The following is a 112,206-nucleotide window of genomic DNA, read 5'->3' on the forward strand; positions in this document are numbered from 1 at the left end:
GCGTCGTTGCGGGCGTCCAGGCGGGCGATGATCCGGTGCATGCCGAACTCGTCGAACCCGACGCGGAGCAGTTCGGCCGCCGCCTCGGTGGCGTACCCGTGACCGGCCGACTCCGGGTGGAAGACGTACCCGAGCTCGCCGGTGTGGTGCTCGACGCTGTACACGAACAGCGTGACCTCACCGAGGTGCCGGCCGGTGTCCCGGAGGATGACCGCGGCGGTGAGCGCTTGGCCGTCGCGGTCCATCGCAACGTCGGCCATCCGGCCGGCGAGTGCCTCCTTGACCTGCTCGGGCGTCCGTACGTCGTGCAGCAGGTAGCGGGCGACGTCCGGGTCCGACTGCAGTTTCAGCAGGTCGTCGTAGTCGGTCTCGGTGTAGCGGCGCAGTGTCAGGCGGTCAGTCTCGATCGGCAGCGGGTTGCTCACCGGTCGAGACTATGCGACCACCGCAACAGCTTTACTAGCCGTTCGCGAGCGCCTGCAACCGGGACATGTCGCCGTTGAAGCGGTCCTGGTCGATCGGCGTCGAGCTGTACTGCCAGATGGTGTGGAAGGGCCAGCCGCCGGGCAGCGTCCCCGGCGAGGAGGCGTACTTCGCCACCCACAGCGGGTTGGTGGAGTTGAATGCGGTGCTGTTACCGGTGCAGCGGGTCCACCAGTCCAGGTTGGTGTAGATCGGCACGTCCCGGCCGGTGCGGGCCTTGTAGGTGTTCGCGAAGTCCCGGATCCAGGCGACCATGGAGGCCGCGCTCAGTCCGTAGCAGGTGGCGCCGTACGGGTTGTACTCGATGTCGAGTGCACCCGGCAGCGTCTTCCCGTCCTTGGACCAGCCGCCGCCGTGGGCCAGGAAGTACGTGGCCTGGTTGGCACCGCTGGAGTCGTTCGGAGTGGCGAAGTGGTACGCGCCGCGGATCATGCCGACGTTGTAGGAACCGTTGTACTGCTGGGCGAAGTACGGGTTCGTGTAGTAGTTGCCTTCGGTCGCCTTCGTGTAGGCGAAACGCTTGCCTGCGTTCCATTGCGCGGTCCAGTCGACATTGCCCTGGTGGCTGGACACGTCGATTCCTTCGACAGTTGCGTCGGGCGCCATGACCGCGGGAGCCGCGGTGCTGGTCATGGTGTTGTTCTGCACCCAGCCCATGTAGGCGTCGCCGGCTTTCTCGATGCCGTGCTGACGCGCCCGGGCGGTGGGCTGATGCGACGACGTGCTGCCATCGCTGTCGATGGTGCTTGCTTGGGCGGAGCCGATCGAGGCCATCAACAGGCCAAGAGTCACGGCGGCACCCGTGAAAAGGGCGGACTTCACGGTTTCCTCCAGAGCGATGAGGGGCGGACAGAGCGCTCGGAACTCATTCTTACCCGGCTCCGGAAAGAATCAACCTTTGAAGCTGTGGTGCAGGTGATTATTTACCTACGTAACCTCCCGTTACCCTTGACCGGTGACACTTCGTTTGTACGACACCGCGACGGCAGCAGTGCGAGATTTCGAGCCGGTCCACCCGGGCAAGGTCGGGATCTACCACTGTGGGCTGACGGTGCAGGGTGCCCCGCATGTCGGGCACATCTACAAGGAAGTCGTCTTCGACGTACTGCGTCGCTGGTTCGAGCGTTCCGGCTACGAGGTCACCGTGATCGCGAACGTGACCGACATCGAGGACAAGATCCTCGCCAAGTCGGCCGATCGCGGCGTGCCGTGGTGGGCGCACGCCTACGAGTTCGAGCGCGAGCTGCACTGGGCGTACGACGTCCTCGGCTGCCGCCCGCCGACGTACGAGCCGCGCGCCACCGGGCACATCCCGGAGATGATCGAGCTGATCGAGCAGCTGATCGCGGACGGGCACGCATACGTCGCGCCGGACGGATCCGGCGACGTCTACTTCGACGTGAAGTCCTGGCCGACGTACGGCGCACTGTCGCACCAGCGGATCGACGACATGGAAGCGGCCGAGGACGCCGACCCGCGCGGCAAGCGGGACCCGCGCGACTTCGCGCTCTGGAAGGGCTGGACCGAGGCCACGCCGCGGACCGCCTCCTGGCCGGCCCCGTGGGGACGCGGTCGCCCGGGCTGGCACATCGAGTGCTCGGCGATGGCAGGCAAGTACCTCGGCGAGGAGTTCGACATCCACGGCGGCGGGCTCGACCTGCGCTTCCCGCACCACGAGAACGAGCTGGCCCAGTCGACCGCGGTCGGGCAGAAGTTCGCCCGGTTCTGGATGCACAACGCGCTCGTCACCACGGCCGGCGAGAAGATGTCGAAGTCGATGGGCAACAGCGCCGTCGTGCGGAACGTGGTCGAGCGGGTCCGCCCGATCGAGCTGCGCTACTACCTCGTGCAGTCGCACTACCGGTCGGTGGTGGAGTTCTCGTTCGAGGCGCTCGACGAGGCCGCGAAGAGCTTCCAGCGGATCGACGGTTTCATCACCCGGGCCGTCGAGGTGACCGGTGGGGTCGAGCCGGCGGCCGAGCTGCCCGCGGAGTTCGAGACCGCGATGGACGACGACCTGGGTACGCCGGCCGCGATCGCCGTACTGCACAACACCGTCAGGGACGGCAACAAGCTGGTCGCCGACGGGGACTCGGCGCTGCTGCGGGAGACGCTGGCGTCGGTGCGCGGGATGCTCGGAGTGCTCGGGCTGGACCCGCTGGCCGAGCCGTGGGTGTCGCGCACAGGTGGCAGCGACGAGCTCACGGAGGTCGTCGACGGGCTGGTGAAGGCGCTGCTCGAGCAGCGCCAGTCCGCCCGGGAACGTAAGGACTTTGCCGCCGCGGACGCCGTCCGCGACCGGCTGAAGGCGCTCGGCGTCGTCGTCGAGGACACCCCGCAGGGCCCACGATGGGTGCTTGCATCAACAGACGAAGGAAGCTGAAGTGCCAGGCAGTAGTCAGCGCAAGGGCGCCATCCGGAAGAAGCCGCGAGGCAACGCGACGGCGGGCTCCGGTGGGCGGGTTCGCCGCGGTCTCGAGGGCAAGGGCCCGACGCCGAAGGCGGTGGACCGGGTCAAGCACCCCGCGCACAAGCGGGCGAAGGCGGCCGAGCGCGCCAAGGAGCGGGAGCGCGCGCCCCGGCGCCAGCCGCGCAAGGACGGCGACGCGACCGTCGAGTGGGTGTACGGGCGCAACCCGGTCGTCGAGGCGCTGCGGGCCGGCGTACCGGCGGCTGCTCTGCACGTTGCCGAGGGCACGGAGCGCGACGCACGCCTGCGCGAGGCGCTGCTGGTCGCGGTCGAGACCGGTGTCTCGGTGCTCGAGGTGCCGCGGACGGAGCTCGACCGGGTCACCTCGGGCGGTTCGCACCAGGGCGTCGCCCTGCAGATCCCGCCGTACGAGTATGCGCACCCCGACGACCTGGTGACCCGGGCGCACGACTTGGGCCAGGTGCCGCTGATCGTCGCGCTCGACGGTGTGACGGACCCGCGCAACCTCGGCGCGATCACCCGTTCGGCGGCCGCGTTCGGCGCCCACGGTGTCGTCGTACCGGAGCGTCGTACGGCGTCGATGTCCGCATCGGCCTGGAAGACCTCCGCCGGCGCCGCGGCCCGCATCCCCGTCGCCCGGGCCGGCAACCTCAACCGGGCCCTCAAGTCCTACAAGGACGCCGGCCTGCTGATCATCGGCCTGGACATGGACGGCGCCGTCGAGCTCCCGGAGTTCGAGGCTGCCACCGAGCCCGTGGTCCTGGTCATCGGCTCCGAAGGCAAGGGCCTGGCCCGCCTGGTCCGCGAGAACTGCGACCTCATCGTCTCGATCCCGATGACCAGCGCCACCGAGTCACTGAACGCCGGTATCGCCGCCGGCGTCACCCTGTACGAGATCTCCCGCCGCCGCGCGGGCTGAACATAAGTGTGGGGCCGGGAGAGCTTCCCGGCCCCACACTCATGTCTGGATCAGTAGACGCTCACGCCGTAGCGGGACAGCGCTTCGGTGACCGGCTGGAAGTAGGTCGTGCCGCCGGAGGAGCAGTTGCCGGAGCCGCCGGAGGTGAGACCGAGGGCTACCGAGCCGGCGAACAGCGCGCCGCCGGAGTCGCCGCCCTCTGCGCAGACGTTGGTGCGGATCAGGCCGGTGACGGTGCCCTCGGCGTAGTTCACCGTGGCGTTCGTGGCCTGGACCGTGCCGCTGTGCACACCGGTGGTGCTACCGCTGCGCTTGACCGCCTGGCCGACGGATGCGTTGCCGGCGGACGTGATGTCCTGCGAGGTGCCGTTGTACAGATCCACCGTGCCGGGGTGGTTCGTGTACGACGTGCTGTACTTGACGATCGCGTAGTCGTTACCCGGGAAGCTCGATCCGTACGTCGTCCCGAGCAGGGTGGTCTTGCTGGAGTTCGAGTACCAGCTCGACGCGATGTTGCCGCAGTGACCCGCGGTCAGGAAGTAGTACGTGCTGCCGCTGCGCACGTTGAAGCCGAGCGAGCAGCGGTACTGCCCGCCGTAGATGGCGTCGCCGCCGGCGATGTACTTCGTCAGCTTGCCGGACATCTTCTCCAGCGTGACCCGGCTGCCGAACTGCTTGGTCACACCGGTCAGCTTCGACAGCTTCGCGCCGGTGACCGTGTCGTCGTACGACACGATGATCCGGCCGTTCGGGTCGGTCTGCCACGCCGTACCCGGGATCGTCGCGTCCTTGCTCAACGTCGACGTGATCGCGGATGCGGACAGGGTGGCGGGGTTGACCGGCGCGGCCGAGGCCTGCGACGCCAGAAGTCCGGCGGCAGCAAGCCCGGCCACGGCCAGGACAGCGGTGGTACGGCGGAATGGGGACATGTTCACGGTTTCAGCCTCCTCACGATGAGGACGCCTTCGGGGCGGGGCGTCCTTGACTTCAACCGTGTCCAGTCCTACCCCGTATCTCCCTGAGTATTCAAGAGGTGGCGGAGAGTAGGGGAAACCCGCACTCAGTAGATGGAGACGCCGTACACGTTGAGGGCCTCGACCACCGGCTGGAAGTAAGTCACCCCACCCGTCTTGCAGTCACCGGAACCACCCGACGTCAGGCCGAACGCCCACTGCCGGTAGAACAGCGGACCGCCGGAGTCGCCCGGCTCGGCGCACACGCTGGTGCGGATCAGGCCGGCTACGCGTCCGTCGCCGTAGTTCACGGTCGCGTTCAGTCCGGTCACCCGGCCGCTGTGCAGGCCGCTGGTGGCGCCGGAGCGGTACACCAGCTGGTTGAGGCCCGGGTTCATCGCGGTGGTGATGTCCTGCGAGTGCCCGTTGTACAGGTACACGCTGCCGCCCGGGGGCTTCATCTTGATGTCGGTGCGGTAGACGACCAGGGAGTAGTCGTTCCACGGGTAGCTGGCGTTGACCACTGCGCCCGTGTACACAGCGTGGTTCTGGTCCTGGTACCAGCGGGCCGCGGCGACACCGCAGTGACCGGCAGTGAGGAAGTAGTACTTGCCGCGCCGCTGAACGTTGAAGCCGACGGAGCATTTGTACTCGCCGCCGAACGTCGCCATACCGCCGCTGATGTACTTCTGCAGCTTGCCGGGCAGCTTCTCCATCGTGATGTTCGAGGCGAGCTGCTTGGTCAGTCCGGTCAGCTTGGTCAGCTTGGTGCCGGTGACCGTGGAGTCGTACGACACCACGACGGTGCCGTCCGGCTTGGTCATCCACGCCGTACCAGGGGTGTTGATCTGGTCGTTCAGCGTCTCGGTGATTGCTTTGGCGGACAGTCGTGGCGGCTTCACCGGGTCCGCCTTGGCCGGTACGGCGGCGGCCAAGGCGAGCGCGGCGGCCGCCATCACGGCCGCAGTACGTCGCAGGGTTTTCATAGTCATCAGCCTTCCGGGGCGTACGGCTCTGATGCGCAAGATGGCAGCAAGAGGACGATCCCCAACCTTAGAGGTGCAAGGGTGCGCCTCCCGAGGCACACCCAGTGGTTCAGTCCAGGCGCAGGGAGTGCAGGACGAACGAGGCGAGTTCGCGGTACGCCTCGGCGTCGTTGAGGCCGGTACGCCGGGCGATGTCGCCGCGCTGGATGGCCTGCATGGTGTGCGCGATCATCTCGGCCGCGAACGCGATGTCGACCTGCCGGAACATCTTGTTGTTGATCCCGTCCTCGATCAACGCCCGGACCCGCTCGGCCGCGATCCGGGTGTTCCGCTCGTACACCGATCGGGCCGGCGCGAACGTCGCCACGTCGTCCAGGAAGGTCCGGCTGGCCGGCCGCAGCGCATCCGCGACAGCGTTCAGGTACGCCGCGATCCGGCGGTCGTGCCGGGTCTGCCGCGCGACCGCGGACTCCACCTGCGCAGTGGCATTCTTGAAGTAGTGCTTGACCACCTCGACGGCGAGCTGCTCCTTGCTCGGCGCCAGCGCGTAGAGGGTCGTCTTGCTGCAGCGCAGCTCGGCGGCCAGGTCGTCCAGGGTGAAGCGGCTGAACCCCTGCTCGAGGAACAGGGACAGGAGCCGGTCGAGGAGCTCGGACTGTCGGCGGGTCCGCCGCCCCGGAACGACTGTTGTCATATTGAGACAGCATAGAACGATACGGAACTATGTGCTTCAGTATCGTTCCTAGTATCATTTTGGCAGCTGTTGAAGAGGGGGTTCCTGATGCCTGTCGACCGACTCCTGCCGACCGACGAATCCATCGACCTGCTCGCCCTGGTCCGGGACCTGTGTGAGCACGAGCTCGCGCCGTACGCCGCCGGCGCCGAGGAGAGCGAGACCTTCCCGAGGGACGCGTTCCGCACCCTCGGCAAGGCCGGCCTGCTCGGCCTGCCGTATCCGGAGCAGTTCGGCGGCGCCGAGCAGCCGTACGAGGTGTACCTGCAGATGCTCGAGGAGATCGCGTCCGCCTGGATGTCGGTCGGCGTCGGCGTCTCCGTGCACACGATGACGTCGTACGGACTGGCGACGTTCGGGACCGACGAGCAGAAGGCCCGGCTGCTGCCTGACATGGTCGGTGGCGAGATGTTGGGGGCCTACGCGTTGTCCGAGCCGCAGGCCGGCTCCGACATCAGCTCGCTCACGACTCGAGCCGTCCGGGACGGCGACTCGTACGTCCTGAACGGGACGAAGGCGTGGATCAGCCACGGCTCGCACGCGGACTTCTACACGACGTTCGCCCGGACCTCGGAGGACCCGAAGCACGGGATCTCCGCGTTCCACGTGCCGGGTTCGGCCGAGGGGCTGAGCTTCGGAGCGCCGGAGCGGAAGATGGGCCTGACCGGCTCGACCACGACGCTGGTCAACTACGACAACGTCCGGATTCCGGCTGCCAACCTGATCGGCGCGGAGGGTGACGGCATGCGGATCGCGTTGTCCGCGCTCGACTCCGGCCGGCTCGGGATTGCCGCCTGTGCGATCGGTCTGGCGCAGGCGGCGCTCGACGTCGCCGCGTCGTACGCGAAGGAGCGTCAGCAGTTCGGGCACGCGATCGCGGACTTCCAGGGGATGCAGTTCCTGCTCGCCGACATGGCGGCCGCGGTCGAGTCCGGGCGGGCGACGTACCTGCATGCCGCGCGCCGGCGTGATCTCGGGCGGACGTTCACCCGCGATGCGGCGATCGCCAAGCTGGTCTGCACGGACGCGGCGATGAAGGTCACCACCGACGCGGTGCAGGTGCTCGGTGGGTACGGTTACACCCGGGAGTTCCCCGCCGAGCGGTACATGCGCGAGGCCAAGGTGACCCAGATCTTCGAAGGCACCAACCAGATCCAGCGACTGGTCATCAGCCGCGAAGTACTCAGGAGCGTGTAGATGAAGTTCAGCCCGTCCGACGTCGTGCTGGTCACCGGTGGTGGTTCCGGGCTCGGAGAGGCGACGGTACGACGGCTTGCCGCCGACGGACTGGGCGTGGTGATCGTCGACCTCCCGTCGTCCCCGGGCAAGACGGTCGCGGACGAGCTGGGCGACCGGGTCGTGTTCGCGCCGACCGACGTCACCGACGAGGCCGGCGTCACGGCCGCACTCGACGCGGCGGCCGGGCTGGGTGAGCTGCGGGTGGTCGTGAACTGTGCCGGTATCGCAACGCCGGGGCGGGTCGTCGGCCGCAAGGGTCCGTTGCCGCTGGCAACGTTCCGGCAGGTGATCGAGGTGAACCTGATCGGCACGTTCAACGTCCTCCGGCTGGCGGCCGAGCGGATGATGGAGCTGCCGGCGGGCGAGGACGGTGATCGCGGCGTCGTGGTGATGACCGCGTCGATCGCGGCGTACGACGGTCAGGTCGGGCAGGCGGCGTACGCGTCGAGCAAGGGCGGGATCGTCGCGCTCACGCTGACCGCGGCGAGAGACCTTGCGGACAAGGGGATCCGGGTCGTCACGATCGCGCCCGGCACGATGGAGACGCCGATGCTCGCCGGGCTTCCGGAGGAGACGCGGACCGTGCTCGAGCAGCAGGTCCCGCACCCGTCGCGGCTCGGCAAGCCGTCGGAGTACGCCGCGCTGGTCCGGCACATCCTCGACAACCAACTGCTGAACGGCGAGGTCATCCGCCTCGACGGCGCGCTGCGGATGCCGCCGCGCTGATGCGCGTTCGCGCGTTGCTGCTGCGGGCGGGTTCGCCGTTCGCGCAGCTGTGGTTCCGCATCCGCAAACCCACGACCTTCGGCGTGAAAGCCCTGCTGCGACAGGCAGACGGCCACTTCCTCGTCGTCCGCCACTCGTACGCCGACACCCGCCGCTGGTCGCTTCCCGGCGGCGGCTACAAACCCACCCGCGAAACCCCCGCGGAGGCAGCTGCCCGCGAGATCCACGAGGAACTCGGCATCGCGCTGCCTGCCGAAGCCTTCACCGTCCTCGACACCACGGTCACGACGCTGGAGGGCAAGCACGACACCTTGACGACCCTCGCAGCCACGGCGGCCGAAGGCACGCTCCGGCTCTCGCCGGAGATCGCCGAGGCCCGCTGGGTCGGCGATCTCGCCGAACTCGGCGAGGCCCCCGTCTCGCAGTGGTTGGTCAGGGCGTTGGCGTCGATCTGAACCAGCGCGCTCCGTGCGCCGGCACGCTGCACTCCAAGCGTCCGTCCGTGCGGTGCGCCGATCCGTCCCACAGGTCGCGTGCCGGACCAGGCCCGGCGAGCGAGTCGAGCGGCACGGACACCTGGCGGACGCTGGAGCCCGTCCAGAAGATCGCCGCATAGGAACAAGCGGCGCCGCGGGCTGTCCAGACGATGAGTTCGCCGTCGTCGACGGGCTCGCGGACGATCTCGCGGCCGTCGTACGACGTGTTGAGGACCTCGGCGAGGGCCGGGTTCGTCAGCAGGGCAAGGGTTTCGGGGGAGGAGGTCGGCAGGTCGCCGCCCATCATCAACGGCGAACGCGCCATCACCCATAACGTGAGCAACGTCTTCTGCTCGTCCAGGGTGAGCCTGCTCGAGCGGTCCTCGCCGCGTTCGGCGCGGATGCCGATGTGGCCGAGCGGCAGCATGTCCGCGTCCGCCCATCCGCCGGTCTGCTGGAACGGCGCCCACCGCGCCAGCCGCGCGAACTGCGCGTACAAGTCCTCCCACCGGTCCCACAGGTCGTCCGAGATCCGCCACAGCTGCGCATTGGCCCGCAGCTGGTCGACGTGATGCGTCGACAGTTGGGTTCCCGGCGACAACGACAGCACGATCTCGCGCCCGGTCCGCTCGATCGCTCGTGCGTACGCCGCGATCTCGCGATCGTGGTACGGCGCCAGCATGTCGTCCGCCTTCACGAAGTCCACACCCCACGCGGCGAACTGCGCCAGCTGAGCGTCGTAGTACGCCTGCGCGCCGGGATGGTCGTGGTTCAGCCCGAGGTTGTCCGGGTTCCACGCACAGACGTGGTCGGGGTCCGCGATCTCCCGCGCCGTCCACTCGGTCCCGAACACCGGCAGGTCGAGCTCGACCGCCCGCCGCGGAATCCCGCGCATGATGTGCAGCCCGAACTTCAGCCCGAGCTCGTGCACCTTCGTGGCCAGCGGTTCGAAGCCGGCGCCGCCGGCGGCCGAGGGGAACCGGAGCGGGGCCGGCAGTTGGCGGCCGTAGTCGTCGAGGACGATCGGCGCGTTCTCGTTGTAGCCGTGCGATCGCGCCGTCGGGTCGTACCACGCGATGTCCACGACCACGGTGTCCCACCCGAACGGCAGCAGCCGATCGTGCATGACCTGTGCGTTCGCGAGGACTTCGTCTTCGGTGACTGTGGTGCCGAAGCAGTCCCAGCTGTTCCACCCCATCGGTGGGGTCCGCGCGGCTACCACTCGGCGAAGGAGCCGTCGTCGTGGCGGAGGATCGGTGAGCGCCAGCGGTGTGGGTTGGCCGCGGCCGCGCGGACTACCTCCTCGTTGACCTCGATCCCAAGCCCAGGACCGGTCGGGCGCTCCACATGCCCGTCGGTGAAGCTGAACACCCGGGGATCCACCAAGTAGTCGAGCAGCTCATTGCCGCTGCCGTACTCGATTCCCAGGCTCTGTTCCTGGATCAGGAAGTTCGGGATGGCGAAGTCGATCTGCAGGCTCGCCGCCAGCGTGATCGGCCCGAGCGGACAGTGCGGTGCCACGCTCACGTCGTACGCCTCGGCCATCGCCGCGATCCGCCGTACTTCGGAGATCCCGCCGGCATGCGAGATGTCCGGTTGTGCGACCGCGATCCCGGTCGTCAGCACATCCCGGAAGTCCCAGCGGGAGAAGAGCCGCTCACCGGTCGCGATCGGAATACTCGTCGACTCGACGACTCGGTGCAGGTCGCGGGCGAACTCCGGAAGCACGGGCTCCTCGATGAACATCGGCAGCAACGGCTCGAGCAACGGCAGCACCTGGCGGGTGGCCGCCGTACTGAAGCGGCCGTGGAAGTCGAGGGCGATGTCGACACCGTCACCCAGTGCGTCGCGCAGCGCCTCGACTCTGCTGACCGCGGCGCGGAGCTGTGCGGCCGACGGGATCGGCGGCAGTGCCTCGGAGAGATTGAGCTTGAGCGCGGTGAATCCCTTGGCCACCCTGGCGTGTGCCTCGTCGACGAGCTGGGCGTTGTCGCGGCCGTGTACCCAGGTGTACATCCGGACCTTGTCCCGCACCGGACCACCGAGCAGCTCGTGCACCGGGACGTCGTGGAATCGTCCCTTGATGTCCCACAAGGCCTGGTCGATTCCCGCCAGCGCACTCGAGAGCACCGGCCCGCCACGGTAGAAGCCGCCCTTGGCCATGACCTGCCAGTGTTCCTCGATCCGCAGTGGATCGGTGCCGACGAGCTGCTCCATCAGCGCTGTCACGGCGCCTTGGACCGCCTCGGCCCGGCCCTCGACGATCGGCTCGCCCCAGCCGCTGATGCCTTCGTCGGTGTCGATGCGCAGGAACTGCCAGCGCGGCGCCACCAGAAACGTCTCGTACCCGACGATTTTCACACTGCCTCATTCGGTCGAAGGTCCGTGCCGGCCAGGAGCGCGGCGACAAGCTGATCGGTCTGCCGGAGCACCAGGGCGGCAGCGCCGGACGCCCCGGCTCGCACGCCGAGATCGAGTTGCGCGGCGACCACTTCGGCGTCGCGGGTCAGCGCCATCGCGGAGCGGCGGAGCGTGGCCCGGATCGGCTCCAGGATGAGATCGCCGGTCCGGGCGAGCTCGCCGCCGATGATGATCAGGCCGGGGTTGAGCAGGTTGCAGATGTTCGCGAGCACCCGTCCGGTCACCTCACCGGCCGCGCGCAACGCGCGCACGGTGTCCGGGTCGCCGGCCTGCGCCGATGCGAGGAGTTGGTCGATGTCGTCCAGGTGCAGGGTGTCGAGCACGGCGTTCAGCGACGCGTATTGCACCAGGCAGCCGCGGTTCCCGCACGGGCACTGCGCGCCGGCCGGGTCAGCCGAGATGTGACCGGCCTCGCCGCCACCGCCGCGCGAGCCGCCGTGATGAAGGTTGCCGTCGACAAGCAACCCGGCGCCGATCCCTGTCGACAACCCGAGGAACAGCACGTCCCGCTCACCCCGCCCGGCGCCCCAGGTGAACTCGGCGACCGCCTCGAGCCGGGTGTTGTTGTCGACCAGCAGCGGTACGTCGAGAAGGCGCCCGAACTCGGCCGATACGTTCACCCCTGCCCACGCCTGCCCCGGCAACGACGGGCCGACCACGCCCGTCTGCAGATCGAGCGGACCCGGTACGCCGATGGCGACGCCGAGCAGTGCGCTGCGATCAACCCCGGTCTGTGCGAGCAAGGTGTCGAGCAGGCCCACGCCGGCCGTGAGGCGCTCCTGCCAAGGCGTGTCCCGGTCCACGCTGACGCCATCGCTGGCGAGCGTCCTGCCTGCGAGATCGGTGACGTGGCACCAGACGCGTTCGAGGGTGAAGTCGAGACCGGCAGCCGCGCCGGCCGCCGGATTGGCCTGCAGGAACCCACGGGCACGGCCGTCGACCTCGGAGGCGTCGATGCCGGCCCGGGCCACTTGGTCGCCGACCGCCTCGATCACGACGCCGCCGGTGATCAGGTCGGCCACGATCGTCGACACGGTCGTCCGCGACACCCCGCAGATCCGCGCCAGCTCGGCCCGGTGCAGCGCCCCGTGCTCCATCAGGGCGGACAGCATCCGTTCGGAGTTGGTACGCCGCAGCGCGCGCAGTGATCCGGTGTCCTTCGCAGTCACGAGGACGAGTATCGGCGGAACGGCGTACGGACGTCAACAAAACGGACATAGTGCGTTCATACTCTTGACACAAACACGGAAGTGCTCGAACAATTTCGCCCACAGTCCGGGAATCGACCCGGGCCCGGCGACGTGGATCAACGACATGGACGCTGTGGGGAACGCGAGTGCGCCGCTGCTGGTGGTCACCGGCGGGCTGGGGCGGGTGGCGACGGTTTTGCTGCCGTGGCTGCGCACGACCTACCGGCTACGGCTGGTCGATCGAGCACCTGCCGACGGTGTCGTCCGGACCGACATCGGCGACCCCGAGGCGGCGTACCGGGCGCTCGAGGGAGCGGACGCGGTCCTGCATCTGGCCGGAAACGGCAGCCCTTGGCAGACCTGGGACAGCGTGTACGCCGCCAACGTGCGGACCACCCAGATCGTGCTCGAGGCTGCCGCGGCGCACGCCGTACCGAAGCTGGTCCTCGCGAGCTCGCTGCATGTGATGGGCGAGTACAACCGACCGGCGCACTGGCCGGTCGATCCGCGCCTCGATCCGCGACCGTGCTGTCCCTACGGGCTCGGCAAGGTCGTGCTCGAAGCGCTCGGGCGGACGCATGGGGAGCGGATGGGGGCATCGGTCACCTGTCTGCGGCTCGGTCTGACCGGCTGGCCGCTGACCGAGCGGCGCTACCTGGGGCAGTGGCTGTCCGACGACGACGCCGGCCGGCTGGTGCTCGCAGCGCTGCAGAGCAAGGAGCGGTACGGCGCGCATTTCGGGGTGTCGGCGAACACCCGGGACCACTGGGACATCGCCTCGGCCCGGCACGAGCTCGGGTATCGGCCCGAGGACGACAGCGAAGTGTTCGCAGACCGGGCCGGACCCTCCTCCGGCCCGGTCTGCCGACTCTTCGAAACCGAGACTTCAGATTGAGAGGTTGGCCATGACCACAACGAACTCAGGGCTCTCCCGCCGCCGGTTCCTGGCGCTCGGCGGCGTGGCGGCCGGCGGTGCCCTCACGGTGGGCTGTTCGCCCGCGTCCTCCACGAACACTCCGGTCGCGACCGGCACCGGATCCAAGGCCAAGGGTGCCGTGACCGTGATGTCACAGTCGGGAGAATTCGGGCCGAAGGAGGCCAAGGCGGCCTCGCAGGCGCTCGGCCTGACCGTCAAGACCGTCGAGTACGACCTGACCAAGCTGACCGCGATGCTTGCCAGCGGCAACCCACCCGACGTGGTCCGGGGCATGGGCGCCACCGATACGGCGTACCTCGCAGCCCGGCAGGTCGCCGAGGATCTCGATCCGTACTTCGCGAAGAGCACGCTGATCCAGGCCGACGACATCGACCCGGTGAACGACCTGTGGCGGTTCGACGGGCAGAAACAGGGCGCCGGCCCGCGGTACGGGTTCGCGAAGGACTACTCGCAGGACGCCATGCTCTGGTACAACTCCGCACTGTTCGACGCTGCGAAGGTTGCGCATCCGAGCTCGGCCGAGCCGCTGTCGTTCGACGAGCTGCTCGACCTCGGCAAGAGGCTCACGAAGCGGCAGGGTGCCAAGGTGAGCGCCTACGGCCTGAACGCGAACGGGCTCAGCGTCTTCATCACGCTCTGCGGGATGACTGCCTCCGCGGGCGGCAGGGTGCTCGCCGACGACCTCGCATCGGTCGATCTGAGCAGCCCGGAGGCGCTGCGCGCGATCACCTGGTACCTCGACTACGCGAAGGCCGGTATCGGCCCAACTGTGCTCAACCCGGATCCGAACGGCTGGGACGGTCCGACGTTCCAGGCAGGCCGGATGGCGATCGCGACCGACGGCTACTGGTTCGGCGGTGTGTTCAGCGCCGACGCGAAGAACGCGAAGCTCGCGCATCTGCTGCCGGCGCCGCAGTTCGGCACCGGCGCGCGGATCAGCCCGTGCTACGGCGCGACCGGGCTCTGGATGCCGAAGGCCGGCAAGAACAAGGACGCGGCCTGGGCGGTGATGGAGTGGTTCCTGGCCGGCGACCCGGCCAAGGCGCGGGCGAAGGGCGGCTGGGGGATCCCGCCGCTGAAGTCGCTGCAGAAGCTGATGCCGCAGACGCAACCGTTCCAGAAGGAGGCGTACGAGGTCCAGTCGGCAGAGCAGAAGTACTTCTCGGTGATGACCTTCACCCCGTACCTGCGGCTGGACGCGATCGACGGCATCATCGGCCGTGAGTTGCCCAAGGCAATCAAAGGTACGACGTCGCCCGCGCAGTTCGCGGACACCGTGATGAGCCAGGTCAACACGCAGCTCGCCGATGGAAAGAAGCGCTTGCGGTGAGTGTCCTGACCGAGGTACGCCGTCCTGCCGCGCCGGCTGCCGTGGACCGGCGGAAGAAGCCGCCCGGCCTGCGGAAGGCGCGGACGTTCTACCTGTTCGTCGCACCGTGGATCATCGGGTTCGTGGCGCTGACGGTGTTCCCGCTCGGGTACGCGTTCTGGCTCAGCCTGACCGACTCCGACGGACTGTCGCCGCGGACCCATTTCGTCGGCTTCGAGAACTACGTGGCGATCTTCCACGACCCGCTGACCCTGAGCTCGCTGGGCAGGACCGGGCTGTTCGCGCTGGTCACAGTGCCGCTGTCGATCTTTGCCGGGTTGCTGCTCGCGGTGATGCTGAACCAGCCGATCAAGGGCAGGGGACTGCTGCGCGGGCTCATCTACCTGCCGGCCGTGGTTCCGCCGGTGGGTGCGGCGCTCACGTTCCGGTTGATCTTCGACCGCGATGCCGGCGCGGCGAACGGCGTACTGAGCGGGCTCGGGGCGAATCCGATCACCTGGCTGGTCGATCCGAACGTGCGTTATGTGCTGTACGCGCTGGTGGTGTGGGGATGTGGCGGATCGATGATCATCTCGCTGGCCGGCCTGCAGGACATTCCGCGTGAGTTGCTCGAAGCGGCTCAGGTCGACGGGGCGTCGTACTGGCAGTCGTTCACGCGGATCACTGTGCCGTTGCTGTCCCCGGTGATCCTGTTCCAGGTGATCACCGGGGTGATCGGATCGCTGCAGTCGTTCGCGCCCTTGCTGTTGTCGTCGGGGTCGCTGAGCGGCGCGGGGACGGTGCCACAGGGCAACTACCTCTACATGATCCACGTGTTCGCGCAGTACTTCAGCGCATCCCGCTTCGGCTATGCGTCGGCGATGTTGTGGATGCTGTTCGCGGTGATCCTGCTGGTCACGCTGCTGATCATCAAGGTGAGCGCCCGGACCGTCTTCTACACCGTCGAGCCGGAGGGGAAGAAATGACCCGGACCTACCGGTGGGCGCTCTCCATCGTGCTGCTGGCTGTCGTTCTCGTGATGCTGAGTCCGATCCTGTGGCTGGTGTCGACGTCGCTGAAGTCGCCGGCCGAGATGGCGTCGTTCCCGCCTTCGTGGTGGCCATCGGCACCGCGGTTCGCCAACTACACCGATGCGATCAGCCAGGTGAACTTCATCGGCGCGACGCAGAACTCGCTCACGATCGCGTTCATCAGTACCTCCTTGACCACCTTGAGCTCGGCCTGGGTCGGATTCGGGTTCGCGCGGCTGACGGCGCCGGGGAAGAAGCAGTTGTTCGTCGTGCTGCTCGCGACCATGATGCTGCCGGGGATTGTGACGCTGGTTCCGACGTACCTCATCTTCGCGAAGCTGCACATGGTCAACACCTACTGGCCCTGGGTGGCGTGGGGGCTCGGCGGGAGCGCGTTCCTGATCTTCTTGTTCCGCCAGTTCTTCGCCGGCATCCCTCGCGAAATGGAGGAGGCCGCGATCATCGACGGCTGTGGGTACGTCGGGATCTTCTGGCGGATCTTCCTGCCGCAGTCGTGGCCGGTGATCGCGGCCAGTGTGATCCTCTCGTTCACCCACGCCTGGGGCGACTTCGTCGGACCCGCGATGTTCCTCAGCCAGGACAGTACGACGCTCGCCGTCGCGATGGCCACCGGCTACGTCAACGACAAGGGCCTCCCGATGAACAACCTGGTCGCGGCCGGCGCCGTCATGTACGTCCTGCCGGTCCTGGTCCTCTTCCTGTTCATGCAACGCCGCTTCGTCAGCGGCTTCTCCACGTCGGGCATCAAATAGCGAGGAAGTCACCGCGGCAGGGAGGGGATCGGCTTGACCGGGTCGAAGAGGTCGGCGCCTTGGATTTGCTGATGGGGGCCCGACCGGATGAGGTCGAGGCCCGGCCAGTTGTTGATGGAGCAGACGGTGTACGGGACGTGGACCGGCCACGACTGGTTGTCGGCGCGGAGGTGGATGACGTACTCGCGGGCCTCGTCCTGGCAGCTGGCTGGTTGCGGGGCCGGACGTGGCGTGGAGGCGTTGAGGAGTTGGTCGGCCAGCGCCAGAGCCTTGTCGGACTGGACCTCCGAGCCGGCGATCAGCGAACCGTTCCAGTACTCGCAGATCGAGGCCGCGGTGATCTGGGCCGTCGGCTTGCCCGTCGGTCCGTCGGCGGGCTGCCGGGCGGTGCAGCCGTAGTAGTCCGTGTTGGTGATGGGCCGGGCTGAGCCGAGGATCGTTCGGCGGAGCACGTCGTCCTTCGTCAGTACGCTGAGCTTCACGCCGCCGACTACGCGGGTCTCCTCGGTCCAGCCACCGTCGTACCGCTTGATGCCTGGCGCCTGGACGTCGTTGAACCACAGGTATGGCTGCCGCCGAGCCAGCGGGAGTACGGCCGTGTTGCAGGTGTAGACCTTGCTGGCCGGCCAGCCGTTCAGCCGCCCGATGGTGGGAACTGCCGAGTTGCCGAGGAAAGTGCACGGCGCCGGTCCGGACACGTACTGCGTCCAGCGCGCCGGAACCTGTACCTGGACTGTCCTGAAGGACTCCCATCGCCAACCGGTTTGCGGGTTCTGGGCGATCTGCGGATCGGTGCGCAGTTCAAGGTGGGTTGCGGTGATCGCGGTCGCGACGGCTGCCGCGGCGATGACGACGGCGCCGATCGTGCGGCCGGTGCGGCGGCGGCGTAGGCGGGTGTGGACTCCGGCCAGGAGGCGGTCGTCCGATGGGGCGTCCGCCGCGTGCTTCGACAGGCTGTCGGCGATGAGTTGTTCGGAGCGGTCCATCAGTGCTTGACCTCCTCGGTGGTGATGGTGGTGCGCAGCCTCGCCAGGGCGCGGTGGATCTGGGAGCGGACGGTGGCGGGTGAGCAGTCCAGGATCACGGCGATCTCGGCGTCCGGGAGGTCCTCGTAGTAGCGCAGTACGACGGCTGCTCGTTGCTTGGCGGGCAAGGTGGCGCACAGTGCCCACACCGCGTCGTGCTCTGCCTGTGCGGCCGCATGGTCCGGGCTTGTCGTGCCGGTGCCGACTTCCTCGGCGGGAGTCTCCCGGCGGAAGAAGCGGCGCCAGCGGGAGATGTCGGCGTTGACGATGGACCGCCGTACGTAGGCCTCCGGATCCTGGACGCGACAGATCTTGGTCCACTTGGAGTACGCCGCGATCAGCGCGTCCTGGACTGCTTCCTCGGCGCGGTTGTGGTCGCGCGTGACGAGGTACGCGAACCGCAGCAACGCCGCACCCCGCTGAGCGACCCAGTCGTCGAAGTCGGGTGACTCCATCCGGCACCTCCCACCCTGATCACGTCGCGGAGGGCCGGAACGTTGCAAACCTCAGTCGGGCTCGGGAAGAGTCGGTGTCGGCAGGGCCAGCTTCTCGTCCGGTTTCGCCGCCAGTACGTCGTTCACGTACGAGCGGGCCGCTTCCATCGTGTCGACCTCATGGCCGGCCTGTTCGGACAGGAACCAGCGGTGTTCGAGAACCTCGTGGAACACCTCGGCGGGTTCGAGCTTGCGGTTCAGGTCGCGGGGGACCGAGCGGACGACTGGTTCGAAGACCTCGGTCAGCCACTGGTGGGCGACGATCTCCTCGTCCTCGTTCTGCTGGTCGGTGGCGGCGGCGAACGCGTCCAGGTCGTTGAGCAGCCGGCGCGCCTGGTTCTCCTCGACGTCCAACCCGGTGAGTCGGAGCAGTCGACGCGAGTGGTGGCCCGCGTCCACGACCTTCGGCTGGATGCGGACCTGGCTGCCGTCCCAGTCGGTGATGATGTCGATCTCGGCGACGTCGAAGCCGAGCTCGTTCAGTCGCCGGATCCGCGAGTCGAGCCGGTGCATCTCGTCGTTGGCGAACTCCTCCGGTGCGGTCAGCTCGGCCCACAGCGCCTCGTACCGCTTCTGGATCGACTCGACTGTCTCCTGCGGGTCGATGGACTCGTCGAGCAGACCGCCCTCCTGCAGGTCGAGCAGTTCGCCGAACAGGTTGATCTCCGCGGTGTACAGATCGTGCGCCCGCTGCCCGTCGGAGATGTCCTGGTGCAGCTCACCGGTCTCGGCATCCACCAGGTACGCCGCGAACGCGCCGGCATCCCGTCGGAACAGGGTGTTGGACAGCGAGCAGTCGCCCCAGAAGAACCCGAGCAGGTGCAGCCGAACGATCAGCGCGACCAGTGCGTCGATCAGCCGGTTGACCGTGTCGGGCCGGAGCGTGCTGGAGAACAGCGCGCGGTACGGCAGGGAGAACTGCAGGTGCCGGGTGATCAGGATCGAGTCGATCGGCTCGCCGTCGCGGTCGACCCGGTCGGTGATCACACCGACGGGCTCGACGGAGGGCGCCTCCAGGCGTTCGAGGTCGCGGAGCAGCCGGTACTCGTGCATCGCCAGATGCTCGAGGACCTCTTTGATTGCGTACACCGTGCCGTTGACCCGGACGAAGCGGACGACGTGCCGCGAGATACCGCGCGGCAGCGCGACCAGCTGGTCCTCGGGCCAGTCCTCCAGCGGGACGTCCCAGGGGAGCGACAGCAGGCCGGTGTCCGGGCGGGTGGCGACGAATCGGGGCACGGCTCCCAGTCTGTCAGGAATCCTGAGGGTTCAGCGAGGTACGCAAGTGCTTGCAAATTCTTGCGTGATTGGGCGTACAGTTTGCGCTATGACACGACGACTTGCAGAGGTGGCCAAGAAGGTCGGGGTCAGCGAAGCCACCGTGAGCCGCGTCCTGAACGGGAAGCCCGGGGTGTCCGAGGCGACCCGTGAAGCGGTGCTCACCGCACTTGATGTCCTCGGGTACGAGCGCCCCACGCAGCTGCGCGGTGATCGCGCCCGGCTGGTCGGTCTGGTCCTGCCCGAGTTGCAGAACCCGATCTTCCCCGCGTTCGCCGAGGTCGTCGGCGGCGCGCTCGCGCAGCAAGGTTTCACGTCCTTGCTCTGCACCCGGACGGTCGGTGGCGTGTCCGAGGCCGACTACGTGGATCTGCTCCTCCAGCAGCAGGTGTCCGGGGTAGTGTTCGCCGGCGGTTTCTACGCCCAGGCGGACGCGCCGCACCAGCACTACGAGCTGATCCAGGAGCGCAAGCTGCCGACCGTGCTGGTCAACGCGGCGGTCGACCACCTCGGGTTCCCGCAGGTCTCGTCGGACGACTACGTCGCTGCGGAGATGGCGATCGGGCACCTGCGAGCGCTCGGTCATATGCGGATCGGGATGGTGCTCGGTCCGCGTGACCACATCCCCTCGCGGCGGAAGCTCGAGGCGTACCTCGCTGCGGACGAGGCCGATCCGAAGCTGGTCGAGCACACGATGTTCTCGCTCGAGGGCGGGCACGCGGCCGCGACCCGGCTGGTGAACTCCGGCGTCACCGGCATCGTCTGCGCGAGCGACATCCTCGCGCTCGGTGCGATCCGCGCCGTACGCCGAGCCGGCCTGAGCGTGCCGGGCGAAGTCTCGGTGATCGGGTACGACGACTCGGCGATGATGAACTGCACCGACCCACCGCTCACCACCGTCCGCCAGCCGATCGACGCGATGGGCCGCGCCGCGGTCGACATGCTGGTCGCCCTGATCGAGCGCGCTGTCGTACCCGCCGACGAACTGCTCTTCGAGCCCGAGCTGGTCGTCCGCGCCTCTACCGCACGAGCCCGGATCTAGACGTAACCCAGTACCACGGCAGCCGCTGACCGCTCTGGTCGGCGGCTGCTGTCGTTTGTCGTCTAGCCGGCAATCTCCCATGAGAAGTCACGTTTTTGCAATGTCAGATCGAAGTATTGCGATCATGCGTCCAGTTCCCTACGGTGTCCACACGATCCGAGGGAGAGGGTGGAAATGACGACAACGCGCCGCGGGCTCAGCCTGCTGCTGGTTGCGGGACTCGGGCTGGTGGCCGCGTCCTGCGGGTCGGACGACGGAAACAAACCGGCCGCTGGGGGAGCGTCGGACGGGCCGGTGACGATCACGGTCGGCTGCGAGCCGCCGAAGAGCAATCCGAAGGAGCGCGAGGCCTGGGAGGCGGATGTCGCCACGTTCCAGAAAGCGCACCCGAACATCACCGTGCAGGGCAAGGACGCGTTCCCCTGCATCAACCCCGACACGTTCCAGGCGAAGCTGGCCGGCGGGACGCAGGAGGATCTCTTCTACGTCTACTACACCGACGTCCGGAAGATCATCGAGAAGAAGCAGGCCGCCGACATCAGCCAGTACGTCGGCACCGTCGGTGCGGTCAAGGATCTGCGTCCGGACGTGATGGGCGTGTTCAAGGACGGCGACAAGACGTACGGCCTGCCGCGCAACAACTACAACATGGGCCTGGTCTACAACCGGAAGCTGTTCACGCAGGCCGGTCTGGACCCGGCCAACCCGCCGAAGACGTGGGAAGAGGTCCGCGACGCGGCGAAGAAGATCGCGGCGCTCGGCCCGGGGTACGTCGGGTACGGCGAATACTCCGCCGGCAACACGGGCGGATGGCACTTCGCGGCCGAGTTGTACGCCCGCGGCGGGTCGATGGTGAGCGACGACGGGAAGACCGCGGCGTTCAACAGCGACGAGGGCAAGGCGGTTCTCGAGAACCTGAAGAAGATGCGTTGGGACGACAACTCCATGGGCACGAAGCAGCTGCTCCAGTGGGAGGACCTGATGCGGATGATGGGCGGCGGCAAGCTCGGGATGATGGTCGGTGCGCCCGATGTCGTGCAGTCGGTCAACAACGACTTCAAGGGCAAGTTCGACGACTACGGCGTCACCGCCGTACCGGAGTCGGACGGGAAGTCGTCGCTGAGCGGTGGCGACGGGTACATGTTCAACCCGAAGGCGTCGCCGGAGAAGATCAAAGCGGGTCTGCAGTGGCTCGAGTTCCACGAGCTCACGCCGGGCAAGGGGCAGTTCGACTACGCCCGGTCGAAGGAGCAGGGTCGCCCGGTCGGTCTGCCGATCCCGGACCTGTACGGAACCAGTGCCCCAGGCAACGAGATCACCGCGTTGCGCAAGCAGTACGCAACGGTCCCGGTCGACAACTTCGCGCCGTACGTCGCTGCCCAGGGCAACATCACCAACAAGCTCGAACCGCCCAAGGCGCAGGAGCTCTACGCCGTCCTCGACGTAGCGATGTCCGCCGTCCTCACCCGCAAGGACGCCGACATCAACAAGTTCCTCTCCGACGCCGAAGGCAAGGCCAACAAGATCCTCGCGAAGAACACGTGATGGATGACAAAACCACAAGCACCCGCCGTCCTCGCTCCGCGGGGACGGCGGGTGGTGTGGGAACAGCTGTGGAGGATCTGCAGGTGGGTTGGGGGTCCGAGAGCCGGCCGGTGGAGTGGCACGAACCTCCGACCCCTGACGGTGCCGGAGCTCTGCGGAGAGCGTTCGGCCGGAACCTGACGGCGTACGGGTTTCTCTGTGCGGCCTTGATCTGCTTCGCCTTGTTCTCCTGGTATCCGATGGTTCGGGAAGTTGTGCTGAGTTTTCAGCAAAACAACTTCGTGGATCCGGGAGTCTGGGTCGGGTTCGACAACTTTCGTACGGTCATTGCGGACCCGGCGTTCCGGTCTGCGTGGTTGAACACGGCGGCCTTCAGCGGGTTGGCGCTGGTGATCGGGTACGCCGTGCCGTTCGTGCTCGCCGTCGTGCTCAATGAGTTGAAGCATGCGAAGGCGTACCTGCGGTTCGTCGTGTACCTGCCGGTGATGCTTCCGCCGGCGGTCGCCGTACTGCTGTTCAAGTGGTTCTACGACCCGGGCGCAGGCCTCTTCAACCAGGCGCTCGACGTCGTACACATTCCGCCGTTGAGCTGGCTGGACTCGACGAGTACGGCGCTCATCAGCCTGGTGATCGTGTCGACCTGGATGAACCTCGGCACCGGCACGCTGATCTACCTCGCCGCGCTGCAGAGCATCCCCGGCGATCTGTACGAGTCCGCGGAGCTCGACGGCGCGGGCCTGTTCCGGCGCGTCTGGCACGTGACGATCCCGCAGACCAAGCTGATCCTGCTGGTGATGCTGCTCCTGCAGATCGTCGCGACGATGCAGGTCTTCATCGAGCCGTACCTGCTGACCGGCGGCGGCCCGGAGAACGCGACCGTGACGGTCGCCTACCTGATGTACCAGTACGCCTTCAACTTCGGCGACTTCGGCGGCGGTTCCGCACTCGGCCTGATGCTGATGATCGTCCTGCTGGTCTTCTCCACGGTCTACCTGCGTGTGTCGCGCGAGGAGGACGCCCGATGAGGACCTTGGTCTCACCGCTCGCTCTCCGCACGCCGCGCGGCCGGGTCATCTACTGGACGATCCTGACGGTGACGGTCGTCGGGTTCACCGGCGCGTTCGTGTTCCCGCTCTACTGGATGGTGACGGGCGCGCTCAAGTCACCTGACGAGCTCGCGCAGATTCCGCCCAGCTTCTTCCCGAAACACTTCGACCTGCACGTGTACGTCGACGCGTGGGAGCAGCTCCAGCTCGGAGTCTTCCTGAAGAACACCGTGCTGTACGCCGGTGGCGCGTGGCTGTTCACGCTCGCGGTCGACGTCAGCGCGGCGTACGCGTTGTCGAAACTGCGGCCGATCTTCGGGAAGCTGGTGCTCGGCGCGATGCTGGCGACGCTGATGATCCCGCCGATGGTGCTGCTGCTGCCGACGTACCTGGTTGCGAAGGACCTGCCGATCTTCCACGCGAACCTACTGAACACTCCGTGGGCGATTTGGTTGCCGGCGGCAGCGAACGGCTTCTTCGTGTTCCTGCTGAAGCGGTTCTTCGACTCGATCCCCCGCGAGCTGCTGGAGGCCGCGGAGATCGACGGCGCCTCACCCGCGAGGATCCTCTGGTCGATCGTCCTGCCGGTCTCCCGCCCGATCATCGGCGTCGTGTCGATCCTGTCCGTGGTCACGGTCTGGAAGGACTTCGTCTGGCCCCTCCTGGTCCTCCCGGAGACCGACAAGATGTCCATCAGCGTAGGTATCGCCTCCCTATCGGCCCAAATGCCCCAGAACGTCCTCATCGCGTCGCTGGTAATCGCCAGCCTGCCCACAATCCTGGTGTTCTTCATCTTCCAACGCAGCATCATGGCCGGCCTCACGGCCGGAAGCCTCAAAGGTTAAGGAGATTCGATGGCCGACGAATGGTGGCGCGGAGCTGCGATTTATCAGGTCTATCTGCGGAGTTTTGCCGATGGCAACGATGATGGGGTCGGGGATCTGGCCGGTTTGCGTGCCAAGTTGGCGTATTTGGCCGAGCTTGGGGTGGACGCTATCTGGTTGAACCCGTGGTATCCGTCTCCGATGGCTGACGGTGGATACGACGTGGCCGACTACCGGGCGATCGACCCGGCGTTCGGGACGTTGGCGGAGGCCGAGGCGTATATCGCGGAGGCGCATGCGCTGAACATCCGGACGATCATCGACATCGTGCCGAACCACGGCTCCGACCAGCAGGACTGGTTCGTCGAGGCCCTGCGCGCCGGCCCGGGGTCGCCCGAGCGCGAGCGGTTCCTGTTCCGGGCCGGCCGGAACGATGGTCCGCCCAACGACTGGCAGTCGATCTTCAACGGGCCGGCGTGGACTCAGGTGGAAGACGGTGAGTGGTACTTGCACCTGTTTGCGCCCGAGCAGCCCGACTTCAACTGGCGGAACCCGGAGGTTGTCGAGGAATTTCACGACATCCTCCGGTTCTGGCTGGATCGCGGCGTCGACGGGATCCGGATCGACAGTGCCGCCGTCCTGTTCAAGGACCTGGACAGCGTCGAGGAGTCGTACACCGACCACGACGAAGTACACGAGGTCTATCGCGGCTGGCGGCACCTCACCGATCAGTACGACGGACGCTTCCTCGTCGGCGAGATGTGGATGCCGGACCAGGAACGCTTCGCGCTGTACCTGCGGCCGGACGAGATGCAGACCGCGTTCAACTTCGACTTCCTGTCGCGTCCGTGGGAGGCCGACGAGCTCCGCGCCTCCATCGACCTCACCCTCTCGACCCACGTGCCGATCGGAGCGCCCCCGACCTGGGTGCTGTCGAACCACGACGTCACCCGCCCGGTGACGAAGTACGGCCGCCCCGACACGTCGTTCTCCCACCAGGACCGCAAGCACGGGATGCAGACCGATCTGGTGCTGGGCGAGCGCCGGGCCCGCGCGGCCGCCCTGCTCGCCATGGCGCTTCCCGGAAGCCTCTACGTCTACCAGGGCGAAGAGCTCGGGTTGCCAGAGGTTGAGGACCTGCCGGACGAGCTGTTGCAGGACCCGATCTTCGCCCGCTCGGGAGGCACGGACCGGGGGCGGGATGGTTGCCGAGTGCCCCTACCTTGGTCCGGCAAGGAACCGCCCTTCGGCTTCGGTGCGGGTACGCCGTGGCTCCCGCAGCCGGCGGACTGGAAGAACCTGACGGTCGAATCCCAGCACGACGACCAGAACTCGATGCTGGCCCTGTACCGCACCGGCCTACGGATCCGACGCGAACTGCTCGGGGACGGAACGCTCACCTGGATGGACTCCCCACCCGACGTCCTCAGCTTCCAGCGCGAGACCCTCACCTGCATCACCAACCTGAGCGCCGACCCGATCGAGCTGCCGTCGCACGAGGAGGTGCTGCTGAGCAGCATCCCCCTCGACAACGGCAAACTCCCAACCGACGCAACCGCCTGGATCAGATGAGGCGGTTCAGGTGGACGGCTTCCACGGTCGTACGTCGAGCCGGCCCCAACCATCGCGACGGCCTGCGACCTGGGCGTCGATCAACTCGGCGATCCACCGGGCACGGTCGCGCAACGACTCGGGCACCCCGGACTCGTTTGCGGCCGTGAAAAAAGCCGCCGGAATGCGAGCACGGAGATGTTGTACGCGGCCGATCGCCCGGTCGCGCGTCATCCCCAGGCGTGCTCCGGCGGCCGCCCAGGGGCCGCCATCGGTTTGGTACTTCATACCCGGTGCAGCGGACAATGCCTGGCAGAGGTCTTCTTGGTGAAGCCGCCGCCAGCGTCCGTCCTGGTCCTGGATGCGGTCGTATCGTCGGGAGACGAGCACTTCGTAGCGGTCGGTCGTCAACACCTCGGTCGCCGCGGCGGGGAGGCCGCAGAGCTGAGCTGCGCGCAGGCAGAGGTGTTCGTTCAGGTGATGCCCTTCGTAGTTCGGCATCGACGACTTGAGGATGTGAGTCGTCGGCGTCGAGTCGCACGGGACGCCCCAACGCCCATCCGGTGAACGGAAGAGTGCGATCTTGCTCTGTGCTCCGGCCAGACTCCACCGGCCGGCGTTCCGGCCTGGATCCCAGCTCTCCGGACTCCGCGCGAGGTCAGTGAGAGTACGCCCGATCGCCTCGTCGTCGAGCCACTCGATCTCACCCTGGCGGCTCGCGTCGTCGCAGTCCGATGTCATCGGCAAGATCTGTACGGCGCCCGCGGCGTCACGGCCGATGTGGCCGAGCAGGGCGAACGGGTTGTTCGCGGACACGCCGTACTTGCGGCCCAGCCGTTGGAGTGCGGGTTCGCTGTCGGGCAGTAGGCCGGAGATGAAGGCGAGAACCCGCTTGTTCGGGTGCGCCTTCCGCTTTCGGCATGGACAGCGACAACGGCACGCTCAACGGCCGGCTCCGATAGGTGTCGTCGTACTCGAACGAGAGGTTGCCATGCGCGTTCTGGTGCAGGGTGCCGACCCGGACACCGTCCAGGTACGTGGCGAGCTGGTCTTCAGCCGTCGACGGCTCGCCGGTGTTCCGGCTCGCGCGCGGTCAGGGGGCTGAAGACCTCTTCCCAAGCGGTCTCGGTCGGATCCTCGGTCGCAGCGTCGTCGTCGCTGACCAGCAGCGTAAGTCCGGCCGCGGCGAGAGTGTTCAGAACGAGTTGCAGTTCGAGACGTGCGTGGCCGCGTTCCAGTCGAATGAGCCACTCGCGGGAGACTCCGGCTTCCCGGGCAAGCTGTTCCTGTGTCAGGCGACGCCGTGCCCGCGCCTGGCGCACGGCGGCGCCGAGGTCGTGTGCGCTACGGATCTCCATCGGCGCTCCCTGCGTGTGGTCGTACGGCCACATTAGCAGATGTTGCAGTACGACCACAAAGATGGGGGTGGTCGTACTGCAACACTCATCGCTTATGTGAGCGAACGGAACCGACGCAGCCGTAGGCTGTTGGATACGACGAAGACCGAGCTGAAGGCCATCGCGGCCCCGGCCAGCATGGGGTTCAGCAGGCCGGCGGCGGCGAGCGGCAGTGCCAACACGTTGTAGGCGAAGGCCCAGAACAGGTTGCCCTTGATCGTGCGCAACGTGCTGCGGGACAGCCGAATGGCATCCACAGCCGCCCGCAAATCGCCGCGTACCAACGTCAGATCGCTTGCTTCGATCGCTACGTCGGTGCCGGTGCCCATGCTCAGGCCGAGGTCGGCCTGGGCGAGGGCGGCCGCGTCGTTGACGCCGTCACCGATCATCGCGACCACGCGACCCTCGTCCTGCAGCTTCTTCACCGCGTCGACCTTGCCGGCCGGGAGTACTTCGGCGATCACGTCGTCGATCCCGACCTCGCCGGCAACCTTCAGCGCAACTGCTTCGTTGTCGCCGGTCAGCAGCACCGGCCGCAGACCCAGCTCGCGCAACTGAGAGATCGCCTGCACCGACGTCGGTTTCACGGTGTCCGCAACAACCAGCACGGCCCGCGCAACCCCGTCCCAGCCGACCGCAACCGCCGTACTGCCTTCCGCCTCAGCATGTTCCTTCGCGTGGGCGAGTTCGGAGGGCAGGTGCTGGCTCCACTCCTCCAGCAAGCGAGTCCGCCCGACGAGTACGGCGTGCCCGTCGACGATCCCTTGCACCCCAAGACCTTCGACGTTCCCGAAGTCCTCGACCTCAGGCAGCTTCCCGGCGGTTGATGCAGCCCGGGCGACGGCCTGCGCGATCGGGTGCTCCGACGAGTGCTCCAGCGCGCCCGCCAACCGCAGTACCTCGGCCCGCTCCTGACCGGGAGCCAGCAGTACGTCGACCAGCTCCATCCGGCCCGTGGTCACGGTGCCCGTCTTGTCCAGTACGACGGTGTCGACGCGCCGCGTGGACTCGAGCACCTCCGGCCCCTTGATCAGGATGCCCAACTGCGCGCCACGACCGGTCCCGACCATCAACGCGGTCGGTGTGGCCAGCCCCAACGCACACGGGCAGGCGATGATCAGTACGGCGACCGCCGCCGTGAACGCGACCTCCACCGGCGAACCGTTGCCCAGCCAGAAGCCGAGCGTCGCCAGCGCAAGCCCGATCACGATCGGCACGAAGATCCCGGACACCTTGTCGGCAAGGCGTTGTACGGCGGCCTTCCCGTTCTGCGCGTCCTCGACCAGCCGCGCCATCTGCGCCAGCTGAGTATCCGCGCCGACTCGCACAGCCCGTACGACGAGCCGTCCGCCCGCATTGACGGTCGCACCAACGACTGCGTCACCAGCGCCGACCTCGACCGGCACGGACTCGCCGGTCAGCATCGACGCGTCGACCGCGCTGCTCCCGGTCACGATCACACCGTCCGTCGCGATCTTCTCGCCAGGCCGGACGACGAACTCGTCGCCTACGACCAGCTGGTCAGCCGGGATCCGAGTCTCCGTACCGTTCCGCAGTACTGCGACATCCTTTGCCCCGAGCTCCAGCAGAGCGCGCAAGGCGGCACCGGACCGACGCTTGGCCCGCGCCTCGAAGTACCGCCCGGACAGGATGAACACGGTGACCGCGGTCGCCACCTCGAGGTAGATCTCCTCGGCGCCGCTGCCCCGGGACGGGATCAGCGTGAACGGCATCTTCATGCCTGGTTCGCCCGCCGAGCCGAGGAACAACGCGTACAGCGACCAGAGGAACGAGCTCACCACGCCCAGCGAGATCAGCGTGTCCATCGTCGTCGCGGCGTGCCGCAGGTTTGTCCAGGCGGCCTTGTGGAACGGCCAGGCCGCCCACGTGACCACCGGGAACGCCAGGGTCAGTGACGCCCACTGCCACGAGTTGAACTGCAGCGCCGGGATCATCCCGAACGCGACCACCGGCACCGTGAGCACGATGCTCGCGATCAGCCGCTGCCGCAGGGGCTTCAGCTCATCCGGCTCCTCCGCCTCGGTCGTGACGGCCGGCGTCGGCAGGGCCGCGGTGTAGCCGGTCTTCTCGACGGTGGCGACCAGGTCGTCGGTGGAGACGCCCTCGGGGTACGTCACCTTCGCCTTCTCGGTGGAATAGTTGACAGTCGCCGTGACGCCGTCCATCCGGTTCAGCTTCTTCTCGACCCGGGCGGCGCAGGAAGCGCACGTCATCCCGCCGATGATGAGCTCAACGGACTGGTTGCTCATGTTCGTGTGCCTCCTCTTCATGCGCGGTGGATGTCGGTACGCCGGTCGGCGGGGCGATCGTGGTGCCGGTCGAGTCGACGTGCACCGTGAACTCCGCGGTGTGAACGGCGCCGGCGTGCTGGAAGTCCAGGAACAGGCTGTACGTGCCCGCGGTCGGGAAGGTCGTCATGAAGTCGATCGACGGGCCGCCCTTCATCCCCGGCTCGGCGTGCTGCGCCGGGTGGTTGTGCAGGTAGGCCAGGTCACCGCTGCGCAGTGAGACCAGGTGCCCGAAGGCGCCCAGGTACGGCTGCAGGTCGGTCACCGGCTTGCCGTTCTTGCTGACCTTGAACGTCAGCTGCGATTCCTTGCCCGCAACCGGCGTACCGGCGAGCGTCACGTCGTACCCGTGAATGCTGGTGACGGCGGCGGGTTCGTTGAGCGGGACCGGGACATACAGCCCGGTGACGTTGACGTCCGTACCGAGCGTGATGTTCTTGTCGAGGCCGGCCGGCTGGAAGTCGGCGTACATCCGCCATGTCCCGCCGGCGGTGAACGTGAACGGGATACTCCACGTCCCGTCCGCCGCCAAGGTCGGGTGCACGTGGTGGAAGCCGGACAGGTCGCGCCGTACGACGATCAGATGCAGATCCTTCTCGTGCGTCCTCGTGTACTGCGTGACCGGCTTGCCGTCAGGCCCTTTGATGGTGAAACGTAGTGCGGTCTTCGTGCCGGCGGTGAAGAACGTCGACGCCGGGGAGAACGTGTACCCCGCGTCGGACACCGCGAGCCCCGGCAGTTGCCCGCCGGCGTCGTGACCGCCCGTGTCGCCCATGCCCATCTCCTGCGACTGCGAAGGTGTGTTGGCCGCCGCGATCGGGTCGACCGCGGTGCCGATGCCGTACGCCGCCCCGAAGGCGAGCGCCAACGCACCGGCGAACGCGCCGAGCCGGAGCGCGGCGGCCCGGCTCACGACGCCGCCAGAACGTAGCCCGCCTCGTCGACGGCCTCACGTACGGCGGTCTCGTCGAGCGCGGACTCACTCGTCACGTGCACCGCGGAGGTGCCGCCCTCGACGAGATCGATCGTCACGTCCTGCACACCGACGAGCTTGGTGAGCTCCTCTGTGACTGCGGAGGTGCAGTGCGCGCAGGTCATGCCGGAGACGGAGTAAGTGGTGGTGGTCATATCGGTTGCTCCTTGAGTGATTTAGCTACGAACCAGGCGTGCGATCGCGTCGGAGGCCTCGCGGACCTTCTCCTCGGCCTCCGGACCGCCCTTCTGCGCGGCCTCGACCACGCAGTGCGAGAGGTGCTCGTCGAGCAGCTCGAGCGAGAACGACTGCAACGCCTTCGTGGCGGCCGACACCTGGGTCAGGATGTCGATGCAGTACTTGTCCTCCTCGACCATCCGCTGCAGACCGCGAATCTGCCCCTCGATCCGCCGCAGCCGCTTCAGGTGGCTGGTCTTCTCAGCGGTGTATCCGTGTACGTGCTCGTCGCTCATCTCAAACTCCTCAGCTACCCCTCGGGGGTATGTCGACACCCAAAAAGTACCCCCTCCGGGTATCAGATGCAAGTCCTGCTCGGATACCTAGAGGGGGTATTCATCCAGCGCGTGCTCCGCAGGCGCCTTCCTCGTCGCGACGCTCCTCCCCGCGCCTGCCCCGCGCGCTCCCGCCTGCCCTCCGGCTGCCGCCGGCGTTGTTTCCGGCTTATCGCCGGGCGGCGAGCTGCCGCTCGCGGTGAATGCTTGGTGGAGCTGCCTCGCGTGGCCGGGGACGTGGGTGGTGGAGGTGGTTGGCTTCACGCGCGCTTGGCGGATCTCCTGCGTCGAGCGGGCATGGTGGGTGGTGGAGAAGATCTCCGCGCGTCCTGCGCAACGTGTTCCTCGTCGCTGCGCTCCCACCACGTCCGCCGTTCGAAGGCCCCACCTAGTGCCTCGTCAAGAAAGGTTGTGGTCGTAACGACCGCTCGCCGGTCGCAACAGGAAGGGTTATCCGCGCGTGTTGGGCCTTCTCTGCTGGTGTACGAGGGGAGAGGGCACAACAACAGAGGAGAACCCTGGGGTGGGGAATACAACCCGAACGTTGCTTGACGAGGCACTAGCCATCGGGGCTATTCGTGCCGGAGATCAGAGGCCCAGCTCGGTGAGGCCTGGGTGGTCGTCCGGGCGGGGGCCTGGGACGTCCCAGTGGAACAGTCGGTCGGACTCGGCGATCACCTGGTCGTTGATGCTCGCCCGCCGTACTCGCATCAACCCGTTCTCGTCGAACTCCCAGTTCTCGTTGCCGTGTGAGCGGTACCACTGGCCGGCCGCATCATGCGACTCGTAGACGAACCGGACTGCGATGCGGTCGTCGGTGAAGGCCCACAGCTCCTTGATCAGCCGGTAGTCCAGCTCGCGCGCCCACTTCTGCGTCAGGAACTCGACAACCTCGGCCCGCCCGTTCACGAAGACGTCCCGGTTCCGCCAGTAGGTGTCCGGCGTGTAGGCCAGCGACACCGCCTCCGGATCCTGCTTGTTCCACGCATTCTCCGCAGCGCGGACCTTCTGGACGGCGGTCTCGCGGGTGAACGGGGGTAACGGGGGACGGGCGTTCACGACCAGCTCCTTCAGTAGCCAACAGTTTCCGTTCAATCTTGGATCAAATCACCCGGAAATGCGATCCACCCGACGCGCTCCGCGGGGTCTGGGTGGCACGGGCTCGCCGCGCAGCCGGGAGGCGGATGGCGGGTTATGTGCCCGCTGACGGGATATATCCCGCCAGCAATGAAACAACCCGCTATCGGGGGAAGGGAAGGCAGGGCAAGGCCGGTCAAGGCTGGGGCGAGGCCGGAGCGAGGCCGGGCGAGGCTGAGGCGGGTGGGAGCGCGTGGGGTGGGCGCGGCTCACCGTGTGTTTGCGAACAAACCTGTCACGCTGTGCGTCTGCTCACTGACGAGAGGGGGCGCTGATGCCCGACGTGGCCATCAGTACGCGCGGGTTGCGCAAGACCTACCGGACCCGGCGGGGGCGCAAGGTGGTTGCCGTGCAGGGGCTCGACCTCGAAGTACCGACCGGCGGTGTGCACGGGTTCTTGGGGCCGAACGGTTCAGGGAAGACGACCTCGATCCGCATGCTCCTCGGGCTGGTCCGATCCGACGCGGGCACGATGACGGTCTTCGGCAAGACAGTGCCGGCGCAGCTGCCCGAGGTGGTCGGCCGGATAGGGGCGATCGTCGAGTCGCCGAAGTTCTTCCCGGCGTTCACCGGCCGGAAGAATCTCGAGCTACTCGCCGAGGCGATCGGTGCCCCGAGGACGCGCGTCGGCGAAGTACTCGAGCAGACCTCATTGGGTGAGCGTGGCAACGACCGCTTCCGTTCGTACTCGCTCGGCATGAAGCAGCGCCTCGCGATCGCCGCCACCCTGCTGAAGGAGCCCGACCTGCTGATCTTCGACGAGCCGACCAACGGCCTCGACCCGGCCGGCATCCGGGAGATCCGTGAGACCATGCGCGGGCTCGGCGACCAGGGCAAGACCGTACTCGTCAGCAGCCACATCCTGGCCGAGGTCGAGCAGGTCGCCGACACCGTCTCGATCATCGGCCACGGCCGGCTCCTCGCCTCAGGAACAGTCGCCGAGGTCATCGGCGGCAGTACGGCGCCGACCGTGAAGGTTGCCGTGGGCAACCACGAGGCCGCGACCAGGATCCTGACCGCAGCCGGCATGACCGTGCGGGCCGACGGCAACTACTTGCTCGTCGAAGGTGCGCCCGACCCGGCCGACGTGACCCGTCGCCTTGCCCACCAGGAGCTGTACGTGTCGGAGCTGGTCCCGGTCCGCGCCGACCTGGAGTCCGTCTTCCTCGAGCTGACCGAGGGCGAGGGGTTGTGATGATCCGACTCACCAAGGTCGAACTCCGCCGCCTGACTGCTCGCCGGCTCACGTTGATCGGCGTAGCCGGGCTCTTCCTGATCACCGCGCTGCTGCTCGTAGCGACCTGGTTCGACGCGCGACCGCTGTCCGCGGCCGAACAGCAGCAAGCTGAGCGACAGTTCCAGCTGGCCCACAAAGACTGGGTCGACCACGCCGCCGAGAACCGCGCGCAATGCGAGGAGGACTGGAAGGCCCAGCCCGACCCGAAGCCGACGGTCGACGACATGTGCTCCTACCCGGAGCCCAAGCTGGAGGACTACGGCAAGCCGCCGACGGTGTTCGCCCAGATCATGCCGGATCTGCTGCAAGGATCGTCGTACTTCCTCGCCTTCGCCGCGTTCCTGATCGGGGCCAGCTTCGTCGGCGCCGAGTTCAGTTCTGGTGCCATCGGCAACTGGTTGACGTTCGAGCCGCGCCGGCTCCGGGTCTACGGCAGCAAGCTGCTCGCGGCAGCGACCGGCTTCGTGCCGATCGCCGCGGTAGTGCTCGCGATCGTGCTACTGGGCACGTTCCTGATCGTCGACCACCTTGGTGACACCGCCAGTACGACAACAAAGACCTGGGGAGATCTCAGCGCGATCGGCGGCCGAGCCGTGGTGACGACCGCGCTCGCGGCCGCCCTCGGGTGCATCGTCGGCCTGCTGCTACGGCATACGGCGGCGGCGATCGGTGTGGTGATGGGGTACCTCGTCCTCGCCGAGGGCGTGTTCGCGGCGTTTCTGCAGAAGGCCCAGCCGTGGCTGGTGAAGATCAACTTCGACGCCTTCGTCCGCCACGACGCGCAGTACTACGTGACCGAGTGCAAGACCGGCAACGACGGCAGCTACATCTGCGACTACGTCCAGAAGACGCTGTCGTTCGAGCATGGCGCCTGGTACCTGGCGACTCTCGCCGTGGTCATGGTGCTGCTCGGCGGGTGGGTGTTCCACCGCCGCGACGTCAACTAGCGACGCGCCGCCGTCGTAGCGCGCCGAGGAGCACGATCCCGAGCGTGAGTACGGCGGCGGCACCGCCGATCGCCAGCCCACGACGCATCCCCGGCGGTACGAAGGTGCAGTCGATCCGGTCTGCACTACCGGTCAGCGGCACAGCAATCAGCCCGCCGTAGTCCCGCGGCACCGCAGCCTTGCCGCCACCGACCGAGCACATCCAGCCGTCGATCTTCGGTACGGCGACCACGGCGTACCCCGTGCTGCCAGGGCGCAGCGTCGCGTGCAGGGAATGACCGCCGGCCTCCACATCGGTCGCTCCGCTCTCGCGCAGCCGCCGGATCGCCTTCGCCAGCTCCTGGTGGTTGAGGCATCCGATCGCGCTGGACGGCGGGATGCCCTGCGGGTCGTCGCCGAAGTTGAGCTCGATCAGCACCACCCCGGTCTTCGGCACGGAGCCGAGGGCGATCATCGCGCTGCTCGTGTTGATCCCCGGCCGCCGCGTCGCGCTCAGCTCGTGCCACTGCCCGTCAGCCAGCCGAGCCCGTCCGCCGACGCGAGGCATGAACAGGTACGCCGACGTACCCGGCGTGCACGCCGCGACCAGCTTGACGTCACCGGTCTCGAACCGCGTCCCCTTGTACTTCGGGACTTCGTACACGGTGCTCCCGAGCAGCCGCTCCTGGATCGCGTACGCATTCGGCGCATTGGTGTCGACCTCGGTCGTCGCACCGAGCCGTCGCCGTACCGTCACGAGTGGCGGCGCATCGGACCGGGTGATGTTCGGTTGCCCGGTGCCGACGAGCCGCATCCGCGCGCCGACCGAGAAGATCGCGTCGGTGACCGGGTTGTCGAGAGTGCGCGACGCGCGACCGTACCCGGACCAGCCGAAGCCAAGGCCGGTCAACGTCTCGTTGGTCGACTCCGGCAACAGGCTGCTGTACAGGCCGGCGCCCTGCCCGCCGAGCAGGATCGGGTCGTTCGGCGTGATCGACGTACCCGGCTCCGTCCGATACGCAGGCCAATGTCCCGCCGCCCGCAGCGCGTCGTACCGCGCTGTCTGCTTGTCGTCCCATGCCGCGGCCGACGCGCCGAGCACGTGCCCGCGTTGCTCGTCGGTGATCACCGCGGTCCAGGTGGTCTCCACCGCCACAACCGCAAGCAGTACGGCGAATGCCGCTGCCACCGGCCATTTGACCCGCCGGGTGTTCGTGAACCGGCGCAGCGTCCAAATGGTGCCGAAGACAACCAAAGTCGCGACTCCGGACCCGATCAGCACGGACAACCAGTGCCTGGTCAGCAACGGACTGCCATCCGACAGTACGGCGATCAGCGCGAGCAACCCACCGCCGCCGAGCAACGCGATCGGGCCTGGCAGCTTGTGCGAGACCGAGACCCAGGCGAGCACCACGATCACGCCGCAGAGCACGAACGCCTCGCGGTACTGGCTGCCGTTCGGGGTGTCGAACGCGTGCCAGAACTCCTGTGTGGGCGGCCACCTGAAGGACAACGTGATCAGGACGGTCGTGATCACCCAGACGAGCTTGGTCAGCCACGGCACGAACTTGTTGAACGGCATCGTCAGCGCGAGCAGCAGGGCAACGGTTCCGACGTACAGGCTCGCTGTCCGGCCGACGCCCTCGGTCAGCGGCAAGAGGCGGGACAGGAAGACGTCCAGCGCCGACGGGTGGAAGATCCCGGACGGCGACGGCGTTGCGGCGCGGTTCGTCGTGATGATCGGTAGCAGGATGGGCGCGACCAAGGCCATGCCCAGCACGAACGAGATGCCGTGCCGCAGGATCGCCCGCAGCCGCAGCGACCACTTGAGGTCGCTGGTGAGCACCCGGGCGAGCAGGTAGATCCCACCCGCGATCGTTGCCATGTAGGCGGTGTAGAAGTTGGACAGCCAGAACAGGCCGACCACGAGCACACTGAGCAGCCGGTTGGTCCGGCGCAGTGACCACTCCGCGACCATGAAGAACATCGGCAGTGCGATCAGGCCGTCCAGCCACATCGGCACGTACGATCCGTCGTCGAGCGCCCAGCCGCAGACGCCGTACGAGACACCCAGCATCGCGGCAACCCACCGGGGGCCGGGACGCATCTTCATCAGTAGGGCCGCCATCGCGGCCGCGGCCAGGCTGAGCTTCAGGGTGGTGATGACGTAGACGGCCAGGTCGATCTGATGGCGGGGGAACAACCCCACCAGCAGGGACAATGGGCTGCCGAGATTGACCCCGAGGTCGGCCAGGAAGCCGACCCCGAACGCGCTCTGCCAGTTGAACAGCAGGTCACCTTGGGCCTGGCCGTGCAGGACGTCCCACAGGTGGGCGAAGAAGGGGATGTACTGCGTGCCAAGATCGTTGGTACTGCGCGACAGCGAACCGAAGGGATAGGTACCGCGGATGATGCCGGAGGTGGCGAACACCGCCGCCACGACGACGAAGGCGACGACGGCAGCCAGCAGCGCCGAACGTCGCCGCGCTGCCCTTGGTGATTCGCCGTCCTCTGAGGCCACCGACCGTCCCCCTGTCCTTCCTGGAAGTTGCGCATGAGCCCGATAACGCGCCTGAGCCTAGTGGTGCCGTGTTACAACGAGGTCGAGGTGGTCAGCCGGTTCCACGAGGCGCTCAGTCGTGAACTGTCTGCCTCCGGCCGGCCGTACGAGATCGTGTACGTCGACGACGGCAGTAGTGATGGGACGCTCGAGGCCCTCGTCGGGTTGGCAGCCACCGACGACTCGGTCCGATATCTGTCCTTCAGCCGCAATTTCGGCAAGGAAGCCGCGATGCTGGCCGGCCTGCGGTACGCCTCCGGCGATGCGATCGTCATCATGGACGCCGACCTGCAGCACCCGCCGGAACTGATCGGCCGGATGCTCGAGGAGCACGAGCGTGGTTTCGACCAGGTCATCGCCCGGCGTAACCGCACCGGCGACCCGGCCACCCGCACGTTGTTCGCGCGGGCGTACTACTGGCTGATCAACAAATGGGCCGATGTCGAGCTGACGGACGGGGTCGGCGACTTCCGGCTGTTGTCGCGGCGCGCGGTCGACGGGCTGCTCGAGCTGAACGAGTACAACCGCTTCTCCAAAGGGCTGTTCGCCTGGATCGGGTTCGAGTCGATCCTGTTCGAGTACGACAACGTGAAGGCGGCCCCGGACCGGAAGAGCCGATGGACGTTCCGGCGACTGCTGGAGTACGGGCTCGACGGGCTGCTGTCGTTCAACAACAAGCCGCTGCGGATGGCGATCTACGTCGGCCTGCTGCTGACCGCGGTGGCGGCCGGGTATGCGATCTGGGTACTGGTGGCGGCACTCCTGCACGGGGTCGACATGCCGGGGTACGTCACGCTGATCGCGGCGATCACCGGGCTCGGCGGCCTGCAGATGGTCATGCTCGGCGTGATCGGCGAGTACATCGGTCGGATCTACTACGAGACCAAGAAGCGTCCGCACTACCTGCTCAAGCAGACCAACATGAACCCGGTGGACCGGCTGGACAAACCACCGGCCTCGGGTGGACGAACCACCCGAGGCCGGTAGACGAAACTCCTGCTGACGATCAGGCGGTGAGCCGCTCGTCGGTGGAGGTGGAGAACAGGTGCAGCTTGTCCGGCACCGCCGCGAGGCGGATGGTCGAACCCTTCTCGACCGGCATCCGGGCGTCGATCCGGGCGACGATCTGCTGGTGCTCTTCGTTGTGCTCCGCGGTGCCGTACAGGTACGCGTCGGCGCCGAGCTCCTCGACCACGGCGACCTTGACCGGCAGGCCCTCGTCGGAGACCTTGAAGGCCTCCGGGCGAACACCGACGGTCAGGGTCTTGTCGCTGCCGGCCTTGGCCAGCAGGCTCCGCTGCAGCGGGATCACGTAGTCGCCGACCTTGGCGCCGGTCTCGGTGATCTCGGCCTCGATCAGGTTCATCGCCGGGGAGCCGATGAAGCCCGCGACGAACTTGTTCTTCGGGTTGTCGTACAGGTTCAGCGGGGTGTCGACCTGCTGGAGCAGACCGTCCTTGAGCACGGCCACCCGGTCGCCCATCGTCATGGCCTCGACCTGGTCGTGCGTGACGTACACGGTCGTGACACCGAGACGCTGCTGCAGCTCGGCGATCTGCGTACGGGTCTGCACCCGCAGCTTGGCGTCGAGGTTCGACAGCGGCTCGTCCATCAGGAAGACCTGCGGGTTACGCACGATGGCGCGACCCATGGCGACACGCTGACGCTGACCACCGGACAGGGCCTTCGGCTTGCGCTCGAGGTACTCCTCCAGGCCGAGCAGCTTGGCGGCCTCCATGACGCGCTTGGCGCGGTCTTCCTTGGACACGCCCTGCATCTTCAGCGCGAAGCCCATGTTGTCGGCGACCGACATGTGCGGGTACAGAGCGTAGTTCTGGAACACCATCGCGATGTCCCGCTCCTTCGGCGGACGGTGCGTGACGTCGCGGTCGCCGATGTAGATCGAACCCTCGTTGACCTCTTCGAGGCCGGCGAGCATCCGGAGCGAGGTGGACTTACCACAACCCGACGGGCCGACGAGCACCATGAACTCGCCGTCCTCGATCTCGAGGTTGAGCTTGTCGACGGCCGGCGTGTCAGAACCGGGGTAGATCCTGGTCGCCGCCTTGAACGAAACAGTAGCCATGACGATTTCTTCCCTTCACCGGCAGGAACGTGCCGGACGATCCGAGTAAAGGCACCCCCAAGGCGGGGGAGTCCGCCTATCCTCGCCTGGCCCGCTCGTCCTGACAAGGTATGCGGCGTGTGACGTGTCCGTTCTGTTCACGTTGTGGACATCCCTGCGCAGTCTGCAAGTTCTTGCAGGATCTTGCTGAAATGTCAGGCGTCGGCTGGGTACAGTGCCGGGCGTGAGCAGCAGAGCGCGGCTGGCGGATATCGCGGCCAAGGCGGGGGTCAGTGAGGCGACGGTCTCGCGGGTACTGAACGGCAAGCCGGGGGTGGCGGACGAGACGAAACAGTCCGTCCTGACCGCGCTCGACGTCCTCGGGTTCGAACGGCCGACCCGGTTGCGGCGGCGGTCGGCGGGGCTGATCGGGCTGGTGATGCCGGAGCTGATCAACCCGATCTTCCCGGCGTTCGCCCAGGTGATCGAGTCCGCGCTGTCGCAGCGCGGCTTCACCCCGGTGCTCTGCACACAGTCACCCTCCGGAGCCACGGAGGAGGAGTACGTCGAGATGCTGCTCGAGCGCGGCGTCTCCGGAATCATCTTCGTTTCCGGGCTGCACGCCGACACCGGCGCGGACCACGCCCGGTACCAGGCGCTGGTGGAGCGACGGCTGCCGGTGGTGTTCGTCAACGGCTGGCTGCCGTCGGTCGAGGCGCCGTTCGTGTCGTCGGACGAGTACGCCGCGATGGAGCTCGCGGTCGCGCATCTCGTTGCCCTCGGCCACCGCCGGATCGGGTTCGCGTCCGGGCCCGAGCGGTTCATCGTCGTCCAGCGGAAACTGGCCGGGTACCGGACCTCGATGAAGGCGCAGCTGGGGGTGTCGGACGAGGACATCGATCCGATGGTCGCGCTGAGCATGTTCGGGGTCGAGGGTGGCGAGGCAGCGGGCCGGCAGTTGCTGGATGCGCACGTGACCGCGGTCGTCTGCGGCTCCGACATGATGGCGCTCGGCGTGATCAGGGCCGCCCGCCAGCGCGGCCTCGCCGTACCGGGCGACTTCTCGGTGGTCGGCTACGACGACGCCCCGATGATGGAGTTCACCGATCCGCCGATGACCACGATCCGCCAACCGGTGCAGGCGATGGGGCTTGCCGCGGTGCAGTCCTTGCTGGAAGAGGTCCGCGGCCACGCCACGCCGCACACCGAGTTCCTGTTCCGCCCCGAACTGGTCGTCCGGGGCTCGACGGGTCCGGTCAGAAGGGACATCTGAGAGCTCCGGCCCGGAAACCGTCCCCTGCCGGGCGGCTCCGGGCCGGAGGTTGGGGGTTACTTGGAGGTGTGGAAGGCGGCCAGCGGGAGGCTGGTCTTGCCGTTGGCCCAGAGGGCGTTGACCTTGGAGCGCTCGGTCGAGTCCGGGTACGGGTTGGTGCAGGACGGGCCGGGGCCGCCGCCGGACATCAGCTCGGAGCACGGGCCGGAGTAGTGGTCGGGCAGGCCCAGGACGTGGCCGGTCTCGTGCGCCACGATGCGGGTCTGGTCGTACTCCTGGGACTGGGCGTAGTCGATGAAGACATAGCCGCTGCCGTGGCCGTCGGTGGACGCGTACGAACCGCGCGGGTCGTTGCCCTCGGTGTAGTAGAAGTCGTAGTTGCTGCCCTCGACGAGCTTCACGTTGCTGACGCTCGAGTTCCAGATCGACGAACTGGACGCGATCTGGGACGCGTAGGTCGGCGCGTCGACGGCGTACGTGACCGTGACGGCGGTGACCTTCTGGCCGGCCTTGGCCTGCTTGGCCATCTTGGCGCGGGCGGACTTCATCACGGCGTCGTAGAACGCCTTGGTGGCGGCTTCGTCCTGCGGCGAGCCGACGTACGCCGCGCGGGTGGCGGCGGTCGAGACGTGCGAGCTGTGCGAATCAGGGGCGGGCGCGGCAGTCGAGGGGGACGCTGCCAACGCGGGCACGGCCAGCGCGGCGGCGGCAAGCCCCGCGAGACTGGTCAGGATACGGCGATGCGACATGGAGGGCCTCACTCCGAATCGGTGGCGGATAGCGACGGGCGGATTACCGATCGCCACCATCGGATGCTCCCAAGCCCCCAGGAATTCCGCATCAGATCGCAGAAAACCCAGGGGATAACCCGCGAATCACGACCGCCGTTCTATGCCGGCCATAGCTCCGGTCCTATGGGTGTTCGAGCAGGAACGCGCGCAGGTCGGCGGCGATCTCGGCGGGGTACTCACCGCTGATTGCGTGCGAGGCGTCCGGATAGAACGCGACGGTCTTGGTCCGCAATGCCCTCTCCGCAGTACTGCGGGCGGTCGCCGGGCGATGCATCACCGAGCGGCCGGCGATGATCGCGAGCACCGGCATCGGGAGCGCGGCCAGCTGCTCTTCGGTGATCCGGCGTGGTTGCGGCTGACGGATCGTGTAGTTCTTCATGCCGGACTCGATCATGTCTGCCACCGGCACCTGTTCGACCGGCTTCCCGCCTGCCGTGTACGAGTTGAACCGGTCCCGCCATGACCGCGGCAGCCACTTCACCGCAGCCGGCAGCGACCTCAACACGGTGCCGAGCGGTATTCCGTCGTACACGTTGACCGCATCCAGCGCCGTGACAGTCGCAACCCGTTCCGGCCGCCGCACGGCGAGATTCATCGCAGTCCAGCCGCCAATCGACAGCCCGAGCAGGTTGAACCGCTGCTCCGGCAGGGCTTCGAGCGTCTGGTCCAGCCAGGCAGCCTTGTCCTCGTCGGAGCTGATCGGCTTGGTCTGGGCGCTCATCCCCGGCTCGCCGAGCAGGTCGATCGCGTAGACGTCGGTGATCGCCAACAGACGCTTCAGCAGATCGGCCCAAACCGGGGTGCCTGATGACGTACCGGGCAGCAGGACGAGTGGGGCCGGTCCTGGCGCGCCGGTGAACCTGTACACGCGGACCTCGCCGTACTCCGTGCTCACATCGCGAACGGCTGCCGGCGTGGGAAGGTCCCGCATCGCCGCGTCGTACTTGCCGCGATAGTCCTCGCGCCCGGCGGCGCTACTCCAAGTGCCGATCCTTGGCATGATCTCTCCTAACCGAGTGGTAGGTAATCCCACCATACGGTAAGTTGACGTCATGCCTTCAGCGCGTGGCCGGAATCTCACGTTCACCGAGGAAGCGCGCCGGGCGCAGCTGCTCGACGTCACCACCGAACTGGTTGCCGACCACGGCTACGCCGCGACGTCGCTCGGGCGGATCGCAGAGAGCGCCGGTATCACGAAGGCGGGAGTGCTGTATCACTTCCCGTCGAAGCAGGCCCTGGTTGAGGCTGCTCATGCGCGGGTGCTGTCGGAGCTGGTGGAGGCGGTCGGGGCGGCCGTGGATGCTGCGGGGCCGGCCGACGCGCCGGCGGCGTACATCCGGGCGATGGTCGGGCATCTGCGGGAGCGGCCGCGGCATGTGCGGATGATCGTCGAGGCGATGACGTCGGTCGCGCCGCTGACCGATTCGAAGGCGCGGTGGTCGGCTGTGGCGGACCTGATCGCCGCGGCCCGCGACGCACGCAGGCTCACCGGGGAGGTGGATCTCCGGTCGGCCGCGCTGGTGATCGGTGGCGGGATCGACGCGATCGTGTCCGAGTCGCTGGGCGATCCGGAGTACGACGCAGCAGCCGCCGCCGAGCTACTCGTCAGCGTTGTGGAGCGTGGGTTGTTATGACTCGCCGGGGATGCCGACGTTGAGGAGGCGGGCGCCGGGGCCTCGGGTGGCCAGGCGGTCTTCCTTGTTGTAGAGGTTGCAGCGCTGGAGGCTGAGGCAGCCGCAGCCGATACACGTGTCGAGGTCGTCGCGGAGGCGCTCGAGCTCGGCGATGCGTTCGTCGAGGCGGCTGCGCCACGTCTTCGACAGCTTGCTCCAGTCGGCGCGCGTCGGCGTACGGTCCTCGGGCAGCGAATCCAGCGCGCCCTTGATCTCCGCGAGCGCCAGACCGACCCGCTGGGCCGCCTGCACGAACGCGATCCGCCGCAGCGTGCTTCGCTGGTACTGACGCTGGTTGCCGGCCGTACGCCGGGACGCGATCAGGCCCTGGTCCTCGTAGAACCGCAACGCCGACGCGGCCACCCCGGACCGATGTGCGATCTCCCCGATCGAGAGCCAATGCTCTTTGCTGGGGACGTTCTCCTCCGCCATACCGCCACCCTAGGACGGCGTTCCAAGAACTCAACCACGCTTGAACTGTGCGAGGTGGGTGCCGGGAGCACCAGTCGGCTGGGTGGTCTGGTCATCGGCGCGTCGTCGGCGGCCTGGTCGGCGGCGTGGTCAGGGGCGCCGTCACGATCGGTTATACTTTTCTCGTGTCGGTGCGCGCGTCGCGTCACCAGAGATGTTCCCAGGCGCTCCGACCCGTCGGTTTCAGCATCCGCTGAGAGTCCGGCGACATGGGTGCAACGCGATAGCACCCGCAGGTCGATGCCCGTCTCCTGCTGAGCACGTTGTCCGATCAGGATTTCCTGACCGGCGTTTCCGTGCGGCTGCGAACCGGCGCCATTCGTCCGTGAAACTGAGAGAGAGTTTGCGTGACCCAGCACCACCAGCAGGACGAGTCCGCCGACGGGCGGGCCAAGAAGCCCCGGCACAAGAAGTACCAGAACCAGTCGTACGGCGAACGCCTCGCCGCGAACGCCTCGTACGAAGCACCGCGCGAGGACAGCAAGCCGGTGAAGGGCTACCGCTCCGAGCCGGCCCGCCCGGACCGCGGCCAGCGCAGCTATGACCGCACCGACGACCGCTCCGGCGAGCGCAGCCGCGACGAGCGCCCGCGCTACGAGAACCGCAACCGCGACGACCGTCCGCAGTACAACCGTGACAGCCGCGACGACCGTCCGGCGCCGCGTCGTGACGACCGGCCGCAGTTCAACCGGGACGAGCGTCCGCGCTTCAACCGCGACGACCGTCCGCAGTACAGCCGGGACAGCCGTGACAACCGGGACAACCGTGGCGACCGTGGCGACAAGCCGCAGTACAACCGGCCCGAGCGCACGGACCGCCGCGACGACCGTGGCGACCGGCCGCAGTTCCGGCGCGACGACAAGCCGCGGTTCGACCGCGACGAGCGTCCCCGGTTCGAGCGCAGCGAGCGTCCGTCGTACCAGCGCGACGACCGTTCGTCGTACCGGCGGGACGACAAGCCGTTCGAGCGGCGTCCGTCGCAGGACGCGCGCCGCGGCGAGTTCGAGGAGCAGCCGGTGGACCTCGGCACTGTTGCCGATGACAACCAGTTCGCCGCGCTCGGTCTCGCGCCACGGCTTGTGCAGCGGCTGGCCCGCGACGGCATCACCGCGCCGTTCCCGATCCAGACCGCGACCATCCCGGACGCGCTGGCCGGCAAGGACGTGCTCGGTCGCGGCCAGACCGGTTCCGGCAAGACCCTCGGCTTCGGGCTCCCGACGCTCATGCGTCTGGCCGGCGGCCACACCGAGTCGCGCCGCCCGCGCGGGATGATCCTGGTCCCGACCCGTGAGCTCGCGATGCAGGTGCACGACGCCCTCGAGCCGCTCGCGCACGTGATGAACGTGTCGCTCAAGCTGATCGCCGGTGGGCTGCCGTACCCGAAGCAGATCGAGTCGCTGCGTCGTGGCGTCGACCTGCTGATCGCCACCCCGGGCCGTCTGATCGACCTGTGCGAGCAGGGTGCGGCCGACCTCGGCGCCGTGGAGATCGCGGTGCTCGACGAGGCCGACCACATGTGCGACATGGGCTTCATGCCGGCGGTCACCACGCTGCTCGACATGACGCCGCCGGAGGGTCAGCGCCTGCTGTTCTCGGCGACGCTGGACAACGACGTCGACAAGATCGTGAAGACCTACCTGAAGGACCCGGTGCAGCACTCGACCGAGTCCGGCCAGGCCTCGGTCAGCACGATGGAGCACCACCTGCTGGTGATCGAGCCTGGTCACAAGCAGTCGCTGACCGCCGAGCTTGCCAGCCGGGACGGCCGGACCATCGTGTTCGTCCGGACCAAGCTGGGCGCCGACCGGATCGCCACCCAGTTGCGCGACCGTGGCGTGATGGCCGCGGCGCTGCACGGCGGCCTGACCCAGGGTGTCCGCAACCGGACGCTGGACCAGTTCAAGGACGGTTCGGTGCCGGTGCTCGTGGCAACGGATGTCGCGGCTCGTGGCATCCACGTCGACGACGTCGGCCTGGTGGTTCAGGCTGACCCGCCGGCCGAGCACAAGGACTACCTGCACCGCGCCGGTCGTACGGCGCGCGCCGGTGGCAAGGGCGCCGTCGTCACCCTCCTGCTGCCGCACCAGCGGCGCGGGATGATCCGGATGGCCGAGACCGCCGGCGTCAAGGCCGAGCCGGTTCGGGCCCGTCCGGGTGACGAGTTGGTCACCGAGCTGACCGGCGGCACCAAGCCGTCCGGGTACCCGGTGAAGCTCCCGGCCCCGAAGCCGCAGCGCTTCGCCAAGGGCGGCGGCAAGCGGTTCGGCGGCAGCAGCCGTCCGGGCCGTGGTCAGGGCGGCAACGGCGGCCCGCGTCGCAGCGGCCCGCGCCGTACCGACGGAAAGTCCTACCAGCACTGATTGCAGACGGCCCTGATTCCCTTGTACTCAAGGGGATCAGGGCCGACTCATGTCAGGACGGCCCACAGCCGGGCGAGGATCGTCGCGATCTCGTCGCCGTCCAGCGGGACGAGCTCGAGCATCAGTTCGCCCTCGGCCATCCGGTCGGTCATCACGTAGATCGACGGCGTACCGGCCTCGAGCTCGGTCGCGACGCGTTTCGCGTCGGCGACCTTGAGCAGGACCCGCGAGATCTGCAGCCCGGTCGGGTCCTTCACCACCTCGGCGATGACATCGGGGATCCGGGAGGCCGCGTCGACGAACGCGTCGACCTTCGCGAGCTCGTCCGCCTCCCATTTCACCCGGTCGAACGCCTGCCACTCCTCGAGGGCCGCGAGCACGCCGACGATCGCCTCCTTCGTCGGCTTCATCACCCGTCCGATGCCCTTCTCCTGGGCCCGCAGCGCCTGCACCAGCGGCCAACTCCCGGCGACCAGCCCCGCGGTCGGCGAGCCGAGGTACTTCTGCCCGCTCACCAGCACCAGATCCGCGCCGGTCGCCAGCAGGTCCGCGATCCGCGGGAACTGCGCTGCCGCATCGACGATCGCCGGTACGCCGCGACGATGCGCGGCACGGACCGCGGCGACGAGGTCGATCGGCTCGCCGTGGGTCAGCCGGGACGACACCAGCATCAGGCACGCCACATCCGGCCCGTCGAGCTCGTCCTCCAGCTCGGCGATCGTGCAACCGTTCTCGTCGCCGGCCAGGTCGACCTGCGCGCCGGCGAGCCGGATCCCCTGCAGGTTGGTGTGTCCGTAGTCGATCACCTGACAGGCCGGCAGGACGACGCGGTTGTGCATATCGCTTGCGTCCGGCAACGCCGCAGTACGCCGGGGATCGCCGCCGGTCATCGTGGCGGCGACCGCGAGGGTGATGCCGGCCGCGGTGCAGTGCACGACCGCGCCGGCCTGGGCCCCTGTTACCTGTGCGATGGCCTCGCTGGCACGATCGCCGAGCTCGTCCATCACGAAGAATTCGGGCAGTGCCTGTGCGACAGCCTCCGCCACCCCGTCGGAACTCCGGGACACCCCGAGCGGGGTAAACGTCCCCTTGGCGTTGATCACCACACTCAAGCGGTAACGCTCATGAATGGTCATGGTGATGCAGAGCGTAGTGGTCACGGACAGCAATTGGCGAGAGTCTGGACGTGAGTTCTTGACCCGAATGCTACTGGTGAGTCATTCTCACTTTTACCCCATCTGAGGAGGGAACCGTGCCCCGCCCCGCACTCCGAACCCGCCTTCGCACCCGCCTTCGTATCGGGATCGCCGCCGCCGCTGTCACCGCCGTCCTCGCGGCCCTGCCGGCGCCGACCCAGGCAACGCCGCAAGCCGTTGCCGCGACCCCCGGAGATTATTGCCTCGAGCAATGTCGCGACATCCTGCCGCCGGGTCAGAACGGCAATGCGACCTTCACGGATCTCCTTGCTTTCAAGGCCTTAGGCGTCAGACCGGCGCACTTCAGCGACACGGTGAAGCCCTACCAGGATCTGGTCTGGAACTCGCAAGGCATCACCGACGAGGGCCTCGCGCCGTACTACGACGACTCGTCGTTCGGGGTGAAACCGGACGACGTCGCGAGCACGACCCATCCACGCAGCGACGTGACCATCGTGCGGGACAAGTCGCGCGGCATCCCGCACATCACCGGCACCACGCGGCTCGGCACCATGTTCGGCGCCGGGTACGCCGGAGCTCAGGACCGGCTGTTCGTGATGGACGTGTTCCGCCACCTTGGTCGCGGCCAACTGACGCCGTTCGCGGGCGGAGCGGCGGCGAACCGCGAGTTCGAGCAGGAGTTCTGGCGCACCGCGCCGTACACCGAAGCCGATCTCCAGCGGCAGTTCGACGATGCCGATGATCTCTACGGCGCCGACGGCGTGAAGATGCAGCAGGACATCCAGGCCTGGGTCGACGGCGTCAACCACTACATCGACACGATCGGCATCGCGTACCCGGGTGAGTACGTCGCCCTCGGTCTGCAGTGGCCGACTCCGCATTGGAAGGTGACGGACGTCGTCGCCACCGCGGCGGTCGTCGCGGGCATCTTCGGTACCGGTGGTGGCGCGGAAGTCACGTCAGCGCTCGCATTGCTTGAAGCACAAGCGAAGTACGGCGTTGCCCAGGGCACCAAGGTGTGGGAGTCGTTCCGCTCGCAGAACGACCCCGAAGCCAGTACGACGGTGCACAACGGCACGTCGTTCCCCTACGGCACAACCGGTCCGAACCCAGCTGGCCGCGCGATGCCGGACCGTGGCTCGGTCACCGCAGAGCCCGAGGTCATCGACCAGACCGCGAACAAGACCGCGGCCGCCAAGCCCGCGCCGAAGGGCTCGGACTCCTTGAAGGGGATCTTCGACGACGGATTCTTCCCCGAAGGCTTCGGCAAGAAGGGGATGTCGAACGCGCTGGTGGTCTCCGGCGCAAACACGCAGAGCGGCAATCCGATCGCCGTCTACGGTCCGCAGACCGGGTACTTCGCGCCGCAGCTGCTGATGCGCCAAGAGCTACAAGGCCCGGGGGTCAGCTCGCGCGGCATCGCGTTCGCCGGCCTCAACTTCTACACGCTGATCGGCCGCGGCCCCGACTACTCGTGGAGCGCGACATCCGCGGGGCAGGACATCACCGACACGTTCGCCGTACCGCTGTGTGAGCCTGGTGGTGGGACGCCGACCAAGGACTCGCAGTACTACGAATTCCGCGGGCAATGTGTCCCGATCGAGCGGCTGGAGCGGCACAACGCGTGGTACGCGAGCCTCGGCTCGTCCGAACCCGCGGGGTCGTACACGTTGGTTGCCCTGCGCACCAAGTACGGCATCGTCTCGCATCGCGGCACCGTCGGCGGCAAGCCGGTGCTGTTCACCAAGAACAGGTCGACGTACGGCAACGAGGCCGGGTCGGCGCTCGGGTTCATGCAGTTCAACGACCCGGACCGGATCCACTCTGCCGCCGACTTCCAGAAGGCCGCCGCGAACATCGGATACACGTTCAACTGGTTCTACACCGACAAGGATTCGATCGCGTACTTCAACTCCGGCGACAACCCGGTCCGCGCGGCCGGCGCCGACCCGAACCTGCCGACCTGGAGCTCGTACGAGTGGCAGGGCTGGAACCCGGACACGAATCGCGCGACGTACACGCCGGCGGCGCAGCATCCGCAGGTGGTGAACCAGGACTACCTGACCAGCTGGAACAACAAGCAGGCGCCTGGGTACTCCGCGTCGGACGGGCAGTGGGGTTACAACGCGGTTTACCGCAGCCAGCCGCTCGACGACCGGATCAAGGCCATCATCAGCAACGGGCAGAAGTTCACCCGCGGCAAGCTGGTTGAGGCGATGGAGGACGCGGCCACGGTCGACCTGCGCGGCGACCAGGTGCTGCCCTATCTGCTCAGAGTCCTGAAGTCCGCACCGATCACCGACCCGGCGGTCGCCGACGCCGTTGCCAAGCTGACCGCCTGGCAACAGGCCGGCGCCCACCGCAAGACTCCGAACGCGTCGTCGAGGACCTATGACAACGCCGACGCCATCCGCATCATCGATGCCTGGTGGCCGCGGCTCGTGCCCGCCGAGTTCAAGGACCTCGGACCAGATCTGTACGGCGCACTTGTCGCGAACCTCAAGATCGACGAGCGGCCCAGTGCGCAGGGTTCGTCGTTCCAGAGCGGCTGGTGGGGCTTCGTCCAGCGGGACATGCGCAAGGTTCTCGGCGACCCGGTGAAGGCAGCTCAGCCGGTGACGTACTGCGGCGGCGGATCGCTGGCCGGTTGTCGGTCCGTGCTGACGGAAACATTGCTGGCGGCAACCAAGGTGCCGGCCGCGACGACGTACCCGGCGACGGCGGACTGTGCCGCGGGCGACCAGTTCTGCGCCGACCAGATCGCGCATCAGCCGATGGGCGGCATCACGCAGGACCGGATCGCGTGGGTCAACCGGCCGACGTACCAGCAGGTGGTCGAGTTCCCGGCCCGGCGCGGTGACGACCTCACCAACCTGGCGGTCGGGAAGACGGCGACGGCGAGCAGTTACGAGACCGGGTGGTACAACTCGCCGCCGGCGCAGGCCGTCGACGGGAAGCCCGACACCCGGTGGGCGAGCGACTGGTCGGATCCGCAGTGGCTGAAGGTTGACCTCGGCAACGAGCAGACCGTACGCCGGGTGGTGCTCGACTGGGAGGCGGCGTACGGGAAGTCGTACAAGGTCGAGGTCTCCCGGGATGGGGCGACGTGGCAACAGGTGTACGCGACGACGACCGGCGATGGTGGCGAGGACGTGGTGCGTTTCGCGCCGACCCAGGCGAGATATGTCCGGGTCACCGGGACGCAGCGCGCGACCTCTTACGGGTATTCGCTGTATGAGTTCCAGGTGTTCAGATGGTGATGCCCCCGGGCCTGTCAGGATGAGGGCATGAACCAGAACTTTCCTCCGAACCAGCCGTTCCCGCCGCAGCAGGGCTTCCAGCAGGGCCCGCCGCCGGGGTACCAGGGGCCGCCTCCGGGCTACCAGCAGGGGCCGCCGCCGCAGGGGTACGGGCAGCAGCCCGGGTACGGCCAGGCGCCGGGCAACTACCAGCCGGCTCAGAACCCTGCGCCGCATGTCGCGCCGCAGGGTTCGCCGTACCCGGTGCTGGTCTCGACGATGAACGACCTGCCCGGGTACACCGCGGACAAGGTGTTCGGCGAGGTGTTCGGGCTGACCGTGCGGAGCCGCGACTTCGGGTCGAACTTCACCGCGAGCTTCCGGTCGCTGGGCGGCGGCGAGGTGCCGGAGTACACCCAGATGCTGGCCGAGTCGCGGCACGTCGCGGTGATGCGGATGTGCCAGATGGCGCAGCAGATGGGCGCGAACGCGATCCTCGCGATGCGGTTCGACTGCAACGAGATCGCTCAGACGATGAGCGAGGTCGCGGCGTACGGCACGGCCGTCGTCGTACACAAGGTCGAGCCGCCGCGGCCGCAGGACACCAGCCCAGATGAGGATGATGCGAATGACAGCTGATCTGATCTTTCCGCCCGGATTCCGCTGGGGGGTCTCGACGTCGGCGTACCAGATCGAGGGTGCCGTGGCCGAGGGCGGCCGCGGTCCCTCCACCTGGGACACGTTCTGCGCCGAGCCCGGCCGGATCCTGAACGGCGACACCGGCGAGGTCGCCTGCGACCACTACCACCGGTACGCCGAGGATGTCGCGCTGATGCGGGAGCTCGGGGTGGACACCTACCGGTTCTCGTTCTCCTGGCCTCGCATCCAGCCGTCGGGTCGTGGGCCTGCTGTGGCGGCCGGAATGGATTTCTACGACCGGCTGATCGACACCCTGCTCGGCGCCGGGATCCAGCCGGCGCCGACGCTGTTCCACTGGGACACCCCGCAGGCGCTCGAGGACGCCGGCGGTTGGCTCTCACGGGACATCACCGACCGCTTCGCGGAGTACGCGTCTCTGGTCGGTGCCCGGTTCGCGGATCGGGTGCCGATGTGGATGACCATCAACGAGCCGATGGTGCTGACGCTGATGGGGTACTCGCTCGGCGCGCATGCGCCCGGTAAGGAGCTGGTGTTCGACGCTCTCCCGGTCGCGCATCATCAGCTGCTCGCGCACGGGCGCGCGGTGCAGGCGCTTCGAGCCGCCGGTGCTACTCAGATCGGCATCGCCAGCAACCACGCGCCGACCTGGCCCGCGAGCGACAGTCCTGAGGACAAGGAAGCGGCCGCGCTGTACGACAACCTGATCAACTGGCTGTTCGCCGACCCGATCCTGCTCGGCGAGTACCCGAACGGCATGGGCGACGCGATGCCTGGTCCGGTTGCCGACGATCTCGCCATCATCTCGACGCCGCTCGATTTCTTCGGCATCAACCACTACGCGCCGGTCTCGGTCGGCGTCGCCACCGGCCACGCCGACACCGCGGCGACCGATGGCGTGCTGTTGCCGCCGGGCCTGCCGTTCGAGCCGCGGACACTGACCGGTTACCCGACCACGGACTTCGGCTGGCCGGTCGTGCCGGACGCGTTCGGCGAGATCCTGCGGATCTTCAAGGAGCGGTACGGCGACCGGCTGCCGCCGATCTACATCACCGAGAACGGCTGCGCGATCAACGACGAGCCCGTCGACGGGGTTGTGTCCGACCAGCGGCGCATCGACTATCTCGACGGATACCTACGGTCGTTGAGGGCCGCGATGGACGACGGGATCGACGTCCGCGGGTACTTCCAGTGGTCGCTGATGGACAACTTCGAGTGGGCGGCCGGGTACTCGCAGCGGTTCGGCCTGGTGCACGTGGACTTCAAGACGCAGGAGCGTACGCCGAAAGCGTCGTATCACTGGTTGCGTGATCTGATCGCTCAGAGCCGGGCATGATTCCCGAGCCGGGGGTGGTGCCGTCCGCGCTGGCGGAGCCGACCGTGCGGGTGCGGCCGGGGTGGACGGCGGCCGTCGTACTGGCGAACGTCGGGGTATTCGCGGCCTGGCTGGGTCCGATCCAGGTGCTGCTCGCGAAGCAGTCCGAGTCGGTTGCTCCGGGCAACAAGGAGTTCGTGTTCGGGCTGGTGACCGGAGTCGGCGCCGCGGTGTCGGTGTTCGCGAACCCGGCGTTCGGCGCGATCTCCGACCGGACCACGTCACGCTTCGGCCGGCGGGTGCCGTGGGTGGTGGCCGGTGCTGTCGGCGGAGCGGTAGGGCTGGGCATTCTGGCCGGTGCGCATCTGATCGTGTTGATGCTGCTCGGTTGGTGCCTGATGCAACTGTTCGGCAACGCACTCCTCGCCGCGGCAACAGCCGTTGTACCGGATCGCGTCCCGGTCGCCCAACGCGGCGGGGTCGGCGGCTGGGTGGCAATCTCGCAGGTCTTGGGCGCATTGGTCGGTACTGCGCTTGCTGCAGCCTTCGACAGCTACGCGCTCGGGTACGCCGCCTGCGCGGTGTTCCTGCTGTTGTCGGTGGTGCCGTATTTGTTGCGCAGTCACGACGTGCAACTGGTGGAGCGTCCGACGTTCGTACTGCGCGATTTCCTTCGTGGGTTCTGGATCAGCCCGCGACGGTACCCGGACTTCGGCTGGGCCTGGCTGACGCGGTTCCTGTTCAACGTGGGCAATGCGCTCGGCACGCTGTACCTCTTCTACTACCTGCAGGACGAGGTCGGCGTCGACGACCCGGACACCGGCGTACTGATCCTGACTGCGATCTACAGCGTGTGCGTCCTCACGACCGCGATCACCTGCGGCCGCTGGTCGGACCGCTCCGAACGCCGGAAGGTCTTCGTCACCGCCTCCGGCTGGGTGATGGCCGTCGCCGGCGTCGTGCTCGCAGTCTGGCCGACCTGGCCGGGCGCAATCGTCGGCGCGATCATCCTCGGCATGGGTTTCGGCGTCTACCTGGCCGTCGACTTCGCCTTGCTCACGCAGGTCCTCCCGAGCGCCCAGGACCGCGCGAAAGACCTCGGCGTCATCAACATCGCAAACTCCCTGCCCCAGGTCCTCGCCCCCGCAATCGCAGCCCCCATCGTCAAACACCTCGGCGGCTACCCGGTCCTCTACCTCTTGGCCTCAGCCGTCACGGTCCTCGCCGGCGTACTCGTCACACGGATCCGATCGGTCAACTGACCAGCGAGCTTTCCGTCGGCGGGGACGTGGATGTGGTCGAGGCCCAGCCAGTCGGCCATCAGATGCAGCTCGGCGGCCAGCGGTTCGACGAAGTCGGGGGTGTCGGGCTCGGCGGTCAGGGTGGGGACGACGAGGGTGGAGGTCTGGCGGTCGGCCTTGAGGTCGACGCGAGCCACTAGTTGGTCACCTAGGAGGAACGGGAGTACGTAGTACCCGTGGATTCGTTGTGGGGCTGGGGTGTAGATGCTGATGCGGTAGAAGAAGTCGAACAGGTGGTGAGTGCGGTCGCGGTTCCAGATCAGGGGGTCGAAGGGGGAGAGGAGTGCATGGGCGTCGATGGGGCGGTCCTTGGCCTCATGCCAGCGGTAGCTCTGTTGCTTGACGCCCTCGACGCGGACGGGGATCAGCTCGCCGGCGTCGGTCAGGTCGCCGATGGCCTGCCGAGCGGTTGCTGCGGGCAACGGAAAGTGTGCCTGGCCGCTGCCTCCGCAGAGCTCCTTGAGAGTCGCGACCCCCAGCCCGCGGGCCGCGATGCGGACCAGCTCGCGGCGGGCCTCGTCGGCGGTGAGCTCGGGGGCGGCGAGTAGGTCGGCGGGTAGGACGCGTTCGGTCAGGTCGTAGATCCGCTCGAAGTGGCGGCGGCCCGCGATCGTCAGCTGGCCCGTGCAGAACAAGTACTCGGTCGCGATCTTCGCGTCCTGCCAGTTCCACATCCGGCCGGTGCCCGGATCCGGATCCGGGTCGGTGCGCTTCCGCCGTACGCCGTCCGGGCTCGCCTCGCCCGCAGTCAACGGGCCCTTCTCGGTGATCATCTGCAGCACCTGGTCGACGTACCCGGGCCGCTCCGCGGTCAGCCGCCGCATCCCCGCCACGACCGACCACGGTGCGCTCACGTCCGGGCTCAGTTCCTCGTCCCACACCTGCCGCTCAGCCGCCCGCATCCGCCACCGCATCAACGGGTACGCCGTGAGCGGGATGAGCGCCGCCTTGTGCCCCCAGAAATACTCGAACAACTCCCGGTCCGCACCCCAGGCCAGCTTGTCGAGCGTCGCCCGCGGATAGTTGCCGACCCGCGAGAACACCGGCAGGTAATGCGAGCGAGTCAGCACATTCACCGAATCCAGCTGCAGTACGCCGACCCGCCCGATCGCCTTCCGCACCGCCCGCACATCGCCGCGCTTGGGCCGCCCGTCCCCGAACCCCTGCGCACCCAGGGCAACCCGCCGAGCAACCCCCACCGAGATTTCATCACCCACGGCCGCCATAACTTGAACCTATAGCGCAACACTGGGCTCATGCAGTCCATCACCATCGGAAAGCCCCACGAGTACCTCCGCCTGACCGCAGTCCGATGGCCGTCGGACAGCGCGCCGGATTACGTGCCGAGAGAGAAGCGCCGCTACCTGCAAGCCGAGCTCCGGAACCACGACGTCACTGCGAACACCAGGCTCGACCTCTGGCACGACTACGCCGGCCTGCCGCAGTACTTCGAGCAGGTCGTAGCTCATTGGCCCGAGTGGGAGAACTCCTCCATGACCTGGGGGCTGTCCAGTGCGCTCAGGCTTGAGCTCATCCACGGCCCGCGGCCGGCAGGGGGCCCGGATCACTTCAGTCTGCGGATCAAGCTCCAGGGTGGACATGGGCACCGGCGCAACTTCTGGGTGCTCGAGACCTCGATGGTCCTCTCGCCTGAAGAACTCGAAACCATTGCACGCGACATCCGTGAGCTGACGGACTAGGTCGTCTGCAGCTTTGCCGACGAGCAACGCCGTACGTCGACCTGGGTAGGCCGGTTGGGCGGTGTCGGCGCGGGCTACGGGCTGGGCTCGGAGCTGGCTGCGGTGGGGAACTCCGCCCATGGATCGAACTGCCGGCCGCACGAGGACGTGACGCGACCCGGGGTCGCCCGATCGGTCCGGGGCGTCGGGTCCTCACCCCAGATGGCGCGGTACGTCGCCTCCCGGACCGACGCAGTCGGCGTCGGCTCGGGAGGTGTCGGTGCGTTGCGCTCAGACCGCTCCGGTCTGCTGTCGGTCAAACCGGAGAGCGAGGGCGCTGGTATGTCGGATGGTGTGTGCGGTGAACCAGATCGTGCGGCGTTGCGCGGTGGGTCGGCCCAGGCGGGGCGGCTCACGTCGACGACGCCGTCAGTGATGGTGATGGTCCAGTGGCCGTTGTGAAGGTCGCTGTGGTGTCGGCGACAGAGTAGGGCGAGGTTCTCGATTTTGGTCTCGCCGCCGTCGATCCAAGACTTCACATGGTGGGCGTCGCACATGATCGGCGGGGCACCGCAGACCACACAGCCCTTGTCGCGGGTGTTCAAGGCGCGGCGCATCGCCCGGGTGACCAGCCGCTCCGACCGGCCGACGTCGAGCGGCTCCGAGTTCGAGCCCAGCACGAGCGGGAGGATCCTTGCGTCACAGGCCAGCTGGCGGATGGTTGCCGCGGACAGTCCATCGCCGTGGACGAGTTGACCGGTGGCGTTGCCGGTTGCGGTCTTGAGGTCATCGAAGTCGATGGTGATGGTGACGTTTGCCTTCGCCCCGAATCCGGGCAGCCATCCATCCTTACCAGCGTCAGCGGCCGCGGTGCCATCGTCCGGCGTCGATGGCGGGTTGCTCGCCGGGCGGGGTTGGTAGCCGGCGTCGGTGGCCGCTGCGGCGATGGTCAAGGCGATGGTGAGAGCGTCGGCCTGGCGCTTGTCGCGGGGTCGGGGGTCGAGTTCGCCGTCGATCGTCTTGTGGGGGCGGGCGCCGGCGTGGATCAGGCTTCGGAGGAGTTCGGCGTTCTCGTTGGCGAGGTAGCCGCGAAACTTCACTCCGTTCTCCGCAGGGGCCAGTGTCAAGGACTCTCGGGCGTAGGCTCTGCGTTCATCCGGCTCGGGGCCGTCGGAGTCCAGTAGGTCACAGATCTGCTTGGCGGTCGCGCGGAGCTCGTCTGGCGGAAGGTGCGCGGCCAGGCTCACCAACTGCTTCTCCGCCACATCGAGGTCTTCGACCGGCACCCTCGAGCGCACCCGCTCCAGCGCGGACACGATCGCCGCGGCCTGCGCCGGACGCAACAACCACCCGCGGTCAGCAGGTCCCGCGTCGGCAACGCCCGGAGCTGGGATGCCCGCAACCAGAGCGGTGGATACATCACCGTACTTCGGCAGGGCCCGGGCGAGCTTGACGTCACGGTAGGCGTCACGACGGTTCTGGCGGTGCCGGAGGGTCAGCAGCTCGACGGCGTCCCGGGCGCCGAGTTCCTCGGCATAGCCAGTCTCGTCGATGCGTGCGACCAGTTGCAGCCGATAGGTCTCCTTCCGGGCGATATCGGCATCCACGGCGTCGAGAGCGGCCAGCAGTTCGCCGTCACTCATCGACCACGCCGGCCGCTCGTCCAGAAGTTCCATGCCACTGACGATATACGCCCCCACCGACAGTTCTCAAACCCAGAAGTCTTTATTTTCAAGGAGATTTGTTATCCACAGCCGCACTCACTTGCGGATGTTGCCCGAGGCAACGGTAGCCCGCCGAGGTGGAGCGCTCCATCGCAGACGCCAACTCGGGTGCCCCGGAACCTAGTACCGGTGTCGTCGCCGTGAGGTCGTTCGGCGTGGCGGCTGGCGGGTTGTTTCAACGCTGACCGGTTGCTGCGGGTCAGCGGTCGAATAAGCGGTCAGTGGGCTTCCACGTTTGGGGTTCGGGGAGTCCTGCTGGTCGTTTCAGGGGGTAGGGCTCCCCGAAGTGCCCGTGCGGCCTGCCCGCGGGGCAATCGTGAACCACCCGCGGCACCCCAAACCGGTTTGGGGGCCGGGGCCGGCGGCTGGGACTCGGCCGGTCCCCGGCGAGGATCCCGCATCGGGAAGAAATCCTCCCCAGTCGATGTCGGGCTCGACCGATGCCGCACGGCCGGCGTGACCAGCGGTCCAGGCCTGGACTTATTGCATGAACTTCAGACGCACGACACTAGTGCTGGTGTCGTCGTTGATGCCCTGACCTCGCTCCGGCCTGCTCCAATGCGCGCCGGCGGTGGTTGCGGTACCAGAGGGACCACGCGATCAGGATGCCGAGGGCGGCTACGTGCATGACGGGGGAGATGTTGGCCATGGTGTTGACGGGGAGGGTGTAGACGAGGATCAGGCGGATGATCGCGTCGGCCAGGAGCACGGTGCCGAAGACCGCGGTCAGGGTGGTGAAGTGCCGTCGGAACGTCGGTTGGTCGCGCCAGCGGTCGTCCCATTCGGCAAGGAGTTCGGGCTTGGCAGCGTTGGCCTTTCGGGCCAAGGAGTAGACGAGCGGGCGGCCGAGCAAGACCGAGCCCAGTAGGAGCAACCCCGCCGCGCCGGACAACACGGACTCTTTGGCGAGCAGGATCCGGGGATCACCGGTGAGCAGCGAGATGACGAGCAGTACGGCGAACGTCCCACCGACGAATGCGGCCAGCCCGTTCAACCGTCGCTGTACGACGGCGATGACGGCGACCCGCACCAGCGCGGCACCCGCGGCAGCGGCGAGGGCGGGGAGTACGTCGTACCCGAGGATGCGGCCGGCGTAGTAGACGACGAGCGGTAGACCGATGTCCCACAGCAGACCGGGGAGGAGCTTACGCATGATGCCGAACCTTTCTCTTAAGATACTGCTAGTAGCTTAAGAGGCTGCAATCACACGGAAGTAGGTCGAATGTCATGGGATACCCTGAGTATCGTGACGACACGGCGACGGGGTGCGGCGCTGGAGGAGGCAATCCTGCAGGCGGCGGTCGAGGAGCTGACCGAGGTCGGGTACCGCGAGCTGACAATGGACGGCGTCGCCGCGCGCGCCGGGACCGCGAAGAACGTGATCTACCGTCGCTGGCCGAGTCGGGCCGCGCTGTGCATCGCGGCGTACCGTCATATGCTCCCGACCGGTCCCGACTCAACTCCCGACACCGGCTCGCTCCGCGGGGATGCGCTCGCACTGCTCACCCGTGCCAACGACCGCATGTCCTCTCCGGTCGGTCGCATCCTGCGCCAGCTTCTCGCCGACATCCAGTCCGACCCCGAGCGGATGCGCGAACTCCGCGACCAGGTCGCCCGCGCCGGCGTCTCGCACTGGCTGACCGTCCTGGCCCGCGCCGCGAGCCGCGGCGAAGTCGGCCAGCAAGCGCTCACGCCACGCGTGGCCACCGTCGCCGTCGACCTGCTCCGCAACGAATACGCCCTCAACGGCGCGACCGCAGTCTCCACCGAAGTCCTGACCGAGATCGTCGACCAGGTCTTCGTCCCGCTCGCCTCACGAGACTGACATGGCCGACCGCAACGCCTCGAAGTCTTCGGGCTCGAGCTGGACGAGGCCGCGCCGGAGTTGGTAGCCCCAGTTCGGCTGCCGGGTGAGCTCGAGCTCCACCTCGCGTACTGCGGCGCGCTGCACCGGCAGGAACTCGATCCGCCGGCGCCAGGGCTGCACGATGCCGTGGGAGCCCATGTTCATCGGTTCAGCCTGGTACGGCGCTGCGTCGGCGACCACGCCCAGTGCCGTGAACGCGCGGAGCGGCTGCTTCTCGCCGTACCGCTCGGTCGGCGAGTAGATCACGAACCCGTCGCCCTCACGCAGGCGCGCGACGCCGTACCGCTTGCCGTGGTTGAGCTGGATGAAACCGCCCTCGACCGCCCGCTGGGTATGGTCCGCGGAGACCACACCCAGCCAGGCGCGCTGCAAATCCGTCATACCTCACTGTCCGCCGGAATATACGACATCTTTCGTCATGATTTTCCGGCTGAGTCTGGCGATCAGCGGCCAGGCGATCATCAACAGGATCGCCACGTAGATGACGTACGCGACCGGTCCGCCGATCAGCCCGGAGACATCGCCGTTGGACAACTGCAGTGCCATCCGCGCCTGCCGTTCGGCGATCGGGCCGAGGATCACGCCGATGATCAGCGGCAGCACCGGCAGACCGAACCGGCGCATCCCGAAACCGAGCAGCCCGAGCAGCAGAAGCAGCAACAGGTCGAGCGGCTGCGCGTTCACGGCGTACGCACCCATCGAGGCGAAGAAGATGATCCCGGCGTACAGATACGGCCGCGGGATCTGCAGGAGCTTCGCCCAGGCCGGCGCCAGCGGCAGGTTGAGGAGCAGCAGCATCAGGTTGCCGATGAACAGGCTGGCGATCAGTGCCCACACCAGCCTCGGCTCGCGCTGGAACAGCAGCGGCCCGGGCTGGATGCCGTACGACGTGAACGCGGCCAGCATCACCGCTGCGGTCGCATTCGTCGGCAGACCGAGCGCGAGCATCGGTACGAGCGTCCCGGCTGCCGACGCGTTGTTCGCGGCTTCCGGCCCGGCCACGCCCTCGATCGCGCCGTGCCCGAACTCCTCCGGGTGCTTGGACAGCTTCTTCTCGGTCGCATACGACAGGAACGTCGGGATCTCGGCGCCGCCCGCCGGCAACGCACCGATCGGGAACCCGTACGCCGTACCGCGCAGCCACGGCTTCCACGAACGACGCCAGTCCGACTTGCCCATCCACGGACGGCCGACCGGAATCACCGTGCCCGGGTTCCGCCGCAGATGGGCCGCGACCCAGAGCGCCTCGCCGACCGCGAAGATGCCAACGGCAACCACTACGACATCGATGCCATCGGCAAGCTGCGGTACGCCGAACGTGAGTCGCTGCTGGCCGGTCACCTTGTCGATCCCGACCAGCCCGATCACCAGCCCGAGCAGTAGCGCCGCGAACCCACGGATCCGGGACGATCCGAGCACCGAGGTCGCACCGGCGAACGCGAGCAGCATGATTGCCAGGTAGTCCGGTGCACCCAGACTGATCGCGAACTTCACCACCTGCGGCGCAACCAGCACGAGCAGCAGCGTCCCGATCGTGCCGGCCACGAACGACCCGATCGCCGCGGTCGCCAACGCCTGCGCGGCCCGTCCGGCGCGCGCCATCTTGTTGCCTTCGATCGCCGTCACCACCGATGACGACTCACCTGGCGTGTTCAAGAGGATCGACGTGGTCGAGCCGCCGTACATCCCGCCGTAGAAGATGCCGGCGAACATGATGAATGCCTGCACCGGCTCGAGCCCGTAGGTGATCGGCAGCAGCAGCGCCACCGTCATCGCCGGCCCGATCCCGGGCAGTACGCCGACCGCCGTACCGACGGTGACGCCGAGCAACGCAAGAAGCAGATTGATCGGTGTCAGGACATCTGCAAATCCCTGAAGGAGGTCCATCACAAGATCCCTTGCAGTACGCCGGCCGGCAGGTTGACGCCCAGCCCGATCGCGAACGCGTAGAACGTGATCAGCGCCAGCGCGACTGCGATGAACACGTTGCGGATGTGGTGCCGGCTGCCGAGCGCGAACGCCGATCCCCAGAACAGCAGGGTCCCGCTGATCACCCAGCCCAGCGGCTCGATCAGCGCCAGGTTGACCACGAACGCGGCGATCAGCGTGAGCACGGTGCGCCAGTCGACGGAGGACGTCACGTCGACGTCCTCGCCTTCCTCGGCCTCACCGGTCCCGCCCCGCGCGACGTCCACGGCGTACAGGACGGCGACGACGAGCAGCAGGATGCCGAGGACGATCGGTACCGGCTTCGGGCCGATCGGATCGTTGCTGTTGGCAATGTGCTGGAGCCGGGCGGCGTCGACGATCACCAGGACGCCGACCACCGCCAGGAACCCGCACACTCCGTACTGCGCACGATCCGGCCGCCGGGTAGCGGCCTCGGTCATGCTGCCAGGCCCAGCTTCGTGAGGATGTCGGCGACGGCCTTGTCCTGGTCGGTGAGGAACTTGCCGAACTCGTCACCGGTCACGAACGCATCGGTCCAGCCGTGCTTGTCCAGCTCGGACTTCCATTCCGCGGAGTCGTGCATCTTCGTCAGCGCGTCGATCCAGACCTTCTTGTCCGCGTCGCTGATCCCCGGCGGCGCGACGATGCCACGCCAGTTCGTGAACACCAGGTCGATGCCTGAGCCCTTCAGCGTCGGCACGTCCTTCAGCGCCTCGATCGGCTGCTCACTCGTCACCGCGAGTACGCGCACCTGACCGCTCTGGACCTGGTCGAGGAACTCACCGAATCCACTGGCCCCGAACGCGATCTTGCTTCCCAGCAACGCGGGCAGCAGCTCGCCGCCACCGTCGTACGAGACGAAGTTGACGTCTTTCGGCTCGATGCCGACGGCTTGCGCGAGCTGCATCGGCAGCAGGTGGTCCGGCCCGCCCGGCGACGAGCCACCGCCGACCGCCATCCCCTTCGGGTTCGCCTTCCACGCGGTCACCAGGTCGCCGATCGTCTTGTACGGCGAGTTCTTCGGTACGACGATCGCGCCGGCCTCTTCGATCATCTTGGCGATCGGGGTCGTCTGGGTGAGCGTCGCCTTCGACTTCGAGGTGTACGTCGCGCCGACCACGCCGAGGCCCATCTGCATGGCGAGCTTGCCGTTGCCCTTCTCGTTCACGACCCGCTGCAGGCCGACCGTGCCGCCGGCGCCCGGCAGGTTGAACACCTGTACGCCGGTCGCGATCTTCGCGTCCTCCATCACCTTCGCCGCGACCCGGGCGGTGGTGTCGTACCCGCCTCCGGCCGCGTTCGGCACCATCAGCCGCAGCCCGGTCGCGGGCTTGCCGCTGTCGGCGTTCGTGTCGGATTTGTCCGCGGTCGCGCCGCAGGCGGTCGCGCTGACCAGCGCGAGCACTGCTGTGGTGACCCAGAGCATCGGCCTCATGGCGGTGTCCTTTTCGATGGGGATCAGGTGGCGACGATCGTGGACCTCCAGCGGGTACGGCGTCTGCGTTGTGGCCGCAGCGGTGGTTGAGTTCATTGTGGTCACAGGCGGAATCTGGGTGAAGTGTGGCACTCCGGCTCCGCAGCGGTGATCATGCGGCAGGACCTATGGGAGGTGAAGATGGCCGTCAGGCTCGGGAAACGTCCGACTTTGGCCGGGCAGCTGCTGGTGCTGCAGCTCGCGATCGTCGTGGTCGTGCTCGTCGCCGTCGCCGCGGTCTCGCTCGCCCAGTCCGCCGCCACGTTCAACCGGGTCGAGGGGCGTCGGGTGACCGCGCTGGCCGAGCAGCTCTCCGGGAGCCAAACGCTCCGGTTCGGTATCCGCCACCCCGCGCCGGCGGAGGTCCTCGCACCGTTGCTCCAGACAACGTTGACGCAGTCGGGCGTCACCTCGATCACGGTCGCCGACGCCCAGGGCCGGATCATCGCGGCCACGAACCCCACCACGATCGGCAGCTCGTTGGCCCTCGGTGATCCCTGGGTTGCGCAAGGCCGTGGGTGGTCCGGCGAGTTGCGCCTCGGAGACGGGAAGGAACTGGTCTCGCAGGTCCCTGTGCTCAGCCAGGGCACGGATTCGAGCGGTCGTCCGGACGGGACGCTCGGCGATCACATCGGCACCGTGATGGTCGGCGAGCAGGCTCCGACGATCTGGCAGCGGTTGCGCGGCGCATCGTCGTACCTGGCGATCTATCTCGGGATTGCCTGTGTGCTCGGGCTGCTCGGGTCGTGGTTGCTGGCCCGCCGGATCAAGCGGCAGACGCTCGGCCTCGAGCCGCGCGAGATCGCCGGTCTCGCCGAGCACCGGGAGGCGATGCTGTACGGGCTGGCCGAGGGAGTCGTTGCCTTGGACCCCCATTTGCGCGTGACGCTGGTGAACGACGTCGGCCGCCGGCTGCTCGACCTACCTTCGAGCGCGGTCGGCCGCAGCCTGGACGATCTCGGGATCGAGGGCCGGCTCCGCGAAGTGCTCGCCGGCGAGGACGAGGCGCGCGACGCGGTCGTCGTACGGCGTGGGCGCGTGCTCGTGATGAACCGGATGGAGGTCACGAAGGACGGGCGGTCGCTCGGGTCGGTGACGACGCTGCGCGACCGGACCGAGCTGGCGCAGCTGGAGCGGGAGCTGGGATCGTTCCGTTCGTCCGCCGAGTTGCTCCGGGCGCAGACGCACGAGTTCGCGAACCAGCTGCACACGATCTCGGGGCTGATCCAGATCGGGGAGTACGACGAGGTCGTCACGTACGTCGGCGCGCTCAACCGGTACCGTGAATCGCTCGACCTGACCGTGACCCGACGGGTCCACGACACTGCGGTCGCCGCCCTGCTGATGGCGAAGTCCTCGCTCGCGGCCGAACGCCGCGTCGAGCTTCGCGTGTCCGAACGGACGACGCTGCTCCGGCTCGACCCCGCGCTGTCCGCCGACGTGGCGACCGTGGTCGGCAATCTCGTCGACAACGCGATCGACGCGGCGGCCCAGTCCGGTACGCCGCTGTCGCCCGCGTGGGTCGAGGTCGAACTGCGGCAGGACGCAACCAGCGTGGAGATCGTGGTCCGCGACTCCGGTCCGGGGGTGGCGCCCGAGTTGGCGCAGGAGGTGTTCGCGCACGGCTTCACCACCAAGGCCGCGGCCGAGGGCGAACGCGGGATCGGCCTCGCGATGACCCGGCTGATCTGCCGCCGGCGCGGCGGCGAGGTCGCGGTCACCAACAACTCCGACGGCGGCGCGGCGTTCGTCGCCCGCATGTCTGCCCAGCGCACGCCCGAGGGAGCCCGATGATCACGGTCCTCGTCGTCGACGACGATTTCATGGTCGCCCGCATCCACCGCGGGTTCGTGGATCGCGTGGACGGCTTCGAAGTCGTCGGTACGGCGAACTCCGGCGACCAGGCCGTCGCGGCGCTGACCGAGCTCCGCCCTGATCTGGTGCTGCTCGATCTCTACCTCCCCGACGTGTTCGGCATCGAGCTGATCGGCCGCATGCGCGCCGTACAACCGGATGTCGACATCCTCGTCATCACGGCGGCCCGCGAGGCCGACGCGGTGCGTGGCGCCGTACGCCAAGGGGTTGTCAACTACCTGCTGAAACCCTTCGGTTTCGAGGATCTGCGGGTTCGCCTACAGGAGTACGCCCGCCGCCGCGCGAGCGTCCCCGACGAGGTCACCTCCCAGGCCGACGTCGACCGGGTCCTCGCGCCCGCCCGCCCAACCGTCAACCGCCTGCCCAAGGGCCTCAGCCAGGAAACCACCGACCTGGTCACCGCCGCCCTCCGCACCACCCCCGACAACCTCTCGGCCGCCGAATGCGCCGAAAAAGTAGGCATCTCCCGCGTCAGCGCCCGCCGCTACCTAGAGTTCCTCTGCACCCAAGGCCAAGCCCAAGTAACCCTCCGCTACGGCACCACCGGCCGCCCCGAACGCCGCTACCACTGGAGAAGCTAGAAGTACTGCGTCTGCCCCCCCGCGGTCTACGCAGCTGCTTTCTTCGTCGCTCCGCTCCTCAGCGCACCTGCTACGCCCGACTACCCACCCACCCCCGGCTCATCGCCGGTGCATCCTTTCCGGCTATCGCCGGGAGGTGCGGGCTGCCGCCCGCGGGTCGCTCGCTGCGCTCGCAGTGAATGCCAGCCGCCGTCGTCCGGGGACACCGACCGGCGGGAAGACCAGACGTCTCTCCGCACGTCCGTGCCCTCGCCCCGACTTACTGCTCGACCAGCAGCTCGTGAATGGTTGTCACGCCGACTCGCAGCGGACGCGTCCACCATCCGTCCGCATTAACGGTGTCCAATGTGTGCCTGCTGATCCGGCGGCGGCTTTGCTGGCCAGAACGGCACCCACGTCGACCGAGTCAACGCGTCGGCCTCCCCGACAGAGGCGGTCGAGTAGGACCCCCACCGGTGCTCGTGGGTGACAACGTCTACAAGCGACACGAGTCTGGCGCCGGCGACAAGCACATCCACTCTTTGCCGACACCTCGCCTGACAGTCAATACCCGACCACCCCTGGCGTCTCCCGTCGGCCTGATGGTCGTTCATGGGTTGCTGACGGCGGGAACACCGGTCAGGGCAGCGTGACCAGCAGGACGCGGCGGGTCGCCGCCTGTGCTTTCGGCCGGGGCTTTGTCGTGGTGACGGTCGCGCGGGTTCTAACTGCGAGCGCAGCGAGCGACCCGCGGGCGGCAGCCCGCAACTCCCGGCGCTAGCCGGAAAGGATGCACCGGCGATGAGCCGGGGGGTGGGTGGGTAGTCGGGCGTGGCAGGTGCGCTGAGGAGCGGAGCGACGAAGAAAGCAGCTGCGTAGCACGCGGGGGCAGACGCAGTACTCCTGACTGCAGTTGTCAGGGCTTGACGGCTTGGGCGGCCTGTTCGATCTTCGCGTGGTGGGCTTGCCAGTCGACTTCTGGGGAGCCGGTGGGGGCGCCTAGTTGTTCGCGGAGGATGTCGGCGTGGCCTGTGTGGCGGTTGGTTTCGGCTACTACGTGGACCAGGATGTTGAGCAGTTTGACGTTGGGGCGCGGCCACCACGGGACGAATCCGGGGGCGTCGATCGGGAGGGCGTCGATGGTGGTGTCGGCGTACTCGCAGGCGCGTTGGTACGCCGCGATCACGTCGGCGCGGGACTCGTGTTCGCGGACCCACATGTGGTCGTGGTTCGCGTAGCCGGGGTCGTCGAAGGTCGGGATCGGCTCGGGGTACGGGCGGTCGAAGATCTCCCCGAAGTACCGGGCCTCGGTCAATGAGAGGTGCTTGACCAGGCCGAGGAGGTTGGTCCCGGTCCGCGTGAGTGGGCGGCGTACGTCGTACTCCGGCAGCCCGTCAAGCGTCGACAGGAGCGACTCCCGCACCCACCGCAACTCGTCGTGCAGGTAGGCCTTGGCGAACTCGTCGATCATGACTCCTCCACTAACTCGACCGTCGCAGCGTGGCGTTCGGCGAGGGAGTGGTAGACGGCGGCGTTGTGGTCGACGAAGAGCTTCGCCATGCCTTCGAGTGGGACGATCTTCTTGGCCGGGCTGCCCATCGCGACCGATTCCGGCGGGATGACGGCGCCCGGCGTGACCGTGGATCCGGCCGCAACCAGCGAACGCTCGCCGACTACCGCCCCGTCGAGCACGATCGCGCCGTTGCCGACCAGAGCCTGCTCGCCGATCGTGCAGTCGTGGACCAGGCACTGGTGTCCGACAGTCGCGTTCGGCCCGATCTCGCAGCCGTTGTGCCCGACGTGAATGACCGTGTTGTCCTGGATGTTCGCCCCCGCGCGGATCGTGATCGTTCCCAGGTCGGCCCGGATCACCGCGCCGTACCAGATCGAAACCCCCGCCTCCACGACCACGTCTCCCACCAGGGTCGCGGTCGGCGCGATCCACGCGTCCGGGTGCACGGTCGGACGCTTACCTTCAAACGAATACAACGGCATGCGCCACACCTTAAGCCGGTGACGAAAGGGATTTGAAAGGACCTCGCGCGAAGTTACGGTGACTAGATCCACCGAGGAGGGTTGGAATGACGGAGATCGCGAAATCTGGGGCCGCGGTGATCGACCGGGCCGATGGGCGGGACGACGGGGAGGAGTGGACCGAGAACTACACGCAGTTGCCGGGTGGGGCCGGGGTCTCGTTGATTCTCGAGTCGACCACGAAGGAGGGCGCCGGGCCGCGGCTGCACAAGCATCCGTACGCCGAGACGTTCATCATCCGCCGCGGTACGGCGACGTTCACGGTCGGCACCGAGGAGATCGTCGGCCGGGCCGGCCAGATCCTCGTCGTGCCCGCTGATACCCCGCACAAGTTCCGCACCGGCCCCGGCGGCTACGAGGCCGTCCACATCCACGCCAACCCGACCTTCGAAACCGTCTGGCTGGAGTAGTAGTCAGGCAGGAGCAAACGCGCCCAGCAGCGTCGCGGTGATGTACGGCGCGGCCTGCTCGGACGTGATCCGCCCGGCCTGGATTTCGCCGGCGGCGCCGTGCATCACGTTGTGCATGACGCTGACCAGCCACGAGGTAGGTAGGTCCGTGCGGAAGACGCCCTCGGCGCGGCCGCGTTCTAGTAGCCGTTCCACCCGCGCCATCGGGTCGGCGTGCAGTTCTTGGACCCGCCCCGGCGGCAGCGCGTCCTGAGCCGCGAGCAGGAGCGCGCGGTACTGGTCGACCAGCTGCCAACTCGACTCGATCAACCGGGCCAGCGCATCGCGCGGATCGCCGGTCAGATCAACCTGCCCGAGCGTCTGCTCGCCGGTCGCGATCGCCTGTACGAACACCGCGTCGACCAGCTCGGCCCGCGACGGGAAGTGACCGTACAGCGTCACCCGTCCGACCCCGGCCGCCTTCGCGATCTCCGACGTACTCGCGGCCGGATCGCGGGTCAGGCACTCCGCCGCCGCGGTCAGGATCGCCGCGATGTTGCGCTGCGCGTCCGCCCGCCTGGTGGTCACCGCCATCGACCGCTCCTCATCTCGAACACCGCTGTATGAATTCCTCTTGTCGAACACCAGTGTACGAGTTACGGTACTGATCTAACCCGTACACATCTGTTCGACTTAAGGATGAGGACCGATGACCGAACCCGACCCCCGGCGGTGGCGACTGCTGGGGCTGCTCGCCGTCGCGCAGTTCATGCTGATCCTCGACGTCACCGTCGTCGCGATCGCGCTCCCGAACATCGAGACCGATCTCGGGCTCAGCCGCGAGACCCTCACCTGGGTGGTCAGCGCGTACACGCTGATGTTCGGCGGCCTGATGCTCCTCGGTGGCCGCGCCGCCGACCTGTTCGGCTCGCGCCGCGTCGTACTGACCGGCCTGATCGTCTTCACGCTGGCCTCGCTCGTCACCGGCCTGGCAGGAGGACCCGAAGTACTCCTCGCCGGCCGCGTCGCCCAGGGCATCGGCGCCGCGATGCTCTCGCCGGCCGCGTTATCCGTTGTTACGAAGACGTTCGACGGCGATGAGCGCAACAAGGCGCTCGGCATCTGGTCCGCGATGGGCGGTGGCGGCTCCGCGATCGGCGTACTGCTCGGTGGTCTGCTCACCGCCGGCCCCGGCTGGCAATGGGTCTTCTACATCAACCTGCCCATCGGCGTGATCGTGTTCATCCTGCTGTTCCGGATGCTCCCCGCCGATCGCCCGAGCGAGTCGCAGGGCCGCCTCGACGTACCCGGCGCCCTTCTCGTCACAGCAGGCACAGGTACGGCGATCTACGCGCTCATCAACGCAGGCGACCGCGGCTGGCTCTCGGCCGCAACCCTCGGCACACTCGCCGGTGCCCTCGTCCTGTACGGCGTCTTCGCCTGGGTGCAGCGCTCCGTCCGGTCGCCGCTGATGGACCTCCGGATCCTCACCCGCCGACCCGTTGCCGCCGGCACCGTCATGCTGCTGATCGCAACGGCTCTGATGATCTCGATGTTCTTTCTCGGATCCTTCTACCTCCAGCACTTCAAGCAGTACGGCGCTCTGCGCACCGGCCTGCTGTTCTTGCCGGTGGCAATCGCCGCGATCGTCGGCGCGCACCTGGCCGGCCAACTCGTCGGACGCGTCGGCGCACGCCCGGTCGCGGTCGTCGGATTCGCGATCACCGCGATCGGTATCGCTGTCCCCGCGATCTGGGAGGGTGCTGCCGTGGTCGTGATCGGGATGACCGTCGGGACGGTAGGACTCGGCACCGCGTTCGTCGCGTCGTCGACCACGACGTTCGCGCAGATCGATCATCGGGAGGCGGGCCTCGCGTCCGGCATCCTGAGCACGTTCCACGAGTTCGGCGCATCGCTCGGCGTTGCGGTGGTGTCGAGTGTGGCGGCGGCCAGTCTCGCCGGCACGGTGTCGACCGGGTTCGCCCGCGGGTTCACGTTCGCGGCGATCACCGCAGCGGTGGCGGCTGTCCTTGCGCTGATCGTCGTACCGGCGTTCAAGCCTTCAACCGGAGGGGTTCATGTCCATTGAGATTCGCCGCGCGGTGGTCGCGGATGCAGAGACGGTGCTGACCATGATGGTCGAGCTGGCGGCGTACCAGGATCAGCAGCAGTACGTGACGGCAAGCCCGCAGGACTGGCAGGGCTTTCTCGGACGCGAGGAGGTGATCGTGTTGCTGGCAGAGGTGGACGGGGTCGCGGCGGGCTATGTGTCCGCGGTGCGCCGCCCGTACCTGTGGGTCGGTGGCGATCAGCTCGCGCTCGACGACCTGTACGTCCGCGAGCAGTTCCGCGACGCCGGAGTCGGTCGCCAGTTGATGCTCGGACTCGCCCGGCACGCACTGCCGGATCGCCTCCCGATCGGCTGGGGTCTTCGCCTCGAGAACACGGCCGGTTACCGCTTCTACGAGCGCCTAGGAGCCAAGCTGGTCACGAAAACCGCGGCCAGCTGGTCCGCAGAGGCCTATCAGAGTCAGCTCAGCGAATAGGTGGCCGCGACCGGGAGATGGTCGGAGGCGAAGCTCACCGGAACTGACACCTGGGTCGGCGCCAGCTGCGCACTGTGCAGCTGGTAGTCGATCCGCTTGGCCGGCACCGGCGCCGGGCTGGTCAACCCGAGCCCGAGACCCTTCTCCGGCCAGGTGTCGGTCCAATGCGTCGTCAGCGTCTTCACCTCGGCTGATGTCGACAAGGCGTTGAAGTCGCCGACCAGCAATGTTGCCTCGGGCGCATCCTTGAGCAAGGCAACGATCGCGTTCACCTGCTCGATCCGCTCGCCGTCGCCCATCGTGGTCAGGTGCGTGTCGGCGAAGCGCAACGGCGTACCGCCGACGTCGATCAGCGTCTCTAGCAGGCCGCGCTGCTCGCTCCCCGGATGCAGCGGCAGCAGACTGTTGCGCGAGTCAACGATCGGGTACTTCGACAACACCAGCGTCCCGTACTGGCGACGGGGCTTTCCCGGCTCCAGCGGATCCCGGTCAAGGTTGGCGGCGAAGACGTAGTTCATCTTCAACCGCGCCGCCAGCCAGGCCGGCTGATCGACCCAGTTGCTGCGGGCATCGAAGTACTTGTCGACCTCCTGCAGGCCGACGATCGACGCGCCGGAGGCTTCGACCGTCTTAGCGACCCGCTCGAGATCGAGCTTCCCGTCGACACCCGCGCCGTGGTGGATGTTGAACGTCAGCGTCCTCACCGCGATGGCCTCCACCTTCGCTTGAGCAGTCAGTGGCGACACGAGCAGCAGCAAGGAACCGACCAGAGCAGCGAACACCACCGCAGTATCACATGTGCAAAGGATCAGGCCCTGGAGCTTACCGAAACGCCATGGCCGTACGGCGTCGTCCTTCCTACCGTGAAGTAATGCGACGGACGGTCCCGCCACAGGCCTACTTCATCGTCAGCGCGGTCTTCCATTACCTGGGGCCGGCGTTCGCGGTGCTGCTGTTTGCACGGATCGATCCACTCGGAGTGGCCTGGCTACGGATCGCCGCGGCCGGGCTGATCTTCTCGGTCTGGCGTCGGCCGTGGCGCGCTTGGCGGCTCCTGTCCTGGAGTACGCGCCGCCTGGTGATCGCGTGGGGGGCCGTCCTCGCGGTGATGAACTGTTGCTTCTACCTGGCGATCGACCGCATCCCACTCGGCACAGTCGCTGCTGCCGAGTTCGCGCCGGTGATCCTGCTCGCGGCGATCGCCGTGCGCTCGCTGCGCAACCTGCTGGCGCTCGTGCTCGCAGTCGCCGGCGTTTACGTGCTGACCGACATCCGCCTGTCCCACGACTGGATCGGCCTGGCCTTCACCGCCCTCAACGCGGTGCTGTTCGCTGCATACGTCGTGCTAGGCCACCGGATGTCGCAAGGCCTGCGCCGGATCGACGGCCTCGCGCTCGCGATGGGAGTCGCGACCGTGCTCGCCCTTCCCGTCGGCGTACACGCAGCCGTTCCAGCGTTCACCGATCCCGCGCTCCTCGCCGCGGCGGTGGGAGTCGGCGTGTGCTCGTCGGTGATTCCGTACGTCGCGGATCAGCTCGCGATGGCACGGCTGAAGCGGTCTACGTTCGCGTTGATGCTGGCGTTGCTGCCCGCCACGGCGACGGTGATCGGTGCCGTCGTACTGCGGCAGTTCCCGCGGCCGGCCGAACTGGCCGCGGTGGCGATCATCGTCGTCGCGGTCGGGCTGCATCGTGAAGCTAGATCGCCCTGAGTGACAGCTCCTGCCAGTCGGCCCAGGTCTTCAGCCGGTCCTCGTACGCCTGCTTCACCAGCTCGTAGCCCTGGCCGAAGAACACGTGCAGGGGCGGGTTGGGGGAGTCGGCGAGCTCGAGGATCGCCGGCCCCGCCGCGGCCGGGTCGTCGAAGTCGACCGACGACACATAGTCCATGAGCGCCTGGCGCTGGCCGTCGTACAGCGGGTTCGGGGTCGCGGCGACCCCGCCGGTCAGGCCCTCGGTTGCGTACCCGCCGGGCTCGACCACGGTCACCTTGATCCCGAATCCGGCGACCTCCTGGGCGAGCGCCTCGCTCAGACCTTCGAGCGCCCACTTCGACGCGCAGTACCCGCTGCCGAGCAGGAACCCGGTCAGCCCGGCGACCGACGAGATCTGGATGATGTGACCGCTGCCCTGCTCACGCAGGTACGGCAGCACTGCCTGCGTGACCCAGACCGGACCGAAGAAGTTGGTCTCGATCTGGTCCCGCAGCTGCTGCTCGGTGAACTCCTCGACCGCGCCGGACAGCCCGTAGCCGGCGTTGTTCACGATCACGTCGAGGCGGCCGAAGTGCTCCTTCGCCTGCTCGACGGCCCCGAAGACAGCAGCCTTGTCGGTGACGTCGAGCTCGAGCGGGAGTACTGCGTCGCCGTACGTATCGACCAGGTCGGTGAGGCTCTTGCGGGCCGTCGCGGCCACCCGATCCCCGCGGGACAGGGCAGCCTCGACGAAGTGGCGACCGAGGCCGCGAGACGATCCGGTGACGAACCAGACCTTGCCGCTATTGGGGCTCATGCCGGCCTCACGTTGTGGTTGCCCGCGAACAGGTTGGTCGGGTCATACTCGCGCTTGACCGCCGCGAGCCGCTCGTACGTCGCCGTCGGGTAGACCGCAGCCACATCGGCGTCCCCGGCGTCGGACAGGAAGTTCGCGTAGGCGCCGGTGACCTGGGGTGTGAGCTTGTCCCACAGCGCCTGGCGAGCCGGCTTGGTCGCCTCGATGACCGGCGGCGGGCCGATCGTGGTCGTGGCGAACATCAGCTCCGCCTCACGGTGCGCGTACGCCGTGGCGTCGGCTGCGACCCGCGACACGGCTCCGCCGACGGTGCGGACGGACATGATCGGCGAGCCCTGCGAGGCGCCGGTCTCGGCAAGGATCCGCAGTACCTCCGGGACGGAATCCTTGTCGACAAAGGCACTCCGGGTGATCAGCTGGATGCCGGGCGGCGGGACCACGCCGTCGACCAGGACCTCGGCGTACGGCCGGAGCGCGACGTCGTCGGCGAGCACCGTGCCGAGCTTGCGGATCGGGTCGATGGCCTGAGCGGCGAGCTCCGCGTCGTCGCCGTCGTACGCCAGCTCGATCTCCAGCGGCGCCTCGGGGCCGCCGAGGAACGGGTTGGCGAACGCCGCGATCGACGTGAGCTCGGCCGGCGCGGTGCGCTGATAGGCCGCCCAGCCCTGAAGCACCTCGGCGATCTCGTTCGCCGGGAAGGCGAGCTTGCCGAAGTAGATGTCTGTCGTCGGGTGCGCCGCGAACTCGAACGCGGTCACGATCCCGAAGTTCCCGCCGCCACCGCGGACCGCCCAGAACAGCTCGGCGTTCTCGTCCGCCGACGCCCGTACGACGTCACCGGCCGCGGTCACGATCTCGACGGCGACCAGATTGTCCAGCGCCAGACCGTACTTGCGGACCTTCCATCCGATCCCACCGGACAGCGTCAGCCCGCCGACGCCCACACTCTTGGTGTCACCCGACGAGATCGCCAGCCCGTGCGGCGCGAGCGCGGCCGCGACCTGGCCCCAGGTGGCGCCGCCGCCGATGCGTACGACGTGGCGCTCCTTGTCGACGAGCTCGATCCCGGCCAGCTTGCCGAGCTCGATCACCACCCCGCCGTCGTTCGTCCCGAACCCGGCGAACGCGTGCCCACCGCCACGGACAGCCAGCGGCAGCCCGCTCTGTGCAACATAGGCGACGGCCTTTTGGACATCCTCGACACCTGCCGGCCTGAGGACGTACGCCGGGCTGCCCCCGACCAGCACGGTCCGGCTCGCGGCGTCGTACTCCGCGTCGTCCGGTCCGACGATCTCTCCACCGAATCCTTCGATCACTGCGCTCATGACGTTCCTTTGCGTTTGTCCTCATCGAACAAACACCTGACGCCGGGCGGGCAGGTCATGTGACGTGAACAAACGCACATCACACTTCGCGGGGCTATTTCGTCTGTGGTGTCGAGTCCGGGCGTGGCCGCTCGACGCAGGGGTGACGGATTCCCCCTGTGAAAGGACTTTCTGAGATGACTACTCACGATGTGACCGTTTCGGCCCGCGGCGTCTCCACCCGTGCCCTGCTCACCGGCGGTGCCGTCGCCGGTTCGCTGTACGTCGTGGTGTGGCTGACGCAGGCGTTCACCCGGGAAGGCTTCGACATCACCCGCCACCCCGCCAGCCTGCTCGCCAACGGCGGGCCGGGCTGGATCCAGACGACGAACTTCATCGTCAGCGGGCTGCTGTCCATCGCTGCCGCGGTCGGGCTGCGCCGGGCTCTTACCGGTCGCGGTCGGGTGTGGGGCCCTTGGCTGGTGGGTTTGTACGGTTTCGGGCTCGTACTCGCGGCTGGGTTCCCCGCGGACCCGGCGGCCGGGTTCCCGGTCGGTACGCCGGCCGACTACGCCGAGATCAGCGCCCGTGGCATGGGCCACTTCGTTGCTGGTGGCATCGGTTTCTCCGGTCTGATCGGGGGGTGCCTGGTGATCGCCGCGCATTACCGTTCGATCGGTCGCCGCGCGTTCGCCCGGTTCTCCGCCGTCACCGGCATTCTGTTCTTCGGCGCCTTCGCCGGGCTCAGCGCGGGCGCGGGCAGCCGGCCCACGATCATCGCGTTCGACATCGCCGTCGTCCTCGGGTGGAGCTGGCTCACCGCGGTCTGCCTCGACAAACGCCGTACCGCATGAAAAACAGCCCTGGGAGCGCGTGGCTCCCAGGGCTGTCGGCGAGTCTCAGTGCAGGCGGATCGTGACCAGCGTCGTCTCGATGCCACTGTCGACCAGGTTGCCCTGGGCATCGAATGCCGCAGGTCCGTCGGTCATCCCGAAGTCGTTGTCGTTGATGACGACCAGGCTGTCGTGCACGAGCGCGATGCCCTCGATCTTCTTCGGTGCGCCCTTGACCGTGTTCAGGTCGAGGAACAGCTGCTTCTTCAGCGCCGGCACGCCGGTCGCGTCGGCCTCGTACGACGGAGTGGTTGCCACGTCGTCCCACTTCGATCCGAGGACGTTCGCGGACGACCGCAGTACGACGCGCTGCAACCGCGCGGCGTTGTCGGTCCGCTCCTCGACCAGCAGCGTTTCGGGGCCTGCGGCAACGACCGACGAGATCTTCAGTTCGCTGGTGTCGTCCTCACCCGGGTCGACCACGCCGACCGGGTCGAACTGGTACGCGTACTCGGCCGTCAGCTTCCCGCGGTGCGGCGAGAACCGCAGCAGGCGGGTGTTGAGCGAAGCCTCGCCGACCTTCTTGCTCGGGTTCGACAGCGGGCTCTGCAGGGCGAGGACCAGGTCGCCGCCGGGCAGCTGCGCGAGTCCCTCGAAGCCGCGGTTGATCTTGCGGGTCAGGAAGATCGCGGGCAGCGACTCGATCACCGGGTAGTCGGCGCCCTTGAGGTTCAGGCCCTTCGGGACGTACCGCGCGAGCACCTGACCGCGGCTCGACACGTGGACGAGCGACGGGCTGTACTCGTCGACCAGCCAGAACGTTCCGTCGCTCGCCCGGACGATGCCCTCCGTGTCGAGGCCGTTCGGGTTGATGCCGAGACGCGTGGAGGCGTCGAAGTTGTACGGGAGCTCGTCGCGGCTCTCCTGGTTGGACAGGCCGGTGACCGGCTGGCCGTGCCGGGTGGTGATCGGGATCGCGTCGATCACCTTCAGCTTCTTGCCGTCGACCTTGACCTTCACGATCGCCGGATCGAAGCCCGGCACCGGGAACGTCCGCCGGTTCACATCGTCGACCTTGATCTGCCCGTTCGGTCCGCGATCCGTCACGGTCCAGAACTCGCCGCTCTTACCGGCCGGAAAGATGTCACTCCCGATCCCGCCGAGGTCGACCAACCGGTCGTTGTCCACCGACCCACGGATCAACCCGTTGGAGAACTTCGCCAGTGAGATGTCCGGCAACGTAGCCGTTCCCACCACCTTCGGCCCCCGCTCGCCGGCCACGGCAGCAGGCGCAGTACCCGCCACCAACGCAGCAACCCCCACCACCGAAGCCGCCACCACCCACTTACCACGAGACATGCGATCTCTCCCCTCACAGACGTCCCCGCGACCCTCACCCGACCGCGTGAACGCCACGTGAACACCACCCAAGACCTACTGGAAGGCTCAGGCGCGGGAGCGCATTTCCTTGGCGAACGACTCTTGGAGGCGGCGCATGGCGGCGGCTTCGGTGGGGTCTGCGAAGAGGGTGGGGAGGTCGGCGGGGTCTACGTCGTAGAGGTGGGTTTGGATCCACCAGATGTTGCCTGCCGGGTCCTTGATGCGGGCGCCGCGGTCGCCGACGATTTTCGAGGTCGTCAGTTCGGTGACGATGGTCGCGCCGGCGTCGACGGCGCGGGCGACCGTCGCATCGGCGTCGTCGACGAAGACGCTGAGGAAGCTGGGGGTGTCCGGCCAGTCGGGCTGGGAGTCGAAGGCCATTATGACCGAGTGGCCGATGGTGATTTCGGCATGCCCGATCGTGCCGTCCTCGTTGGGGACGGCGAAGGCCGGCTGGGTGCCGAACGCCTCTTGTACGAACTCGAGCCAGGCCGCGGCCCCACGAACGGCCACGTACGGAGTAACAGTCGACTTACCACCGGGATATTTGCTCATGGGGCTACTCTCCGCGCAGTAGTGGCCAGCTTCTGTCCTCTATCCGACTCTGGCGGCCAATAGGCATCAGTTGGCTTCCTAGCGGTAGCAAGCCACGTGTGAATCTTGTGAAATTGCCTGATGACGACGTTCGTGCTGGTTCCCGGTGGTTGGAAGGGCTCGTGGGCTTATGAGGCGGTGGTTCCGCTCTTGGACGGGCATGACGTTCACGCGCTGACGCTCACCGGGCTGCGACCGGACGACGACGAGGCGACGGTCGCGACGGCCAACCTCGACACGCACGCGGACGATGTACTGCGGTTGCTCGATCGCGCTGACCTCACCGACGTGACGCTGGTCGGCCACAGCTATGCCGGCATGGTGATCACCGCGGCCGCGGATCGCGCAGCCAGCCGGATCTCGCGACTGGTGCATCTCGACGCCTTCGTACCGCGCGATGGCGAGTCGTGGTGGTCGCTGGTGAACGACTACTTCCGCAAACTGACCATCGAGGGCACTGCGACCAGCGGGTACGCCGTCTGCCCGCCGGGCGCCAAGGATCCCCGTCGCCGGCCGCAACCGCTCGCCTCGTTCATGCAGGCGACCCGGCTCACCGGCAAGGTCGACGAGATCCCACGGCGGGACTTCGTCTACTGCTCGGGGTGGGAGGACCAGACGCCGTTCGCCGAGCTCCACACCCGGCTCCAGGCCGATCCTGACTGGCAGGTTCACGTCGTCCCGACCGGCCACAACGTGATGAACGAGGACCCGGAGTTCGTCGCGAAGCTACTACTCAGCTAGGCAGGTACGAACGGCGTCGACCAGGCGAGTGGAACGGGCATCTCCATGACCGACCATTCGGTTCGCGGTGTAGGCGAAGGCGATGCCGTGCTCGTCGTCGCCGAAGGCGAACTGGCCACCCGCGCCGTCGTTCGCGAGGCTGCGCGGACCGAGGGTCGGGCGGAAGGGTGAGTCCAACAGGAAGCCGGATCCCCAACGAGCGCCCGCGTCGAAGCCCAAGTAGCTCGTGCCGGCGGAGACCTCGCGCGCCGCATCGTCGATCGTGTCGCGCGACAACAGCGGGTCCGCGCCGTCGAGCCCGGTGATCGCCGCGGCGTACACACCGGCGAGGCCCGTTGCGGAGGCCACGGCGCCGGCGCCGGGCAGCTCCATCCCAAGCAGCGCAGGATCGTTCCAGCCGTGCGGCTCGTCGATACCGGGGAACACCAAGGCCCCGTTCATCGTCACGATCCGCATCAACAGGTGCTCGGGATCCAACGCCGGCGGACGCCCCTCAGCCTCCTCGAGGCGGGCCAAGTGAGGCAACTCTGAAGCAGGCAACCCGATCCACGCCCGCAACCCGAGCGGCTCACCGATGGCGGTGCGGAAATATGCCCCCGGCAACTGTCCGGTCAACCGTCGCACCACTTCGCCGAGCACGAACCCGAACACGTGCCCGTGATACTCGTACGTCGACCCCGGCTCCCACAGCGGCTTCTGCTCCTCGATCGCCGCAACAACCGGCGTCCACGCCGCGATCTCCTCGAACGACAGCGTCTTGTCCAGCACCGGAATCCCGGCCCGATGCCCGAGCACCATCCGGCAGGTGATCGCCTCCTTGCCGTTAGCAACAAATGAGGGCCAGTAGGTCCCGATCGGCTCGTCCAGCGACAACTGCCCCGACTGAGCGAGCAGGTGTACGACGACGCTCACCAGCCCCTTGGCACACGAGAACACCGGTACGACGGTGTCCTGCGCCCACGGCCGCCCCGGCGCGGCATCCCCGTCCCAGAGCTCGACCACCTTGCGCCCACCGGCGTACACCGTGACGGCCGCGCCCAGCTCCGGGAACAGCGAGAAATTCTCCGCGAACGTGTCCGCGACCGCGCCGTACCCCTCGTCCACCCAACCCTTGCTCATACAGCAGACGATAGGTCCGACGCGATCGTCACAACGACTGAATTACGGCAGCACCCACTTCTGGCCGAGCCCGGTGGTGCAGGTCGCGAGGATCAGTTTGGTGCCGTTGGCGCTCAAACCGCCGGCGGCATTGAGACAGAGACCCGACGCCGTGTTGACCAACGTGCCGTTGGTCTGGGGCGTCCAGCGTTGGCCGGGTGAACCGTCGCAGCTCCACAACACCGCCGGGGTGTTGAGCGTGGTAGTACGAGCCGACAGACATTTGCCCATCGTGCGCACGGTCCCGTCCTCGAGCGACGGCGTCCACAGCTGGTTCGCCGACGACTTGCAGGTGTAGAGCGTCGTCGGCGTACCGTCCGCGCTCGCGGCCTGATAGACGTCGATGCACTTGCCCCCGATCCCGGTCACGAGCCCCGTGTCCTGGAAGACGCCGAACTCCCACAGCGAGTAGTAGCTGCCGGCAACAGCGCGCTTCGTCGCATTGATCCGCACGTACCGCGCGTAGTTCGGCGAGAACACGAGGCTGTCGGTCGAGCCGTCACCGCTGACCGTCGACGCGACGGTCTTCCACGTCCGCCCGCTCCCGGACACCTGGATCTGGTACGACTTCGCGTACGCCGTCGACAACCAGTTGAGCAGCACCCGGTTGACCACCTGCACCGATCCCAGATCGATCCGCAACCACTGCGGATCGGTCCGCGCACTCGACCAGGCCGTCGTCATCGACCCGTCAACGGCCTTCGACGCCTCCCGCCCGGCCATATAGGTGCTCGAGGCAAGCGCCGGTCGACCGCGGGCCAGGTTCCGCTTGACGCCGTACGCCGCCGTGTACGTCGTGACCGCTGCCGGTGCGACGAGGTTGTGGTCGCGCGCACCGCCGTCCGACCACGACGCGAACCGGTACAGCTGATTCGCCGAGGCCTGCGTCGGCTCCGCGGAGACCGAGACACTCGACCCGACGATCACCGTGGAGGTGAACGGGGTCTTCGCCGTCGTGTTCAGCGACGTCACCGGCAACCCGGCAGGCGACGAGGCGAGCCTCAGCCCGACCGTCTTCGGATCGAGCCGCACGCTCTTGGTGTCGGTCAGCCCTTGCGCATCCGTCGCCGTCAGCTTCAGTTCGAGGTACGACGGGTACTCGTGATCCGGCGCCGTGAACGTACCGCCGGCACCGGTCATCGACGTGATCGTGTGCGTGTGGCAGTCGCTCGGACAGTGGTGCATGATCAGCGACCACGTCAGCGCCGTCGCCGGCAACGTCCCCTGCTCCGGGTCGGTCGCCGAGCCCGAGAAGCTGATCGTGTCCCCGACCTTCCACGTCGTCGCCGGACCTGGTGACGTGATCAGCGCGGTCGGCGCCGTGTTCGCCACGTTGATCTGCATGGACGTCGCACTGGTCGTATGACCGTCCGACACCTTCAACCGCGCAACGACTTCTCCCGCCGTCGTATAGGTGTGCTGGACAGTCGCGGCTGTCGAGTCGTCGTACACGCCGTCGCCATCGAGGTCCCACGAATACGTCAACGGATTGCCGTCGGCGTCGTTGGAGGCGGTCCCGTCGAACGTCACGGTCAACGGCGTCGCCCCGCTCGACGGGTCGGCGTGGATCACCGCGGTCGGCGGATTGTTCGTCGCGTCGTACACGTACCGGAGGATTCGCCCGTTGTCGTAGTCGACCGCGAAGATGTCACCGCCGGGACCGACCTGCAGTTTGGTCGCGCCGTACCCCGAGGCGAAGGTCTGGATCTTCGCGGGGTCCGGCAGACCGTTCGCGCCGGGCATCATCGCCCACACGCAGCGGCGGCTGTAGTCCGCGAAGAACAGCGCGCCGTCGTACTCCGCCGGGTAGTTCCCGCTGCCGTAGAACTGCATCCCGGAGATCGACGAGCTGCCGACGGTGCAGGATTCGCCGGTCACGATGTGGTCGGTGTGCTTGTACGCGTAGTACGGCGACGCGACCGCGGACGGGCCGGCGGCGTACAGGTTCTCGCAGATGTTGACGTTGATCGCGTCGTACCCCGGCTGGCGGCCCGCGCCTTCGTAGCAGGGCCAGCCGAAGTTCGTGACCTTTGCGGTCGGATCGACGATCCGGTCGATCTCCTCCCAGGTCGAGTAACCGACGTCGCCGATCCACATCTCCTTGGTTCCCGGGCGGAACGTGAACCGCATCGGGTTGCGCAGGCCGTTCGCGACGATGCGGCGCGTGTTGAGGTCCGCACTGCTCAACGCCGGGTTACCGGGCGCGGCCTGACCGGTGTCGGGATCGATGCGGATGATCGAGCCGTCGAGGCCGGTCGGATCGCCGGTCGTCCGTACGTCCTGCGCCCGGAGCGCTCCACCTTCGGCGGTCGGCGGCGTCAGCGTCGTACCGACGGCCGCAGGTCCATCGCCACAAGGGTTGTCGGGCGTGAGGTCGGACGACGGGTAGCTGTCCTGGCCGTAGTCGACGTAGTTGAAGCTCCCGCCGTCACCGCCGCCGGCGTACAGCATGCCGTCCGGACCGAACTCGATCGAGCCGATCGAGTGGCTCGGGAACACCTGGCACCAGTCCTCGACCAGCACCTGCTCAGCGCCGTTCTCGTTCAGCACCGAGAGCCGGGCACTGGCCTGGCAGCCGTCGGCGGTCGGCCCGGGCGGCGAAGGACAAGGGTCGTCGTTGGTGTCCGGCGTACCCCACTTCGGTGTCGGTCCGCCGATCAATCCGTCGTGCGTGTACAGCACGTAGATCCGTGGATCCGTTGGGAAGTTGGGGTTCAAGGCCATGCCGAGCAGTCCGCGGTCCCAGTAGTTGTAGACCTCGGTGCGCAGATCGGCGTACACGCTCGGTGTCGGATCGTCGAGCGAGTCGAAGACCTTGATCAGGCCGCTCTTCTCGGCGACGAACACGCGGCCGTCGGGCGAGAACGCGACGTTCGTCGGATTCGTCAGCCCGGTGAACACCACCTGCTCGCTGAATCCGGTCGGCGCGACCGCGGCCTGTGCCGGCGCGATCACGGCGAGCGGCAGCAACACCAGAACACACAATGCAGGCAGCGCATGGCGCAGCCATATGGCGGATAACCTCACGAAGCCCCCCAGCCTCCCAAATCCGGTGCTCGCCCTCACAGCCCCCAACGAGCACTCGGATCGCACGCCAGAATGACTGCCGCGTCCTTCGGTGCGCAACCCCCGATCTGCATTCGTTTCAAACACTCAACCGAATGTCACTCGCCCGGTCGGACCGGGCACACTGGGCTGATGATCAGCAGCGTCCGGGAGTTGCCGACAGTGCCGGGTGTGTACCGTTTCCGCGACGACGCCGGGAAGGTGTTGTACATCGGCCGCGCCCGCAACCTGCGGCGACGCGTGCAGTCCTATTGGGTGAACGTCGGTGACCGTCCGCATCTGACCCGGATGGTACGGCGGATCGCCCGCGTAGAAGGGGTTTCCTGCGATTCCGAGCACGAGGCCGCGTGGTTGGAGCGCAATCTGCTCGAGCATTCGAAGCCACGCTGGAACCGCGTCGAGGGCGGCGCGGAGGTCGTCGGCTATATCCGGCTCGCGACCGGATCCAAGCCAGGGCTGAGTTTCTCGCACACAGGCAGCGGTTCGTTACCGCACTTCGGTCCATACCTCGGCGGGTTGCGGATCCGGCAGGCGATCTCCGGGCTGCATCGGGTGCTGCCGTTGCAATACACAGTCTCGGGCGACGGTTCGGCCGAGGAGTTCGGGCGGCTGTTCGGGATCGGGCCGGGGGATCGCGAGGCGTTGGCGCGTACGGCGATCGCCGTACTGGAAAGGGATCCGGCCGCGGTGGCGACGCTGCGGGAGGAGTTGGTACGTCGTCGGGATCGCGCGGCGGCCGGGCTGCGGTACGAGTTCGCCGCGAAGGTGCAGGGGGAGATCGAGGCGCTCGACTGGATCGTGGCCGAGCAGAAGGTGGCGTGGCTCGAGCCGCGGAACGCGGACGTGTACGGATGGGCGGACGGCGTACTCGTGCGGTTCGAACTGCGGGCCGGCCGGATGTGCACGTGGACGCAGCGTGCGGTGGCTCAAGCGACGGCTCGCGAGCGGGTTGCGGCGACGCCCGAGCCGTGGCGGACCTTTGCCCAGCGGAACGCCGAGCTGGCGGCACGCCTGCTCAAGGTGACTTCTTGACTACGTAGCATGTCGTCCCATGACGCAGCCGCCGGTCCCTCCGAACCAGCCGCCGTACCAACAGGGACCGCCGCCGAACCAGCCGCCGCTGCCGCCGCTGTTCCCGCCGCAGCCGCCGCCGAAGCGGTCACGTGGACTCGTGTTGCTCGTGAGCGGCCTTGTCCTGCTGCTCGGCGTGATCATCGCGGCCGCCGTCATCGTGATCGTCAACCGGGGTGACGACGGGAAGCAGCCGACCTCCGAGCCCTCTGCTCGCACCAAGCCGTCGGACCCGACCGCGGTGGAGTTCCGTCGCGTGCTGTCGGCGAAGCCAGGCACCTGTCCCTCGCCGACGCCCGCAGGAACCTCCTGCGACGACAAGGGCACCGTCTACACCCTCGGCAAGGTGGAGCTCGACGGCAGCAACGTGTCCGAGGTCAAGGCGGCGATGCAGGAGAACGGTGCCGGCTGGTCCATCGGCCTGACGCTCGATTCGAAGGGCGCGATTCTGTTCGAGCAGCTCACCGCCGCCCTCGCCAAGGAGCTGCCGCCCAAGAACCAGTTGGCGATCGTGGTCCGCGGCCAGGTCGTCACGGCACCAGCGGTCCAGTCGCCGATCAGCGGCGGCAAGCTCGAGATCTCCGGCGGCTACACCCGCGACAGTGCCGAGGAGCTCGTCACCAAGATCACCGGCTAGCCGCGATGTATTCCGCCTTGCCGGCGTACTTGAACCGGACGATCGCGTGCGGAACCGGCCCCGGCCAGGGCGAATGCTCCACGCGGCGGTAGACGAAGTACCCGTCCTTGACCTTGGCGACGCCGACATACCCATCGGCGGTCTCGACTGTCACATGCGGGGGAGTCCCGCGCGGCACCGTGCCGAACACGCTCGTCACGCTCGAGCCGGGCTGCGCACCGCGCCCTTCCGCGGCGCCCTTGCGTAGCACGATGCCGTTCTTCGCCCCGCCGGGTACGACGGAGTGCTTCGCCCCGTTGCCCCACTCGGTCGTGCAGAACACGTCGGCGTCGGGAGTCGAACCCTCGGGCGACCGCCGTACCATCGACATCCCGAACGTGTCCTGGGTGTAGAGAACGACCTTCGGCCACAACCAGCCGTCGGACGGCGAACCGTCCGCGGTGGTGCACAGCCCGGTGCTGCCGCCGGGCGGCGCCGACAGCTCCGGCGCGGTCACGCGCGTGGTCGGCGTGACAGCCGGCGCGACGGGCAGCTTCCCGGATCGATCGATCGTTCCGACCGCAATCGTCGTCGCACCCGCAATCACTGCAACCGCGGCGGCTGTCGCGATCGCGGTCGCCGCGCGGCGTCGGCGTACCTGCTTGCGACCGGTCCGGACAAGCGTCTCGACGTCGGGCACGTACGGCGCTTGCGCGTCGACGGCCTCGGTCATCAGGTCCTTGAGCTGGTTCGTCATGTCAGCCTCCCAGTTCGGCGAGGTCGAAGTCGGCGAGCGCCGGATGCAGGCGCAGCTTGTCCAGCGCGCGCATCGTCTGGCTCTTGACGGTTCCCGGCCGGCAGCCCAGTACGTCGGCGGTCTCGTCGACGGACAGGTCGTCGAAGTACCGCAGTACGACGCAGGCCCGCTGCCGTTCGGGGAGCTCGGCGAGCGCCTGCGTGATCAAGAGCCGGCGCTCGGCGCGGCCGACGTGATCGGTGGGATCGGCCTCGGCAGTGAAGTAGGTGTCACCGCCTACGAGCTCGGAGCTCGACCGCCTTCTTAGCCCGTCGAGCGTCGCGGATACGACCACCTTCCGCGCATACGCGACGATGCCGCCCTTGCGGTACAGCTTCGGCCAGCGCCGGTAGAGCCGGAGCAGCGCCTCCTGGGTCGCGTCCTCGGCCCGTCGACGGTCCCCGCAGAGCAGGTACGCCGTACGCCACATCGCGCTGGCGTGATGGGTCACGAACGCGGTGTACTCGTGCTCCGCCTCGCTGTCCAACCTGGCCTCCTCAACTCGCGCTGCGCAATAAACGCGTCATCGCGAGATTCGGTTGCATCGGCGGTTGGTGGCTGCGTCAGCGGTTGGTGACCTCGAAGGCGACGATCGCGGCGGCGACGGCGACGTTCAGGGATTCGACGCCGGCGTGCAGCGGGATCTGCAGGTCGGAATCGGTCGACACGGTGATGCCATTGGTCTCGCCGCCGAGCACGTAGACGGCGCGCGGGGCGAGCTCGGCCTTGAACAGCGAGTCCTGCGAACGAGCTGAGAGCCCGTAGACGTGGTACCCGGCGTCCCGCAGCAGGTCGACGGCGGCCTTCGCGGTGGACGCGTTCACGATCGGCGCCTGGAACGCGATACCGGCCGATGCCTTGATCACCAGCGGCCCGACATGCGGCGTACCGGCCTTGGGCAGGATCACTCCGTCGAAGCCGGCGCCGGTCGCGGTACGCAGGATCATGCCGACGTTGCCCGGATTCGTGACGCCGTCGAGCAGGAACACGTTCGTCGGCCGCTTCCCGCGGGTCCGGACGAACTCCTCCAGCGGGGTCATCCGCGGCGCGTTCACATCCGCGACGACGCCCTGGTCGTGCTTCCCGTTCCCGGCCAGCCACTTCACGCGGCTGGCTGTCGCCCGCTCGACCGGTGTCCCGTACTTCTCCGCGGCCCTGAGGATCTCCTGCATGGAGCCCCCGGTCGCGTTGTCCGCGAGCACCACCTTCGCCACCGAGAGCTTCGGATCGTGCAACGCCTCCAGCACAGGCTTCCGCCCGTAGACCGTGATCCACTTGTCCCGCGGCGACTTCTTCGATTCCACCCGCCTACGGTACGCCGGGCAACGTCACCGCCGGGAAACAGCCGGGTTCAAGCAGTTGAATGCCGTCACCCAGTGTCGAATTCCGGGCACCTAAAGATTTACTTGCCAAAATGTCAACTTCGCCCTCCCGGCAGGCATCGAACAGGTGTCTCAAAGGGGGGACAAAATGAAGCTTTTCCATTCCATCCGAACCACGATCGCTTTACTCGCGGTGGCGGCAGTTCCTGCTGTTGCCGTACCCGCAACCGCCTCGGCTGCCACCGGTTGTCAGACCGCCTGGGGTTCTTTGCCAGAGGCAAGTACCAGGGTGAGCACCGCCACGCTGGCCACTGTCCGCGCCGGCCGGCACGCCTGCTTCGACCGTGTCGTCTTCGACGTCACGGGCACACCGACCAGCTACAGCGCGCACTATGTTTCGAACGTCTTCCGCGCCGGCGCCGGCCATCTCGTCCCGATCCGTGGGGGTGCGAAGCTGGAGATCATGCTCGGCGTCCGCGCGTTCAACGACGCCGGTCACTGGGCGTTCCAGCCTGCGAACGACTCCGAACTGGCGAACGTCGCCGGGTTCCGCACCGTCCGTCAGATCGCGTATGCCGGTGACACCGAAGGCGCTGCCTGGGTAGGGATCGGACTCCGTGCTCGTCTGCCGTTCCGCGTGTTCACACTCGACGGTCCGGGCTCCGGTAGCCGAGTCGTCGTCGACATCGCCCATCGATGGTGAAGCGCGATGACCACCGCCGTACTGCCCGCCGAGTACACGGTCCGGCCTCCTGTGCCTGCCGATTCCGGGGCGATCTTCGCCCTGGTCTCGGCGTACAACACCGCTGTGATCGGAACCGCCGACTGCACACTGGCCGACATCACCAACGGCATCATTGACCCGGGCTTCGAGTCGCGGACCGACGGCTGGCTGGTACTCGACCGGGACGACGTGCCGGTCGGCTACGGGACAGCCTGCGGCAAGGGCAATCGCGAGGTGGCCGAGATCGAGGTGCTGTCACAAGACGCCATGGTCGCCGGCTGGCTGTTCGACCGGTCCCTGCGGCGCGCAGCGGAGATGGGACGCGAAGCAGGCCACGCGGACGTCACTGTCGACAGCTACGTGTACGGCGCCGACACGTCCCTGCGTGCTCTGTTGTCCGAGCATGAATTCAGCACCGGTACGACGTTCAACCGGATGCGGATCGACCACACCGAGCCGGTCGCCACCCCCGACGTACCCGCCGGGTACGTCGTTCACCGTGGGGCGGACGACGACCGGACCCGCCGGATCGCGCACGATGTCATCATCGAGTGTTTCAGCGGTCAATTCGGTTTTGTCGCCCGCCCGCACGAGGAATGGCTCGAGGCTCGCGCGGCCTACGCCAATTTCTCGTGGTCCCAGTTCACTCTGCTCGAACTCGACGGGAAAGCAGTCGCGTTCCGCGACTGCAGCGATCGGGATGTCGAGATCGAGAATTGCGGCCATATCGACGGGCTCGGCGTGATCGAGTCGGCCCGTGGGCGGGGTCTGGCGACGTACCTGCTCCGCGACGCCTTCGCCCTCGACGCGGCCGCCGGGCGCGCCGGCACGATCCTGCACGTCGACACCAACAACCCGACCCCGGCGCTGCATCTCTACCTGTCGGTCGGCATGCGTCCCACTCTGGTGATCGAGGGCTGGCGACGCACCATGCCGGCTACGCGTTGACCGGGTTGCTCGCCTTGCCGTCGAGCCAGAGCATGTTGCTCGGGTCCGAATGGGTGCCCTTGGTACCGACGTGCTTGTCGCTGATCTGCGGCCCGTTCTTGATCACGTGAACCAGCGCCATCGCGTGCCCGCGGCCGAGCTCGTAGTCCGCCTTGAGCCAGTCGCAGATCACGCCGGCCTTGACGTCGCCGTACCCCCGGCTGACAGCCTCGTCGACCAGCTCCCGCGGGGTCCGGCCGGTCTTCTCTTCAATCTTGTCCAAGTACGCCTGGAACGACATGTCATTTCCTCCTGTGGTCGTCGTACGCCTGGGCGTCGAACGACCGGCTAGGAAATCGACAGCTGACGGAAGACTTTCAGTACGGCGGCTGCCGAGCGGTCGATGTCGTCGGGGCCGGTGGTCCAGTTGGAGACCGAGATGCGCATGGCCGCCTTGCCCTGCCAGGTGGTGCCGGACATCCAGCAGGTGCCTTCGTTCTGTACGTCGGTGACCACGCGCCGGGTGACGGCGTCGTCGCCGAACCTCACGAGGACCTGGTTGAGCACGACATCGTTGAGGACCTCTATGTCGTTGGCCCTGAGGTTCTGTGCAAATCGATCTGCCATCGCTTGGCAGCGGTCGACAATCTCGGCGATGCCATCACGCCCCAGCGCGCGAATGGCGGCGTACACCGGGATCCCGCGGGCGCGTCGCGAGAACTCGGGGTTGTAGTCGAGTGAGTCGCGTTCGCCGTTCTCGTCCTGGATCAGGTACGCGGCCCGGATCGACATCGCGGCGCGGTGGGGCTCGGGATGTGCACAGAGCACGATGCCCGAGTCGTACGGCACGTTGAGCCACTTGTGCGCATCGGTCGCCCAGGAATCGGCCCTGTCGATCCCGTCGACTAGTTGCCTGAGGCCCGGACTGACCGCCGCCCATAAGCCGAACGCGCCGTCCACGTGAACCCACGCTTGGTGTGCGTGCGCGATCTCGCAGATCTCCGCAATCGGATCAAACGCGCCCGTGTTCACGTTGCCGGCCTGCGCACAGACGATCGTTGGTCGGTTGATCCCGCTGCGGCCCGTGGTCCGGCCGGGGTTGGCGTCGAGCGCCTCGGCCAGCGCGTCGGCGCGCATCCTCCCTTGATCGTCCACCGCGATCGGCACGATGCTGTTCGTCCCCAGGCCGAGGAAGCGCAATGCCCGGTCGATCGTGTCGTGGCGCTCCGCTCCGGCCAGCACCCGGATCGGCGGCGCTCCGATCAACCCGTCCTGCTCGACATCCCACCCGGCCCGGCGCAGTACCTCATGCCGTGCGGCGGCCAACGCCGTGAAGTTCGCCATCTGCGCACCGGTGACGAACCCGACCGACGTGCTCGCAGGCAGCCCGAACAGCTCGACCAGCCAGCGCGCGGTGACGTCTTCCACCACGGCGGCCGCGGGCGAGGCGGCGTACAGACCTGCGTTCTGATCCCAGACCGTCGTGAGCCAGTCCGCGGCGAGCGATGCCGGCGTGGCGCCGCCGAATACGAACCCGAAGAAGCGCCCGCTCCCACTCGGCAACAGTCCGTCATCGACGCCTTTCGCAAGGTGTTCGATCACCTCACGCGGATCCGTCGGCCCGATCGGCAGTGGTCCGCCGAGCGCTTGATGGAGCTCTTCCGCCGTCGCTCGCGGACCGACCTCTCGCTCCGGGAGACCCTCCAGATAAGTCAGCGCCCGCTCGTACGCCTTGGACAGCGGCCCCTCCCAATCAACCATTCCTCCTTTGTACGCCAGTCTCGGCGCTACAGTTCGCAGATGCGGATGCGGAGTCAGTGGCCGGCGATCGTCGGCTACTCCCTGGTCGGTGCAGCCACCCAACTCGTCTGGCTCAACTTCGCCGGCGTCACGACGGTCGCAGCCGACCGCTACGGCGTCTCCGAGAGCGCCATCGGCTGGCTCGCCCAGGTCTTCCCACTCCTGTACGTCGTACTAGCAATCCCCTGCGGCCTAGCCCTGGACCGCTGGTTCCGCCCCGCCCTGATAGCCGGCGCCGTCCTCACCGCCCTCGGTGCCGCCGTACGCCTCATCGGCGACGACTTCACCTGGCTCCTAGCGGGCCAGATCCTCGCCTCGATCGCCCAACCCCTCGTCTTGAATGCGGTCACCGGCATCACCGGCCGCTACCTCGCGGAGAAGGACCGCCCGACGGGCATCGCGGTCGGCACGGCCAGCATCTTCGCCGGCATGGTGATCGCCTTCTTGTTGTCGGCCATCTTCACCACCGCGTCCTCGCTGCCAACCATGCTGTGGCTCACCGCAATCTTCTGCGTCCTGGCAGCAGTCATCCTGGCCCTCGTCGTACGCCGTCCAGGCCCCTTCGAGCCAGCCCACCCGACCGCGACAGTCGCCTACTTCGCCTACGAACCCCTGACCCCCCAAGAAGAACCCTCCGACGCCGCCACCGCGGCCACCCACGCGGACGCCGCCGCGTCCATCGACTCCGGCTCCGTCCCACCCCACCGGACCGACCGCGGCGCGCTCGCGACTGCCTGGGGCGACCCGCTGATCCGCCGCCTGTGCGTTCTCGCGCTGTTCCCGTTCGGCGTATTCGTTGCCATGAGCACCTTCGCCCAGGCACTCCTCGAACCAGCCGGCGTCAGCGGCGGCACCGCCAGCACGATCCTCCTGGTGAACGTGATCGCCGGCGTACTAGGCAGCGCGATCATCCCGGTCCTCGTCGTACGCCGCCACGCCGAATCCACCCTCCTGGTCCTCAGCCTCACCGCGACCGCCTTGGCCTGCGTCCTACTCGCGGTCGCCCCCGGCGTACTGACCGGCTTCGTCGCGATTACCCTCATCGGCCTGCTCCTACTCCCAGCCCTCCCGATCGTCCTCGAGCTGGTAGAACGCCGTACCGGAGAAGCCGAAGGCACCGCAGCCGGCCTGATCTGGATGTCCGGCAACCTGGGCGGCCTGATCGTGGCGGTCGTGGTCGGCCTGCTGGTCGATCACCCGCCTGCCGCATTCCTCGTCATGGCAGCGATTGCGCTCATCGCCGTACCCGGGGCTCGTGCTCTCCGCGGCCCGATCGCCGAACTCCGATCGCAGTCACAACCGTAGCGAGCAACCCGCCGGCCCCCGCGGTGATGAACGTCGTACGGGCGTCGGTGTGCTGGAGGAGCAGCCCGCCGAGTACGTACGAGATCCCCGCCGCGATCCCGATCGCGCCGTACAAATTGCCGAACACCCGGCTCCTGAGGTGCGCCGGTACGACGCGTTGCAGGTGCGTGTTGATGCCGACGTCGATGCCCGCGATCCCAAGCCCGCGGATCACCTGCAACGCCAGCGCCGCCCAAATCGCCCACGCCAGTCCGGTCACCAGGTTCCCCATGCTGCTCACCGCGAACCCGAGCAGCATCAACACCGGCATCCTGATGCTCCGCGCGTACCGAGCCAGGATCATGAACCCGACGATCAGCCCGATCCCCACCCCGGCGTACAACGTCGCCGACGCCGAGTCACTCCCGTGCAACTCGTCCTTCGCGAGGAACACCATCGCGACGTCGTCCACCCCGTTGAACGCGACCACGGCGAAGAACCCGATCCCGATGACCCGGACCGCCTTGGCGCGCCAGATGTACCCCAGCCCGTCCCGCGCATCCTTCAGAAAACTGTGCCCCGACGGCTCAGCCCGCGGAATCCGCGGCAACCGGCTCAGGAACGTCGCCGACACGAAGAACGTCGCCGCATCGATCAGCAGAATCCCGCGTACGTCGGTGACCAGGAAGAGCGCTCCGGCGATGAGCGGCCCAACCGCCTCCAGCCCATTCGTCCCCGCCCCGAGAGCCGAGTTCGCCGCCTCAAGCTCCTCGTCCTTCACCAGCCCAGGCATCGCGTTCCGCGAACTGGCCTGAAACACCGTCGCCGTCACACTCCGGACCGCAACCATCACCAGCAACACCGGCAGCGGCGGCAGAACCAGCGCCATGACAACCGTCAGCACCCCCTGCACCAGGTCGCAAACCACCATCACCCGCTTGAGATCAAACCGATCCCCAATCGCCCCCGCCAGCGCCCCGAACAACCCCGGCACAAAATCCCCCGCCAACAGCAACAACGCCACCGCCAGCGCAGCCCCCGTCGACCCCTGCACATACAGCAGCAACGCCACGAGCCCCAGTGAGTCCCCCAAGAACGACACCGACCGAGCAACCCAAAGCCGCCGAAACCCCACCGACCCCCACAGCACTCCCCACACAATCCACTACTATGTACCAGCACACCGGCCGGTGTGGCGCAACTGGCAGCGCACCGCTCTTGTAAAGCGGGGGTTAGGGGTTCAAGTCCCCTCACCGGCTCTCTGACCTGGGAACATAACCCGGAAGGCGGGACAACCGCCACGCGCAGGACCGTCGCACGTTGACCGGCGGGCGGCCGCTTGAGCCAGCGGTGTGACCGATTGGCTCTGTGGGGGCGGTGCGGTGTTCAGGCCGGCGTGGGCAGGGTGCCGAAGAGGGCTTCCACCCGGCGTGCCAGGTCCAACAGGTTCCTGTCATTGCCGTGCGCGGCGTCGATTTCCAGTCCGATGGGCAGGCCATTGGTGCTGAGGCCGATGGGGATGCTGATGCCGGGCAGGCCGGCTCCGCTGGTGGGGATGGTGTTGTAGGCGAGGAACCGTTCGTCGACCTGGTGGCCTGCAATGGTGATGTTCGATCCGTGTTCGATCCGGGGTGCTGGGCAGGGTGTGGTTGGGAACAGCAGTGCATCGGCCGCGTTGTGGGTGAATGCCTGGCCGAGTTGGCGCCGGAGTTTCGGGCGTCCGACGGACAGGGCCGCCTCATAGCCTTCCTCGGACAGGTAGCCCGACCCGGTCGGGACGACCACGTGGCTCCAGATCTCCTTCAGCTGGGGCTTGACGTCGTTGTAGATCTCATCGAACGTGACGGGGAAGTTGTTGCGGGCGACGAATTGAGTCACCGCTTCCCGCATCTCACGGAAGAAGAAGTTCCACGTCATCTGGTTCGTCGTGTCCATGAAGCCGTCACCGAGGTCGATCTCGATGATGTCGGCGCCGGCGTCGCGAAGGCTTTCGAGCGCGGCGGTGAAATGGGCTGCGGTCTCAGGGTCGATCACGTTCATGTACTGCCGGGGGGCGTGTGCGAACCGTACCCTGCGCAGGTCGGAGCGTTGCGGGGTTCGGGTGGCGGTGTCCCGGGTGACGATCTGGTCGAGCAACGCGCAGTCCTCGACGCTGCGGGCGAGGATGCCGGTGGTGTCGAGAGTGTGGGAGATCGGAGCGACGCCGCCGCCGGGCCAGCGGCCGTTGGTGGGTTTGTAGCCGACTACGCCGCACAGGGACGCGGGGACTCTGATGGAGCCCACCGTGTCGCCTCCGGTCGATGCGGGGACGATGCGGGCGGCGACCGCCGCGCCGGAGCCGCTGGAGGATCCGCCGGGGACGTGGTCGTGACCGTAGGGGTTCTTCACCTGGCCGTACGGGCTGTTGTGTCCGGTCAGCCCGAAGGACATCTCCACGAGATTGTTCTTGCCGAAGACGATGCCCCCGGCGTTCCGGAGCGCCACGACGACGGCGGCATCCTGCTGCGGGACGAAGTCCTTCAGGTTGCCCACACCGAGCGTGGTGCGCAGACCAGAGGTGGCGTAGCTGTCCTTGATCCCGATCGGGACGCCGAGGAGAGGAGCTGTTGAGCCCGCGGCGCGGGCCTTGTCCGCCTCCCGCGCTGCGGTCAGCACTGCGGACTCGTCGATGGTGATGAAGGAGTTCAGGTCGGCCTGCTTGCGCGCGCGCCGCAAGAGTGCGGAAGCGTACGCCTCGGAGGTGATGTCGCCGTCGCGGATCGCGGCAGCGGCCGCCGCTACGCCGAGCTCAATCAGTTCGTCATCACGCGATGCTGCCTCAACGGTAGTGGCATTATCCTGCACGATATCTCCTATAAATTCAGAATAACTGTCGGCAAGCGACCAACGTTATGTCTCCGGAAGCCAGCCAACACTCACATTTGCACTTCGATCACTATAGGGAACGCCCTCGACGGGACATCCGTAATGTACAGAATCGACAGCCCGCCCCGTCTGACAATTTGTCAGTCATTTCGATTTCCGGGCTGGAGTGTGCCGTCCGGGGATCGCCCCATTTACCGGTCGCTCGCAGCGGCTGCGGAGAGAGCGGGCGGGACGGTCACGTCCAGAACCTTCAGCAGGTTGGCGACCTTGCGGTCCAGCTCCTGGCCGACGGCGGCGATGTCGGGAACGTCGAAGCTGTAGAAACGGGTGCTGGGCTGGTCGATGGAGAACAGCGTCGCACCCTGCCGGTCCTGGTGGATCGCTGTACGCAGCGGTGCGTAGAGCATGACCGCCGGGTCGTGCCGATACATGCGCTCGGCGATGGTGTGATTTCCCATCAAATAGGTAGCGCAGGATCCCGGGTCGCCGGCCAGCCGCATGGTCGCCCCGACATCGGTGCTCCAGAACCGCATGAAACCATGCGGCGCGTTCTCCTCGGCGGCGGCGAGCACCGCGTCCCAACTTGCCCGCCCGGCGCGCAGCCGCTCCATCCGCACAAGGTCGAGCACCGGCACGGCAGCCTCGTACCGGGCCTGGAAATCCTCGAACGTCGTTCCCGTGTCGATCGACCACCGGACGACCTCATGGGAAACCGCGACGAAATTCTGATTGGACATGATCGTCTCCTTGCCTTCTCGCTCTCGATTACCAGTGCAGAAACGCAGGGTTTCCGACCGAACGCCCACAGCGGATTTGTAGGAATAGGCAGTCGCCCATCCGGGTCCGCCGCGTGATCCGACCGGGGACCACCGCGGGCCGTGCGCGGCGCCTGCCGCATCCGAGCCGTTCAGCGCCGACCCTCCGGTAGGGGCTAGGCCAGCCACCTCGATGAAGTAAAATGATCGCTGTACTTGAGCCTAACAGGCTCTTCGCGCGAAGTAAACCGATCGCTATACTTGTGGCATGGAAACGATCGATGCACCGGCCGGTGTATCCCGCGGTGGACGCGGCGCCCGGGAGCGCATCCTGCGCACCGCCGTGGAGCTGTTCGCCCGTGACGGCATTCACGCCACCGGCATCGCCAAGCTGACACACGAGGCACACGTATCGACTCGCACCTTCTACCAGCACTTCCCGAGCAAGGAAGCCTTGGTGAGCGCCTATGTTGAGCGTGTCGGAGCGGAACCAGACAGTCTCGAGAGCGCCCTCGACCGCCACGACCTCACCGCGCGCGAACGCCTCCTGCACCTGTTCGACGAACTCCCGGTCAATCAGGCACACCCACCTGTTCTGCGCGGCTGCCCCCTGCACAACACCGCTGTCGAAGCAGCCGGAAACATGCCCGAAGCCACAGCACTCGTCGAGCGCCACAAACGAGAATTCACCGCGCGGCTGATCAAAACCGCCGCCGAAGCAGGTGCCCCCGACCCCGACATCCTTGGACGACAACTCGCCCTGCTGTTCGAAGGCTGCCGCGCTCTATCCACCTCCCTCAACAACTCCCAGCCCATCCACGACGCCCGAGAGCTCGCCGCCACACTGATTGACCAAACAGCCACCTGACCCGCCACAGCCGACCACCCGTCGGGGGGGTCGGGGGTCGGGGGGACGCGACGGATCGGTGCGATACGCCGTACCGAACCGCAACAGGCTGTTCACGGCGAGTGCAGCGCAGACCGATGGAGTTGCTGCCGCCCGCTCGGCGCACGCATCGTGGTTGACGTGGTTGTCGCCTCGACCGCGCTCGAGCTCTACGGGTTGCCACCCGAAGACTTCACCGCTGCCCGCAAGAGACTCGCCCGGCAGGTCAAGGATGCCGGAGACGGTAGCGACAGCGCCGCGGTGAAGCCCTGCGGAACCGACACTCGCGGCCTGGCTGGCGAACCTGCTCGTCCGATCCGACCCGGACGCCGTCAACGACCTGACCGAGCTCGGCGAGGAGCTGCGCCAGGCGCACAGCTCCGGCGACGGCCGGGCGCTGCGCGAGCTCACACTGCGCCGACGACGGCCTCGTCCACAAGCTTGTGACCAGCGTACGGCCCAAGCCGGGAAGCACGGCCACGCGGTCAGCGCTCAGACCGAACAGCGGCTGAGCGAGACCCTGGATGCCGCAGTGATCGACCCTGGCGCCGCAGCACAGCTACTGCGAGCCGGGCAACTGACCGGCGCCCTGCGCCACGTCGGGTTCGGCGTGGTCGACGAGACCGGCGAAGCTGCCCGGCTCGCCCCGGTCACCCGCAGAGGCGTGCGCAGCCGACCCAACCCACCGGCCAAGGCCGCCGCTCCGCGTCGGCAACCGGCCGCGTGGTTCCAACGTGCTAAGCAAGCGCCACGCCGATCTCGCATCCCGCGCCGCGCGCGCCGAGCACGAGTACGCCGAGGCCGAACGTGCCGAAGCCGAGGCGCAGCTGGACGCACATGAGCACCACATCGCCGAAATCGAGGTGGCGATTGGGCGGCTGACCGAACAGCTCGAGCGGGCACGGGCAGCAACTCCGAGACGTGACACGAATACGAGGTCACTTTCGTGCGCGGGCTCATCGGGGTTGGGGTCGGCCTGCTGACCGGCCTGATCGGTGGTGTCGGAACGGCGATCGGAGTGGTCGGCGGCTTCCGGGGCGCCTGTCCTGTGGCTTGTTCATGGAGATACTCCTCCTCGTAATGAGAAGGTCGTCGGTTCGATTCCGACAGGGCGGCTCAGCCCAACCCCAGCCCGTCGAAAAGTCTCAGTCGAGGGCCTGTGCGATCTCCCACAGGTTGCCTGCCGGGTCTGCGAAGGCCGCGGTGCGCCTGCCCCACGGACGGTCCATCGGGCCGTTCAGCAGGGTGACGCCATGCGCCTGTAGCTCTGCGGCGGCCGCGTCAGCGTCGTCGACTCGGACCGTGTAGAGCGCTCGCCCACCGGCAGTCGGCGCGGCGACCGCTTTCGGCTCGATCAAGGTGGGTGCTTCGCCGACCGTGATCAGGTTGAGCATCAGGTTGCGGAGCCTGAGCAAGGCCGAGCCGGCGTCCTCGAAGATCACCTCGAGACCGAACACGTCGAGGTAGAACCTCTTGCAAGCCGCTACGTCCTCGACGAACAAGGTGATGACCTCGAGCTCGTCGAGGCCTTTGATCGGGCTGGCCTTCTTCATGCTGGTCTCCTGCTGCGTTGGGGCCGCTCACCGGCCGCGGGCCTTCGATGAATACATCGAGGCGCCACGACGGATCTCGACATTCTCGCCAAACTTGCCGGCGTCTCAGCTGGAGCGCCAACGGCTGTCGCCTGCCAGGATCGCCGGGGCGTGAGCGCCGATCCGGCTGTCAATGGCTGTGTCAATGAACCCCAGCCATTTGCGGGCAGATCAGGCACTACAGACAGTGCAGGTGCAAGAAGATCCCGACTGAGACACCCTCGCGTATGACGGCTCCCGCACTTGTAAAGCGGGGGTTAGGGGTTCAAGTCCCCTCACCGGCTCTCAGTACGACGTCCCACCCGACGAACTGTGGTCCAGCCCACGTGCACTCCGCGGCCGCTCTCTCGTCGGTCCGCTCCTCGGCAGCGCCCGCTACGCCCGCTCCCACCCACCCTCCGGCTACCGCCGGCGTTTCCCTGCCGACGACCGCCAGCGACTTGCGAGCCGCCGTCGGGACCGACTGCTTGGCCGGCGTCCGCGGTCGAGCGGACTGTGGTGGTGGGGGAGTGTGGTTAACCCACGCGTGCTGCGCAGCCGCGCTGTCGTCGCCCGCTCCTCCGCCGCGCCCAAAGCGCTCTCGTACGCGCTCGACACGTGGCTCGAAGTCCATGAAGCCAATGAGTCCACCCTCGATCGGAATCGCGAGCTCGCTGAGCGGACGATCGGCCCAGCGCTGGGAGACGTACTGCTCTCCAAACTCGGAGCGCGTGCCCTGGAGCAGTTCTACGCGCAGCTGCGACGTTGCAGCGCGCGATGCGACGGTAAGCCCTTCGTAGAGCACCGAACTGCAGATGCACATGAATGCCGAGTGGTGGTGAAGCACAGGTGGCCGCCGGGCCGGCCCTGGGTGACGTCGCGCGCCGAGCATGACTGCGATGCGGCGGGGTGTCGGGTTATCGAGTGCCAGACGCATGTCTGCAAGCCGTTGTCCGCCGGAACGGTGCGAAAGGTTCATTTCGTCATCAGCGGAGCGCTGGCGGCAGCGGTTCGCTGGGAATGGATCGACAGCAACCCCGCGGCCGAAGCAAAGAAGCCGAAACAGGCCCCGCCGCAGCCGCAGCCGCCGACATCAGATGAGGGATCTTCCCCAACCGCGACGCCATCGTCCGACTCGTCGGCGCCGTGCTGGCCGAACAAACCGACGAATGGGCCGAAGGCCGCCGCTACCTCGGCCTCGACATCCTCGCCCGATGCCGCCTCACCACCGTCACCACCACCAACCCCGAGATCGGAGCCGACGACATGCCCGCACTCACCGCCTAACCCCAAACAACCGATCACGCAGCACCACACCACTTCCAGGGGCTTGACCGCGGCCGAGGACTCGCGGCATACGATTTCGGACATGGGCTCCGCCAACCACCTCGTCGGTCGGTCCCCACAGGTCGACCGGCTTGTGGGCGTATTAACCGGGGATGGGCGGGCCATGGTGGTCGAGGGTGATGCGGGGGTGGGGAAGACCGCACTCTTGCAGGAGTTGGGCCGACGTGCCCGGGCCGAGGGGTGGAGGGTCGCCCAGTGCGAGTGTGTGGAGGCGGAGCGGGCGTTCCCGTACGCCGCCCTGGACCGGATGCTCCGCCCGCTCGAGCGGTATCTCCACGCGCTGGCCGACCACCAGCGCCGCGCTGTCGACACTGTGCTCGGTCGCGCGGTCGGTGATGCTCCCGCCGTCATGACGCTGGGCACGGCGATCCTCGATCTCCTCGTGGTGGCGAGCGCCGACTCACCGTGGTTGCTGATCGTCGACGACGCACAGTGGTTGGACTCCGCGAGCGGTGTCGTGCTGACGTTCGTGGCGCGCCGGCTCAGCGACGCCCCAGCGTCTGTCGTGCTGGGGTTGCGCACGGGAGAGCCGACTGACCTCGAGGTCGCGGGCATCGAGCACCTCCACCTGCCCCCGCTCGACCCCAGGAGCGCGGCCGAGCTCCTGGACGCTCGTCACCCCGACCTGGCCCTCTCGCTGCGCGCCGAAGTGCTCCGGTGGGCGGTGGGCAATCCGTTGGCGCTGATCGAGATGCCGGCATCGCTGGCTGCCGGCTCGCCCGCGGCCTCGAGGCCCGAGCTTCCGTTGCCGCGACGACTTGAGCAGGTATACGTCCATCGGCTTGACAGGCTGCCGCAGGAGGAGCGGTTCGCCCTGCTGCTGCTGGCGCTTGACGGTGTGGCAGAGGACGAAGGAGAGCACGACCTCGCGGACCGTCTCGATGCAGCCCGCGCCGCCGGGCTCGTCGACCGGCAAACGCCGGCCGGGCGGGCGTCGTTCCGCCACCCCTTGGTGCGGTCGGCGGTCGTCGGCTCCGCGTCCGCCGAGCTGGTGCGGGCCGCGCACCTGCGTTTGGCCGAGGTGCGCGCCGGCGACCCCCTCCGGCGCGCCCATCACCTGGCTTCCGCCACGATCACGCCCGACGAGACCATCGCGCACGCCGTCCAGCTGGGTGCCCAGCACGCATCCCGGCGCGGGGGAGCCGCCGTCGCTGTCCCGCTCTTCGTCCGCGCTGCGGCACTCAGCGAGGATCCGCGCCAACGTGAGCGACGCCTCGCGGAGGCCGCGTTCGTCGCCAGCCACGCGGGCCTGCTCGACGACGCCGCCACGTTGATCGGCCGGCTGGACCGGCTCAACGGCGACCTGGTTTCTCCGGCGACGGTGATGACCGACGCGTACGTCCGGCTGCACCGCGACGGGGCCGTGATCCCGACGCACCGCCTCGTCCTGGACACCCTGCAACGACAGGGTCACGATATGGACGACGAGACGCTCGAGCGTCTCGTCGAGCTGCTGCTCGGGCTCAGCATGAACTCGGCCGACCTGGTCCTCTGGAAGCAGACCGAGCGAGTGGTCGACGAATTCGCAGGGCGGCTCGGACCCGTGACCCTGCTGGTGCGCGACGTCCAGGGCGACTTGCTGCGTCATGCCGACGGCGCTCGCGATCGCGTGGCCAAAGCGTTCACCCTGCCCGGCCATGGCCCCAGGGATGTGACGCTGTTGACGATCTGCGCCAGGTCCGTCGACTCGCTCGGCGAGCACCGCTCGTTCGTCGAGCGGATGCTCGCGCGCGAGGTCGAGGCCGGAGCCCGGGCCGACGCCATGACCTTGCTGCATCTGACGCTCCTCTACCAGACGGACAGTGGACACTGGGACGACGCTGCGGTGACCTTCGCGCGCGGCTTGGAGCTGAGCACCAGTCTCGGCTTCGAGATGTACACCCACCTCTATCGCGCGTTCTACGCACGGGTCCTGGCTCAGCGCGGTGACGTTGCCGGTGCCCGTGAGCTGAGCCTGTCGGTCGATGCCTGGGCGCGCGCCCGAGGACTCGGGGTGCTCCTCGAGCACGTGGCGGGTGCTGCGCTCGCCGGTTCGCTCGCGATCGGCGATTACGACGCCGCTTGGACCCACGCGCTCGAGATCACCTCGCCCGGATCCTTCCGGCGCTACGTGCACGAGTCGTTCCGGTGCGTCTTCGACTTCGTCGAAGCCGGGATGGCGTCGGGCCACGTCGACGAGGCGCGTCGCCACGCCCATGCTGCGGTCGACCACCACGTGGGGGCAGTGTCACCACGGATGGACATGTTGTGCACCGCCGCGCTGGCGCTGACCGAGCCGACCGCGGAGGCGGACCGACTGTTTGCGATCGCAACCGGGCACAGCGCCGGGCCTTCCTTCCCCTTCGACCTCGCCCGCATCAGCCTGGCCCACGGCAGGTGGCTGCGGCGGCACGGCGACTTGCGCGGCGCCCGTACCACCCTGTCGCGTGCCGTCGAGCTGTTCGAAAGTCTCGGCAGTCCGCCGTGGGCGGATCGAGCCGCGCGCGAACTCTCGTTGGCGGGAGTCTCCGGCGACGAGGCCGTCGACCGACCCGCCCGCCTGACGGCGCAGGAGCTGCAGATCGCCGAACTCGCGGCGTCCGGGCTGAGCAACAAGCAGATCGGCGCTCAGCTCTACCTCTCCCCGCGCACGGTGAGCACCCACCTCTATCGCATTTTTCCCAAGCTGGGCGTCAGCTCTCGTGCATCATTGCGCGACGCGTTGGCCGCTCGACGGCTTTAGAACCTCCTGCGCGGTGCGGCGCGCGGTCGTCGGCTCCGGTGACGTACGCACGTACGTCACCGGTGACGTCATGCGACGGACGACGGCGGCGTCGGTCCTGGCGATCGTTGGTGGTGAACAGGAGTACGGCACCCGGGTCTGAGGCCCTTCGGTGAAACCCACCTCTCACCAAGAGGTGCCTCCGGCCCTGTCTCGTGGCGGTGTCGACGTCCCTCGCACCGCCACGTCCACCACCTCGAGGGACGGATTCGAGAAGACGATGCCGAAGATCACCGTGGGCAGCGAGAACGGCTCACCGGTCGAGCTCCACTATGACGTCCAGGGCAGCGGGACGCCCGTCGTGCTGATCCACGGATGGCCGTTGAACGGTCGATCCTGGGAGAAGCAGATCGCGGCCCTGGTCGAGGCCGGCCACCAGGCCATCACTTACGACCGTCGCGGTTTCGGGTACTCGACGCCCAGCTGGAACGGCCACGACTACGACAGCATCGCTGCCGATCTCGATGCGCTCGTCACGCACCTCGACCTGACCGGCGCGACGCTCGTCGGCTTCTCGGCCGGCGGTGGCGCGGTCGCGCGCTACATCGGCAACCACGGGACCGCGCGAGTCGCCCGAGCAGTGCTCGCCAGCTCGGTCACGCCGTTCCTGCACGTCACCGAGGGCAACCCCGAGGGCGGGCTCGACGATGCCACCATCGCGCACTTCGAGGCCGGCATCCGCGCCGATCGGGCGGCGTTCGTCGACAACTTCCTCTCGCTGCTCTACTCCGCTGCAGGTCAACCGACCGTCAGCGAGGCTCAGCGCCTCTTCGACCGCGACCTCGCCAACCATGCTTCGCCCCGCGCCACGCTCGAGGGCCCGTCGCAGTTCGGACGCACCGACTTTCGCGACGACCTGTCCCGGTTCGACGTGCCGACGCTAGTCATCCACGGGGACGCCGACGCCGTCGTGCCTTTCCACGTCAGCGGCCGCCGATCCGCAGCCGCGATCCCCGGGTCCGAGGTCGTCCTCATCGAGGGAGGCCCGCACGGCGTCAACGTCTCGCACGCCGGCGAGTTCAACCAGGCGCTCCTCGCCTTCCTCGCCCGCTGATCCCCTGTCCGGCCCCGTGAGGTCGCAGGTCCCACCGACCGGCGCGATCGCGCCACGCAAGGAGAACACAATGACGATCCGTCGACCACTGAACCGGGCCAGGCTGCTGGCGTCCGGCATCGCCGTGGCCGCCGTTGCCGCCCTGGGCGTCGCCGCCCCGGCTGTCGCGTCCTCGACCGGCCAGACGTCGGACATCAGCCCGGCCTCCGCGGCCGCCAAACCCACCATCGTTCTGGTGCACGGCGCGTGGGCGGACGACTCCAGCTTCGCCCCGGTGACCCGGCGACTCCAGAGCGACGGCTACATCGTGATGAGCGCACCAAATCCGCTGCGCGGGCTCGACGACGATGCCGCTGCGGTCGCAGCGTTCGTCGACCAGGCAACCACTGGGCCGGTCGTGCTAGTGGGTCATTCCTACGGTGGCAGCGTGATCACCAACGCTGCAACCCGTCTCCCGCGTGTCCAGGCACTGGTCTACGTGGACGCCTTCGCACCGGACGAGGGTGAGAGCGTCCTGGAGCTCTCCGGAGCCGAGCCGGGCTCGGCCCTGGCCGTTCCGGACCCGAGCACGGTTTTCAACTTCGTGCAGTACCCGGGCGCCCCGGAGGGGGATGTCGACACCTACATCAAGCCCGAGCTATTCAAAAGCATCTTCGCCGCCAAGCTGCCTACGACGCAGACGAAGGTACTCGCCGCCAACCAGCTACCGGTCACCCTGAGCGCACTGAAGGCCCGGTCGAACGCTCCGGCGTGGAAGCAGATCAGGAGCTTCTTCTTCATCGGGACGAGTGACAAGGTCCTCCCGGCCGCCGAGCAGGAGGCAATGGCCAAGCGCGCCCACGGCATCATCGTCAAGCGCAACGCCGACCACCTCTCCATGCTCGAGGTTCCGGGGGCGGTCACCGCGCTGGTCGAGCAGGCTGCGCGAACCAGCTGATCTATAGCGCGTCCTGTCAACGGTCAGGGTGCGGCGCCCGTCTCGATCCTCGAGGCGGGCGCCTCGGGTTTCGCCGGTTCCACGGATCAGTACCGCTGGGCGTACCAGGTCGGTGGCTCGCCGAAGATGTTCTTGAAGTCGCGGACGAAGTGGCCCTGGTCGGCGTAGCCGAGGTCTGCCGCCAGCGCGGCCCAGTCGGTCGCCTCGCCGGCTGCCATGTGCGGTCACCTCGTGCAGGCGGTAGCGGCGGATCACCCACTTAGGACCGATGCCGACGTACTCCGCGACCAGCCTCTGCAGGAAGTTGCAGAGTCGAGGGTCAGGGCTGAGCTCCAGCTGTTCGGATGGTTGCTCGATCGCCGCCGTGGGATCAATCGTGGTGCGAACTGGGGTCAAAGAGAGGCGCCTGGTGAGGCCAGAAGCCCTTTCAGGTCAGGGCTCTGACGCCTAGAGAGGCTGGTTGCTAGGGCATCATTGCCCCTTTTAATCCGCCGGTCCAGACTTCGACCGCCTCGGCGGCTTCGGTTGAGCAGACCTCGATCCGGTCGCCGGCAGGCGGATCGGCTCGCTCAGTTGTACGTCGTCACCTCGAACGAGGCACCGTCGTTTCCGTCGTCCCTCGTCAACTTCAGAAGCGAGTAATGCTTCTCGTTGGTGTAAATGCACAGGAACGTTCCGAGTGGCTTGTTCTGCAGTTCGAGGAAGTTCGTCCCGTAGCCTGACGAGGTCTGGCAGCTGGGCCTCGTCGCGCTGCTGACGAAGCCTTGTGCGTCACCGCGGACGAACAGTCCCCCGCCCTGCCAGTTGATGTCCGCAGATGCGCCCTGGGGCAGGGAGATCACCCGCCACGTCGCGTCAATCGAGGGACTGTCTAGGTCGGCTGAGGCATTGAGCGCCAGGTCGAGCTTCCCGGCGTGCATCACCGGCGCCGCGGCGCCGGACGACGGGCTGGCGGCCGGGGTCGACTCGGTGTCGGCGGCAGAGGCACTCGCCGTCACAGTTGTGGTGGCTGTTGTGGTCACGACCGAGGGCTCAGGTCTCACCGCCGACGGGAGTTGCCCGTTAGCGCCGAGGAGAAGCGTGGCAGCCACGCTGATCACGGCAGGTACGACGGCCACCAGAAGTGGATGGCTCGCCAATGCACGGATCGGGCCGCCCTTCTTCTGTTCCTCGGGCTGGTCCGAGACGTCTTGGCTCATGTGGTCCCCCCACAAATCGCCACGTGCGCCTGGCCGCTGAGCGACAGCGCCGGGCGTCGTCTGAACTGATCGACCAACAGTGAGGCATAGTCACGTCATCGGTCCATAGCGGATGACTCTTGATATTCGTCGGTTCGGCTAAGGTCGCCCTTCGACGGGCGAGTTGAAGCAGGAGCGCACGTCCCATTGAGGCTAGCTACGCCACGCACCGTTGGTTGATTTGCGGTTGGCAGATCAGGCAGCGGAGACAGGCGAATGCTCGGGGTTTCCGCCTCAGGACAGGATGCAGTATGGAGACCCACGCACTTGTAAAGCGGGGGTTAGGGGTTCAAGTCCCCTCACCAGCTCTCACTGGGGGATGCCTCGGGGCTCGTGGCTCGGCGTCCTCCCATCCACGGGCTTCGGTTTCTGGCGTCGCCCTCCGGGATATCTGGGCATCTCTCGCTAGGGGACGAGCCCTGGCGCTGGCGGTTGCGGACCGTGCGGTGAGGGAGGAACGTCGTGGGGAGGAGCGGCTGGGAGGTGGGCGGTGAGGCTTGAGCATCTCTGTGATGTTGAGTGGCGGTACGACTTGATCGAGACGATCGAGCCGTCGGCGGCAGGCGACGGCCTGTTGTACGGGCAGGGGACGGCGGCCTTCACGGGGCGGCTCGCCGGCACCGCCCGGTGGTCCAACAACCCGAGGCTCCGGGACGGGTACGCCCACCCCGACGCGCGTGGGTTGATCGACGTCGGCGGTGGCGGCTTCGTGATGTTCCGGCTGACCGGCTTGTCGAACGTCACGGACGGCTCGGGCCTGCACGTCCTGACCTTCGAGACCGACCACGAGCCCTACCGATGGCTCAACCATGTTCTCGCCATCGGCGAGGGCGCCATCGACGCTCAGCGCGCCGCATTGTCGATGCGCTACTACAGGTGCGAGGTCGACTACCTCCCCGGGATCCCAGCCGACGACTGACGCCAGGCCCGTCAGGTTCGGTCCACGCAGGGTACGTGGGCTGGAGGGGTCTTCACGGAAGCCTGCGTCGAGCGCACAGTGGTGAGCATGCGTCAGAGGAGCACAGGCGACGGGAGAGGTCGATGAGTGTCGAACTGAACCACACGATTGTGCATGTGAAGGATCGGTGGGCTGCTGCTCGTGAGGTCGGTGAGGTGCTGGGCCTGCCGGAGGCGAGGGCGTATGGGCCGTTCGCCGAACTGAAGTTGGACAACGGGGCGAGCTTGGACTTCATGGATACCGAGGGCGAGATCCATGGGCAGCACTACGCCTTCCTGGTGGGTGAGGAGGAGTTCGACCTCGTGCTCGGTCGCTTGCAGGAGGACGGTCGCGGGTGGTGGGCCGACCCGTTCAAGCGTCAGCCGCAGGAGATCAACCACGGCGATGGCGGCCGTGGTCTCTACTGGGAGGGCCCGGACGGGCACTGGCTGGAGATCATCACTCGTCCGTACGGGAGCGGCGGCAGTTGATTTCAGTGCATGTAGAGGCCGCCGTCTACGTTGAGGGTGTGGCCGGTTATGTAGGCGGAGTTCTCGGACATGAGGAAGGCTATGGCGGAGGCTACGTCGGCCGGTTGGCCCAGGTGGTTGACCAATAGGGAGTCGACGAGGGTTGAGCGACGGTCGGGGGTTAGGGGGCCGCCCATTATGTCGGTGTCGATGGGGCCGGGGGCTACGGCGTTGACGGTGATGTTGTGGGGGCCTAGTTCTCGAGCCAGGGCTCTGGTTAGGCCGATTACGGCTGCCTTGGCTACTGAGTAGGGGGTTTTGCTGTAGGTGCCGCCGCCTAGTTGGGCTGAGGTGGAGGAGACGCTGACGATTCGGCCGTAGTTGTGTCTCACCATGCTCTTGGCTACGCGGTGGGTTACGTAGTGGACGCCGTTGAGGTTGATGTTGATGACCCGGTGCCACTCTTCGGAGGTTAGATCTAGGTAGGGCATGGGGGAGGAAACGCCGGCTAGGTTGGCTAGGGCGGCCAAAGGTGGGAGGGCGGCTTCTAGTTCGTCGATCGCCCCTAAGACTTGGGATTCGTCGGAGACGTCGGCAGTTACGGCGTGGGCTTTGACGTTGTATTGGGACGTGATTTCCGAGGCCAGGGAGTCACCGGAGGCGATGTCGAGGATGCCGATGTTCCAGCCTTGGGAGGCTAGGAGCAGGGCGGTGGCGCGGCCGATGCCGCGGGGGGAGGCTGCGCCGGTGACTATTGCGGTGCGGTTCACTTGGCGGCTCCGTAGTCCTGGCCGGGCTTCCAGTCGGTGAAGACGTAGTCGGCTTCGGAGACCTTGGCGCCGGCCGCCTTGGCTTTCGAAAGGGCCTGCTCGCGGTCGGCGGAAGTCGCGTCGCTCAGTTTCTTGAGCTCGGCTTTGAGGTCCTTGATCGAGCCGGCCAGGTAGCCCTGGACGATGTTGCCGACGTGCGGGGTAACAGGCTTACGGAGAGCGTCCACGCGGGCCTGGGCAGGATTGCGCACGATCGCCTGCGGCATGAGGAAGACGTTCGACTTACAAAACTCGATGCCCTTCTTGTACGCGTCGACCGCGTTCGACGATGCGACGAGATCGAGGTTCAGCGGCGGCTGGTCCATCGCCTCGATCATGCCCTTCTGGTAGTCCTCGGTCATGAAGGAAGCGATCAGCTGCCCGGCGGCGTCGGGGTTCTTGCTGTCCGCGGAGACGAAGTACCCCGAACTCGGCCGGCCGCGGTAGCACCAGGGGTTGGTACCGGCCGTCGGCACGAGGATCTGGCCGGAGGCGAGCTTGTCGACGATCGGCGGTGCCAGCGCCTTCGAGCCGCCGGCGCACCAGACGCCGTCGATGAACGTGCCGACCGCGCCGGAGGCGTACCTGGTCCGCGCATCGACGACACCGAAGTTGTTCGACCCGGGCATGATCAACTTGTCATCGTTCAACGACTTCAAGAACTCGATCACAGTCACATATGCGTCGTGGTGATACGCGTACTCGCCGGTGGTGAACTGCAGACCCTGGTACCCCGGGAATCCGGCAGCCTGAGCCATGTCGTCCACCTGGTCGCGGATCCGGCCGCCGTCCGCGCCGATCGCCAGGGTGAGCGGCTGGATCCCGGCCGACTTGAGCTTGCCCAGCGCGTCCTTGAAAGCCCCGTAGTCCTTGGGGATGTTGTTCGGATCGAGCCCGGCCTTGGACCAGTGGTCCTTGTTCGCCCACACCAGCGTCGAGCTCTGCCGGAGGCTGAACATCGGGAACCCGTAGAGCTTCCCGTCCAGCTGGGTGATGCCCTCGTTGAAGGCGTCCTTGGGCAGCTTCGCCTTGATATCGGCGGGAATCGTGACCTCGTGCACCCACTTGCCACTGACCAACGCCGGCAACGGCAGCCCGACCACGTTGGAGTAGACGTCCGGCATCTTGTTGGCCTGATGCGCCAACTGCAAGGCCTGGGTTGCTTTGGAGGCGTCGTAGTACGTGTGGGCCACGTTCGTCTTCAGTGGTCCGGACTGCTTCTTGGCCCAGTCGTCGTTGAGATGCTTGAACGAACTGAAGTGGTCCCACCAGTCCAGCGTTCCGGTGGCGCCGCTACTTGTGTTCGAAGTCGAAGAAGAACTCGAGCATCCGGTCGCGGCTCCGACAGCGGCAAGTACCGATGCGCCGAGCAAACTGCGACGTGTCATTCCAGGCATGTTTCTACTCCTTAGATCAAGACTTCACTGCTCCGGAGATTCCCTCGACGAAGTAGCGCTGCATGAAGATGAAGAGGACGACCACAGGGACGATCGAGATCACGCCGGCCGCGGCCATTCCGGACCAGTCGGTGGCGGTCTCGCCGACGAACGCCTGCATGCCGACACTTACGGTCCGGAGATCGGGTCGGCTGAAGGTGAACACCAACGGCAGGAAGAACGCGTTCCACGTGGTGATAAAGGTCAGTACTGCGACGGTCGCGGTGACCGGCATTGCCAGCGGCAACATCACCGAGAAGAAGGTACGAACAAAGCCGGCGCCGTCGACGAGCGCAGCTTCTTCCAACTCCCGGGGGATCTGCCGGAAATAGCCGAAGTAGATCAAGATCGCCGACACGTACGCCCCGCCGCTGAGCGCCAGGATCATCCCGCTGAGTGAGTCGATCAGGTGCAACTGCATCGAGATCTTGACCACCGGGATGATCGTGTAGCCGGTGGGTACGAACAGCGTCGCGACCAGTACGCCGAGGAAGAGCTTGGATCCGCGGAATTTGTACCGGGCAAGGACATAGCCGGCCGTCGCGCAGCGGATGGTGACGATCACGACGGTGATCACCGTGACGACGATGGTGTTGATCAGGTACCGGCCGAAATGCGCGTCGTTCCAGGCCCGCGCATAGTTGTCCCAGACGAACTTCGACGGCCAGAGCTTCAGCCCGCCGCTGAACATCTCCATGTTGTCCTTGAGCGACGCCGACAGCATCCACAGGAACGGGAAGATCCACAGGATCGCGATACCCACCAGGAAGATCGCGGCGAGCCACCACGGCAGCCGATGCAGTATCCGACGATGCCGGTCCGTCCTTTCGACGACAGCGCTCATCGCTGTTCTCCTCTCAGCCGGCGACCGGCGTACACGCCCCAGAGCTGAATGGCGCCGACGATCGCGACCAGCAGCCCGAAGATCACCGCGGCCGCCGATGCGTGCCCGAGTTGCGGGATCGGGGCGGCGAACGCCCACCGGTAGATGTAGATCTCGACGATCTCGGTGTGGAAGTACGGCCCGCCTGCGGTCAGCGTGTACATCAGGTCGAAGTTGTGGAACGTCTCCTCGACCGTCAGCACGGTGATGATGATCAAGAACGGTTTGAGCATCGGCAGCGTGATGTACCGGAACAGCTGCCAGGTGCCCGCGCCGTCGATCCGGGCCGCCTCGTACAGCTCGTACGGGATCGTCTGCAGCGCCGCGAGCCAGTAGATCATCGTGACGCCGAAGAACTTCCAGATGTACAGCACGGCCGCGGTCGGCAGCGCCAGGTGCTGACCGCCCAGGAAGTCCACGCCGCTGAATCCGAACTTCATCAGCACCGAGTTGATCGGCCCGGTACTTGGATCCAGGACGAAGCGCATGACCACGCCGATGATCGCCGTCGTGGTGACGACCGGGATGAAGAACGCCGACCGCAGTACGCCGATCAGCGGCAACTTCGGCGAGTTCAGCACCATCGCCAGCAGCAGCGTGAGCAGCACCCGCGCCGGTACGACGAGCAGCATGAACAGCAACGTGACCTTGAACGAGTTCCAGAACAGCGGGTCCGCGAAGACTTCCTTGTAGTTGCTCAAGCCAACGAACTTCTGGTCGGAGTCGAAGCCGTTCCACTCGACCAGTGAGTACCAGTAGCTCGCGATGATCGGATAGATCGTGTAGAGGCCGTAGAGCACCACGGTCGGCAGGAGGAAGATCCAGATCCAGGTCGTCTTCTTCCAGCCGTGCCGCGGCCGCTGCTCGACAGCTCGTACGTCGGTTCGCCGCCGGCTGAGTTGCATCGATCTGCTCGTCATGACCGGGCTACCTGATCTGGCTGATCGCGAACGTACGCGGGTCGCCGCCGAGCCGGTTGCCGTTCTCCAGCGCGGTGATCGACGCGATCTCGTCGTCGGTGAGTGTGAAACCGTCGAGGTCGAAGTTGGCCCGGATCCGTTCGGGCGTGACCGACTTGGGGATGACGATGTGCCCGAGCTGCAGGTGCCAACGCAGTACGACGTGTGCCGGCGTCACCTGGTGATCGGCGGCGATCGACGCCAGTACAGGATGATCGAGATCGCCGCCCTGGCCGAGCGGCGAGTACGCCTCGACCGCGATGGACCGCTCGCGGCAGAGGTCGGTCAGCTCCCGCTGCTGGTACGTCGGGTGCAGCTCGAGCTGGTTGACCGCCGGCACGAGCTCGCTCTCCTTGGCCAATCGGTCCAGGTGTTCGGTCAGGAAGTTGGACACACCAACGGCCCGCACTCGTTCATCGGTGTAGATACGCTCCAGAGCCCGCCAGCTGTCGACATACAGATCGGCTGCCGGATTGGGCCAGTGCACGAGATAGAGATCGGCGTACTCCAGGCCTAGACGCTGCAGAGTCTCGTCGTACGCCGTCAGCGTCGACTCATAGCCGTGCTCGCCGTTGCGCAGCTTGGTAGTGACGAACAGCTCCTCGCGAGGGACCCCGCACGCCCGCACAGCCGCGCCCACACCGGCCTCGTTGTTGTACGCCGCCGCGGTGTCGATGTGCCGGTAGCCGATCTCGATCGCCTGCTCGACCGCGCGCTGGGTGTCCTCCGGCGGGACCAGGAAGACGCCGAATCCCTGCTGCGGGATCTGTACTCCGTTGTTGAGAGCAACCATGATCAGCTACCCGGCTCGAGGACCAGCAATGACGCTGATGGCAACGGAAGCGCGATCTCCAGCGACACGTCACCGTCCACGGTCACCCGACGTTCGGACTCCAGCTCCTCGAGACCCTGTCGGCTGGTGATCTTCGCGAGCTCTTCCGGAGTCGGATCCTGCGGTGAGCCGAGCGACTGCCAGACGGTGAAGGAGTTGCTGTGGTCGGCGTCGATGCGCAGATGCCGCAACCGGTACGACCCGGCCGGCAGGTTGCGCACGGTCACGGTCACCGGCGTCAGGTCGTCGCTGGTCTGATACTGGTCATCAATGTGCCGCCAGACCAGTACGGCGACGCTCCCGTCCTCCGCACGTGAGGCGAGGACGTCGACCTCCTCGGGCATGCTGCTGCCGTCGGTCTCCTCGAGCTCGCCGACCTTCCAGGCCGCGTCCGAGGTCGCGCCAAGCCGATCCGGACCGAGCAGCGACAGCATCCGATAGGCGTTCAGGAACGGCTTCTCGACGCCGCCCGCGGTGAGGAAGGACCGGGTGCCTTCGAAGTAGCGCTCGGCCTCGAAGTAGAAGCTCCAGGACGTTGCGTAGGCGACCTTGGCCGGCTCTGTGTCGTTCAGGTCCAGGATCTTCTTCATCAGCTTCGCCTGGAACACGGGGTAGTACTCCGTGTTCTGGAAGCTGTAGTTGCGGTTGTCGTACCGTCCGAAGTGCGCGGGCACCGCCGCGTCGCACTCGTCGACGATCACGGGCAGGTTGGCGTACGCCTCATAAGAACCGATGAGCCGGTTGAACTCGCGTACGTCGTACAGCATCTTCGTCGACGACGGGCTGAGTTGCTCGGCGGCCGGTTCGGTGAAGGGCTTGTAGTCGCGGGTCGGGAAGTGGCAGCCCTTGGTGTGGTACGAGATGAAGTCCAGCGGCTCGTCGCGGCTCGACGTGTAGTCCAGGAAGCCGCGGAGGAAGTTCAGGCCACCGCTGGTGACCGCCGGCCCGCCGACCTTTGCCTCAGGCAACACGTCGCGGATCGCTTGCACCGTTGCGGTGTAGAGCTCGTTGTATTGATCGAGGGTGCCGCGCCAGTAGAAGATGTCCGGCTCGTTCCACAGCTCCCAGAGCCAGGTCTTCACCTCCGCCTCGCCGTAGCGATCGAGGCAGTGCCGAACCGTCGCACTGATCAGGCCGCCCCACTTGGCATAGTCGCTGGGCGGATAGCCCCAGGCACCTGCCTCGTAGCTGGTGTACGCCGTCGGGCTGGACACCACGGTCAACTCCTCGGCCTCGGGCGGCAGGAGATCCCGCGGGGTGAAGCCGAGCTCGACCAGGAGGTGATGTCCGGCGCCGATGATCGCGTCGTACGCCTGGTCGAGCAGCGTGAAGTCGTAGTACGGATTGCCGTCGGCGTCTTCGTGGTAGACGTTGCCCGAACTCCAGTGCGGGATGCCGAATCCGCTGCCCGAGCAGTACATGTAGTGCGGCCGGACGAAGTACCCGGCGCCGGAGAAGTCGGCGAACGTCTGCAGCAGCCGCTTGCCGGTGGGCATGTACGTCCAGTTGAACTCGTCGTATCCGAAGCTCTCCCAGATCCGCGCCAGCGGACCCTGGACCTGTCCGGCGTCGACGTCGATCGTCGCCGCGGTGACGTGCGGCGCATCGGGATTCCGGGGAGCGGCCGGCGGGAACGGGCCGAGGGCCGTGCGTCCGGTGTGAACCGCTGTGTCGGTGGTCATCGTCGTGACCTCTCTCTGCCCGGGTGATCGGGCTTGCCTCACGGGGGTCGGCCGACTTCGCACCCCAAGGGGGAGGGGCGTCGGCGCTGTGCCGCTCTGCCTGAGTGGAGGCTCCGAGTCTGCTCTTGTAGTTGATTTACTGTCAATGACTTACTGTTTACAATCTACAGAGAGACCCGACGGCGGTTAGAGTCGTCCCGCTCGGATACTTGGCGGTAGCTGCCCTGAGGAGGTGGTCGGGCATGATCCCCGACGATGTCGTGTCACCGCTGCCCTCGCAGCGCGGGCTTGGCGATCTGGTGACTGACGTGCTGCGGGAGATGATCACCGGCGGCAAGTTCCAGCCCGGCCAGCATCTGAAGGAGACCGAGCTCGCCGACGCGCTCAAGGTCAGCCGCGGGCCGATCCGGCAGGCCCTGACCCGGCTCGAGGAAGAGGGGCACGTCGAGATCCGCCGGCACCGCGGGGCGTTCATCAGCACGTTGACGAAGACCGACGTCGAGGAAGTGCACACGCTGCGCGGCGCCATCGAGAAGCTGGCCGCCAGCCGGGCGTGCACGCGGATGCAAGGCGTGGGATTCGCCGAGATGGACGCGGTCCTGGAACAGATGAAGAGCGTCGACACCAAGATCGACCCCGAGGACGCCGTACGGCTGGACCTCCAGTTCCACGACATCATCTACGCGTACTGCGACCACGCCCGCGTACTGCGGGTCTGGGAATCGATCCGCGGACAGGTGACGGTCTTCCTGAGGGCCCGCAACGCAAGCTTCCCGGACTTCCTCGACGTCGGCTACAGCGAACACAAGGAACTGAGGGACGCCTTGGCCCTGGGCGACCCGCAAGCCGCCCAGGACGGAATCGACAAACACATCCTCGGCGCCTACGAACGCCTGAAACGCCTCAACCTCCCGGACCGCTGAGCCGCCTCCGCCGGCCGAGACACGTTGTGACCGGGGATTCCGAAATGGAGTCGGGGAGGACACAATGTGTGATGGGTGAAGGGGGGCAGGGTGACTGCTGGGGTGGAGTCGGCTCGGGCTGTTCTGGATGTGGCTCGGGTGGTCGAGGAGTCGTTGGCGGGGAATGACGGGCCGGACGAGTACGCCGTGGAGGCGCTTGTCCGGGTTGCGGGGGACGAGCTCGAGGCCAGTGGGCGGCAGGGTTTCGAAGCTGTCGAGGCCGAGGGGGACACGGATGTTGCCGCGGTGCTGATTGCGGCGGTGGTGCAGGTATCGGCCGGGAACACCTTGATCGCGGCGGGACAAGCGGTCGGGGAGACTGACACGGGCGCGGACGCGGTTGGGGAGTACGGCGTTGCGGTGGCACGGCTCGCCGATGTCGTCGACGCGCTGGACGGGCTCGAAGCCGGTGCGGGCCGGAGGCAAGGGTTCGAGGCTGCGGACGCTTCGGAATCGGTCGAGGCCGCATTGGACCGAGTTCGCGATGCCGCTGAGCGAGTTGCGGACGGGATCGCCGCGACAGCTGCGGGGACGGTGACCGAGGCGTTCAAGCAGACTGTGAAGTTGGTGCCCGAGAAGATCCGGGACGTGGCCGACAAGATCGGTGACAAGGTCGATCTCGGCCAGTACGCGGGTCGCCTGGTGAAGCTCGGTGTCCGGGCGGTGCAGCGGGCGCTGGACCTGTTCACGCGGATGTTCCCCGGCGGAGCGCTCGCCGGCATGCGTGACGACGTGAAGGTCCTGTACGCACGGTTGTCCGGCGCCAAGCCGATCCCGGCGACGGTCGGATTCGTCATCGGGGTCGATGACGTCAAGGCGTATCTGAAGCTTTA

The 112,206-nt window shown here is 67.4% G+C and carries 107 protein-coding genes, 1 tRNA gene and 2 pseudogenes (2 of these 110 cut by a window edge); 50 read left to right on the plus strand and 60 right to left on the minus strand.

What is annotated here, in order from left to right:
• Positions 1-425, minus strand: partial view of a GNAT family N-acetyltransferase gene (locus EV645_RS24890; RefSeq protein ID WP_130446344.1) — the 5' portion only. The gene continues 133 nt to the left of window position 1, outside the view; only the first 425 of its 558 coding nucleotides appear in the window; the start codon lies at positions 423-425; the stop codon falls past the left edge of the window.
• Positions 426-459: 34 nt separating this feature from the next.
• Positions 460-1,305 (minus strand): lysozyme, encoded by an 846-nt coding sequence (locus EV645_RS24895; RefSeq protein WP_242000629.1) that lies wholly within the window; start codon positions 1,303-1,305, stop codon positions 460-462.
• A gap of 133 nt (positions 1,306-1,438) precedes the next feature.
• On the opposite strand from EV645_RS24895, the gene cysS reads away from it, so the two are divergent.
• Both cysS and rlmB read left to right on the plus strand, forming a co-directional pair.
• Complete coding sequence (gene cysS, locus EV645_RS24900) at positions 1,439-2,866, plus strand: cysteine--tRNA ligase (protein WP_130446345.1); 1,428 nt, start codon at positions 1,439-1,441, stop codon at positions 2,864-2,866.
• A 1-nt stretch (position 2,867) separates the two neighbouring features.
• A complete protein-coding gene (gene rlmB, locus EV645_RS24905) occupies positions 2,868-3,833 on the plus strand; it encodes a 23S rRNA (guanosine(2251)-2'-O)-methyltransferase RlmB (RefSeq protein WP_130446346.1) in 966 nt (321 codons plus the stop codon).
• Between the two features lie 50 nt (positions 3,834-3,883).
• On the opposite strand, the gene EV645_RS24910 is transcribed toward rlmB, so the two are convergent.
• The 3 genes from EV645_RS24910 to EV645_RS24920 form a co-directional block, all read right to left on the minus strand.
• Positions 3,884-4,762, minus strand: a complete 879-nt coding sequence (locus tag EV645_RS24910; RefSeq protein ID WP_130446568.1) for a S1 family peptidase — start codon at positions 4,760-4,762, stop codon at positions 3,884-3,886.
• Positions 4,763-4,893: 131 nt separating this feature from the next.
• Positions 4,894-5,778, minus strand: a complete 885-nt coding sequence (locus EV645_RS24915) for a S1 family peptidase (RefSeq protein ID WP_130446347.1) — start codon at positions 5,776-5,778, stop codon at positions 4,894-4,896.
• A gap of 103 nt (positions 5,779-5,881) precedes the next feature.
• Positions 5,882-6,466, minus strand: a complete 585-nt coding sequence (locus EV645_RS24920; protein WP_130446348.1) for a TetR/AcrR family transcriptional regulator — start codon at positions 6,464-6,466, stop codon at positions 5,882-5,884.
• 87 nt (positions 6,467-6,553) lie between these two features.
• On the opposite strand from EV645_RS24920, the gene EV645_RS24925 reads away from it, so the two are divergent.
• Genes EV645_RS24925 through EV645_RS24935 form a run of 3 tightly spaced genes read left to right on the plus strand, consistent with a single transcriptional unit; the run spans position 6,554 to position 8,925 of the window.
• Complete coding sequence (locus tag EV645_RS24925; RefSeq protein WP_130446349.1) at positions 6,554-7,702, plus strand: acyl-CoA dehydrogenase family protein; 1,149 nt, start codon at positions 6,554-6,556, stop codon at positions 7,700-7,702.
• Positions 7,703-8,470 carry an SDR family NAD(P)-dependent oxidoreductase gene (locus EV645_RS24930; protein ID WP_130446350.1) on the plus strand — a complete coding sequence of 256 codons (768 nt, stop codon included), beginning with the start codon at positions 7,703-7,705 and terminating at the stop codon, positions 8,468-8,470.
• Entirely contained in the window at positions 8,470-8,925 is a 456-nt protein-coding gene (locus EV645_RS24935) for an NUDIX hydrolase (RefSeq protein WP_130446351.1), read from the plus strand. Before EV645_RS24930 ends, EV645_RS24935 begins: the two co-directional genes overlap by 1 nt.
• Here the strand turns inward: EV645_RS24935 and EV645_RS24940 are convergent.
• The 3 genes from EV645_RS24940 to EV645_RS24950 are packed head-to-tail and all read right to left on the minus strand — an operon-like array spanning position 8,903 to position 12,536.
• Positions 8,903-10,144 carry an alpha-galactosidase gene (locus EV645_RS24940; RefSeq protein WP_130446352.1) on the minus strand — a complete coding sequence of 414 codons (1,242 nt, stop codon included), beginning with the start codon at positions 10,142-10,144 and terminating at the stop codon, positions 8,903-8,905. The two genes, EV645_RS24935 and EV645_RS24940, sit on opposite strands and share 23 nt — an antisense overlap.
• 17 nt (positions 10,145-10,161) lie before the next feature.
• Positions 10,162-11,307 (minus strand): galactonate dehydratase, encoded by a 1,146-nt coding sequence (dgoD, locus tag EV645_RS24945; protein WP_130446353.1) that lies wholly within the window; start codon positions 11,305-11,307, stop codon positions 10,162-10,164.
• Positions 11,304-12,536: an ROK family transcriptional regulator gene (locus EV645_RS24950; RefSeq protein WP_130446354.1), complete on the minus strand. Its 1,233-nt coding sequence runs from the start codon at positions 12,534-12,536 to the stop codon at positions 11,304-11,306. The genes dgoD and EV645_RS24950 overlap by 4 nt, the downstream gene beginning before the upstream one ends.
• Before the next feature lie 145 nt (positions 12,537-12,681).
• On the opposite strand from EV645_RS24950, the gene EV645_RS24955 reads away from it, so the two are divergent.
• Genes EV645_RS24955 through EV645_RS24970 form a run of 4 tightly spaced genes read left to right on the plus strand, consistent with a single transcriptional unit; the run spans position 12,682 to position 16,607 of the window.
• Positions 12,682-13,452, plus strand: coding sequence for an NAD-dependent epimerase/dehydratase family protein (locus EV645_RS24955; RefSeq protein WP_130446355.1), 771 nt, complete (start codon positions 12,682-12,684; stop codon positions 13,450-13,452).
• A 10-nt stretch (positions 13,453-13,462) separates the two neighbouring features.
• The gene (locus EV645_RS24960; RefSeq protein ID WP_198681825.1) at positions 13,463-14,824 is read left to right on the plus strand and encodes an extracellular solute-binding protein; all 1,362 of its coding nucleotides are present in this window, start codon (positions 13,463-13,465) and stop codon (positions 14,822-14,824) included.
• A complete protein-coding gene (locus EV645_RS24965) occupies positions 14,821-15,789 on the plus strand; it encodes a carbohydrate ABC transporter permease (RefSeq protein ID WP_130446357.1) in 969 nt (322 codons plus the stop codon). The genes EV645_RS24960 and EV645_RS24965 overlap by 4 nt, the downstream gene beginning before the upstream one ends.
• Positions 15,786-16,607 carry a carbohydrate ABC transporter permease gene (locus EV645_RS24970; RefSeq protein ID WP_130446358.1) on the plus strand — a complete coding sequence of 274 codons (822 nt, stop codon included), beginning with the start codon at positions 15,786-15,788 and terminating at the stop codon, positions 16,605-16,607. Before EV645_RS24965 ends, EV645_RS24970 begins: the two co-directional genes overlap by 4 nt.
• 8 nt (positions 16,608-16,615) lie before the next feature.
• Here EV645_RS24970 and EV645_RS24975 read toward each other — a convergent pair whose 3' ends face one another.
• The 3 genes from EV645_RS24975 to EV645_RS24985 are packed head-to-tail and all read right to left on the minus strand — an operon-like array spanning position 16,616 to position 19,386.
• Positions 16,616-17,593, minus strand: coding sequence for a hypothetical protein (locus tag EV645_RS24975; protein WP_130446359.1), 978 nt, complete (start codon positions 17,591-17,593; stop codon positions 16,616-16,618).
• Positions 17,593-18,087: a SigE family RNA polymerase sigma factor gene (locus EV645_RS24980; protein WP_130446360.1), complete on the minus strand. Its 495-nt coding sequence runs from the start codon at positions 18,085-18,087 to the stop codon at positions 17,593-17,595. Before EV645_RS24980 ends, EV645_RS24975 begins: the two co-directional genes overlap by 1 nt.
• Positions 18,088-18,138: 51 nt before the next feature.
• Positions 18,139-19,386 carry a DUF4032 domain-containing protein gene (locus EV645_RS24985; protein ID WP_242000650.1) on the minus strand — a complete coding sequence of 416 codons (1,248 nt, stop codon included), beginning with the start codon at positions 19,384-19,386 and terminating at the stop codon, positions 18,139-18,141.
• Positions 19,387-19,453: 67 nt separating this feature from the next.
• Here EV645_RS24985 and EV645_RS24990 point away from each other — a divergent pair, with 67 nt between their 5' ends.
• The 5 genes from EV645_RS24990 to EV645_RS25010 all read left to right on the plus strand — a co-directional run bounded on the left by EV645_RS24990 (position 19,454) and on the right by EV645_RS25010 (position 25,433).
• Entirely contained in the window at positions 19,454-20,446 is a 993-nt protein-coding gene (locus EV645_RS24990; protein ID WP_130446362.1) for a LacI family DNA-binding transcriptional regulator, read from the plus strand.
• 174 nt (positions 20,447-20,620) lie between these two features.
• A complete protein-coding gene (locus tag EV645_RS24995; protein ID WP_130446363.1) occupies positions 20,621-21,991 on the plus strand; it encodes an ABC transporter substrate-binding protein in 1,371 nt (456 codons plus the stop codon).
• 239 nt (positions 21,992-22,230) lie between these two features.
• Positions 22,231-23,016, plus strand: coding sequence for a carbohydrate ABC transporter permease (locus EV645_RS25000; protein ID WP_242000630.1), 786 nt, complete (start codon positions 22,231-22,233; stop codon positions 23,014-23,016).
• Entirely contained in the window at positions 23,013-23,882 is an 870-nt protein-coding gene (locus EV645_RS25005; RefSeq protein ID WP_130446364.1) for a carbohydrate ABC transporter permease, read from the plus strand. The genes EV645_RS25000 and EV645_RS25005 overlap by 4 nt, the downstream gene beginning before the upstream one ends.
• Before the next feature lie 9 nt (positions 23,883-23,891).
• Positions 23,892-25,433 (plus strand): glycoside hydrolase family 13 protein, encoded by a 1,542-nt coding sequence (locus tag EV645_RS25010; RefSeq protein ID WP_130446365.1) that lies wholly within the window; start codon positions 23,892-23,894, stop codon positions 25,431-25,433.
• Between the two features lie 6 nt (positions 25,434-25,439).
• Here EV645_RS25010 and EV645_RS25015 read toward each other — a convergent pair whose 3' ends face one another.
• The 8 genes and pseudogenes from EV645_RS25015 to EV645_RS25050 form a co-directional block, all read right to left on the minus strand.
• The gene (locus EV645_RS25015; protein ID WP_277877091.1) at positions 25,440-26,153 is read right to left on the minus strand and encodes a HipA domain-containing protein; all 714 of its coding nucleotides are present in this window, start codon (positions 26,151-26,153) and stop codon (positions 25,440-25,442) included.
• Between the two features lie 63 nt (positions 26,154-26,216).
• Positions 26,217-26,445, minus strand: a pseudogene (locus EV645_RS43425) (HipA N-terminal domain-containing protein); the annotation flags it as partial.
• A gap of 19 nt (positions 26,446-26,464) precedes the next feature.
• Positions 26,465-26,770 carry a helix-turn-helix domain-containing protein gene (locus tag EV645_RS25025; protein WP_157997150.1) on the minus strand — a complete coding sequence of 102 codons (306 nt, stop codon included), beginning with the start codon at positions 26,768-26,770 and terminating at the stop codon, positions 26,465-26,467.
• 92 nt (positions 26,771-26,862) lie between these two features.
• Positions 26,863-29,079: a heavy metal translocating P-type ATPase gene (locus tag EV645_RS25030; RefSeq protein WP_130446368.1), complete on the minus strand. Its 2,217-nt coding sequence runs from the start codon at positions 29,077-29,079 to the stop codon at positions 26,863-26,865.
• On the minus strand, positions 29,060-30,031 hold the full coding sequence (locus tag EV645_RS25035) for a hypothetical protein (RefSeq protein ID WP_130446369.1): 972 nt from the start codon (positions 30,029-30,031) through the stop codon (positions 29,060-29,062). Before EV645_RS25035 ends, EV645_RS25030 begins: the two co-directional genes overlap by 20 nt.
• A complete protein-coding gene (locus EV645_RS25040) occupies positions 30,028-30,246 on the minus strand; it encodes a heavy-metal-associated domain-containing protein (RefSeq protein WP_130446370.1) in 219 nt (72 codons plus the stop codon). Before EV645_RS25040 ends, EV645_RS25035 begins: the two co-directional genes overlap by 4 nt.
• Positions 30,247-30,267: 21 nt before the next feature.
• Complete coding sequence (locus EV645_RS25045) at positions 30,268-30,564, minus strand: metal-sensitive transcriptional regulator (protein WP_130446371.1); 297 nt, start codon at positions 30,562-30,564, stop codon at positions 30,268-30,270.
• Between the two features lie 627 nt (positions 30,565-31,191).
• The gene (locus tag EV645_RS25050; protein WP_130446372.1) at positions 31,192-31,662 is read right to left on the minus strand and encodes a nuclear transport factor 2 family protein; all 471 of its coding nucleotides are present in this window, start codon (positions 31,660-31,662) and stop codon (positions 31,192-31,194) included.
• Between the two features lie 352 nt (positions 31,663-32,014).
• Here EV645_RS25050 and EV645_RS25055 point away from each other — a divergent pair, with 352 nt between their 5' ends.
• Both EV645_RS25055 and EV645_RS25060 read left to right on the plus strand, forming a co-directional pair.
• On the plus strand, positions 32,015-32,935 hold the full coding sequence (locus EV645_RS25055; protein WP_130446373.1) for an ABC transporter ATP-binding protein: 921 nt from the start codon (positions 32,015-32,017) through the stop codon (positions 32,933-32,935).
• The gene (locus EV645_RS25060) at positions 32,935-33,924 is read left to right on the plus strand and encodes an ABC transporter permease subunit (RefSeq protein WP_130446374.1); all 990 of its coding nucleotides are present in this window, start codon (positions 32,935-32,937) and stop codon (positions 33,922-33,924) included. The genes EV645_RS25055 and EV645_RS25060 overlap by 1 nt, the downstream gene beginning before the upstream one ends.
• Here EV645_RS25060 and EV645_RS25065 read toward each other — a convergent pair.
• On the minus strand, positions 33,917-36,424 hold the full coding sequence (locus EV645_RS25065) for a YfhO family protein (protein ID WP_130446375.1): 2,508 nt from the start codon (positions 36,422-36,424) through the stop codon (positions 33,917-33,919). The genes EV645_RS25060 and EV645_RS25065 overlap by 8 nt on opposite strands.
• A 33-nt stretch (positions 36,425-36,457) precedes the next feature.
• Here EV645_RS25065 and EV645_RS25070 point away from each other — a divergent pair, with 33 nt between their 5' ends.
• Positions 36,458-37,450, plus strand: a complete 993-nt coding sequence (locus EV645_RS25070; protein ID WP_130446376.1) for a glycosyltransferase family 2 protein — start codon at positions 36,458-36,460, stop codon at positions 37,448-37,450.
• A 19-nt stretch (positions 37,451-37,469) separates the two neighbouring features.
• Here EV645_RS25070 and EV645_RS25075 read toward each other — a convergent pair whose 3' ends face one another.
• The gene (locus EV645_RS25075; protein WP_130446377.1) at positions 37,470-38,549 is read right to left on the minus strand and encodes an ABC transporter ATP-binding protein; all 1,080 of its coding nucleotides are present in this window, start codon (positions 38,547-38,549) and stop codon (positions 37,470-37,472) included.
• 223 nt (positions 38,550-38,772) lie between these two features.
• Here EV645_RS25075 and EV645_RS25080 point away from each other — a divergent pair, with 223 nt between their 5' ends.
• Positions 38,773-39,801, plus strand: coding sequence for a LacI family DNA-binding transcriptional regulator (locus EV645_RS25080; protein WP_130446378.1), 1,029 nt, complete (start codon positions 38,773-38,775; stop codon positions 39,799-39,801).
• Between the two features lie 56 nt (positions 39,802-39,857).
• Here EV645_RS25080 and snpA read toward each other — a convergent pair whose 3' ends face one another.
• Both snpA and EV645_RS25090 read right to left on the minus strand, forming a co-directional pair.
• Positions 39,858-40,550 carry a snapalysin gene (gene snpA, locus EV645_RS25085; protein WP_130446379.1) on the minus strand — a complete coding sequence of 231 codons (693 nt, stop codon included), beginning with the start codon at positions 40,548-40,550 and terminating at the stop codon, positions 39,858-39,860.
• A 163-nt stretch (positions 40,551-40,713) separates the two neighbouring features.
• A complete protein-coding gene (locus tag EV645_RS25090) occupies positions 40,714-41,592 on the minus strand; it encodes an alpha/beta fold hydrolase (RefSeq protein ID WP_242000631.1) in 879 nt (292 codons plus the stop codon).
• 52 nt (positions 41,593-41,644) lie between these two features.
• On the opposite strand from EV645_RS25090, the gene EV645_RS25095 reads away from it, so the two are divergent.
• Complete coding sequence (locus tag EV645_RS25095) at positions 41,645-42,226, plus strand: TetR/AcrR family transcriptional regulator (RefSeq protein WP_130446381.1); 582 nt, start codon at positions 41,645-41,647, stop codon at positions 42,224-42,226.
• On the opposite strand, the gene soxR is transcribed toward EV645_RS25095, so the two are convergent.
• Positions 42,221-42,697, minus strand: coding sequence for a redox-sensitive transcriptional activator SoxR (gene soxR, locus EV645_RS25100; protein ID WP_130446382.1), 477 nt, complete (start codon positions 42,695-42,697; stop codon positions 42,221-42,223). The genes EV645_RS25095 and soxR overlap by 6 nt on opposite strands.
• 386 nt (positions 42,698-43,083) lie before the next feature.
• Between soxR and EV645_RS25105 the strand changes: the two genes are divergently transcribed.
• Entirely contained in the window at positions 43,084-45,096 is a 2,013-nt protein-coding gene (locus tag EV645_RS25105; protein WP_130446383.1) for a DEAD/DEAH box helicase, read from the plus strand.
• Between the two features lie 47 nt (positions 45,097-45,143).
• On the opposite strand, the gene EV645_RS25110 is transcribed toward EV645_RS25105, so the two are convergent.
• Positions 45,144-46,232, minus strand: coding sequence for an aminotransferase class V-fold PLP-dependent enzyme (locus EV645_RS25110; RefSeq protein WP_130446384.1), 1,089 nt, complete (start codon positions 46,230-46,232; stop codon positions 45,144-45,146).
• Between the two features lie 116 nt (positions 46,233-46,348).
• On the opposite strand from EV645_RS25110, the gene EV645_RS25115 reads away from it, so the two are divergent.
• Genes EV645_RS25115 through EV645_RS25130 form a run of 4 tightly spaced genes read left to right on the plus strand, consistent with a single transcriptional unit; the run spans position 46,349 to position 52,726 of the window.
• Entirely contained in the window at positions 46,349-49,513 is a 3,165-nt protein-coding gene (locus EV645_RS25115; RefSeq protein ID WP_130446385.1) for a penicillin acylase family protein, read from the plus strand.
• 27 nt (positions 49,514-49,540) lie between these two features.
• Positions 49,541-50,131 carry a YbjQ family protein gene (locus EV645_RS25120; RefSeq protein WP_130446386.1) on the plus strand — a complete coding sequence of 197 codons (591 nt, stop codon included), beginning with the start codon at positions 49,541-49,543 and terminating at the stop codon, positions 50,129-50,131.
• On the plus strand, positions 50,121-51,485 hold the full coding sequence (locus EV645_RS25125; protein WP_130446387.1) for a GH1 family beta-glucosidase: 1,365 nt from the start codon (positions 50,121-50,123) through the stop codon (positions 51,483-51,485). Before EV645_RS25120 ends, EV645_RS25125 begins: the two co-directional genes overlap by 11 nt.
• The gene (locus EV645_RS25130; RefSeq protein WP_130446388.1) at positions 51,482-52,726 is read left to right on the plus strand and encodes an MFS transporter; all 1,245 of its coding nucleotides are present in this window, start codon (positions 51,482-51,484) and stop codon (positions 52,724-52,726) included. Before EV645_RS25125 ends, EV645_RS25130 begins: the two co-directional genes overlap by 4 nt.
• Here the strand turns inward: EV645_RS25130 and EV645_RS25135 are convergent.
• Positions 52,657-53,991, minus strand: a complete 1,335-nt coding sequence (locus tag EV645_RS25135) for a winged helix-turn-helix domain-containing protein (protein ID WP_130446389.1) — start codon at positions 53,989-53,991, stop codon at positions 52,657-52,659. The two genes, EV645_RS25130 and EV645_RS25135, sit on opposite strands and share 70 nt — an antisense overlap.
• 30 nt (positions 53,992-54,021) lie before the next feature.
• On the opposite strand from EV645_RS25135, the gene EV645_RS25140 reads away from it, so the two are divergent.
• Positions 54,022-54,465, plus strand: coding sequence for a DUF6228 family protein (locus EV645_RS25140; protein WP_130446390.1), 444 nt, complete (start codon positions 54,022-54,024; stop codon positions 54,463-54,465).
• A gap of 74 nt (positions 54,466-54,539) precedes the next feature.
• On the opposite strand, the gene EV645_RS25145 is transcribed toward EV645_RS25140, so the two are convergent.
• Entirely contained in the window at positions 54,540-56,120 is a 1,581-nt protein-coding gene (locus EV645_RS25145; protein WP_130446391.1) for an HNH endonuclease signature motif containing protein, read from the minus strand.
• 556 nt (positions 56,121-56,676) lie between these two features.
• The gene (locus EV645_RS25150) at positions 56,677-57,321 is read right to left on the minus strand and encodes a VC0807 family protein (RefSeq protein WP_130446392.1); all 645 of its coding nucleotides are present in this window, start codon (positions 57,319-57,321) and stop codon (positions 56,677-56,679) included.
• Positions 57,322-57,414: 93 nt separating this feature from the next.
• Here EV645_RS25150 and EV645_RS25155 point away from each other — a divergent pair, with 93 nt between their 5' ends.
• Entirely contained in the window at positions 57,415-57,993 is a 579-nt protein-coding gene (locus EV645_RS25155) for a TetR/AcrR family transcriptional regulator (protein ID WP_242000632.1), read from the plus strand.
• On the opposite strand, the gene EV645_RS25160 is transcribed toward EV645_RS25155, so the two are convergent.
• The 4 genes from EV645_RS25160 to EV645_RS25175 are packed head-to-tail and all read right to left on the minus strand — an operon-like array spanning position 57,982 to position 61,420.
• Positions 57,982-58,416, minus strand: coding sequence for an EVE domain-containing protein (locus EV645_RS25160; RefSeq protein WP_130446394.1), 435 nt, complete (start codon positions 58,414-58,416; stop codon positions 57,982-57,984). The genes EV645_RS25155 and EV645_RS25160 overlap by 12 nt on opposite strands.
• A gap of 3 nt (positions 58,417-58,419) precedes the next feature.
• Entirely contained in the window at positions 58,420-59,922 is a 1,503-nt protein-coding gene (locus EV645_RS25165) for a tripartite tricarboxylate transporter permease (protein ID WP_130446395.1), read from the minus strand.
• On the minus strand, positions 59,922-60,425 hold the full coding sequence (locus tag EV645_RS25170; RefSeq protein ID WP_130446396.1) for a tripartite tricarboxylate transporter TctB family protein: 504 nt from the start codon (positions 60,423-60,425) through the stop codon (positions 59,922-59,924). The genes EV645_RS25165 and EV645_RS25170 overlap by 1 nt, the downstream gene beginning before the upstream one ends.
• Positions 60,422-61,420: a Bug family tripartite tricarboxylate transporter substrate binding protein gene (locus EV645_RS25175; protein WP_130446397.1), complete on the minus strand. Its 999-nt coding sequence runs from the start codon at positions 61,418-61,420 to the stop codon at positions 60,422-60,424. Before EV645_RS25175 ends, EV645_RS25170 begins: the two co-directional genes overlap by 4 nt.
• Positions 61,421-61,600: 180 nt before the next feature.
• On the opposite strand from EV645_RS25175, the gene EV645_RS25180 reads away from it, so the two are divergent.
• Both EV645_RS25180 and EV645_RS25185 read left to right on the plus strand, forming a co-directional pair.
• Complete coding sequence (locus tag EV645_RS25180) at positions 61,601-63,253, plus strand: sensor histidine kinase (RefSeq protein WP_130446398.1); 1,653 nt, start codon at positions 61,601-61,603, stop codon at positions 63,251-63,253.
• A complete protein-coding gene (locus EV645_RS25185; protein ID WP_130446399.1) occupies positions 63,250-63,915 on the plus strand; it encodes a response regulator in 666 nt (221 codons plus the stop codon). Before EV645_RS25180 ends, EV645_RS25185 begins: the two co-directional genes overlap by 4 nt.
• Before the next feature lie 895 nt (positions 63,916-64,810).
• Here EV645_RS25185 and EV645_RS25190 read toward each other — a convergent pair.
• A complete protein-coding gene (locus EV645_RS25190) occupies positions 64,811-65,365 on the minus strand; it encodes a DinB family protein (protein WP_130446400.1) in 555 nt (184 codons plus the stop codon).
• Positions 65,362-65,889, minus strand: coding sequence for a gamma carbonic anhydrase family protein (locus EV645_RS25195; RefSeq protein ID WP_130446401.1), 528 nt, complete (start codon positions 65,887-65,889; stop codon positions 65,362-65,364). The genes EV645_RS25190 and EV645_RS25195 overlap by 4 nt, the downstream gene beginning before the upstream one ends.
• A gap of 86 nt (positions 65,890-65,975) precedes the next feature.
• On the opposite strand from EV645_RS25195, the gene EV645_RS25200 reads away from it, so the two are divergent.
• A complete protein-coding gene (locus EV645_RS25200; protein WP_130446402.1) occupies positions 65,976-66,338 on the plus strand; it encodes a cupin domain-containing protein in 363 nt (120 codons plus the stop codon).
• A gap of 3 nt (positions 66,339-66,341) precedes the next feature.
• On the opposite strand, the gene EV645_RS25205 is transcribed toward EV645_RS25200, so the two are convergent.
• Positions 66,342-66,911 (minus strand): TetR/AcrR family transcriptional regulator, encoded by a 570-nt coding sequence (locus EV645_RS25205; RefSeq protein ID WP_130446403.1) that lies wholly within the window; start codon positions 66,909-66,911, stop codon positions 66,342-66,344.
• A gap of 115 nt (positions 66,912-67,026) precedes the next feature.
• Here EV645_RS25205 and EV645_RS25210 point away from each other — a divergent pair, with 115 nt between their 5' ends.
• Both EV645_RS25210 and EV645_RS25215 read left to right on the plus strand, forming a co-directional pair.
• Complete coding sequence (locus tag EV645_RS25210; protein ID WP_130446404.1) at positions 67,027-68,406, plus strand: MFS transporter; 1,380 nt, start codon at positions 67,027-67,029, stop codon at positions 68,404-68,406.
• Positions 68,396-68,863, plus strand: coding sequence for a GNAT family N-acetyltransferase (locus EV645_RS25215; protein WP_130446405.1), 468 nt, complete (start codon positions 68,396-68,398; stop codon positions 68,861-68,863). The genes EV645_RS25210 and EV645_RS25215 overlap by 11 nt, the downstream gene beginning before the upstream one ends.
• Here the strand turns inward: EV645_RS25215 and EV645_RS25220 are convergent.
• Positions 68,848-69,645, minus strand: a complete 798-nt coding sequence (locus EV645_RS25220) for an endonuclease/exonuclease/phosphatase family protein (RefSeq protein WP_242000633.1) — start codon at positions 69,643-69,645, stop codon at positions 68,848-68,850. The genes EV645_RS25215 and EV645_RS25220 overlap by 16 nt on opposite strands.
• A gap of 89 nt (positions 69,646-69,734) precedes the next feature.
• Here EV645_RS25220 and EV645_RS25225 point away from each other — a divergent pair, with 89 nt between their 5' ends.
• Positions 69,735-70,574 carry an EamA family transporter gene (locus EV645_RS25225; RefSeq protein ID WP_198681827.1) on the plus strand — a complete coding sequence of 280 codons (840 nt, stop codon included), beginning with the start codon at positions 69,735-69,737 and terminating at the stop codon, positions 70,572-70,574.
• Here EV645_RS25225 and EV645_RS25230 read toward each other — a convergent pair.
• Both EV645_RS25230 and EV645_RS25235 read right to left on the minus strand, forming a co-directional pair.
• Positions 70,561-71,373, minus strand: coding sequence for an SDR family NAD(P)-dependent oxidoreductase (locus EV645_RS25230; RefSeq protein ID WP_130446407.1), 813 nt, complete (start codon positions 71,371-71,373; stop codon positions 70,561-70,563). The genes EV645_RS25225 and EV645_RS25230 overlap by 14 nt on opposite strands.
• Positions 71,370-72,698 (minus strand): FAD-binding oxidoreductase, encoded by a 1,329-nt coding sequence (locus EV645_RS25235; protein ID WP_130446408.1) that lies wholly within the window; start codon positions 72,696-72,698, stop codon positions 71,370-71,372. The genes EV645_RS25230 and EV645_RS25235 overlap by 4 nt, the downstream gene beginning before the upstream one ends.
• Positions 72,699-72,874: 176 nt before the next feature.
• On the opposite strand from EV645_RS25235, the gene EV645_RS25240 reads away from it, so the two are divergent.
• The gene (locus tag EV645_RS25240; RefSeq protein WP_130446409.1) at positions 72,875-73,531 is read left to right on the plus strand and encodes a DUF998 domain-containing protein; all 657 of its coding nucleotides are present in this window, start codon (positions 72,875-72,877) and stop codon (positions 73,529-73,531) included.
• Between the two features lie 45 nt (positions 73,532-73,576).
• Here EV645_RS25240 and EV645_RS25245 read toward each other — a convergent pair whose 3' ends face one another.
• Complete coding sequence (locus EV645_RS25245) at positions 73,577-74,869, minus strand: esterase-like activity of phytase family protein (RefSeq protein WP_130446410.1); 1,293 nt, start codon at positions 74,867-74,869, stop codon at positions 73,577-73,579.
• 87 nt (positions 74,870-74,956) lie between these two features.
• Positions 74,957-75,445, minus strand: coding sequence for a VOC family protein (locus tag EV645_RS25250; RefSeq protein ID WP_130446411.1), 489 nt, complete (start codon positions 75,443-75,445; stop codon positions 74,957-74,959).
• Positions 75,446-75,565: 120 nt separating this feature from the next.
• Here EV645_RS25250 and EV645_RS25255 point away from each other — a divergent pair, with 120 nt between their 5' ends.
• Positions 75,566-76,225 (plus strand): alpha/beta fold hydrolase, encoded by a 660-nt coding sequence (locus EV645_RS25255; RefSeq protein WP_130446412.1) that lies wholly within the window; start codon positions 75,566-75,568, stop codon positions 76,223-76,225.
• Here the strand turns inward: EV645_RS25255 and EV645_RS25260 are convergent.
• Together EV645_RS25260 and EV645_RS25265 are read right to left on the minus strand one after the other, a co-directional pair.
• The gene (locus EV645_RS25260; protein ID WP_130446413.1) at positions 76,214-77,344 is read right to left on the minus strand and encodes a serine hydrolase domain-containing protein; all 1,131 of its coding nucleotides are present in this window, start codon (positions 77,342-77,344) and stop codon (positions 76,214-76,216) included. The genes EV645_RS25255 and EV645_RS25260 overlap by 12 nt on opposite strands.
• A gap of 42 nt (positions 77,345-77,386) precedes the next feature.
• A complete protein-coding gene (locus EV645_RS25265; RefSeq protein WP_198681828.1) occupies positions 77,387-80,356 on the minus strand; it encodes a PQQ-dependent sugar dehydrogenase in 2,970 nt (989 codons plus the stop codon).
• 225 nt (positions 80,357-80,581) lie between these two features.
• Between EV645_RS25265 and EV645_RS25270 the strand changes: the two genes are divergently transcribed.
• Together EV645_RS25270 and EV645_RS25275 are read left to right on the plus strand one after the other, a co-directional pair.
• Positions 80,582-81,481, plus strand: coding sequence for a GIY-YIG nuclease family protein (locus EV645_RS25270; RefSeq protein ID WP_157997151.1), 900 nt, complete (start codon positions 80,582-80,584; stop codon positions 81,479-81,481).
• 19 nt (positions 81,482-81,500) lie between these two features.
• On the plus strand, positions 81,501-82,157 hold the full coding sequence (locus EV645_RS25275; RefSeq protein ID WP_130446416.1) for a SecDF P1 head subdomain-containing protein: 657 nt from the start codon (positions 81,501-81,503) through the stop codon (positions 82,155-82,157).
• Here the strand turns inward: EV645_RS25275 and EV645_RS25280 are convergent.
• From EV645_RS25280 to EV645_RS25290, 3 genes are all read right to left on the minus strand, one after another.
• Positions 82,147-82,893 carry a hypothetical protein gene (locus tag EV645_RS25280; protein ID WP_130446417.1) on the minus strand — a complete coding sequence of 249 codons (747 nt, stop codon included), beginning with the start codon at positions 82,891-82,893 and terminating at the stop codon, positions 82,147-82,149. The genes EV645_RS25275 and EV645_RS25280 overlap by 11 nt on opposite strands.
• Before the next feature lies 1 nt (position 82,894).
• Positions 82,895-83,419, minus strand: a complete 525-nt coding sequence (locus tag EV645_RS25285) for a SigE family RNA polymerase sigma factor (RefSeq protein WP_130446418.1) — start codon at positions 83,417-83,419, stop codon at positions 82,895-82,897.
• Between the two features lie 76 nt (positions 83,420-83,495).
• A complete protein-coding gene (locus EV645_RS25290) occupies positions 83,496-84,236 on the minus strand; it encodes a TrmH family RNA methyltransferase (RefSeq protein ID WP_130446419.1) in 741 nt (246 codons plus the stop codon).
• Between the two features lie 307 nt (positions 84,237-84,543).
• On the opposite strand from EV645_RS25290, the gene EV645_RS25295 reads away from it, so the two are divergent.
• The gene (locus EV645_RS25295) at positions 84,544-84,957 is read left to right on the plus strand and encodes an AMIN-like domain-containing (lipo)protein (protein WP_198681829.1); all 414 of its coding nucleotides are present in this window, start codon (positions 84,544-84,546) and stop codon (positions 84,955-84,957) included.
• A 6-nt stretch (positions 84,958-84,963) separates the two neighbouring features.
• Positions 84,964-85,926, plus strand: a complete 963-nt coding sequence (locus tag EV645_RS25300; protein WP_130446421.1) for a GNAT family N-acetyltransferase — start codon at positions 84,964-84,966, stop codon at positions 85,924-85,926.
• On the opposite strand, the gene EV645_RS25305 is transcribed toward EV645_RS25300, so the two are convergent.
• Together EV645_RS25305 and EV645_RS25310 are read right to left on the minus strand one after the other, a co-directional pair.
• Positions 85,916-86,206: a DUF4287 domain-containing protein gene (locus tag EV645_RS25305; RefSeq protein WP_130446422.1), complete on the minus strand. Its 291-nt coding sequence runs from the start codon at positions 86,204-86,206 to the stop codon at positions 85,916-85,918. The genes EV645_RS25300 and EV645_RS25305 overlap by 11 nt on opposite strands.
• A 47-nt stretch (positions 86,207-86,253) precedes the next feature.
• Entirely contained in the window at positions 86,254-87,666 is a 1,413-nt protein-coding gene (locus EV645_RS25310; RefSeq protein WP_130446423.1) for a pyridoxal phosphate-dependent decarboxylase family protein, read from the minus strand.
• A 39-nt stretch (positions 87,667-87,705) separates the two neighbouring features.
• Between EV645_RS25310 and EV645_RS25315 the strand changes: the two genes are divergently transcribed.
• Positions 87,706-89,010, plus strand: a complete 1,305-nt coding sequence (locus EV645_RS25315; protein WP_242000634.1) for an MFS transporter — start codon at positions 87,706-87,708, stop codon at positions 89,008-89,010.
• Here EV645_RS25315 and EV645_RS25320 read toward each other — a convergent pair.
• A complete protein-coding gene (locus EV645_RS25320; RefSeq protein WP_338419152.1) occupies positions 88,940-90,148 on the minus strand; it encodes an MFS transporter in 1,209 nt (402 codons plus the stop codon). The two genes, EV645_RS25315 and EV645_RS25320, sit on opposite strands and share 71 nt — an antisense overlap.
• Before the next feature lie 27 nt (positions 90,149-90,175).
• Here EV645_RS25320 and EV645_RS25325 point away from each other — a divergent pair.
• Positions 90,176-90,248 (plus strand) — tRNA-Thr (locus EV645_RS25325).
• 127 nt (positions 90,249-90,375) lie between these two features.
• On the opposite strand, the gene EV645_RS25330 is transcribed toward EV645_RS25325, so the two are convergent.
• Both EV645_RS25330 and EV645_RS25335 read right to left on the minus strand, forming a co-directional pair.
• Positions 90,376-91,833: an amidase family protein gene (locus EV645_RS25330; RefSeq protein ID WP_130446425.1), complete on the minus strand. Its 1,458-nt coding sequence runs from the start codon at positions 91,831-91,833 to the stop codon at positions 90,376-90,378.
• 212 nt (positions 91,834-92,045) lie between these two features.
• The gene (locus EV645_RS25335) at positions 92,046-92,591 is read right to left on the minus strand and encodes a DUF302 domain-containing protein (protein WP_130446426.1); all 546 of its coding nucleotides are present in this window, start codon (positions 92,589-92,591) and stop codon (positions 92,046-92,048) included.
• A gap of 286 nt (positions 92,592-92,877) precedes the next feature.
• Here EV645_RS25335 and EV645_RS25340 point away from each other — a divergent pair, with 286 nt between their 5' ends.
• Positions 92,878-93,477 carry a TetR/AcrR family transcriptional regulator gene (locus EV645_RS25340; RefSeq protein ID WP_130446427.1) on the plus strand — a complete coding sequence of 200 codons (600 nt, stop codon included), beginning with the start codon at positions 92,878-92,880 and terminating at the stop codon, positions 93,475-93,477.
• A 1,163-nt stretch (positions 93,478-94,640) separates the two neighbouring features.
• On the opposite strand, the gene EV645_RS25345 is transcribed toward EV645_RS25340, so the two are convergent.
• Together EV645_RS25345 and EV645_RS25350 are read right to left on the minus strand one after the other, a co-directional pair.
• Positions 94,641-95,048, minus strand: coding sequence for a VOC family protein (locus EV645_RS25345; RefSeq protein WP_130446428.1), 408 nt, complete (start codon positions 95,046-95,048; stop codon positions 94,641-94,643).
• Positions 95,049-95,352: 304 nt separating this feature from the next.
• Positions 95,353-95,889 (minus strand): hypothetical protein, encoded by a 537-nt coding sequence (locus tag EV645_RS25350; protein ID WP_130446429.1) that lies wholly within the window; start codon positions 95,887-95,889, stop codon positions 95,353-95,355.
• Positions 95,890-96,167: 278 nt separating this feature from the next.
• Here EV645_RS25350 and EV645_RS25355 point away from each other — a divergent pair.
• The 5 genes and pseudogenes from EV645_RS25355 to EV645_RS25370 all read left to right on the plus strand — a co-directional run.
• A pseudogene (locus tag EV645_RS25355) lies at positions 96,168-96,353 on the plus strand (transposase); the annotation flags it as partial.
• A gap of 82 nt (positions 96,354-96,435) precedes the next feature.
• Entirely contained in the window at positions 96,436-99,135 is a 2,700-nt protein-coding gene (locus EV645_RS25360; protein WP_130446430.1) for an ATP-binding protein, read from the plus strand.
• A gap of 13 nt (positions 99,136-99,148) precedes the next feature.
• Positions 99,149-99,277, plus strand: a complete 129-nt coding sequence (locus EV645_RS43225) for a hypothetical protein (RefSeq protein WP_277877085.1) — start codon at positions 99,149-99,151, stop codon at positions 99,275-99,277.
• 117 nt (positions 99,278-99,394) lie between these two features.
• Positions 99,395-100,228, plus strand: coding sequence for an alpha/beta fold hydrolase (locus EV645_RS25365; protein ID WP_130446431.1), 834 nt, complete (start codon positions 99,395-99,397; stop codon positions 100,226-100,228).
• A 70-nt stretch (positions 100,229-100,298) separates the two neighbouring features.
• Complete coding sequence (locus tag EV645_RS25370; protein WP_130446432.1) at positions 100,299-101,165, plus strand: alpha/beta fold hydrolase; 867 nt, start codon at positions 100,299-100,301, stop codon at positions 101,163-101,165.
• An 86-nt stretch (positions 101,166-101,251) separates the two neighbouring features.
• Here the strand turns inward: EV645_RS25370 and EV645_RS42850 are convergent, their stop codons facing one another.
• On the minus strand, positions 101,252-101,383 hold the full coding sequence (locus EV645_RS42850) for a helix-turn-helix domain-containing protein (protein ID WP_238175179.1): 132 nt from the start codon (positions 101,381-101,383) through the stop codon (positions 101,252-101,254).
• 351 nt (positions 101,384-101,734) lie between these two features.
• Positions 101,735-102,364, minus strand: coding sequence for a hypothetical protein (locus EV645_RS25380; RefSeq protein WP_130446433.1), 630 nt, complete (start codon positions 102,362-102,364; stop codon positions 101,735-101,737).
• Between the two features lie 529 nt (positions 102,365-102,893).
• Here EV645_RS25380 and EV645_RS25385 point away from each other — a divergent pair.
• Both EV645_RS25385 and EV645_RS25390 read left to right on the plus strand, forming a co-directional pair.
• Positions 102,894-103,322: a DUF3237 domain-containing protein gene (locus EV645_RS25385; RefSeq protein WP_130446434.1), complete on the plus strand. Its 429-nt coding sequence runs from the start codon at positions 102,894-102,896 to the stop codon at positions 103,320-103,322.
• Positions 103,323-103,444: 122 nt separating this feature from the next.
• On the plus strand, positions 103,445-103,831 hold the full coding sequence (locus tag EV645_RS25390; protein ID WP_130446435.1) for a VOC family protein: 387 nt from the start codon (positions 103,445-103,447) through the stop codon (positions 103,829-103,831).
• Positions 103,832-103,833: 2 nt separating this feature from the next.
• On the opposite strand, the gene EV645_RS25395 is transcribed toward EV645_RS25390, so the two are convergent.
• Genes EV645_RS25395 through EV645_RS25420 form a run of 6 tightly spaced genes read right to left on the minus strand, consistent with a single transcriptional unit; the run spans position 103,834 to position 110,411 of the window.
• A complete protein-coding gene (locus tag EV645_RS25395; RefSeq protein WP_130446436.1) occupies positions 103,834-104,580 on the minus strand; it encodes an SDR family NAD(P)-dependent oxidoreductase in 747 nt (248 codons plus the stop codon).
• The gene (locus EV645_RS25400; protein WP_157997152.1) at positions 104,577-106,007 is read right to left on the minus strand and encodes an ABC transporter substrate-binding protein; all 1,431 of its coding nucleotides are present in this window, start codon (positions 106,005-106,007) and stop codon (positions 104,577-104,579) included. Before EV645_RS25400 ends, EV645_RS25395 begins: the two co-directional genes overlap by 4 nt.
• 25 nt (positions 106,008-106,032) lie before the next feature.
• Entirely contained in the window at positions 106,033-106,899 is an 867-nt protein-coding gene (locus EV645_RS25405) for a carbohydrate ABC transporter permease (RefSeq protein ID WP_130446438.1), read from the minus strand.
• Positions 106,896-107,858 (minus strand): carbohydrate ABC transporter permease, encoded by a 963-nt coding sequence (locus tag EV645_RS25410; RefSeq protein WP_130446439.1) that lies wholly within the window; start codon positions 107,856-107,858, stop codon positions 106,896-106,898. The genes EV645_RS25405 and EV645_RS25410 overlap by 4 nt, the downstream gene beginning before the upstream one ends.
• Before the next feature lie 7 nt (positions 107,859-107,865).
• Positions 107,866-108,690, minus strand: a complete 825-nt coding sequence (locus tag EV645_RS25415) for an aldo/keto reductase (protein ID WP_198681830.1) — start codon at positions 108,688-108,690, stop codon at positions 107,866-107,868.
• Positions 108,691-108,692: 2 nt separating this feature from the next.
• On the minus strand, positions 108,693-110,411 hold the full coding sequence (locus tag EV645_RS25420) for a GH39 family glycosyl hydrolase (RefSeq protein ID WP_130446441.1): 1,719 nt from the start codon (positions 110,409-110,411) through the stop codon (positions 108,693-108,695).
• A 242-nt stretch (positions 110,412-110,653) separates the two neighbouring features.
• On the opposite strand from EV645_RS25420, the gene EV645_RS25425 reads away from it, so the two are divergent.
• Positions 110,654-111,334, plus strand: coding sequence for a GntR family transcriptional regulator (locus tag EV645_RS25425; protein ID WP_130446442.1), 681 nt, complete (start codon positions 110,654-110,656; stop codon positions 111,332-111,334).
• 90 nt (positions 111,335-111,424) lie between these two features.
• Positions 111,425-112,206, plus strand: the 5' portion of a protein-coding gene (locus tag EV645_RS25430) for a hypothetical protein (protein ID WP_130446443.1). The gene runs 295 nt beyond the window's last position; 782 of the gene's 1,077 nt are visible here — the first part of the coding sequence; the start codon lies at positions 111,425-111,427; the stop codon falls past the right edge of the window.

This window comes from Kribbella rubisoli, from assembly GCF_004217145.1.
Taxonomy (GTDB): Bacteria; Actinomycetota; Actinomycetes; order Propionibacteriales; family Kribbellaceae; genus Kribbella; species Kribbella rubisoli.

Bases quoted from the DNA above. Each gene is read 5' to 3' on its own strand.
- EV645_RS25415 (WP_198681830.1), bottom strand. From the start codon at position 108,690: ATGGTTGCTCTCAACAACGGAGTACAGATCCCGCAGCAGGGATTCGGC.
- EV645_RS24955 (WP_130446355.1), top strand. From the start codon at position 12,682: ATGGACGCTGTGGGGAACGCGAGTGCGCCGCTGCTGGTGGTCACCGGC.
- snpA (WP_130446379.1), bottom strand. From the start codon at position 40,550: ATGTCGCATCGCCGTATCCTGACCAGTCTCGCGGGGCTTGCCGCCGCC.
- EV645_RS25365 (WP_130446431.1), top strand. From the start codon at position 99,395: ATGCCGAAGATCACCGTGGGCAGCGAGAACGGCTCACCGGTCGAGCTC.
- EV645_RS25250 (WP_130446411.1), bottom strand. From the start codon at position 75,445: ATGAGCAAATATCCCGGTGGTAAGTCGACTGTTACTCCGTACGTGGCC.
- EV645_RS25060 (WP_130446374.1), top strand. From the start codon at position 32,935: ATGATCCGACTCACCAAGGTCGAACTCCGCCGCCTGACTGCTCGCCGG.
- EV645_RS25350 (WP_130446429.1), bottom strand. From the start codon at position 95,889: ATGTGCATCTGCAGTTCGGTGCTCTACGAAGGGCTTACCGTCGCATCG.
- EV645_RS25315 (WP_242000634.1), top strand. From the start codon at position 87,706: ATGCGGATGCGGAGTCAGTGGCCGGCGATCGTCGGCTACTCCCTGGTC.
- EV645_RS25025 (WP_157997150.1), bottom strand. From the start codon at position 26,770: ATGGAGATCCGTAGCGCACACGACCTCGGCGCCGCCGTGCGCCAGGCG.
- EV645_RS25170 (WP_130446396.1), bottom strand. From the start codon at position 60,425: ATGACCGAGGCCGCTACCCGGCGGCCGGATCGTGCGCAGTACGGAGTG.
- EV645_RS25130 (WP_130446388.1), top strand. From the start codon at position 51,482: ATGATTCCCGAGCCGGGGGTGGTGCCGTCCGCGCTGGCGGAGCCGACC.
- EV645_RS25200 (WP_130446402.1), top strand. From the start codon at position 65,976: ATGACGGAGATCGCGAAATCTGGGGCCGCGGTGATCGACCGGGCCGAT.
- EV645_RS25005 (WP_130446364.1), top strand. From the start codon at position 23,013: ATGAGGACCTTGGTCTCACCGCTCGCTCTCCGCACGCCGCGCGGCCGG.
- EV645_RS25340 (WP_130446427.1), top strand. From the start codon at position 92,878: ATGGAAACGATCGATGCACCGGCCGGTGTATCCCGCGGTGGACGCGGC.
- EV645_RS25030 (WP_130446368.1), bottom strand. From the start codon at position 29,079: ATGAGCAACCAGTCCGTTGAGCTCATCATCGGCGGGATGACGTGCGCT.
- EV645_RS25070 (WP_130446376.1), top strand. From the start codon at position 36,458: ATGAGCCCGATAACGCGCCTGAGCCTAGTGGTGCCGTGTTACAACGAG.
- EV645_RS25145 (WP_130446391.1), bottom strand. From the start codon at position 56,120: ATGGAACTTCTGGACGAGCGGCCGGCGTGGTCGATGAGTGACGGCGAA.
- EV645_RS25185 (WP_130446399.1), top strand. From the start codon at position 63,250: ATGATCACGGTCCTCGTCGTCGACGACGATTTCATGGTCGCCCGCATC.
- EV645_RS25370 (WP_130446432.1), top strand. From the start codon at position 100,299: ATGACGATCCGTCGACCACTGAACCGGGCCAGGCTGCTGGCGTCCGGC.
- EV645_RS25390 (WP_130446435.1), top strand. From the start codon at position 103,445: ATGAGTGTCGAACTGAACCACACGATTGTGCATGTGAAGGATCGGTGG.
- EV645_RS24920 (WP_130446348.1), bottom strand. From the start codon at position 6,466: ATGACAACAGTCGTTCCGGGGCGGCGGACCCGCCGACAGTCCGAGCTC.
- EV645_RS25300 (WP_130446421.1), top strand. From the start codon at position 84,964: ATGACCACCGCCGTACTGCCCGCCGAGTACACGGTCCGGCCTCCTGTG.
- EV645_RS25205 (WP_130446403.1), bottom strand. From the start codon at position 66,911: ATGGCGGTGACCACCAGGCGGGCGGACGCGCAGCGCAACATCGCGGCG.
- EV645_RS42850 (WP_238175179.1), bottom strand. From the start codon at position 101,383: ATGGCAGCCGGCGAGGCGACCGACTGGGCCGCGCTGGCGGCAGACCTC.
- EV645_RS25345 (WP_130446428.1), bottom strand. From the start codon at position 95,048: ATGAAGAAGGCCAGCCCGATCAAAGGCCTCGACGAGCTCGAGGTCATC.
- EV645_RS25215 (WP_130446405.1), top strand. From the start codon at position 68,396: ATGTCCATTGAGATTCGCCGCGCGGTGGTCGCGGATGCAGAGACGGTG.
- EV645_RS24925 (WP_130446349.1), top strand. From the start codon at position 6,554: ATGCCTGTCGACCGACTCCTGCCGACCGACGAATCCATCGACCTGCTC.
- EV645_RS25165 (WP_130446395.1), bottom strand. From the start codon at position 59,922: ATGGACCTCCTTCAGGGATTTGCAGATGTCCTGACACCGATCAATCTG.
- EV645_RS24915 (WP_130446347.1), bottom strand. From the start codon at position 5,778: ATGACTATGAAAACCCTGCGACGTACTGCGGCCGTGATGGCGGCCGCC.
- EV645_RS25360 (WP_130446430.1), top strand. From the start codon at position 96,436: ATGGGCTCCGCCAACCACCTCGTCGGTCGGTCCCCACAGGTCGACCGG.
- EV645_RS24930 (WP_130446350.1), top strand. From the start codon at position 7,703: ATGAAGTTCAGCCCGTCCGACGTCGTGCTGGTCACCGGTGGTGGTTCC.
- EV645_RS25000 (WP_242000630.1), top strand. From the start codon at position 22,231: ATGGTTCGGGAAGTTGTGCTGAGTTTTCAGCAAAACAACTTCGTGGAT.
- EV645_RS24940 (WP_130446352.1), bottom strand. From the start codon at position 10,144: ATGGGGTGGAACAGCTGGGACTGCTTCGGCACCACAGTCACCGAAGAC.
- EV645_RS25425 (WP_130446442.1), top strand. From the start codon at position 110,654: ATGATCCCCGACGATGTCGTGTCACCGCTGCCCTCGCAGCGCGGGCTT.
- EV645_RS25090 (WP_242000631.1), bottom strand. From the start codon at position 41,592: ATGCCAAGGATCGGCACTTGGAGTAGCGCCGCCGGGCGCGAGGACTAT.
- EV645_RS24970 (WP_130446358.1), top strand. From the start codon at position 15,786: ATGACCCGGACCTACCGGTGGGCGCTCTCCATCGTGCTGCTGGCTGTC.
- EV645_RS25010 (WP_130446365.1), top strand. From the start codon at position 23,892: ATGGCCGACGAATGGTGGCGCGGAGCTGCGATTTATCAGGTCTATCTG.
- EV645_RS25160 (WP_130446394.1), bottom strand. From the start codon at position 58,416: ATGACGGATTTGCAGCGCGCCTGGCTGGGTGTGGTCTCCGCGGACCAT.
- EV645_RS24975 (WP_130446359.1), bottom strand. From the start codon at position 17,593: ATGGACCGCTCCGAACAACTCATCGCCGACAGCCTGTCGAAGCACGCG.
- EV645_RS25310 (WP_130446423.1), bottom strand. From the start codon at position 87,666: ATGGTTGATTGGGAGGGGCCGCTGTCCAAGGCGTACGAGCGGGCGCTG.
- EV645_RS24910 (WP_130446568.1), bottom strand. From the start codon at position 4,762: ATGTCCCCATTCCGCCGTACCACCGCTGTCCTGGCCGTGGCCGGGCTT.
- EV645_RS25175 (WP_130446397.1), bottom strand. From the start codon at position 61,420: ATGAGGCCGATGCTCTGGGTCACCACAGCAGTGCTCGCGCTGGTCAGC.
- EV645_RS24980 (WP_130446360.1), bottom strand. From the start codon at position 18,087: ATGGAGTCACCCGACTTCGACGACTGGGTCGCTCAGCGGGGTGCGGCG.
- EV645_RS25140 (WP_130446390.1), top strand. From the start codon at position 54,022: ATGCAGTCCATCACCATCGGAAAGCCCCACGAGTACCTCCGCCTGACC.
- EV645_RS25015 (WP_277877091.1), bottom strand. From the start codon at position 26,153: ATGACATCGGACTGCGACGACGCGAGCCGCCAGGGTGAGATCGAGTGG.
- EV645_RS25180 (WP_130446398.1), top strand. From the start codon at position 61,601: ATGGCCGTCAGGCTCGGGAAACGTCCGACTTTGGCCGGGCAGCTGCTG.
- EV645_RS25075 (WP_130446377.1), bottom strand. From the start codon at position 38,549: ATGGCTACTGTTTCGTTCAAGGCGGCGACCAGGATCTACCCCGGTTCT.
- EV645_RS25270 (WP_157997151.1), top strand. From the start codon at position 80,582: ATGATCAGCAGCGTCCGGGAGTTGCCGACAGTGCCGGGTGTGTACCGT.
- EV645_RS25335 (WP_130446426.1), bottom strand. From the start codon at position 92,591: ATGTCCAATCAGAATTTCGTCGCGGTTTCCCATGAGGTCGTCCGGTGG.
- EV645_RS25135 (WP_130446389.1), bottom strand. From the start codon at position 53,991: ATGGCGGCCGTGGGTGATGAAATCTCGGTGGGGGTTGCTCGGCGGGTT.
- EV645_RS25260 (WP_130446413.1), bottom strand. From the start codon at position 77,344: ATGAGCAAGGGTTGGGTGGACGAGGGGTACGGCGCGGTCGCGGACACG.
- EV645_RS24935 (WP_130446351.1), top strand. From the start codon at position 8,470: ATGCGCGTTCGCGCGTTGCTGCTGCGGGCGGGTTCGCCGTTCGCGCAG.
- EV645_RS25110 (WP_130446384.1), bottom strand. From the start codon at position 46,232: ATGACCATTCATGAGCGTTACCGCTTGAGTGTGGTGATCAACGCCAAG.
- EV645_RS25280 (WP_130446417.1), bottom strand. From the start codon at position 82,893: ATGACGAACCAGCTCAAGGACCTGATGACCGAGGCCGTCGACGCGCAA.
- EV645_RS25240 (WP_130446409.1), top strand. From the start codon at position 72,875: ATGACTACTCACGATGTGACCGTTTCGGCCCGCGGCGTCTCCACCCGT.
- EV645_RS25210 (WP_130446404.1), top strand. From the start codon at position 67,027: ATGACCGAACCCGACCCCCGGCGGTGGCGACTGCTGGGGCTGCTCGCC.
- EV645_RS24990 (WP_130446362.1), top strand. From the start codon at position 19,454: ATGACACGACGACTTGCAGAGGTGGCCAAGAAGGTCGGGGTCAGCGAA.
- EV645_RS25125 (WP_130446387.1), top strand. From the start codon at position 50,121: ATGACAGCTGATCTGATCTTTCCGCCCGGATTCCGCTGGGGGGTCTCG.
- EV645_RS25190 (WP_130446400.1), bottom strand. From the start codon at position 65,365: ATGATCGACGAGTTCGCCAAGGCCTACCTGCACGACGAGTTGCGGTGG.
- EV645_RS25230 (WP_130446407.1), bottom strand. From the start codon at position 71,373: ATGAGCCCCAATAGCGGCAAGGTCTGGTTCGTCACCGGATCGTCTCGC.
- EV645_RS25410 (WP_130446439.1), bottom strand. From the start codon at position 107,858: ATGACGAGCAGATCGATGCAACTCAGCCGGCGGCGAACCGACGTACGA.
- soxR (WP_130446382.1), bottom strand. From the start codon at position 42,697: ATGGCGGAGGAGAACGTCCCCAGCAAAGAGCATTGGCTCTCGATCGGG.
- EV645_RS25380 (WP_130446433.1), bottom strand. From the start codon at position 102,364: ATGAGCCAAGACGTCTCGGACCAGCCCGAGGAACAGAAGAAGGGCGGC.
- EV645_RS25045 (WP_130446371.1), bottom strand. From the start codon at position 30,564: ATGAGCGACGAGCACGTACACGGATACACCGCTGAGAAGACCAGCCAC.
- EV645_RS25235 (WP_130446408.1), bottom strand. From the start codon at position 72,698: ATGAGCGCAGTGATCGAAGGATTCGGTGGAGAGATCGTCGGACCGGAC.
- EV645_RS25095 (WP_130446381.1), top strand. From the start codon at position 41,645: ATGCCTTCAGCGCGTGGCCGGAATCTCACGTTCACCGAGGAAGCGCGC.
- EV645_RS25245 (WP_130446410.1), bottom strand. From the start codon at position 74,869: ATGTCTCGTGGTAAGTGGGTGGTGGCGGCTTCGGTGGTGGGGGTTGCT.
- EV645_RS25195 (WP_130446401.1), bottom strand. From the start codon at position 65,889: ATGCCGTTGTATTCGTTTGAAGGTAAGCGTCCGACCGTGCACCCGGAC.
- EV645_RS25225 (WP_198681827.1), top strand. From the start codon at position 69,735: ATGCGACGGACGGTCCCGCCACAGGCCTACTTCATCGTCAGCGCGGTC.
- EV645_RS25150 (WP_130446392.1), bottom strand. From the start codon at position 57,321: ATGCGTAAGCTCCTCCCCGGTCTGCTGTGGGACATCGGTCTACCGCTC.
- EV645_RS25120 (WP_130446386.1), top strand. From the start codon at position 49,541: ATGAACCAGAACTTTCCTCCGAACCAGCCGTTCCCGCCGCAGCAGGGC.
- EV645_RS25405 (WP_130446438.1), bottom strand. From the start codon at position 106,899: ATGAGCGCTGTCGTCGAAAGGACGGACCGGCATCGTCGGATACTGCAT.
- EV645_RS25305 (WP_130446422.1), bottom strand. From the start codon at position 86,206: ATGTCGTTCCAGGCGTACTTGGACAAGATTGAAGAGAAGACCGGCCGG.
- EV645_RS25055 (WP_130446373.1), top strand. From the start codon at position 32,015: ATGCCCGACGTGGCCATCAGTACGCGCGGGTTGCGCAAGACCTACCGG.
- EV645_RS25255 (WP_130446412.1), top strand. From the start codon at position 75,566: ATGACGACGTTCGTGCTGGTTCCCGGTGGTTGGAAGGGCTCGTGGGCT.
- EV645_RS24995 (WP_130446363.1), top strand. From the start codon at position 20,621: ATGACGACAACGCGCCGCGGGCTCAGCCTGCTGCTGGTTGCGGGACTC.
- EV645_RS24960 (WP_198681825.1), top strand. From the start codon at position 13,463: ATGACCACAACGAACTCAGGGCTCTCCCGCCGCCGGTTCCTGGCGCTC.
- EV645_RS25400 (WP_157997152.1), bottom strand. From the start codon at position 106,007: ATGACACGTCGCAGTTTGCTCGGCGCATCGGTACTTGCCGCTGTCGGA.
- EV645_RS25420 (WP_130446441.1), bottom strand. From the start codon at position 110,411: ATGACCACCGACACAGCGGTTCACACCGGACGCACGGCCCTCGGCCCG.
- EV645_RS25275 (WP_130446416.1), top strand. From the start codon at position 81,501: ATGACGCAGCCGCCGGTCCCTCCGAACCAGCCGCCGTACCAACAGGGA.
- EV645_RS25040 (WP_130446370.1), bottom strand. From the start codon at position 30,246: ATGACCACCACCACTTACTCCGTCTCCGGCATGACCTGCGCGCACTGC.